Consider the following 111,137-nt stretch of genomic DNA (forward strand, 5'->3'; position numbering starts at 1 on the left):
TCTGTGATGACCAAGAGAGCGAAGCAAAGGGACGCCAGCGGCGGTGCCGCCCTCGTTGGTGAGCGGTATATAGTCGTGGGGGCCGCGACCTGTCAATCATCAAACGAGCGATTTTTTACATTTTTTTGACAGCGCCTCGACGGCCCCTCCGATGGCCCGCCAAACCCGGGAGCTCCGACCGGCAGGGCCATTTGATTGACACATTTGACCCCACAAGGCATTGACCTCAAGGGGATCGACAAAAAGCCATGCGCCCATGACGGCAAAGCCGCACAGACAAAGAGATCTGGTGGGAGACGAGCCTGCCATTGCCGGCACCGCCCGGCGCGCGCCGGACCGGCGCGAGATTTCGCTGCGCTGGCTGACCGGAACCTTCCTGACCGGACTGACCTCCACCACGCTGATGGGAGCGGCCCTTTTCGCGGCCCTCGACGGCAAGCAGTTTCTGGCCACCCCGCCCGAGGTCGCCTCGCGCGCGAGCCATCCCCATGAAGACGCGCAGCCCGGCGTGAAGACGGCGCGGCTGGTCGGCATGAGCATCCTCGCTTCCGAGCCGCCCAGCGACCGGCGCCGCATGAGCGTGTCGACGGTCACCCGCACAAGCGATGCCGACGTCGTGCGCACCCGGCCTTTCGAGCACCTGTCGATCACGCTCGCGGCGGCGCGTTCGGTCGAGACCGAGTACCCGCCGTTCAATCCCCTGACCATCTTCTCGGAATCCGGCGAGACCGAACCCGAACCCGCCGAGGACCTGTCGACCCGCAGCCTCATCTATGGCGCGAGCATCGAGACCGGCGCGTCGATCCGGGTGACCGACTTCGTCTTCAACGACGAGGAGACCTATGACACCGCGTTCGAGATCAGCCTGGCCGAAGCGGAAGAGGCCGTCCGCGAACGCGCCGACGTGCTGATCGAGGGCGCCATCGAGGTCGCCTCTCTGCATTATGTCGACCCGCGCCGTTTCGGCGTGGACGACCCGCTTCTCGCCGGCATCGCAAGCACCGGCGCGCAGGCCCGGATCGTGCCGCAGAACGTATCGATCGCCGAACCGGCCGAAGACGGCACGGAAATCAAGTATGCCGAGGACCTGATCGAGGTCCACGAGACGACCGAACTTGAAGCGCTGATGAAATCGGCCGGCCATCCTGGCGGCGGCGAGATGGCCCAGGCTCTCGCAACCCTGCTGAACGCCACTTCGCTGCGCGGCGGCCACACCATCCGGCTCGGCCTGCTCGACGAAGGACAGGCCGAGGCAGGACGCGTCATCCGCGCGACGGTCTATGCCGGCCGCGATCATGTGCTGACCATCGCGCTCAACGACCAGGAACAGTTCGTGCCGGCGCCCGAGCCCGTCGACAGCGGCATCATGCGCCATGCCCGCCAGCAGGCGACCGAGCCGGCACCGCCGCCGCGCGACATGCCGTCCATCTATGATGCGATCTATCGCGGCGTGCTGGCCTACGAGCTGCCGCAGTCGCTGGCCGCGCAGATCGTGCGCATGGTTGCCGCCGATGTCGATTTCCGGTCGCCGGTCACGCCCGGCGATTCGCTCGAACTCTTCTATTCGGTGCCCGAGGAAGGCGTCAGCGACGCCGCGCGCGAGGTCCTGTTCGTGCGCGCCACCTTCGGCGGCCAGTCGCGCAAGTTCTACAAGTTCCGCAGCGCCGACGGCACCACCGACTATTATGACGAGGAAGGCCGCAGCGCCCGGCAGTTCCTGCTGCGCAATCCCGTGCCGACCGGCAAGTTCCGGTCCGGCTTCGGCATGCGCCGTCACCCGATCCTTGGCTATTCGCGCATGCACTGGGGTGCCGACTGGGCCGCCCCGCGCGGCACCCCGATCATCGCGCCGGGCCATGGCACCGTGGTCAAGGCCGGCTGGAACAGCGGCTACGGCAAGCAGACCGTGATCCGCCACGCCAATGGCTACGAGACCTCCTATTCGCACCAGACGCGCTTCGCCAAGGGCATCGCCGCCGGTGCCAAGGTCCGCCAGGGCCAGGTGATCGGCTATGTGGGCTCGACCGGCCTGTCGACCGGCCCCCACCTGCACTACGAGATGAGCGTCAACGGCAAGCGCGTCGACCCGATGCGCGTGCGCCTGCCCGACGGCAAGACACTGTCCGGCGCCGAACTGGTCGCCTTCAAGCGCGAACGCGACCGGATCAACACGCTTCTGGAAATCGACCTCGAAGAGACGACCGAAGTCGCCAGCGCCGACGGCTGAACGCCCGAACGGGCCTATGTCCGTTGCGGCTCGGCTTGGCCTGTGCGCGGCAACGTCGTCCAGGCGATCACCGCCGACAGCGCAGACAAGACCGCCGTGACGAGCGCGATCGTCGAGAAGACGTTCGTCGTCGCCGCAGCGTGATCGGCGGCGCGCGCCTGTGATGTCCCCTCGAGGATCTCGCCGAAGCTCGTTTCGGCGCCCGGCGGCATCAGCATCGGATAGAGCGCGGCCGCCAGAAGCCCCATGGCCGCCACCGCCACCAGTCCCGCGACGCGCGAAACGGCATTGTTGATGCCCGAGGCCGTGCCGGTCTGCTCGTCATCGACCGAGGTCATCACCGCCGTCGACAGCGGCGAGACGAGCAGCGACATGCCGAACGCCGACAGCACCATCAGCGGCAGCACGCCCAACCAGAAGTTCTGCCAGTGCACGGTGACGGCAAGGATCGCATAGGCGCTCGCCACGATCAGCGCCCCCGCGGTTACCGGCAGCGCCGCGCCGTGCTTTCCGGCATAATCGCCCGCCCTGCCGGACAGAAGGCCGACGAAGACCGTGATCGGCACGAACGTGATCGCCGCGGCCGCCTCTGTTACGCCCCAGCCGCCGATCACCGTCATCGGCAGATAGAACAGCATCGCCGACAGGCCGAAATAGAGCGAGAAGGTCAGAAGGTTCGCGCCCGAAAACGCGCGTATCCGGAACAGCGACAGCGGCACCATCGGCACCGCCGCGCGGCGCTCCCACCACACGAAAACGGCCACAAGCACGGCGCTTACCATGACGGCCGTCGCGACCGAGCCCGGGTCGGGCACGCTCCCCTCCCCGCCCGTGCCGGTCAGCCCGAACGCCAGAACAAGAAGCGCCAGCGTGATCAGCGCGCCGCCGACCACGTCGAGGCGGCGGCCTCCCTCCGCCTCGTCCGGCGGAACCAGGAACCACAACATGCCAAGCGCGACCGCGCCGAACGGCAGGTTGATGGCGAACAGAAGACGCCAGGCCTGCTCGCCGAAAAGGCTCAGCGCAGCACCGCCGAGGATTGGCCCGGCCGCCGTGGTCAGCGCCGAGGCGGCGGCCCAGATGCCGATCGCCTTGCCGCGCTCGTTGGCCGGATAGGCCTTGGCGATGATCGCCAGGCTGCCCGGCACCATGATCGCGGCGCCCAGGCCCTGCACGGCGCGCGCGACGATCAGGATTTCCGCATTCGGCGCGATCGTGCATGCGATCGAGGCGCCGGTGAAGATGGCGATGCCGATGATGAACATCCGCCGCAGCCCGTAGCGGTCGCCCGCCGCCCCGCCGATCAGGATGAGCGAGGACAGGAACAGCATGTAGGCGTTGTTGATCCACAGCGCCTCGGCAAGCGTCGCCGGCAGCGTGGCACGGATCGCCGGCGTCGCGATCGAGATCACCGAGCCGTCGATGAACCCCATGGAGGAGGCGAGGATAGCGGCGATCAGCACGAACCTGCGCCGCTGGCGCGGGCAGAAAGTCCGGCTGCCGCCCGCTGGATGGGTTGCCGCTTCTGCCATAACGCCCCCGGTTCGGCGCCACGCTATGCGAGCGGGCCGGACAAGGCAAAGAAAAAGGCCCCGTCCATTCGAACCAGCTGCCGTCGGTAACGGCAGGCGCGTTCGCCATCACCTCTCCGATTGTGAACGACGCCTCGCCAAGTTGACCGCCATGGGTCCGTCACCGATCCCGTGCGCCGGAACGACCGCGACGCAGCGGCATTGGGTGGCCGAAGGGATTCGAAAGGAGAAAACCAATGAAACGCACGATCCTGACCGCAACCGTCGCAGCCATCGCGGCACTGGCCGCCGTTCCGGCACACGCCGACACGACGGCGCAGGCAACGACCGATCTGAACATCCGCTCAGGCCCCGGCCCGCAGTACGAGCCCATCGGCGTGATCGCCGGCGGCGACAATGTCGTCGTTGACGGCTGCGTGGAAGCCAGTTCCTGGTGCCAGGTCAGCTATGAAGGGCAGACCGGCTGGTCCTATGGCGAGTACCTGCAGGCCAGCGTTCAGAACGAACAGGTGGTGGTCGTCGAACGCCGCGACCAGCTGCAGGTGCCGTTCGTTTCCTATGACGGTGGCAGCGAAGGCGCGGCCGTCGGTGCAGCCGGCGGTGCGATTACCGGCGCCCTGATCGGCGGACCGGTCGGCGCGGCGGTCGGCGGCGTCGCAGGCGCCGTTGGTGGCGCGGCGATCGACCCGCCGCAGCCGGTCGGCACCTATGTCGTCGAGAACCCGGCCGAACCGGTCTATCTGGAAGGCGAGGTGGTCGTCGGTGCGGGCGTGCCCGAGACCGTGCAGCTGACGCCGGTGCCCGACTATGACTACCAGTATGCCTACCTCAACGGTCAGCCGGTTCTGATCGACCCGCAGACGCGGCAGATCGTCCACGTCTATCGCTGAGCGCACAAGCCCGGACAAACAGGGCCGAATGAAAGAAGGGGCGCCCGCCGGGCGCCCCTTTTTCCATGCCGATAGCGCCCGGACTCACCGGGCGGCGCGGCGTCAAAGCGCCTTTTCGAGTTCCGGCAGAACGTCGAACAGATCGGCGACGAGGCCATAGTCGGCAACCTGGAAGATCGGCGCGTCCTCGTCCTTGTTGATGGCGACGATGACTTTTGAGTCCTTCATGCCGGCCAGATGCTGGATCGCCCCCGAGATGCCGCAGGCGATGTAGAGGTCGGGAGCCACCACCTTGCCGGTCTGTCCCACCTGCCAGTCATTGGGCGCATAGCCCGCATCGACCGCCGCGCGCGAGGCGCCGACCGCCGCGCCCAGCTTGTCGGCAACCGGCAGGATCACCTCCTCGAACTTGTCGGAAGAACCAAGCGCGCGACCGCCTGAGATGATGATCTTCGCCGAGGTCAATTCTGGCCGATCTCCGCCCGAAAGTTCCGTCGACACGTAGGACGAAAGGCCCGGATCGGCCGGCGCGTCGATCGTCTCGACGGTGGCGCTGCCGCCCTCGCCCACCGCGTTGAACGAGGCGGTGCGCACGGTGATCACCTTCTTGGCGTCCGAGGACTGGACGGTCTGGATCGCGTTGCCGGCATAGATCGGGCGCTTGAACGTGTCGGCCGACACGACCTCGGTGATGTCGGAAAGCTGCATCACGTCGAGCAGGGCTGCGACCCGCGGCATGATGTTCTTGCCGTTGGTCGTGGCGGCGGCGACGAACGCGTCATAGCCGTCGGCGAGACCGACGATCAGCGCCGCCATAGGTTCGGCGAGCTGGTGTTCGAGCGCGGCCTCCTCGGCGAGCAGCACCTTGGCGACGCCGTCGAGCTTGCCGGCCTGATCGGCCACCGCCTGCGCGCCCTTGCCGGCGACCAGCACATGGACGTCGCCGCCGATGTCCTTGGCGGCGCTCAGCGCCTTGGCCGTCTGATCCGACAGGGTTTGGTTGTCATGTTCGGCTACGAGCAAAATGGTCATGATCGTGATCCCTAAAGAACGCCGGCTTCGTTTTTGAGCTTGTCGACAAGCTCGTTCACGTCGGCCACCTTGATACCCGCCTTGCGGCCTTCGGGTTCCTCGGTCTTGAGCACCTGAAGACGCGGCGCCGGATCGACGCCGAAGTCGGCCGGAGCCTTCTCCTCGATCGGCTTCTTCTTGGCCTTCATGATGTTGGGAAGCGAAGCGTAGCGCGGCTCGTTAAGCCGCAGATCGGTGGTCACGATCGCCGGCATGGCGATCTCGATCGTCTGCAGGCCGCCGTCGATTTCCCGCGTGACCTTGGCCTTGTCGCCATCGATCTCGACCTTGGAGGCGAAGGTGCCCTGGCTCCAGCCCAGCAGCGCGGCCAGCATCTGGCCGGTCTGGTTGGCGTCGTCGTCGATCGCCTGCTTGCCGAGGATGACAAGACCGGGCTCCTCGGCCTCGACGACGCCCTTGAGCATCTTGGCCACCGCCAGCGGCTCCACGATATCGTCATGCTTGATCAGGATGCCCCGGTCGGCGCCCATGGCGAGCGCGGTGCGGATCGTCTCGGTCGCCTTGTCCGGGCCGATCGACACGATGACGATCTCGTCGGCCTGGCCGGCTTCCTTCATCCGGATGGCCTGCTCGACGGAAATCTCGTCGAAGGGGTTCATCGACATCTTCACGTTGGCGAGCTCGACGCCCGAGCCGTCCGGCTTGACCCGGATCTTCACGTTGTAGTCGACCACCCGCTTGACGGGCACCAATATCTTCATCGCACCAACTCCCTTCGTGCGCTGCCGGACCGGGGGTCCTGACCCGGTCAGCCCTTAGGCTCCGACCGGCGGTTCTGCTTGCGCAAGTCCGACACGCCGCGTCGGCGCGTGGATGCTTGTTTTTGCGCCGTCGCGCAAGCCCCGCCCGATCGTCGCGGGAGCCGACCTATGAAATTCTGACGTTTACGTCAACGTTATAGGCCGCGTCACCGCGACACGGCGATGGCCGGCGGGAGACATCGCGTGCTAGCCGCGTCCCCAGGGTCCGTGTGTCGGCGGCTTGTCGGCCTCGACCTCGACAGCCTTCGGCGCCTGCACTTCGCGGTCGAACAGCGGCACCCCGCGCCGGCGCAGCACCAGGACCAGCGCCATGCCGGCGATGATGCCGCCGACATGCGCCGCCCAGGAGACCTGATCGTCGCCGAGAAAGGCCAGCATCGCGAATTGGAAGCCGACCCAGAACAGCAGCGGGATCCAGGCGGGCAGCGGCAGCGGAACGCGGCCCAGAACCAGCACCCAGACGCGGACCTTCGGATGCAGCAGCAGATAGGCGCCGACGATGCCGGCGACCGCACCCGAGGCGCCGATCAGCGGCGCCGCCGAGGCCGGATCCATCAACCCGTGCGCCAGCGCACCGGCGATCGCGCACAGTATGTAGAAGACGAAGAACTTCACATGGCCCAACGCGTCCTCGACATTGTCGCCGAACACCCACAGGAACAGCATGTTGCCGCCAAGATGCCAGAAGTCGCCGTGCAGGAACGCGTAGCTGACCAGCGAAAGCTCCTCGGGGATCAGCACGAGTTCGGGCGGCAGTTCGGAGAAGTCGTTGACCACCGCGGGCGTGTAGCCGAGCGAGAAGACCGTGGCGTAGAGCCCTTCCTCGGTCGCCACCAGGTTGACGAACACGAAGACGAGCACGTTTGCGGCGATCAGCCCCAGCGTCACATATTGAAGGTCGATGTGCTTGAGCCGGTTGGCATCATGCAGCGGCACGAACATCCGCGTCGGGCTCCAGGGGCGTGTGGCGGCCATTAGAGCGGAGCGGGGCGGCGAATTCAACGGACAATTTCCCAATGCGCGGTCGGGTCGGGCATTGCCCGCGTCAATTTACCTGACTAAAGTCAGCTATCATGACGACCACAGCAATCCACCGATTCCGCCGTTTCAGTCGCGCCGTGACCCGAGAGGTGGGGGCGCTCGATGATTCGTTTCTCGGCCGTGGTCGGCCGCTCGGCGCGGCACGCGTTCTCAATGCGATCGGCCATGGCCGCGAGGACGTCGCCGACATCCGCGACTATCTGAACCTCGATTCTGGCCTGATGAGCCGCCTGCTGCGCAGCCTCGAGGAGGAAGGGCTGGTCGCCACGAAGCCCCATCCCCAGGACGGGCGACGGCGTGTGGCGCAGCTGACGGCGGCGGGCCGGCGCGAATTCGCCGCCTACGAAGACCTGTCGAATGCCCGCGCCGAGACCTTCCTGTCCGGCCAGCACGGCACCGAGGCGCTGCTCGCGGCCATGGACCTGATCGCCACGGTAATCGGCCGGCAGGACATCGCCATCGAAGCGGTGGACCCGGCCAGCGACGACGCCCGCTTCTGTCTTGAAGCCTACTATGCGGAACTCGCCGAGCGCTTCGAAGAGGGTTTCGAGGTCTCCCTGTCGCGCGATCCCGACGCCGCGGACATGCGCCGCCCGCACGGCACCTTTCTCGTCGCGTCCTCCGACGGCCTGCCGGTCGGTTGCGTCGGCCTGAAGGGCAATGGCTCACGGATGGGCGAGGTCAAGCGCCTGTGGGTTGCCCCGCACGCACGCGGGATCGGTCTCGGAAAACGCTTGATGCGAGCCGTCGAGGACGAGGCGCGGGCGTTGTCGATGCAAGTGCTGCGGCTCGACACGAACCGGGCCCTGCCCGAGGCCTATGCGCTCTACAAGCGCGACGGCTGGACCGAGATCGACCGCTTCAACGACGACCCCTATCCGGATCACTTCTTCGAAAAGCGTCTCGACGCCGAAGCGACGGCCTGACCCCGCACCGAAGCCCGCTCAGCGGTTCTTGCCGGGCACCCAGAGCACGTCGCGCGCGCCATTGTCGTTGACGACGCGCGCCGCCACGAACAGGAAATCGGAAACGCGGTTCATGTATTTGAGCGCGGCCGGATTGACGTGCTCGCCGGGCATTTCGGCCAGTTCCACCATCTCGCGCTCGGCCCGGCGCGCCACCGTCCGCGCCAGGTGAAGCGCGGCGGCGGCGGCAGAACCGCCCGGCAGCACGAACGAGCGCAGCGGCGCCAGTCCGGCATTGAGCGCGTCGATATCGGCCTCGATGCGCGACACCTGCGTATCGGTAACCCGCAGCGGTTCGTATTCGAGCTTCTCTTCGGTCTCGGGCGTCGCCAGATCGGCGCCAAGGTCGAACAGATCGTTCTGGATGCGCGAAAGCATCCGGTCGAGATCGGGATCGCCGCCGGTCTGCAGCCGCGCCATGCCGATGCAGGCATTGGTCTCGTCGACCGTGCCGTAAGCCGCCACGCGCGTGTCGTACTTCAGCCGGCGCTCGCCGGTTCCGAGCGCCGTGGTGCCGTCATCTCCGGTCTTGGTGTAGATCTTGTTCAGAACGACCATCGCCCGTGCCCCCTTCAGCCACTGCCCTGCCGGGCAAGATAGACGACCACCACGATCAGGACCACCGCGATGAACTGCAGGAACACACGCGCCTGCATCATCTTGTTGGACAGGTTCGCGTCGCCCTGTTTCATCATGTTGCGCAGGCCCGCCAGCAGCACCGCGAACACGGCGAGCATGACGAAGATGGTGATGTAGAACAATGGTCCGGACATGGGTTTCCTGTTTCGTTACGCTATCAGCTAGGTGCCACGCGCCAGGAGTCGATAGAAAAGGCCTGCCGGCAACAGCCGCCTGCCTGCGGCCGCTAGCCGCGTCTGGGGTGTAACGTGGTAATGCGCCTTCGGGTTCGCGTCCGTCAGTGCCGACCTCAGGGCCCGATAGCACCATGACAGCGCCCGGCCGCCATCGTCGGCCGTGCCGCCGGCGCGCAACTGCGCGATCCGGGCGCGATAACGCTCCGCATGCGCCGAACCCTCAACGTCGATGTATCGCTCGATCCAGGCAAGCGTGTTGACCGCAAGGCGCGAGGGCACCGGCCCCGGCTCGATCAGGCTGACATGGACGCCCGTACCGGCAAGCTCCTGGCGCATCGTCAGCGTCAGCCCTTCGAGCGCGTACTTGGAGGCGGTGTAGGCGCCCCTCAGCGGCACCGGCACGAAACCGAGCACCGAGGAATTGTTGACGATCCGTCCGGCGCCCTGCGCGCGCATGGCCGGCAGGATGCGCCGGGTGAGGTCATGCCAGCCGAAAAGGTTCGCCTCGAACTGGGCGCGCAGCGCCTCGACCGGGACATCCTCGACGGCCCCGGGCTGCGCATGGGCGCCATTGTTGAACAGCGCATCGATACGGCCACCGGTCAACTCCATGGCAAGCGCCGCGCAGGCCGCAATCGAACCGGGGTCGGCATAGTCGAGCCGGACCCCCTGGAGGCCCTTTTCTCGCAACCGGTCCAGATCGGCCGCCTTGCGCGCGGTGGCGATCACGTGCCAGCCATCGTCCTGCAGCCTTTCGACGCAATAGGCGCCGATCCCCGACGAGCAGCCGGTGACGATGATGGAGGGTTTGCGTGCCATGACGTCCGAGCGTAGATTTCCGGCGGGGCGCTTGCCACATTGGGCATGCGGGCGCAATTCAAACCGGCGACGCCATGCTGCGACAATTCCTGATCACCCGGCGCGTCCTGCGTGATGCGGTGGGCCACTTCAACGAGACCGACGGCTGGGCGCTCGCCAGCCACGTCGCCCTGTCGACACTTCTCGCCATCTTTCCGTTCCTGATCTTTGCGACCACTCTTGCCACCTTCCTTGGTGCGGACCGGTTCGCCGAGACCGCCGTGCATCTGGTCTTCGACACCTGGCCCGAGCGCATCGCCGCGCCGATCGCGCGCGAGGTCGAGAACGTGCTGACCGTGCCGCGCGGCGGCCTGCTGACCCTGTCGGTGATCATCGCGGCCGTGTTCGCATCCAACGGGATCGAGGCGCTGCGCGTCGCGCTGAACCGCGCCTACCGGGTTACCGAGACCCGCTCGTTCACCTTTCAGCGCCTGCAGAGCTTCTTCTTCGTGCTGATCGCGACGATCGGGTTCATGGCGATCAGCTTCCTTCTCGTTCTCGCGCCGCTCGCCTACCGGATCGCCGAACAATGGCTTCCCGGTATCGCGGCGGTCTCCTTCTCGATCGGCTTCTGGCGCTATGTCGTCGCTCTTGCGGTTCTGGTGACCGGCCTGTTCGTCGTGCACAAATGGCTGCCGGCCGGCCGCCGCAGCCTCGTATCGCTGGTGCCGGGCATCGCACTGACCATCTTCGCCTGGTTGCTCGGCGCGGGCATCTTCGCCGCCTATCTGGAGCGCTTCGCCACCTACGTGACCACCTATGCGGGACTGGCGTCGATCATGATCGCGCTGGTGTTCCTGTACATCATCTCGGCGATCTTCATCCTCGGCGCCGAGATCAACGCGGCGATCCTGCGCTATCGCGCAGCGCGCGCCTTCGTCCTGCCGGCCCGCGCGCCGACGGCGGGCCAGGCGGCCGAGTAAACGGTTAACGGTTGGTTGACGCGATCGCTCGGCTTGCCCCGGCGCCGTTTCCGATGCGCCAACGCCTTTCGATTAGGTTGGCAGGGCCAAGGAGTAGGAACCGGCCATGCTTGCCTATATGGACACGAACACGTTCCTGATGCTGTTGCTGATCGTCGGCGTTGCCGGGTTCTTCGGCGGCCTGGCGATGGACGGCGTGCTCGAAGAGGACGGCTTCGGCGTGATCGGCAACATGCTCATCCTGATCGCCGGCGCGGTCATCGGCATCCAGTTCGGCGGCGCCATCCGATTGCCGTTCGAATCGACGATCGCCGACGCGGTGCGCGCCATATCCGGCGCCTTCATCTGCCTGACGCTTCTGGCGCTCACAAAGAACGTGCTGCGCCGTTTCGGCCTATGAGCGAGGGGCGCCAAGTCCCACTATCCGCCTGATGTCGGCAGGGGTCGCGCCGGCCGCGCGCAACGCGGCGAGCGCGGTGTCGCCACGGCTCTTGGAGAGCTTGCGGCCGTCGGTTTCATCGACCACGAGGTCGTGGTGGTGATACTCCGGCTGCGGCAGGCCGAGCAGCGCCTGAAGCAGCACATGGGCGGCGGTGGCGTGAAACAGGTCACGCCCGCGCACCACATCGGTGATCCCCTGCAACGCATCGTCGACCACCACCGACAGGTGATAGCTGGTCGGCATGTCCCGCCGCGCCAGCACGAAGTCGCCCCAGGCGGTCGGATCGGCGGCAAGCCGGCCGGTTTCGCCCTCCGGCCCGGCGCCGTGCTCGGTCCAGCCGAGATCGCGCGCACCGCCCAGATGATCGATGGCGGCCGCAACGTCGAGACGCCAGATGTCGCCGCCTTCGCCCGGATCATGCGCGCGGCCCGGAAACAGCGGCGCCCCGTCCGGATCGCGCGGCCAGATCGCGCCCGTCTCCTCGTGGGCCGCGACGAAGCGGCGAATATCGCCCCGGCTCATCGATGACCGATAGGCAAGCCCTGCCTCCGCCAGCCGTTCGAGCGCCGTGGCATAGTCGCCGAAATGGTCCGACTGCCTTCGCACGGGTTCTTCCCATTCGAGCCCCAGCCAGCGCAGCTCCTCGAGCATCCGCGCTTCGAACTCGGGCGTGCAGCGCGCCTGGTCTATATCCTCGATGCGCAGCAGGAACCGGCCGCCTACTGCCCTTGCCATCTCGAAATTGACGAGTGCCGAATAGGCGTGGCCGAGATGCAGATACCCGTTCGGGCTCGGGGCGAAACGGAAGACCGGGACCAAGGGCGACCTGTCTGAAGCGTCGTTGGAAGGGCTGGCAATCGGCCCCATCTGTGGCACATCGACCCGACGAACGAAAGGAACGCCCGACCGTGCCCCCGCACCGGACCATCGAGACGCTGGACGACATCGCCGAAGGGCTCGCCCATCTGACGGACGCCGACGCAGGGCTGGCGAAACTCGTCGACGAGGTGGAGCATGTGCCGCTGCGGCGTTCGACGCCCGGCTTCGCCGGGCTTGCGTCGATCATTGTCGCACAGCAGGTCTCCAAGCAGAGCGCCGACGCGATTACCGGACGCCTGACCCGGCTGGTCGATCCTCTGACGCCCGAGAACTACGTGGCGGCCGGAGAAGCGGCCTGGCGCGAGGCGGGCCTGTCTCGGCCCAAGCAGCGGACGCTTCTTGCGGTCTGCGAGGCCATCGGGGCCGGCGCGCTCGACCTCGAGCATCTGTGCACGATCCCCGCCGAGGACGCGGTCGCCGCGATGACGGCGGTCAAGGGCATCGGCCCGTGGACGGCGGAGGTGTATCTGCTTTTCGCCGCCGGCCATCGCGACATCTTCCCCGCCGGCGACCTGGCGCTGCAGGCGGCCGCGGGCGATCTGTTCGCGCTGGACGCGCGTCCCGGCGACAAGGCGCTGCGCGCGATGGCCGAATCATGGGCGCCCTGGCGGGGCGTCGCCGCGCGTCTCTTGTGGGCCTGGTATGGCCAGCGCAGCGGCCGCGCCGTGCTGCCCTGACCGGCCGGCCGCGCCAAACTGTTGAATAGCGGCCATTTTCCTATACATAGAAGCGATCGCAGCTAGCTTCACAAGCCTGTCACAAGGCGCTTAGTATAAGGCGCGCGAGAGGCAGAACTGAAAGGGGCCGGTCTTGACAGTGGCCGTTTCACCGGAGGCGCTTCCCTCCCTGGTGCTGAATGCAGACTACCGTCCGCTGAGCTACTATCCGCTTTCAATCTGGTCGTGGCAGGACGCGATCAAGGCTGTCTTTCTGGACCGTGTGAACATCGTCGCAGAATATGAACACGAGGTCCGCTCGCCGTCGGCGGCGATGCGGCTGCCCTCGGTCGTTTCGCTGAAGCAGTACGTCAAGCCCGCGCTCTACCCCGCCTTCACCCGGTTCAACGTGTTCCTGCGCGACCGTTTCGAATGCCAGTATTGCGGCGCGGCCGACGATCTGACCTTCGACCATCTGGTCCCGCGCCGCTTCGGCGGCCAGACGACCTGGGAAAACATCGTCACTGCCTGCTCGTCCTGCAATCTGCGCAAGGGCGGCCGCATGCCCCAGAACACCGACATGCAACCCCAGCAGATGCCCTATCAGCCGACCGTGCACGATTTGCACCACAATGGCCGCAGCTTTCCGCCGAACTATCTGCACGAAAGCTGGATGGACTATCTGTACTGGGACGTCGAACTGGAGCCTTAGGCCGACCGCGACGGTTCAGCGCGCCGGACGCGTGGCCAGCAGGAAGGCCGCGATTGCGAGGCCGGCGCTGGCGATCACGTTCCATCCCGCAAAGGACAGGCCCAGAAACCGGCCCGCCGCCTCGTCGCAGGACGGCGGCGTGACCGCGTCCAGATCGGCCAGAAGGCTGCCGGCATCGGTGGCGATGCCGGAGGTGGCGGAGGTGGCGCAGTCGGCCGGCCCCTGCCACCACGCCCATTCGACGCCCGCGTGATAGACACCCAGATAGAGGCCGTAGACCATCAGCAGGCCGCCGGCGACAAGTGCGCCGCGCACGACCAGTAACGGCCATCCGAGCCCGGCCGCCAGCGCGCCGACGAGCGTGACCGGGATAGCGGCATAGTAGGGCGTGCGCTGCTCAAGGCACAGCGCACACGGAATGAACCCGCCGACATGTTCGAAGGCCAGCGCCGTGCCGACGACAAGCGCCATGGCCGCAGCCAGGGCGAGCGCGCCGAACAGGTGCACATTGCGATTGCGGGTCACGTCCATGGGATGGTCTGTTCCGGCCGATTGTGGCGCGGGCGTGGTATCAGCCGGCCAGCAGGCCGACAAGATAGTAGATCAGCGCCGGTCCGCCGACGGCCAGAAGCAGCACCCAGGCAAGCCCGATCACCAGACCGCCGATCACGAACAGCCCGTCACGCTCGATCAGCCCGACCGCCACGAGCGAGACGCCGAAGCCAGGCACGGTGTTGGTCAGCGGCAGCGGCACCAGGATCGAAAGACACGGGACGACCATCAACGCGCCGATCACGCGCGTGCCGCGATCACCGGTCAGGCCGACCAGGCGCGGATGCGCGAGCTTTTCGACGAACCCGCCGCCATAGCGGCGCGTCCGGTCGACCACGTCGAGCAGGCCGGCGACCGGAAGCTTCCGGTTGCGCAGCGCATCGGGCAGCCACGGCGCGCGGCGGCCCATGGCCATCTGCCATGCGAGCACGACCATCGGCAGCGCGACCAGTTGCGGCAGCAGATAGACGAACGGCAGACAGCACGGCAGCGCCAGGATCAGGATCAGAAGACCGAACGCGCGCTCCTCCATCGCGTCGCTAAGTTCGCCCAGCGTCATCTCGGCGGCAAGATCGTCGCCGGACTGCGTCCTGAGGATGTGCTCGATCTTGGCCAGCGCGCCGCGCGGCGTTGTCTCGTCGGCGCTCATTGCATCGGTCATCGCCATGTCCGGCTCTGTGGTCTGCTGCGTGCTCATAACAGACCCCGCCTAGCGGCAAAGCCCAAAGATTGCCTAAACGAGGCCCCGTCGACCGCCTCGGCCGGCCTGCCTTGACGGATCGGTGGCGCGCTCCTACAGCTTTGCTCGGCCATGGCCAGCCCCTTTGGCGGAATTGGTAGACGCGCCGGACTCAAAATCCGGTTCCTTCGGGAGTTCCGGTTCGACCCCGGAAGGGGGCACCATGGGCCACGCCGTTCCCGACCGGCGTTCAAGGTTCGAAGGCGCGAAAGAACGCCGGCCATGCTGCCCACAGATCCCGACAGTTACGCAAGCCTGATGCGGACGTTCGAGTGGCGGCTGCCGGCCCGCTTCAACATCGGCACCGCCTGCGCCGACGAACCGGCCCGCACGGCGCCCGACCGGCGGGCGATCATCGACGTCGAGGGCGACGAACGGCGCGTGCTGAGCTTCGCCGACCTCGCCCGGAAATCGCGCCGTCTGGCCGCCGCGCTTGCCGACGCAGGCATCGGCCGGGGCGACCGGGTCGCCATCATGGTTCCCCAGTCGATCGAGGCGGCAGTCACCCATCTTGCCGTTTATCGGCTCGGCGCGATCGCCGTGCCGATGGCGACGCAATTCGGGCCGGATGCGATCGCCTATCGGCTTGCAGCCTCCGGGGCCCGTGCCTTCGTCGCCTTCGCCAAGGGGATCGAACGCGCCAGGACCCTCCCCCGCGGGCTGGGCGATGTCGACCTCGTCGTCGCGTCCAACCGCGCGCCCGCCGGCGCGGTTCTGCTCGACGAGTTGATCGCGGCGGCCGGCGACACGGTCCTTGAGGCCGACACGACGCCGGACGATCCGGCCATGATGCTGTTCACCTCGGGCACGACCGGGCAGCCCAAGGGCACGCTGCACGGCCACCGGGTGCTGCTCGGCCACCTGCCGGGCATCGAGATTGCCCAGCATTTCATGCCGCAGCCGGGCGACGTGTTCTGGACACCGTCCGACTGGGCCTGGGCGGGCGGTCTGCTCAACGCGCTGTTGCCGGCGCTTTGCCACGGCCTTCCCGTGGTCGCAGCGCGTGCGCCCCGGTTCGAACCCGGCTGGGCGCTCGAAGTGATGCGGACCGCGCGGGTCACCAACGTCTTCCTGCCGCCCACCGCCTTGCGCATGCTGCTGGCGGCCGAGGGCCTGTCGTTCGATGGCCTCTCGCTCAGGGTGATCGGCACGGCCGGCGAGGCGCTCGGCCATCGGACCCACGCACGCGCAACCGAGCGGTTCGGCGTGCCGGTCAACGAGTTCTACGGCCAGACCGAATGCAACGCCATGCTCGCCAATTGCGCCGCGCTCGGCGTCGACCGGCCCGGCTCGATGGGCAGGCCGGTGCCCGGCCACGAGGTCGCGATCCTGCGCGCCGACGGTTCCCGCGCCGATGTCGGCGAGGCCGGCGAGGTCGCCGTGCGCGCGCCCGATCCCGTCATGTTCCTGGGCTACTGGCGCGACGCGGAAGCGACCCGGGCCAAGTTCCGCAGGGGCTGGCTGATGACCGGCGACTCAGGGCGCATGGACGCCGAAGGCTACTTCCATTTCGTCTCGCGCATGGACGATGTGATCACTTCGTCCGGCTACCGGATCGGACCGTCCGAGGTCGAGGATTGCCTTGCCGCCCATCCCGATATCGAGATGGCGGCCGTCGTGGGCAGGCCCGATCCGGTCCGCACCGAGATCGTGGCCGCCTTCGTCAAGCTCCGCGACGGCGTCGCCGGGAACGAAGCGCTGAAGCGCGAAATCGCCGGGTTCGTCAGGGCACGCCTGTCCGCGCATCAGTATCCGCGCGAGATCCACTTCGTGGACGCGATCCCGCTGACCGAGTCGGGCAAGGTGATCCGCCGTCATTTCCGCGACGGGTGACGCCGTCAGCGGCGTGCCAGGAGGCTGTTGAGCCGCCGCCGCATGTGCCGCGCCGTGGTCCGCGTCGACTTGTACAGTTCGATCTGCGTGGCCGCCTGGCGGACTTCGCGGTCGCGTCCCTGCTCGAGCCCGATCACAAGCGTGAACAGATCGCGCCGCTCCTGCCAGAGCCGGCTCATCACCGGATGGTCCTCGGGCGCGCAACTGTCCGCGCTGGTGATGTTGGGATCGTCGATCAGCGCTTCGGTCGCGCGCTGCATGAGCAGCGTACCCGGCGAGAAGCGGGCGAGCGTCTCGTCGAAAGTGGTCTTCCAGGTCCAGGCCCGGCCCGCATCGACGAACACGATCAGCGAGGCGATGACGCGCTCGCCGAGCTTGAGTTGATGGATGCGGCAGCGGTCGCGGTCGGCAAGCCCGTTCACCGCCTCGCGGGCGAACGCCGCCCGGTAGCGGTCCGCGGCCAGCGAGGTGCGCTGGCGCCCTTTCCAGCCGGCGTTTTCAAGAAGCAGGAACTCCTCCATCGCGATCCGCACCGCCTCGCGGTTGCGGGCGATGTCAAAGGACAGTCCGCCCATCGCGTCGAGGTTGCGCCAGAGCCGGGCCATGTTGCGCCGGTGATGGCCGCTGACGGTCCGCTTGAGATAGTCGTCGGCATCGCCGGTCGCATCGAGCACCGGCCGGCGCACGGGCCGCGTCGACGCCATCGGAAGGCCGTTCGACAGCGCGACCGAGCGGAACAGCGAGACGACCGGGCTGTCGGCGAAGACGTCCGGCAGGGCGAGGATGTTGGGCAACGGAATGCCCGGCAGCGCCAGCGTCTGCATCAGATCGTCGATGATCTGCGCGCTTTCGCGCCGCTCGACGAGCGGCGCACCGTAGGGCCCGAACGGGCTGGACCATGCGCGGATCAGGTCCGGTCCGATCCGGAAACCGGGCTTCTCGATCGTGTAGGGCATCATGAAGCGCGTGTTCGCGTCGCGCTGATCGCGATCCTGCAGCACCATCAGGTAGACCTGCCGCTCGTCGAGGCGCGGCATCGCCGGCACGCAGAAGCGCGGTGCGAAGAAGATGTTCGGTTCGACCGTGAAATCGGTCACCGGGTCGAGATCGTCGAAGATGTCGAAGCCGGCGCTCGCCGGATAGACCGCGAACTTGCGGTTGCCCTTGGTCAGCCGGCTCTGCGGCACGGCGGGGGAGGTCTCCGACGCCCCGCTGCTGCCCGGCATGATCAGGGCCGCGCCTTCGGCGACGTCTTCCTCGATCACCGGCAATGCGGACATGGCGTTTCAGGACCTCGATTTCGCAGGCTGCATGAAGACGAACATGCGCACCCCAATACGCCACCGAACCAGTTGATAAAGCGCAAACGTTTCGGCAATCGTCGCGATCGCCGTGGCGAGCGCCGCCCCGTAGAGCCCGTAGATCGGGATCAGCAGCGCGTTCAGCGCGACGTTTATGGCAAGCACCGCGCCGAACACGGCCGCGCACGCGTTCTGATTGCCCGACATCGTCAGAAGGCTCTCGGCCGGCCCGATCGCCGCGCGCAGCACGATGCCGGCCGACAGGATGAACATCAGCGGGTATCCCCGCGTGAAGTCGGCGCCGAAAAGGCCCAGCAGGAGCGGCCCGACGAGCAGCAGCGCGCCCGCCATCGCCAGCGACGGCCAGAAGGTCCAGGTCACCGAGCGGCGCGCCAGATCGTGCAGCGCCGACTTGTCGTCATCGTCGATCCGGGCGGCGAAACGGTGCGCCACCCCGGTCTTGACCGCAAAATAGACGAAGTGAACGAGCGCCAGCGTCTTCACGGTCGCGAAATAGACCGCCACATCGTCGGGCTTCATCAGCGCACCCACCATCAGCACGTCGGCATTGACCAGAAGGAAGAAGAAGCCCTCGACAAGGAAAATCGGCAGGGCGACGCCGATCCAGTAGGCGAGCCGCGTGCGTCTCGCGCCCGCCGGATAGCGCCGGTCCAGCGAGGCGGTGACCATGACGAGCTGACCGATCGTCGTCAGATAGGAGGCGATGACCGCGCATATGAGCGCGGTGACACCGTCGATCCTGAACCCGAGCGCCCACGCGCCGACCAGCAGCACCAGGATCAGCAGCGGCCGGACGATGTAGGTCGGCGTCAGCGCCCGGGCCGGCCATCCGTTGGCGCGCGCCGTCCCGTCGAGCGTGTCGCCAAGCGCGATCATCGGCAGCGCCAGCGCGCCGATCATGAACGGCACGACATAGTAGGACTGGAACCAGTCCGCGCCGAACCAGGCGAGCGCGATGGCTAGGCAGGCCATCGTCGTCGACGTCGCCAGCACGAACAGGCGACCCGAAAGCAGCAGACCGCGCAAGTGATCGAGATCGCCGCGCTCGCGGTATTGCGGTGCAAAGCGAATGATCGCTGTGTGGAAGCCGAAGCAGGACAGATTGCCGATGATCACCATCGACACCCAGACCAGCACGAACACGCCATATTCGAACACGCCCATCAGCCGCGCCAGGGCGACCTGCGAGCCGAACGCGATCGCCGCGCTCGCGACGCGGATGAAGAACGCGACCATGGTCGCGCGCTGCGCCTGGCTCGCCTCGTCCGCGCCGGTCAGGATTCCGTCGATGAAATCGGCAAGCGGCAACGCCCGGCGGCTCAGCGCCGAGGGGAGGACCTGCTCGACGGTATGGGCGGCGGAAAAACGCACTTTGATCGGCTCCGCACGAATGTGTGCGGGCAAGCTTTAGCCGCAGCCACTTAAGATTTGGTTGGTCAGGGGCGTTTGCGGCCATCGGACGGCTCTCGTCGCCCGCTCCAAAAGGACGATGGCGACGCGCGGCGCCAGCGCACCAACAACACGGAAACCTGCTGCGCAGACCGCGTCAGATCAGACGAACGCGCCGTGGCAATGCTTGAACTTCTTGCCCGAACCGCACGGGCACGCTTCGTTGCGCCCCACCTTGCCCCAAGTGTTGGGATCGTCGGGATTGCGCTGCTCGGGCGCCACTTGGCCTGTCGCCGCCGCGATGATCCCTGCGGCGGTGCGCGGCGGCCCGTCGCCCATCTCGTTCTCGCCGGTCGCCGGGTCGGCATGCTGCGCCTGCATTTCGGGCACCTCCGGGTCGGGTGCCTGCGCCGCTTCCTGGACGATCTCGACCCGCATGAGCTGCGCGGTGACCACCTTGCGCAGATTGGCGAGCATCGACTGGAACAGCTCGAACGCCTCGGACTTGTACTCCTGCAGCGGATCGCGCTGGCCGTATCCGCGGAACCCGATCACCGAGCGCAGATGGTCCAGATTGACCAGATGCTCGCGCCACAGATGGTCGAGCGTCTGCAGGATGATCGATTTTTCGACATAGGCCATGATGTCCGGGCCGAACCGTTCGGCGCGTTCGGCCGCCGCCTTGTCGGCCGCTTCGCGCAGCCTTTCAAGAATATCGTCCTCGGCAATGCCCTCCTCGGCGGCCCATTCGTCGACCGGCAGCTCAAGGTTGAGCGTCTTGGCGACCTCTTCCTTCAGGCCGGCCACATCCCACTGCTCCGCATAGGCCTTCTCGGGGATGTGATCGGTGACCATGGTCTCGATCACCTCGTGGCGCATCTCGACGACGGTTTCGGCGACGTTCTCGCCGTCCATCAGTTCGAGGCGCTGATCGAACACCACCGAACGCTGGTCGTTCATGACGTCGTCGAACTTCAGAAGGTTCTTCCGGATGTCGAAGTTGCGCGCCTCGACCTTCCGCTGCGCCTTCTCCAGCGCCTTGTTGATCCAGGGATGGACGATCGCCTCGCCTTCCTTCAGGCCGAGCTTCTGCAGCATCCCGTCCATCCGGTCCGAGCCGAAGATACGCATCAGATCGTCGGCCAGCGACAGGTAGAACTTCGACTTGCCCGGGTCGCCCTGGCGACCGGACCGGCCGCGCAGCTGGTTGTCGATGCGTCGACTCTCGTGCCGCTCGGTGGCCAGAACGTAGAGCCCGCCGGCATCGAGCGCTTCCTGCTTGAGTTTCTCGACCTCGGCCTCGATGGCCTTTTCCTTCTCGGTGCGCTCCGGACCCTCCGGCATCTCGCCCAGTTCCTGGAAGATGCGCATCTCGGCATTGCCGCCCAGCTTGATGTCGGTGCCGCGTCCGGCCATGTTCGTGGCGATCGTCACCGCGCCGGGGACGCCGGCCTGGGCGACGATGAACGCCTCGCGCTCGTGCTGGCGCGCGTTCAGAACCTCGTGGCTGACGCCGCCCGCCTTGATCGCACTTTCGACATGGGCGATCGCCTCTTCGAGCCAGGCGCGCAGTTCGGGTTCCTTGCCTGCCTTGATCGCTTCGAGCCGGCCGCCCAGCCTTTCGCGAAGCCCCTTGAGATACTTCTTGTCGGTGAGCATGCGCGAGAGCATCTCCGACTTCTCGATCGATGTCGTGCCGACCAGAACGGGCTGCTTGCGCTGCTGGCTGTCGATGATGTCGATGATGACGGCGTCGTACTTCTCCTCGACCGTCCGGTAGACCTCGTCATCCTCGTCGGCGCGCTTGACCGGCAGGTTGGTGGGGATCTCGACGACGCCCAGGCCGTAGATGTTGCCGAATTCCTCCGCCTCGGTCGACGCCGTCCCGGTCATGCCGGCCAGCTTGCCATACATGCGGAAATAGTTCTGGAAGGTGATCGAGGCGAGCGTCTGGTTCTCGGGCTGGATCGTCACCTTTTCCTTGGCCTCGAGCGCCTGGTGCAGGCCTTCGGAGAAGCGCCGGCCCGGCATCTGCCGGCCCGTGAACTCGTCGATGATGATCAGATCATCGCCCTTGACGATGTAGTCCTTGTCGCGCTGGAACAGCTTGTGCGCCTTGAGCGCGTTGTTCATGTGGTGAACGATCGCCACGTTCTCAACATCGTAGAGGTTGTCGCCCTTCAGAAGGCCTGCTTCTTCAAGAAGCCGCTCGACCTTCTCGGTGCCCTCTTCGGTGAACGTCGCCGAGCGCTGCTTCTCGTCGATGGTGAAGTCCTCGTCGGACAGTTCCGGAATGAACGTGTCGATCTGAACGTAGAGTTCCGAGCGGTCCTCGAGCGGGCCGGAGATGATCAGCGGCGTGCGCGCCTCGTCGATCAGGATCGAATCCACCTCGTCGACGATCGCGAAATTGTGGCCGCGCTGGACCATCTGGCCGCGCTCGTACTTCATGTTGTCGCGCAGATAGTCGAAACCGAGTTCGTTATTGGTTCCGTAGGTGACGTCGCACGCATAGGCGTTCTTGCGCTCGGTATCGTCCATGCCGTGCACGATCACGCCGGTGGTCAGGCCGAGGAACGAGTAGAGCCGTCCCATCCATTCGGCGTCGCGGCGGGCCAGATAGTCGTTGACCGTCACCACATGCACGCCCTTGCCCGAAAGCGCGTTCAGATAGACCGGAAGCGTCGCCACCAGGGTCTTGCCCTCGCCGGTGCGCATTTCGGCGATCGAGCCCTCGTGCAGCACCATGCCGCCGATCAGCTGCACGTCGAAGGGTCGCATGCCGAGGGCGCGCTTGGAGGCCTCGCGCACCACCGCGAAGGCTTCCGTCAGAAGATCGTCGAGGCTTTCGCCGTCGGCGTGGCGCTGCTTGAAGGCGTCGGTCTTGGCGCGCAGGGCCTCGTCGCTGAGCGCTTCCATTTCCGGCTCGAGCGCGTTGATGGCGGTAACACGCGGCCGTTCGGACTTGATCCGGCGATCGTTGGCGGAGCCGAAGAGTTTGCGGGTGATGCCCCCGAGGGTGACCATGAATACAGGCCCTTTCGTCAAATGCGGTTCAGCGGCCTTGAGATGCGTGCCGCGCCATGGGCGGGCATCACAGCGCCACCCCGAGAATACCCCGCGAAAACACGCCGATTGTGTGGTGGACGCCAGTTCGATGGACAGATAAGAGGGGCGCAAATGCTTGTCAACGCCGCCGCCGGCCGCCGCAATGGTGCGCTGCGCGGCGTCCACACGCCCCATAGACGAACGCCGCAAGCCGGCAGCAAAGGTGCCTACGACATGTTCAAAAGCCGTCCTGGTCGCACATCGCTGTGCGCCGCCGCCCTCGCCGCCATGTTCGCCCTGCCCCTTTCCGCACCCGCGCTGGCACAGGACGAGGCGGCAACCCCCGATCCGGATGCGGTCGTCGGCACGATCAACGGCGAGCCGATCACCAACCGCGACATCACCTTCGCGATCGGCGATCTGGAAGACCAGCTCGCCCAGGTGCCGCCCCAGCAGCAGCGCTTCGCCGCGATGATGGCGCTCATCGACATCGAGCTTCTCGCCGACAAGGCCGAGAGCGAGGGCATCGCCGAGACCGAGGCGTTCCGCCAACGGCTCGATTTCCTTCGCAGCCGCGCGCTGCACAACAGCTATTTCCGCTCCGCCGTCGCCGACACGATCTCCGACGAGGACGTGCGCGCCCGCTATGACGAGGAGATCGCCGCGACCCCGCCGGAAAACGAGATCCGCGCCCGCCACATCCTGCTCGAGACCGAGGAGGACGCGCGCGCGGTGATCGAGGAGCTCGAAGCGGGCGCCGACTTCGCCGAACTGGCGGCCGAACGCTCGACCGGGCCGACCGGACCGCGCGGCGGCGACCTTGGCTACTTCACCCGCGGCCGCATGGTCCCCGCTTTCGACGAGGCCGCCTTCTCGCTGGAGCCCGGCGGCTACACGACCGAACCGGTGCAGACCGAGTTCGGCTGGCACGTCATCAAGCTCGAGGATCGCCGGCCGGTTCAGCCGCCCCCCTTCGAGCAGGTCGAGGCGCAGGTCCGCTCCGTGCTGCTGCGCGAGCGCTACTTCGAACTGCTCGAGAGCCTGCGCGAGGAAGCGTCGGTGGAAATCACCGATCCAGAACTGCAGGGCGCCTATGATGCGGCGGTCGGCGCCGGCGTCACCGCGCCGGCAGACGCGTCCGAGTAGGCGCATCGACCCGTGATGACGCCGAAAGTGTCGCCGCTGGCGCCGTCGGAGTATGCCACGTTGCCACAGGTCGGCGGCGTGCGGCTCGCCGCCGCCTCGGCGGGGCTCAAATATCGCGACCGGGACGACGTCATGGTGATGGTCTTCGACCGCCCCGCGGCCATTGCCGGCGTCCTCACCCGCTCCCGCTGTCCCTCCGCGCCCGTCGACTGGTGCCGCGCCAACCTGCCCGGCGGCGCGGCCCGCGTGCTCGTGGTCAATTCCGGCAACGCGAACGCCTTTACCGGCAAGCGCGGCGCGGCCGCCACCGCCTTGACCGCGCAGATGGCCGCCGATGCGGCCGGCTGCGAACGCGGCGAGGTGTTCCTTTCGTCCACGGGCGTGATCGGAGAGCCGCTCGAGGCGGCCCGGTTCGACGGCATCCTGCAGCAGGCGATCGGCCGGGCCCAACCCGAGGGCTGGGACGCGGCCGCGCGAGCCATCATGACGACCGACACGTTCCCCAAGCTCGCAACGCGCACCGCCGCGGTCGACGGCATGGCCGTCACGCTCAACGGCATCGCCAAGGGTTCGGGCATGATCGCGCCGGACATGGCGACGATGCTCGCCTACATCGTCACCGATGCGCCGGTCGCGGCGCCCCTCCTGCAAGCCCTGCTGAACCGCCATGTGAACGCGACCTTCAACGCCATCACCGTGGACGGCGACACGTCGACCTCGGACACCGTCCTTGCATTTGCGACCGGCGTGGCGGAAATTCCCGCCCTGACGGACCTCGACGATCCGCGCCTTGCGCCGTTCGAGGCCGCGCTCGCCGACCTGATGGGCGATCTGGCGCTGCAGATCGTCCGCGACGGCGAAGGTGTCAGCAAGCTGATGCGCGTCGACATCTCCGGCGCGATATCCGATGAATCCGCGCGCATCATCGCGCTTTCGATCGCCAACTCACCGCTCGTCAAGACCGCGCTGGCCGGCGGCGACGCCAACTGGGGCCGGGTCGTCATGGCCGTCGGCAAGGCCGGCGAGCCGGCCGACCGCGATCGGCTCGACATCCGGTTCGGCGACCTCGTCGCGGCGACGGACGGCGAGCGCGCGCCCGACTATGACGAGGCCGCGATGACTGACTACATGCGCGGCGACGAGATCCGCATCGCCGTCGATCTGAACCTCGGTGAAGGCGCGTTCACCGCCTGGGGCTGTGATCTGACGGCCGATTACGTGGCGATCAATGCCGACTACCGAAGCTGACGGGAGGCGCGCGATGCCCAAGCTTGCCATGGTGCGCCGGCTCGAAGCGGTCGGCTTTCGCGCCTGGCCGGCAGCGTCGGTGCATTATGACGGCAGCTGGGCCGTGCGGCTGACCGCCAGCCACCCTTCGCGCAGGCTCAACTCGGTCAATCCGCTCGATCCGGCCGACAACCGCGACATCGAGAGCCGGATCGGCCGCATCGAGCAGCGCTTCAGGTCCTATGAACGGCCGATCGTCTTCCGGATGACGCCGCTCGCCCCGGCCGAACTGGAGGCGCAGCTCAACGCGCACGGCTGGCTGCGCGTCGACGAAACCCGGGTGCTGATGGCCGGGCTCGACCAGATCGACCTTGACGGCGGCTATGACCTTCTGCCGGTACGCGACATCGGCCGGTTCGCCGACGCGGCGCTCGCCCTGTCGACGGACGAGCGCGTCAACAAGCCGGGCCTGACCGAACTGCTCGAGAGTATCCGGCCGCCGCACGCCATGTTCGTGATCGAGGACGACGCAGGCCCGGCGGCAACCGCGCTGTGCGTGCACGACAACGAAATGGCCGGCCTGTTCGAGATCAGCGTGCGCGCCGGGCTGCGGAATCGCGGCTATGGCCGCTCGATCGCGCGCGCGGCGCTGCGCTGGGCCGCAAACCAGGGCGCAACGCTCGGCTGGCTGCAGGTCGAGGCGTCCAATCAGGCGGGCAACGGTCTGTACGAGCGGCTCGGCTTCGAAGAAGTCTATCGCTACGTCTATCGCACGCGCGGAGACTGATCGTGACCGGAAGTTCAAAGCCGCTGATGCTCGTGGCCGCCTGCGCGCTCGTTGATCGCGACAACCGCATCCTGCTGTCGCGCCGCCCGCCGGGCAAGGCGATGGCCGGCCTGTGGGAGTTCCCGGGCGGCAAGATCGAGGCCGGCGAAACGCCCGAGGCCGCGCTGTTGCGGGAGTTGGAGGAGGAACTGGCCGTGCGCACCGAAGCGTCCTGCCTGGCGCCGCTCAGCTTTGCCAGCCACGCCTATGACGACTTCCACCTGCTGATGCCGCTCTACATCTGCCGCAAATATCAGGGCATACCCGTTTCGCGCGAAGGCCAGACGCTCAAATGGGTGCGCGCCGCCGCGCTTCGCGACTACCCGATGCCCGCCGCCGACGAGCCGCTGATCCCGGTCCTTCAGGACCTGCTCTGAAGATTGGGGCTGACCGCCGAACCGGTTGACCCGTGCACGCAAAGATGGTGTGACCCCGCGTAGAACGAGCGTTAATCAATCATTTATGAGCTTGTGACAATTTGAGCCTGCCGCCGACCGGAAGGTCGGCACAGGCCAGCGGGGTCAGGGATGAACGACGACACGAACTGGTTCGAACCATTGGAACCGCGGCAATCGACCCTGTTCGACTGGGGCAACAACATGCTCCGCGCGACGATGCTGTTTGGCGTGCTGGCCGTGGCGCTGGCGCTTTTCGCCGCGCCCTATCTGGACCGGTCGAGCCAGCGTCTGGCGGCCGATCGCGGAAACCCCGGCATCGACTATCTGACGACCGCATCGACGCCCCAGCAACGCTCGACCTACACCATGCGGCGCAGCGTGCTTCAGACCTCGCCGAGCGCGGTGTGCATCATTCACGCCAACGGCGCGCGGACCGGCGATTGCGCCGACTGACGCCTTCCGGTTCCATCGAAAGCATTCGTTAACCGGTTCTCGAAACATCTTCGCGATCGGCCTTTCCAAAACACGGCGTTAACCAGCGCGCGCTAGCGTGCCGCCAGGAAAGGAAGAGTCATGATCCGCACCTTCTTGAAAGACGAAAGTGGAGCGACGGCAATCGAGTACGGGCTGATCGCCACGATGATCGCGGTTGCGGCGCTCGTCGGCATGCAGATGACCGGCACGAGCGTCAACGGGCTCTACGATTCCAACGAGCAGCAGATTTCCGAGGCCATCAACGGCTGACGGTCAGCCGTCGCCGCGCCTGCCGCCGCCAAGCGCCTCGGCGAGCGAATGGGTCGCGCTGCCCGGCTTGAGCGGCTTGGGCTGGCTCGCATCGGGCGCCCAGCCGGACATCCACACGAACGAGAACGTCGCACGCACCCGGCCGTCGGCGTCGGCATGATGTGTGGCGTAATGGCCGGCCGCCGCCATGAACAGCGACCGTGGCGCCGTGCCGCGTGACCGCGCCAGCAGCGTGTTGGTGGCCCCCATCGCACGAAGGTCGCGCATCAGATCGAAAGCCGTGTCGTAGCGCACCGTGACCGTGTCGTGATCGGTCACCGGCAGCGCGAACCCGGCCCTTTGCAGCAGGCTCCCCGCCTCCCGCACGTCGAGAAACGGCAGAACCCGGGGCGAAACGCCACCGCTCACCGCCATTTCCGCTTCGGTCAGGCATGCGCGCAACTCGGCGAGCGTGCCGCTCGAGGGAACGCAGGCCAGAAACAGCCCGTCGGGCCGGAGAGCGCGGCGCAGCTGGATGAGCGCCCCCGGCACATCGTCGAACTGGTGAAGCTCGAGCAGGCTGACGATCAGATCGGCACTCTCGGGCTCCAGATCGAGCCGTTCTTCCTCGTCGAAAGCAGCGACCGAACAAGTGCCTGTCTTTCCCGTTGCCGCGAGGCGCTCTGCGACCATTGCGCCGTGCGCACCGACCGCGACGGCATGGTCGAAACGGCGCGCGGTGACCGCCATCCGGTCGCCCAACTCGTCGAGCGCGCGCTCGAGCAGGAAGTCGGCCCCGGGCACCGCCAGCCGCTCCGCCCGCGCCCGGTTTGCCGCGACCTGCTTTTTGTCGATAATGGGTTGCATGGAACACTCCCGGCCACCGGCGACAAGTCCCTCATGGGCACGACCGCGTCAATGGGCGCGGGCAGCCGGCAGGCTGGCCGGCTCGGTGCTGTTTCCCGATTCGTGCCTTTCCTGCGGCCGCCACGTCGACCGGCACGGCGCTCTGTGCGCCGCGTGCTGGCCGGACATCGCCTTCATCGAGCAGCCGCTGTGCGCCATCAGCGGACTGCCATTCGCCCACGAATTCGGCGGTCATATGGTGAGCGCCGAGGCGCTGGCCAACCCGCCGGCCTACGACCGCGCCCGGTCGGCCTGCGTGCACACCGGCGTCGCCCGACAGCTCGTCACGCGCCTCAAATACAATGACCGGACCGATCTGGGGCCATGGATGGCGCGCTTCATGGCGCGCGCGGGCCGCGAACTTCTGGCCGAAACCGACATCGTCGTGCCGGTGCCCCTGCACTGGGTCCGGCTCTGGACCCGGCGTTTCAACCAGTCCGCCGAACTGGCGCGCGCACTCTCCGCGCAGACCGGATTAACGATGGACGCCGGCGCGCTCGTCCGAAGGCGCCGCACGCGCCGCCAGGTCGGGCTGACGGCCAAGCAGCGCCAGACCAACGTTCGCGGCGTCTTTCTGGTGCCCGACGAAAAGCGGATCGCGATCGAGGGCCGCAACGTTCTTCTGGTCGACGATGTGCTGACGACCGGCGCGACGGTCGAGGCCGCCGCGCGCACGCTGCGCAGGGCCGGGGCCGCGCGCATCGAGGTGCTGACCTTTTCGCGCGTCGTGCCCGGGCGCGATGACGAAGGTCGGCGCGGCCGCTGACCGGGCCTTTTCGCACGGCGCGGCCGCCACTATATCGGGACCCATCGCGAAACGCGCCGAAGGCACGAAAATGGCAAAGGTCGAAATCTATACAAGGCAACTGTGCGGCTTCTGCACCGCCGCCAAGCGTCTGCTCGACAACAAGGGCGTCGCCTATGTGGAGCATGACGCAAGCTTCGATCCAGGGCTCAGGCGCGAAATGATCCAGAAGGCGAACGGCCGCTCCACCTTCCCGCAGATCTTTGTCGGCGAAACCCATGTCGGCGGCTGCGACGACCTGATGGCGATGGAGCGCGCCGGCAAGCTCGACGCGCTGCTGGCGGCATGACGATGCGCGTCGCCGCCGTCCAGATGCGTTCGGGAACCGACCCGACCGCCAATGTCGTCTCGTTCACCGAACTGGTCACCGAGGCGGCCGATGCGGGCGCCCGCTACGTTCAGACACCGGAAATGACGGGCCTGGTCCAGAAAGACCGCAAGGCGCTGACCGGGACGGTCGGCGCGCAGGAGGACGACCCGCTGCTGTCGGCGGCTGGCGATCTCGCCCGTACCCATGGTATCTGGCTGCATGTCGGCTCGACGCCGATCCTGCGGGGCGACGGCAAGGTCGCCAACCGGGCAGTCCTTTTCGCGCCCGACGGCACGCTGGCTGCGACCTATGACAAGATCCACATGTTCGACGTGGACCTGCCGAACGGCGAAAGCTGGCGCGAATCAGCCATCTACGCGCCGGGCGACCGGTTCGTCGTCGCCGACGTCGAAGGCGTCGGGCTCGGCCTCGCGATCTGCTACGATTTGCGGTTTCCGGCCCTGTTCGCCGATCTGGCCCGCGCCGGCGCTTCCGTTTTGACCGTGCCGGCCGCGTTCACGCGCCAGACCGGCGAGGCGCACTGGCATGTTCTGCTGCGGGCTCGCGCCATCGAGAACGGCGCCTTCGTCATCGCCGCCGCGCAGGGCGGCACTCACGAGGACGGACGCGAGACCTATGGCCATTCACTGATCGTTGACCCCTGGGGCGCAATCATCGCCGAGAAGGCCGACGACACGCCCGGCGTGATCGTCGCCGACATCGATCCGTCCGCGTCGGCCGCCGCGCGTGGCCGCATTCCCAACCTGGCCAACGTGCGGCCCTATGCGCAGGACAGGCGACAGCAGGACGCGGCACAATGAAATTCTCCCTGCATTGCGACAATGACCACCGGTTCGAGGCGTGGTTCCGCTCGAACGAGGACTACGAAACGCAGGCCAAACGCGGCTTCGTCGAATGCCCCGAATGCGGCTCGATCCGCGTCGCCAAGGCGCTGATGGCCCCTTCGGTCGCCACCGGCGCGGCCAAGGACGCGCGCAAGGAAGCCGTGATGGTCGCGGCCGGACAGGCCATGCGCAAGGAGATGCTCGACAAGATGCGCGAGATCGCGCGCCAGGTGAAGGCGCAGGCCGACGATGTCGGTGAGCGGTTCCCCGAGGAAGCGCGCAAGATGCATTACGGCGAGGCCGATCCGAGGCCGATCTACGGCAAGGCGTCCACGCGCGATGTCGAGAACCTCCTCGACGAGGGCGTCGAGATCATGCCGCTGCCGGATCTGCCCGAGGAACTGAACTGAGGCCGTGGCGCCTCAGCCGCCCACCTCGTGCCGTGCCACCACCATGTAGTTGACGTCCATGTCCTTCGACAGGCGCCATTCGTCGGCGAGCACATTGTAGAAGACGCCCGAGCGGGCGAACACCGAAAGGCCGGTGTCCGCGAGCGCTGCGTCGATTTCCGACGGCTTGACCAGCTTGTCGTACTGGTGCGTCCCCTTGGGAAGCCAGCCCAGCACATATTCGGCGCCGATGATGGCAAGGCCCCAGGCCTTGGCCGTGCGGTTGATCGTGGCGACGAACATCAGCCCGTTCGGTCGGACCATCGCGGCGCAGCTCTTCAGGAAGAGATCGACGTCCGAGACGTGCTCGACCACTTCCATGTTCAGCACGATATCGAAGGTTTCGCCAGCCTCCTGCAGCGCCTCGGACGTCGTCGCGCGATAGGCGACCGCAACGCCCGACTGGGCGGCATGGATCTTCGCCACCTCGATGTTGGTTTCCGAAGCGTCGGCGCCGACCACCTCCGCACCGAGCCGCGCCATCGGCTCGCTCAGAAGCCCGCCGCCGCAGCCGATATCCAGCAGCCGCAGGCCCTCGAACGGCCGGGCCGCCTTCGGATCGCGCCCGTAATGCGCGCAGACCGTGTCACGGATGTATGTCAGCCGGACCGGGTTGAACTTGTGCAGCGGCTTGAACTTGCCCTTGGGGTTCCACCATTCGGCGGCCAGTTTGGAGAACCGGTCAACCTCGGCCTGATCGATGGTGGTCGCGCTGTCGCTCATCGCTCGCTCCGCCTTCCTGTCCGGTGACAGCAAGTCGGGCGGAACGCCGGCCAAGTCAACCCATGGGCTTGCTTGCGGGGTGCGGCATGTTCGGCTATGGACCGCGCGTTCCTCGACCAGCACCCGCCGGACCTTCACCCCATGGCCCGCATCGTGATGAAATTTGGCGGCACTTCCGTCGCCGATCTGGACCGCATCTGCAATGTGGCGCGACACGTCAAGCGTGAGGTCGAAGCCGGCCATCAGGTCGCCGTCGTCGTCTCCGCGATGGCCGGCAAGACCAACGAACTGGTCGACTGGGTGCGCAAGATGCCGCTGGTCGCCGGCGCCAGCGCCTCCTTCTACGACGCGCGCGAGTATGATGCGATCGTCGCATCGGGCGAACAGGTCACCAGCGGCCTTCTCGCCGTTGCGCTGCAGTCGATGGGCGTCGACGCGCGCTCCTGGCAGGGCTGGCAGATCCCGGTCAGGACCGACAACGCCCATGGCGCGGCGCGCATCGAGACCATCGAGAGCGCCACCCTGCTCGAACGCCTCGCCATGAACCAGGTGGCCGTCGTAGCCGGTTTCCAGGGCATCGGCCCCGACAACCGCATCGCCACGCTCGGCCGCGGCGGCTCGGATACGTCGGCCGTTGCGCTGGCCGCCGCGATCGGCGCCGACCGCTGCGACATCTACACCGATGTCGATGGCGTCTACACGACCGACCCCCGCATCGAGCCGGCGGCCCGCCGTCTTGCCAGGGTCTCCTTCGAGGAGATGCTGGAAATGGCTTCGCTCGGCGCCAAGGTGCTGCAGGTCCGCTCGGTCGAGATGGCCATGGTGCACAATGTGCGCACCTTCGTGCGCTCCAGCTTCGACGCGCCGGACGCGCCCGGCATGGACGACTTCGACAACCCGCCCGGAACGCTGATTTGCAGTGAGGACGAGATCGTGGAACAGGAAACCGTCACCGGCATCGCCTATGCCAAGGATGAGGCGCAGATCTCGCTGCGCCGCCTGGCCGACCGCCCCGGCATCTCGGCGGCCATCTTCGGCCCGATGGCCGACACCGGCATCAATGTCGACATGATCGTCCAGAACATCTCGTCGGACGGCCAGTTCACCGACATGACCTTCACCGTGCCCACCGGCGACGTCGACAAGGCGCTCGCCGCGCTCGAGGCCAACAAGGACGCGATCGGCTACGACACGGTCCAGTCCGAGACCGGTCTGGTCAAGGTTTCGGTGATCGGCATCGGCATGCGCAGCCACGCCGGTGTCGCGGCCACGGCCTTCAAGGCTCTGGCCGACAAGTCGATCAACATCCGCGCCATCACCACCTCGGAGATCAAGATTTCGATCCTCATCGATGGCCCCTATGCCGAACTGGCGGTGCGCACGCTGCACGGCGTCTACGGTCTCGACAAGCGCTGACCCGCCGGTCCAGATTGGCGCCATGAGCGCCGGGCCGACACGATGTCATGACGGAGCATGAGATGACGCGCGACAAGGATGCAGGCTCGCGCGTGCTGCTCAAGCGCATTCGCGAGATCATGGCCGAACCGATGGCGCCGCAGGACCGGCTCGACCGGATCGTCGGCCAGATCGCCCGCTCGATGGTCGCCGAAGTCTGCTCGGTCTATGCGCTGCGCGCCGACGGCGTGCTCGAACTGTACGCCACGGTCGGCCTCAACCCGAAGGCCGTGCACCAGTCGCAGCTTCGGCTCGGGCAGGGCCTGGTCGGCACCATCGCCGCGGGCTCGCGGCCGCTGAACCTGTCCGAAGCCCAGAAGCACCCGGCGTTCGAATATCTGCCCGAGACCGGCGAGGAACTGTACAATTCGTTCCTCGGCGTGCCGATCCTGCGCGCCGGGCGAACGCTGGGCGTGCTCGTCGTCCAGAACGAGGCGCATCGGGTCTATGGCGAGGACGAGGCCGAGGCGCTCGAAACCGTCGCGATGGTGATCGGCGAGATGATCGCCACGGGCGACCTGACCGGCCTTTCTTCGACCGGCATCGAACTCGACCTCGCAAAGCCCGTCTCCCACCACGGCAAGCCGCTGTCGGACGGGATCGGTCTCGGCCATGTGGTGCTGCACGAGCCGCGCGTGGTCGTCACCGAACTGTTCAACGAGGACACCGACGCCGAACTGGCGCGGCTCGGCAAGGCGCTCTCCAGCCTGCGGCTGACCATCGACGACATGCTGGCGCGCGGCGACATGGCGCTCGAGGGCGAGCATCGCGACGTTCTGGAAACCTACCGCATGTTCGCCCACGACAAGGGCTGGGTCCAGCGCATGGAGGAGGCGATCCGCAACGGGCTGACCGCCGAAGCGGGCGTCGAAAAGGTCCAGAGCGACATGCGCGCCCGGCTCGCCTCGGTCACCGATCCCTATCTGCGCGAGCGTATGAACGATTTCGACGATCTCGCCAACCGCCTGATGCGTCAACTCGTCAGCGGCGACGCCGCCCAGCGCGGCAAGACCCTGCCCGACGACGCCATCATCGTCGCCCGCAACATGGGCGCCGCCGAACTGCTCGACTATCCGCGCGACCAGTTGCGCGGCATCGTGCTCGAGGAGGGCGCGCCGACCAGCCATGTCGTCATCGTCGCGCGCGCCATGGGCATTCCGGTCGCCGGCGGCGCCAAGGGCATGGTCGCCATGTCCGATTCGGGCGATGCGATCATCGTCGACGGGCTCGATGGACACGTTCATTTGCGCCCGCAGCCCGACGTCGAGGCGGCCTATGCCGAAAAGGTGCGCTTCCGCGCCCGCCGCCAGGCCGAGTACCGCGAACTGCGCGACCGCGTGGCGGTCAGCGCCGACGGCCAGCGCGTGACGCTCCTGATGAATGCCGGCCTGCTGGTCGACCTGCCCCAGCTCGATCAGTCCGGCGCCGAGGGCATAGGTCTGTTCCGCACCGAGCTGCAGTTCATGATTGCCGCCACCTTTCCACGCGCCGAGGCGCAGGAGCGGCTCTACCGATCGGTGCTCGAAGCCGCCGGCGACAGGCCGGTCACCTTCCGCACGCTCGACATCGGCGGCGACAAGGTGCTGCCCTATTTCCGCAACGCGCCCGACGAGGAGAACCCGGCTCTGGGCTGGCGCGCGGTCCGCCTCGCGCTCGACCGGCCCGGGCTTCTGCGTACCCAGGTGCGCGCGCTGCTCAAGGCGGCGTCGGGGCGCCAGCTGCGGCTGATGCTGCCGATGATCACCGAACTCGCCGAGATCGACCAGGCGCGCAGGATCATCATGCGCGAGGTCAAGCACCTGTCACGGTTCGGTCACGGCCTGCCGCTGGCGCTGCGGCTCGGCGCGATGCTAGAGGTGCCCTCTCTCCTGTTCGATCTGGACCGACTGATGGCGAGCGTCGATTTCGTCTCGATCGGCTCGAACGACCTGTTCCAGTTCATGCACGCCGCCGACCGGGGCAACGCGCTGATCGGCGGCCGCTTCGACACGCTGTCGCCGCCCTTCCTGCGCGCGCTGCGCGCCACCGCCCAGGCGGCCGAACGCCACGGCACGCCGCTGACGTTGTGCGGTGAGATGGCCGGTCGGCCGATCGAGGCGCTGGCCCTGGTCGCGCTCGGCATCACCAGCCTTTCGATGTCGCCGGCGGCGATCGGACCGGTCAAGGCCGCGATCCTGAAGGCCGACATCGGCGCTCTTCGTTCGCTGATCACCGCGCGCCTTGAAACCGGTGCCACCGACCACGATATCCATGCTGCGATCAGGGAATTCGTCGACACCAACGCCATTCCCGTTTGACAGCCGGCCAGCGGCCGCTATCAACCTCGACCATGCTCGATCTGCCAGCCGACAAGATGGACCAGATGGTCAAGCGCTTCGACATGCTCGAAGCACAGATGGCTGCCGGCCCCGACAGCGAGACCTATGTCCGGCTCGCCGCCGAATACTCCGAACTCGAGGAGATCACCGGCAAGATCCGGGCCTTTCGCGAGGCGAGCGCCGAGCGCGACGATCTTGAGGCGATGCTCGCCGACGACGCAACGGACGCCGAAATGCGCGCGCTGGCCGAGGAGGAAATGCAGGCGCTCGATGCGCGCATCGAACAACTCCGCGACGAGATCAGGCTCCTGCTGCTGCCGCGCGACGCCGCCGACGCCAAGAGCGCGATCCTCGAGATCCGCGCCGGAACCGGCGGGCTCGAAGCGGCATTGTTCGCCGGGGACCTGTTCCGCATGTATGAGCGGTATGCCGCCGTCCACGGCTGGAGCATCGAGATCATGTCGGCATCGGACGGCGATGCCGGCGGCTACAAGGAGATCATCGCAGAGGTGAAGGGCCGGGGCGTGTTCTCGAAACTGAAGTTCGAATCCGGCGTGCATCGGGTCCAGCGCGTACCCGAAACCGAGGCCGGCGGACGCATCCACACATCGGCGGCGACAGTTGCCGTGCTGCCCAAGGCCGAGGAGGTCGATATCGAGATCAGGAGCGAAGACGTCCGCGTCGACACGATGCGCGCCTCCGGCGCCGGCGGCCAGCACGTCAACACGACCGATTCGGCCGTGCGCGTGACCCACATTCCGACCGGGATCGTGGTCGTCCAGGCCGAGAAATCGCAGCATCAGAACCGCGCCCGCGCGATGGAAATCCTGCGCACGCGCCTGTTCGACGCCGAGCGGCAGAAAGCCGCCGAGGAACGTTCGGAAGCGCGGCGCCTGCAGGTCGGCTCGGGCGACCGCTCCGAACGCATCCGCACCTACAACTTCCCGCAGGGGCGGGTCACGGACCACAGGATCAACCTGACGCTTTACAAGCTCGACCGGGTGATGGAGGGCGAACTGGACGAGATCGTCGACGCGCTGATCGCCGACCACCAGGCGCGCCTTCTGACCGAAGAGGCGGCCCGGTGACATGACAGGCACGGCCACGCTGCAGGACGCCTATGACGACGCGGTCGCGCACCTGTCGCGCGCCGGCTCGCCGACGCCCGATCTCGATGCGACGCTTCTTGTCGAGCACACCACCGGCATGACCGCGCTCGACCGGCTGACAGGGCCGGAACGTGCGCTCAGCCCGCGCCAGCATCAGGCCCTGCGCACGGCCGTCGCCCGGCGCATGAACCACGAACCCGTGCACCGGATCATCGGCTGGCGCGAGTTCTACGGTCTGCCGCTGTCGCTGAACGGGCACACGCTGGTGCCCCGGCCGGACACCGAGGCGCTGGTCGACCTCGTCATTCCTTTCGTGCGCCGGCGCGTCGAAGCCAACGGGAAGTGCCGGGTGCTCGATCTTGGCACGGGAAGCGGAGCGATCGCGCTCGCCATCGTCAACCAGGTGCCCGGAGCGACCGCCATCGGCAGCGACATCTCGCTCGATGCGCTGGACATGGCCAGGCGCAACGCGCAGACGCTGGGGCTGTCGGATCGCTTCCAGCCACTGCACTCGAACTGGTTTTCGGACGTGCGCGGCCGGTTCGACCTGATCGTCTCCAATCCGCCCTACATTCCGACGGCGACGATCCCGACACTCGATCCGGACGTGCGCGACCACGACCCGCTCGCCGCGCTCGACGGCGGAACGGACGGGCTGAACGCCTACGGGACGATCGCCGCGCGTGCACTGCCGCATCTGGCCGAGGGCGGCCGGATCGCGGTCGAGATCGGCAAGGGCCAAAGGGCCGCCGTGGCAGGGCTTTTCGCTGCGGCCGGCCTCCAGGTCGATGCCAGCGCGCGTGACCTCGGCGGCGTGGAAAGGGCCGTTCTGTTCAGCGCCTGAGACGATTCTGACGCATATGCGAAAAAATACCTTGGCAATTTGTGCTTCGCTCGCTACCACTAGGCAAACGCGCCGACACCACAACTTGTCGGCAGTCAGGCAACCGACAGCGATAGAATTGATCCCGCAAGGCTCTTCGAGCCGGCGGCGCGCTGCACCGCCATCTTGTATCGCAGGGGCGATCTGAATCGATGAAGACCTGTCGCATGTGATGTGCTTGCCGCACCGCAGAGGCGATACGACCCGCGTCCACCCTTCCCGCTCGGCACGATGCCAACGACGAACGATACGCTGAAGAACCACAACAAGAGAGTTTGATGAGACCACAGCAACAAGGACGCCGCTCCCGCAATCGCGGAGGCGGTCGCCGCAACCAGAACCCGCTCCAGCGCAGCTACGAGAGCAACGGCCCGGACGTGAAGATCCGCGGAAACGCGCAGGTCATCGCCGACAAGTACGCCACGCTCGCACGCGATGCGCTTTCGTCGGGCGACAGCGTGATGGCGGAGAATTATCTCCAGCACGCCGAACACTATAACCGGATCATCCTCGCCGCCCAGCCCGCGCAGCAGCGCGATGACCGCGACGACCGTGATGATCGTGACGATGATGGCGACCAGAACGACGGCCAGCAGAGCGCCAACGGCGAGGATCGCCAGGCCCAGGGCTCGAAGGGCCAGGGCAGAAGGAACAAGGGCAAAAGGACCAGGGGTCCGACGACGGCCAGAACCAGGGCCGCCGCCAGCGCCGCCGCCGCGATCGCAACGACGAGGACGGCCAGCAGGACAGCGGCGAACGGGCCGCCCGGTCCGATTCCGGCGATGACGACGGCTCCGGCGGCGAATCGTCCGGCAGCGATGCCAGCGAGATGCCGCAGCCGGTGATCGAGGGCACGCCCGCCGAGGTGCGTCAGGAGCAGGCCGAACAGCAGGCCGCCGCCGACAAACCCAAGCGTGCGCGCCGGCCGCGCAAGAAGGCCGATGATGGGGAGACCGGCGGCCCGGACGAGGGGTCCGACCAGCAGGAGCGCCCGGTCGCGGCCGAATAGGCCGCCACGCCCGGTTCTTCAGCCAAGGCGGCCCCGGTGGCCGCCTTTTCTGTTTTTGTTCGTCCCGTCTTTGATTTGCCCATCGACCGTCCCCATATCGATTTCGAAAGGGTTCGCCGCCGTGCGGGGGCCCGTCATCGATTGGATTTCGTCATCGCTTTCGAGGGTGGCGAACAGATTGGAGACAGACGATGAATCTGGAGAACTATTCCGAACGGGTGCGTGGCTTCATCCAGTCGGCACAGACGCTTGCGCTGGGCTCGAGCCACCAGCAGTTCACGCCCGAGCATATCCTCGAGGTGCTGGTCGACGATCCCGAAGGCATGGCCGCCTCGCTGATCGAACGCGCCGGCGGCAACGCCAAGGACGTTCGTCTGGGCATAGAGAACGCGCTCAACGCGATGCCCAAGGTCGAAGGCGGCAACGGCCAGCTTTACCTCGCCCAGCCGCTCGCCAAGGTGTTCACCACCGCTGAGCAGATCGCCAAGAAGGCCGGCGACACCTACGTCACGGTCGAGCGCCTGCTGCTCGCGCTGGCGATGGAAAAATCGGCCAAGACGGCCGATATCCTGGCCAAGGCCGGCGTCACGCCGACCGCGCTTAATCAGGTCATCAACGACATCCGCAAGGGTCGCACCGCCGACACGGCGAGCGCCGAGAGCGGCTATGACGCGCTCAAGAAATATGCCCGCGACGTCACAGGCGACGCCCGCGAGGGCAAGCTCGACCCCGTGATCGGCCGCGACGACGAGATCCGCCGCACCATCCAGGTCCTGTCGCGCCGCACCAAGAACAATCCCGTGCTGATCGGCGAACCCGGGGTCGGCAAGACCGCCATCGCCGAGGGCCTTGCGCTGCGGATCGTCAATGGCGACGTTCCCGAAAGCCTGCGCGACAAGGAACTGATGGCGCTCGACATGGGCGCGTTGATCGCCGGCGCGAAATATCGCGGCGAGTTCGAGGAACGGCTGAAGGCCGTCCTGTCCGAGGTGCAGGCGGCCAACGGCAACATCATCCTGTTCATCGACGAGATGCACACGCTCGTCGGCGCCGGCAAGGCGGACGGCGCGATGGACGCCTCCAACCTGCTCAAGCCGGCGCTCGCCCGGGGTGAGTTGCACTGCGTCGGCGCGACCACGCTCGACGAGTACAGAAAGCACGTCGAAAAGGACGCCGCGCTCGCCCGCCGCTTCCAGCCGGTCTTCGTGGGCGAGCCGTCCGTCGAGGACACGGTCTCGATCCTGCGCGGCCTCAAGGAGAAGTACGAGCAGCACCACAAGGTGCGCGTGTCGGACTCCGCGCTGGTCGCGGCCGCGACCCTGTCGAACCGCTACATCACCGACCGCTTCCTGCCCGACAAGGCCATCGACCTCGTCGACGAGGCCGCGTCTCGCCTGCGCATGCAGGTCGATTCCAAGCCCGAGGCGCTCGACGAACTCGACCGCCGGATCATCCAGCTCAAGATCGAGCGCGAGGCGCTGAAGGTCGAAACCGACCAGGCATCGAAGGATCGGCTCGAGAACCTGGAGCGCGAGCTTGCCGGGCTCGAGGAGGAATCGGCACGTCTGACCGCCGCCTGGCAGGCCGAAAAGGAAAAGCTGGGCAACGCGGCCGAACTCAAGCGCGAGCTCGACGAGGCGCGCAACGAACTGGCCATCGCCCAGCGACAGGGCGAGTTCCAGCGCGCCGGCGAACTGGCCTATGGCCGCATTCCCGAGCTCGAAAAGAAGCTCGAACAGGCCGAGATGCGCGAGGAGACCGAGACGGCCTCGATGGTCGAGGAGACGGTGACGCCCGACCATGTCGCCCATATCGTCTCCCGCTGGACCGGCATTCCGGTCGACAAGATGCTCGAGGGCGAACGCGAGAAGCTGCTGCGCATGGAAGACGAGATCGCAACGCGCGTCGTTGGCCAGGGCGAGGCGGTGCAGGCCGTATCCAAGGCGGTGCGCCGCGCCCGCGCCGGGCTGCAGGACCCCAACCGGCCGATCGGCTCGTTCATCTTCCTGGGCCCGACCGGCGTCGGCAAGACCGAGCTGACCAAGGCGCTCGCCGACTTCCTGTTCGACGACGACCAGGCGATGGTCCGCATCGACATGAGCGAGTTCATGGAGAAGCACGCCGTCGCCCGGCTGATCGGCGCGCCGCCCGGATATGTCGGCTACGAGGAAGGCGGCGTGCTGACCGAGGCGGTCAGGCGCCGGCCCTACCAGGTGATCCTGTTCGACGAGATCGAAAAGGCCCATCCGGACGTGTTCAACGTGCTGCTGCAGGTGCTCGATGACGGACGCCTGACCGACGGCCAGGGCCACACGGTCGACTTCCGAAACACGGTCATCATCATGACCTCGAACCTGGGCGCCGAATATCTGGTCAATCTGGGCGAGGGGCAGCAGGTCGACACGGTGCGCGAGGACGTCATGAACGTGGTGCGCGCCTCGTTCCGGCCCGAGTTCCTGAACCGCGTCGACGAGATCATCCTGTTCCAGCGCCTGCAGAAGGCGGACATGGGCGCGATCGTCGACATCCAGCTCGAACGGCTCGAAAGGCTGCTCGCCGAGCGCAAGATCAGCCTTCGGCTCGACGAGGCCGCCCGCCAGTGGCTCGCCGACAAGGGCTACGACCCGGCCTATGGCGCAAGGCCGCTCAAGCGGGTCATCCAGAAGCAGGTGCAGGACCCGCTCGCCGAGAAGATCCTCGCCGGCGAGATCGCCGACGGCTCCGTCGTCAAGGTGCTCGAGGGCTCGGACCGGCTGAACTTCAAACCGGTCGCCGCGGCCAACGAGGACCGCGCCGAGGAAGAAGCGGCCTGATATCCTCATCGCCGATCCACCGATATGCGCGCGGGGACCCGGCTCCGCGCGCTTTTCGTTGAAACACGCACCGCCCGATGCGATAGACGGATCAGCGTTTCCGGGGACCCGTCTTGCTCGCGCCGATCTTCATCCGCCGATTTCCGGTCCGGCAGGCCCTTGTTGCCGCCTGCCTTTGCACCATGGTTCTTCCGGCAGCCGGCATGCCGCCGACGAGCGACGAGTTCGACCGGATCACGATCGGCGGAAGCCAGCTCTACCGTCCCGCGCCCGTCGCGCCCGTGCAGGCCGACCACCGCTCGATCGCCGCACTGCAGGTGCTGATGGACCGCATCGGAATTTCGCCCGGCGTCATCGACGGCCGCGACGCGGCCCGCCTGCATGGCGCATTCGCGCTGTTCGCCAAGACCGAAATCGGCGCGACCATCGCCGGCCCTGACGATGGCGCGGCCATCGAGGCGGCGCTCGCCGAAACGGGAGGGCCGGCCTTCGTCGACTACGCCATCACCGCCGCCGATGTCGCCGGCCCCTTCACGCCCGAAATTCCGACGCTCTACGTCCAGCAGGCCAGCCTGCGCGAAATCGGCTTTCGCGATCCGCGCGAGATGCTCGCCGAGCGGTTTCACATGGACGAGGCCTATCTGGCCGCGCTCAATCCGGACGCCGACTTCGGGCGCGCCGGAACGATCGTGCGCGTCGCCGCGCCCGGCCGCGATCTGCAGCGACGCGTCGCCCGCATCGAGGCCGACAAGGCGCGGCTTCAGGTGCGCGCCTATGATGGTCATGGCGAACTGGTCGCAGCCTACCCGGCATCGATCGGTTCGGCCGCGACGCCCTCGCCGACCGGCACCCACACCGTCCGCAACAAGGCGCAGAACCCCCGCTACACCTACGATCCGAGCGGCTCGGCGCAGCCCGGCCTTTCCGACGGGCTGGTCCTGCTGCCACCGGGACCGAACGGGCCCGTCGGCAATGCGTGGATCGGACTTTCCAAGCGCACCTACGGCATTCACGGCACCCCGGAACCGCGCGAGATCGGCGTCAGCGAGAGCGTCGGTTGCGTGCGGCTGACCAACTGGGATGCGCTCGAACTGGCGCGGCTCGTGCGCCGTGGCGTCCCGGTCACATTCATCGACTGAAACGTGCCGGCACGCTCGCATGCCGCGACGCGCCGGTGTACATTGCAGCGCACAATGGGCACATTGGCCCACCAGAACAAAGACGGGATGGCGGCATGATCGAGGAACTCGAAACGATCGGCGTGATCGGCGCCGGACAGATGGGCAGGGGAATCGCGCAGGTCTCGGCCGGGGCCGGCTGCAGGGTGATCCTGTCGGACGTGTCCGTCGAAGCCGCGCAGGCGGGCCTCGACAAGGTCGCTGACGGCACCGGCAAGCAGGTCGAGGCGGGACGCATGGAGGCGGCCGACCGCGACGCGCTGCTGGCCCGCATCTCCGTGGCGGCCGGCATGGAAGGCCTGTCCGATTGCGATCTGGTGATCGAGGCGGCGAGCGAGAACGAACAGGTCAAGCGCGCCATCTTCGCCGAGCTGTGCCCGGCGCTGAAGCCCGAGGCGATGATCGCGTCCAACACCTCGTCGATCTCGATCACACGACTTGCCGCCGCCACCGACCGGCCCGAGCGCTTCATGGGTATCCACTTCATGAACCCGGTGCCGCGCATGAAGCTGGTCGAACTTGTGCGCGGCATCGCCACCGCCGATGCGACCTTCGAACTGGCCCGGGCCTATGTCGACCGGCTCGGCAAGACCGCCACCGTGTCGGAGGACTTCCCGGCCTTCATCGTCAACCGCATCCTGCTGCCGATGATCAACGAGGCGATCTACACGCTCTATGAGGGCGTCGGCTCGGTGGAGGCGATCGATACGGCGATGAAGCTCGGCGCCAACCACCCGATGGGACCGCTGGAACTGGCCGACTTCATCGGGCTCGACACGTGCCTGTCGATCATGCAGGTGCTGCATGACGGACTGGCCGACTCCAAGTACCGGCCCTGCCCGCTGCTGGTCAAATATGTCGAGGCCGGCTGGCTCGGCCGCAAGACCGGACGCGGCTTCTACGACTATCGCGGCGAAACGCCGGTCCCGACGCGGTAAGTGGTCACTTACGAAAAGATCAGTAGAGCGGCGAGACGCTGCCGTCGGCCAGATCCGGCCGCTGCGGCACGCCGGCCGAGCCGAGCGTGCGCAGGCCGGCCAGTCCCCGCGTGACGGCGCCGCGCAGCGGACCCTGGCGCGAGGGCCGCGCGGCAGCCGGCGGCACATGCCGCTGACGGGTGGGCTGAGGAAAGGCGATGACGCTCGATGAGGCGGACGGCACGGTCATGTCTGGCTCCGGTTCGTTGTCCTCCCGAACGCCTGCCATCGTACGCGACATGAGGGCCGTTTCAAGGCGAATTTGTGCGCCGCACAAAATTTCGTCCGTGTGTCACGAAGAGGCCTGCGGCGGAAGCAGGGACACCGTTCCGCCGATGGGGCATTGACGGCGGAACGGCGTTCCCACACCGGGAAGACGGCCCGCCATGGTCCTAGCAGGCAACCGGCCGCGTCTTGGTGCCATGCGACGGCGCGCCGGTATGTGACGGGTCGCACAGCGCGCGCCGCAATTGACCGCCGGCGCACCCGGGTCTAAAAGGACGCTTCCGTGGTGATTTGGCCGGTCGGCTTGCAGCCACGTTAAACAACTCGCTAAAGGACCGCGACGATCAGGGACCGGCAGCGAGTTTTCGCCGCCGGTTTTTTGTTTCGAGAGTTCAGCCATGCCCATCAGGATCCCCGACGCCCTGCCCGCCCGCGACACGCTGCAGGCCGAGGGCGTGATGATCATGGACGAGAAGACCGCCACCAGGCAGGACATCAGGCCGCTGCAGATCGGCCTGCTCAACCTTATGCCCAACAAGATCAAGACCGAGACACAGATCGCCCGGCTTGTCGGCTCGACGCCATTGCAGGTCGAACTCACGCTCGTCCGGATCGGCAATCACCGGTCCAGGAACACCTCCGAGGATCATCTGATCTCGTTCTACAAGACGTGGGAGGAGGTGAAGGACCGCAAGTTCGACGGGTTCATCATCACCGGCGCGCCGATCGAGACGCTCCCGTTCGAGGACGTGACCTACTGGGACGAACTCGAGGCGATCCTCGACTGGACGACGACCAACGTCCACTCCTCGTTCTTCATCTGCTGGGGTGCGATGGCCGCCGCCTGGCACTTCCACCGCGTGCCCAAGCATACGCTGCCCAGAAAGGCGTTCGGCGTCTACCGGCACCGGAACCTCAATCCGGCCTCGCCCTATCTGGCCGGCTTTTCCGACGACTTCCAGATTTCCGTGTCGCGCTGGACCGAGGTCCGCCGGAACGAGCTGCCGGCCAACGGCGCGCTGGAGGTGCTCATGGAGTCCGACCAGACCGGCCTGTGCCTGCTGCATGAGGCGTTCGCCAACCGTCTCTACATCTTCAACCACATCGAGTACGACTCGACGACGCTCGCCGAGGAGTATTTCCGCGACGTCAAGTCGGGCGTGCCGATCGAAGTGCCCCACAACTATTTCCCCGACGACAATCCGGACAAGGCACCGCTGAACCGCTGGCGCAGCCACGCTTTCCTGCTGTTCGGCAACTGGATCAATCAGGTCTACCAGACCACCGCCTACGATCTCGAGCGGATCGGCGAGGACAGGGTGAAGGGCGATGACGCTCACCATTCGGCCGCTTGAAGCCGGCGATCACGAGGCCTGGCGCGTTCTTTGGACCGCCTATCTCGAATTCTACGGGACGACGGTTTCCGAGGATGTCTACGCGTCGACATGGACGCGGCTTCTGGGAAGCGAGCCGTACGATCCGAACGGGCTGCTCGCCCTTTCGGGCGCAACGCCCGTGGGGCTGGTGCACTATATCTATCACCGCCACTGCTGGAGAGTGGAGAACGTGTGCTACCTCCAGGACCTCTACGCCGACCCGTCGGTGCGCGGCACCGGCGTCGGCCGCGCGCTGATCGAGGCGGTTTATCAGGAGGCCGACGCGGCGGGCTGCCCGTCGGTCTACTGGATGACGCAGGACTTCAACGAGACCGCCCGCCGGCTCTATGACCGCGTGGCAACGCTCACGCCCTTCATCAAGTACCAGCGCTGAGCAGGCCGATCCGCACCGGGCGGCTTGGCATCGATAGCCACGGCGCCTATCTGCACGCTGAAAGCAAAGACCGGGGAGCGCCGACAATGTCCGCAGAGCCGAACAAGGCCGCCATCGAGGAAACGCTGCGCCGCATCGCGCTTCCGGACGGCCGCAACCTGGTCGAGGCGGGCATGATTTCGGACATCTTCATCGCCGACGGCAAGGTGTTCTTCTCGCTCAACTGCGATGCCGAGGAGGCGCAAAGGTTCGAGCCGGTGCGCCAGGCCGCGCAGCAGGCGGTCACCGCGATGGACGGCGTCAGAAGCGCCATGGTCGCGCTGACCGCCGAGAGGAAGGCCGGCGGCGCGGCTCCCCGGCCAAGGCCCGCGCCGTCGCCGCAACCGCAACCGGCTGCCGGCGGACGTCGCCCGGTCACCGATCGTCCCAAAGCCAATGTCGCAGGCGTCAAGCACATCATCGCCGTCGCCTCGGGCAAGGGCGGGGTCGGCAAGTCGACCACCGCGCTCAACCTGGCGCTCGGCCTTCAGGCGGCCGGCCTCAAGGCCGGCATCCTGGATGCAGACATCTACGGCCCCTCCCTGCCGCGCCTGACCGGCCTGCGCGATGCCAAGCCGCAGCAGCTCGAGGACCGCATCCTCAAGCCGCTCGAAAAGTTCGGCCTCCAGATCATGTCGATCGGCTTCCTGGTCGAGGAGGAAACGCCGATGATCTGGCGCGGCCCGATGGTCGTCTCGGCGATCACGCAATTGCTGCGCGAGGTGGCATGGACCGATCTCGACGTTCTCGTCGTCGACATGCCGCCGGGCACCGGCGACGCCCAGCTCACCATGGCCCAGAACGTGCCGCTGTCCGGCGCGGTGATCGTGTCGACGCCGCAGGACCTTGCGCTGATCGATGCGCGCAAGGGGCTGAAGATGTTCGAGAAGGTCAACGTGCCGGTGCTCGGCATCGTCGAGAACATGAGCTATTTCATCGCCCCGGACACGGGCCAGCGCTACGACATTTTTGGCCATGGCGGCGCCAGGGACGAGGCCGAGCGCCTGGGCGTGCCGTTTCTCGGCGAGGTGCCGCTGGTCATGGCGATCCGCGAGACTTCGGACGCCGGCACGCCGATCACGGTCTCCGAGCCGGACGGTCCGCACGCGGCGGTCTATCAGGCGATCGGCGCCCGGATCGCCGAAAGCCTTGCCGAAGGCACCGCGGCACGCCCGGCCCCCGCGATCGTCTTCGAATAGGCCACACATGGCGGACCGGCCGGTGCCGCATCGCGCCCGCATGGTCAGCCGCGCTGCATGACCTTGATCGAATTGCCGTCCGGATCGGTGAACTCAAGCGAGCGGCTGCCATCGTCATTGTCGTGGATCGCCGCATCGGGCGCCGCGCGGCGCACCGTCGAAAGAAGTTCGTCGAGACGGTCGTGCGACAGGTGGAAATCGACGCTGCCGCCCGGCGACCGGTCGCCGCCGCCCCGGCCGGGCACGTAGAGCGCGATCGCGACGCTGGCGCCGTCGAGCTGCGCCCAGCCATATTCGGCCGCGACGAACCGTGCGGCGAGGCCGAGCGCCTCCTCATAGAAGGCGACGGCGTGATCGATATCCGTGACGGGAACCTTGAGCAGAGCCACACCGAGCATCGGTCACGCGATCCTTTCAAAGAAGGTGATCAGGTTGCCGTCGAGATCGAGAATCGCGAACTCGCGCAAGCCATAGGGCTTGTCGATCAGTGCCCCGTTCGGGTGAAGAACGCCCGCTTCCCGATAGCGCGCGCATAGTGCATCGGTGTCGGTCACGTGGACGCGGCAACTCGCGGTTCCCGCGATGAACGTCTCAGCACCCGACACCACCGGCCTGTCCCCGTCGCGCCCGCGCCAGCTCTCGTCCGTGGCCGCCCACAGGTGGATGGCGACCCGGTCGCGCACGACGATCGCATAGCCTGGATCGACGTGATCGACGGCAAAGCCCAGGCGATCGCGATAGAAAAGGGCCGCCTTGTGCGTGTCGTGGACAGGCAGAACCGGCACCGCCGCAGTCAGGGCCGGGCTCATGACCGCGCCGCGCCTTTGCGCGCCAGCAGCACCGACGCATGGTCGCATGCGGGGTCTTCGGCGACGAAGCGGACGACCCGCATGCCCAGTTCGCCAAGTCGCCTTTCATAATCGGTCGGCGACAGGCTGGCATGATAGACCGGCTCGCCGGCGCCGCAGCCCGCATCGAGTACGGTCGGTCTGTCCGGCAGCAGGGCGAGGAACCGGTCGAGCCACGGGCGCTCGAACAGCGTTCGCGAGCGCTCCTCGTCATACCGAAGGCCGCTGCGCGCGTAGACGTCCCGGGTTCGCCGTGCCAGTGCCGCAAGATCGCTCATCGGCGTGCCAGCCGGTCGTGGTTCGCGCGCGTCATGACATAGCGCACGCCGCTCATGTCCCGATGGGCGAACGGTCCCGCGGTGGCTTCGCGGACGACACCGCCTTCCTTCTCAAATCCCAGCCGCTCGAACAGCGCCACCGAGGCGCCGTTCTCGCGCACGGTGTCGGCGTGCAGCACCTTCGCGCCGCAGCGCTCGAAAAGGTGCGCCATCAGCGCATCCATGGCCGCGCGCGCATGGCCGCGGCCGCGCGCCTCGGGCAGCAGCGTGACGAAGACCTCAACCGCGCCATTGCCCGTGTCGGCACCACCCGCCGCGCCTAGATATTCATCGGTCGCCCGATCGGCGATCGTCAGCGACAGGATCGGTACTTCGGTCTCGTAACTGGCGATCACCGCATCGATCATCGCCGCCGCGCCCTCGGGCGTCTTCTGTTCTTCCGTGAACGCCATGAAGCGGGTCGAGGCGGGGTCGGTGACGAAGCGCTGGAAGGCTGCAATGTCGGATCGCGTGTGCGGACGCAGCCGCACCGGGCCTGCCGCGATCTCGTCGGGCACGACCATCATGATCGCGTCCCAATCCGGCGATTCCGCACCGCGCCGGGTCGGCCGGAAAATGTCCTCGATCCGCGCCGAAAACACCCGGGCGATGTCGAAGGCGAGCCGCAGCCCGGGCTCGTAACGGCCGTTCTCGATGGCGTTGATGGTCTGCCGCGATACGCCAAGCAATTCCCCCAGATTGGCCTGCGTGAGACCGCGCGCCTTGCGCATCGACCGGACGCGGTTGTCGATCTTTTCGTCATCGCTCATGCGCGTGTTCCGGGAAGCAGCGCCACGCCGTCCATCCCGCCATGCCGGCCCGTCATAGCGCGGACTGCCGCAAAATGTAAAGCTTGCTTTCCATTTTCTTCCTGTGTTGGTTCGCGTGGTCAACAATCTGCATTGTCCGTCGCCACCCGACACCGCGGCCGGGGTGCCGCTCGGGCGCTTCATCGGGAAAGGGAGTCGTCAGCCTGACCCGACCATTGCAGTCGTGCCCCGCACGATCAGCTTGGTCGGAAGGATCTTCGTCGTGACGGGCGCATCGGGATCGTCCACCCTGCGCAGCAGAAGCTGCGCCGCCTCCGCGCCGATCGCGCGCTTTTCGAGCCGGATCGTGGTCAGGTCGATGGCGCGAATGCCTGCAAGTTCGATATCGTCGAGGCCCACCACCGATATGTCCCGCGGAACGTTCAGGCCGCGTTCGGTGAGCCGCTGGATCAGGCCGATCGCGCTCATGTCGTTGCTTGCGAAAATGCAGGTCGGCTTCTCGGGAAGCCCCGCATAGAAGCCGGCCGCCTCCAGCCCCGCCTCGAACGTGTATCGGCCCTCGTAGACAAGACTGTCCACTTCGAGCAGCCCGAGTTCGGCGGCGGCCTGCCGCGTCCAGTCGCTCGCGCGCCGAACTCGAGCCGAGCGGCCCGGTGATATAGCCCACGCGCTTGTGGCCAAGCTTGGCGACGTAGTTGAGCGCCTCGCGAATGCCGCCGCTGTTGTCCGAGCCGACATAGTCGAGATCGAGCCCCGGCGTCCGCCGCTGAATGAGCACCGCAGGCACCTCGCCCTTCAGCATCTCGGCCACCCGTTCATCGTCCAGATGCTGCGAGATCAGCACGAGACCGTCCACCGCCCGGTCGATAAGGGCGTGCATGGCGGCGACCTGTCGTTCGAGATCGCCGTCGGTGTTCGCCAGCAGGATGGTGCAGCCCGCCCGGTTGACCACGTCCTCGACGCCGCGCACGAAGGCCGAAGCCGACGGGTTGGCCACGTCTTCGATCAGAACGCCGATCGCATAGCTGCGCTGCGAGCGCAGCGACCGTGCGACGACCGAGGCTCGGTAGCCGATCTTCTCGGCGGTCTCGACGACATAGTCCCGGGTCTCGGGCTTGACGAGGGACTTGCCGGCCAGCGCGTTGGAGACCGTCGACAGCGCAAGTCCGGTCTCTCGCGCCACATCTCTCAGTGTCACCCGTTTGCGAATCGGCACAAATCCCTTCCCAGCCGGCCCGTCGGCTCACCGGCGATCGCCGGTCCATGCAGACTAGAGCGTTCTGTCATCAGATTGAACCATTGTGCCGGACGAACGACCCCGATGAAGCCGACGCCGAACCGCTATCCATGCGACCGGGCGTCATATCGCCCCCTTCTGCCGCAGATCGGCGATGGTGCCGTCATCATAGTCCAGCCAGTCCGCCAGCACTTCGTCGGTGTGCTGGCCGACGACCGGCGGCGCATGACGCACCGTGCCCGGCGTCTCGGAAAGGCGAAGCGGGATGCCGGCCATGCTGAGCGTCCCGTAGGCCGGATTGGACACCTTCATGATCTGGTCGCGCGCGCGCAGCTGCTCGTTCGAGAAGATCTCGCCGATACTGTCGACCCGTGCGCAGGGAATACCCGCCGCGTCCATCGCTTCCAGAACCGCGTCCGCGCCACGCTCGGCTGTCCATGCCGAGACGATCGCCTCGACCTCCTCGATCCGTTCCATGCGTGCCGCGTTCGTCGCAAAGCGCTCGTCCTCGAGCAGATGCTCCTGGCCGACCGCCCGCGCGAAACGCGGAAACAGGCTGTCGCTGCCCGCATTGATGTGGACCCAGCGCCCGTCGCTGCACTGAAAGTTGGCCGCCGGCGTCGAATAGCGATCGCGGCTTCCCACCCGGCTGAGCTCCCGGCCCGTCAGGGCGAATTCGGGCAGCGCGGTCATCAGCAGCGAGATCGAGCAGTCGAGCATCGCCAGATCGACCAGTTGCCCCTTTCCTGTCTCGTGCCGCGCCTCGATCGCCGAGAGCGCGCCGATGCAGGCATAAAGCGAGGTGACATAGTCGACGATGAAGGTGCCGGCGGGCATCGGCGCGCCGCCTTCCTGACCGGTCAGTTCCATCAGGCCGCCGCCGGCCTGGGCAATCGCGTCGAAACAGGGCTTGTGGCTCCACGGCCCGGTCTGTCCGTAGCCGGAGATGCGGACCAGCACGAGCCGCTCGTTGATCGCGCGCAGGCTCTCCCAGTCGCAGTTCATCTTTTCGAGCGTGCCCGGCCGGAAGTTCTCGATGACGATGTCGGCCTCGGCCACAAGTTCGCGCAGAAGCTTCTGGCCTTCCTCGCTGCGGAAGTTGAGCGTCATCGCGCGCTTGTTGCGGTTGTAGACGAGCGTGTAGATGCCCTGATCGCCGATTTTTGGCGGCAGCAGCCGGGTCTCCTCGCCGCGGCCGGGGCTCTCCACCTTGACCACGTCGGCGCCCATGTCGCCCAGGATCATGCCGCAGTTCGGCCCCGCGATGTACCGCGACAGGTCAAGGACCTTCAGATTGCTCAGCGCTTGCATTTGTCACCTTGTCGGGATCGCCCGGTGCGCGACAACGTCGTCCGCACGGGTCTATCGGTTGAACACCAGGCTCGGCACCCAGGTGATCGCCTCGGGCACGAACATCAGGAAGATGCATACGAGCAGTTGGGCGCCCACGAACCAGCTGACCGTGCCGATCGCGCGCGACAGCGGGATCTGCGCGATGCTGCAGCCGATCAGCAGCAATGTGCCGACCGGCGGCGTGCAGGCGCCCAGCAGCGAGACCATCACGATGATCACGCCGTAGTGGATCGGGTCGAAGCCCAGCGTGACCCCGATCGCCGCCAGCGGCGCGGCAAACATGATCAGGATCGCGGTCACGTCGAGCACGAGGCCCAGGATGAAAAGCAGCAGCAGGATCAGCGTAAGCTGGATGTAGCGGTTCTCGCTGACGAGCTGGATGTTGCCCAGCAGCCAGTCCTGGAAGTCGTTCCGGGTCAGGATGTCCGAGAACAGGGTCGAGAACGCGATGATCGCCATGACGACCGCCGTCAGCAGCGCGCTGCGATAGGCGGCCTCGTAGATCTTCGACCAGTTCAGGGTCCGGTAGAAGAAGACGCCCGCGATCAACGCGCAGGCCACGGCCAGCACGCCCGCTTCGGTCGGGGTGGCAAACCCGCCGACGATGCCGCCGACGATGATCAGCGGAATGATCAGCGCGATCGACGCGCCGCGGAAGGCGACCAGCAGTTCCTTCCAGTAGGGATCGTCGCTGTGGCCGTCGATGTCGGAGACGCGGAAATCGTATCCCCGCGCCCGCCCAACCAGATAGGCGACGAGCATAAGCACGGCGGCGAAGATGAACCCCGGCACGATGCCGCCGAGGAAAAGCTGGCCGACCGACAGGTTCGTCAACGATCCGTAGATCACCATCAGGATGCTGGGCGGGATGAGCGCGCCGATCGTGCCGGACGTCGCGGTGATCGCGACTGCGTAGTCGGCGTCGTAGCCGGCCTTCTTCATCGACGGAATCAGAAGCGAGCCCATCGCCGCGCTGTCGGCGGTGATCGATCCGGAGACGCCGGCGAACAGCATGCTCGAAAGGATGTTCACATAGGCGAGCCCGACCCTGAAGAAGCGACCGACGAGGACGTCGGCGAACCGGATGATCCGCGCGGTCAGGCCGCTGGCCGTGGTGATCTCTCCGGCAAAGATGAAGAACGGGATCGCCAGCAGCGTGAACGAGTCGATGCCGGCAAAGAACTTGGAGGTGACAACATAGGGGATCATCGTCGGATCGACGAAGATGATGATCAGCGAGGACAGGCCGATCGCGAACGCGATCGGCATGCCGAGGGCCAGCAGTCCGAAGAACAGCACGAAGAGGGCGGTGATCATCATTGCGCTTCACCCTCTGCGTTCCTGCCCTGCCTGAAGACGCGCACCAGCGCGATCAGGCTGTGGACGAAGATCAGGGCGCCGCTGATCGGAATGCCGACATAGACATAGGACATCGGCACCTGCATCGCGGCCGAAAGCTGGCCGAAGTTCCACGTGATCATCTGGATCCCGTAATTGATCATGACACCGGCCAGCAGCATCATCCCGGCATAGGTCGCAACGGCGGCCGCGCGGCGCACCATCAGCGGGTAGGCATCGGAAATGATGGTCAGGCTGAAGTGCAGCCCCAGATGGAGCGCCGCTCCGATCCCGAGGCACGTCATCCAGAAATTGAGATAGCGGGTCGCCTCTCCGGCCCAGTACAGGCTGGGCAGGACCGGGAACATGCGGGCGAGCGTCGCCGCCAGCGTAATGACCGTCATCGCCAGGAAAAGCAGGACGATGATCGGCTTGAGGACCTTAACGACGTACGACAATGCTGCACCTTCCGGCTTATGTCGGCACCACGCCCCCACGGCGTATCCCGCCATGCCGGCGGGTTCGGACACGGCGGGCCGCCTTGGCGACCCGCCGCGCCGCATTCTGCTTACTGTGCGTCCAGAACCTCACGGATGCCGTTCAGCAGATCGACCGCATCGGCGCCGATGCTCTGGGCGAACTCCTCGGAGAACGGCTTGAGCGTCTCGCGGAACTTCTCCGCTTCGCCCGGCGCCAGTTCGACCACCGTCAGCCCCTGCTCCTTCATCGTGTTCATGACCTCTTCGTTGGAGGCGAGCACGTCCTCGAGCATGATGTCGGTGGAACGGCGACCGGCGCCACGCAGGACCTCCTGGTACTCCTCCGGCAGGCTCTCGAACAGGTCCAGATTGATGGCCAGATAGCACGGATTGACGATGTGCTCGGTCTGTACGTAGTACGGCGCCACCTCGAAGAACTTGTTGTTGTAGGTGGTGCTCGGCCCGGACTCCATGCCGTCGGCCACGCCCGTCTGAAGCGAGGTATAGGCCTCGGTGAAAGCGGTCGGCGTCGGCACCGCGCCCAGGGCACGCGCCATGCCCACATAGAGCGGCGCTTCGGGAATGCGCAGCTTGTAGTTCTGCAGCTCTTCCAGCGTGTTGAACGATTCGACCGAGTTGATGCTGCGTGGTCCCTCGTAGCCGAAGCCCAGGATCTCGTAGCCGCGATCGTTGGCGAGCGCGTTGATGTCGTCGACGAGCGCCCAGGTGACCGTGTTGATGTCGCGGGTTTCGGGGTAAAGGAACGGCAGCTCCAGCATGTACAGTTCCTGGATGAACCGTCCCAGGCCGCCGCCGCCGCTCATGACCATCTCGAGCGAGCCGCGCCGCACCGCTTCGGAGGCTTCCCGCTCGTTGCCGAGCTGGTTGTTGCAGAACACCTCGACCTGAACGTCGCCATCGGTTCCCTCTTCCACGAACTTGGCGAAGTTGTGCGTCTGCACGCACATCGGATGGTTCTCCGGATAGAGGTTGGAGAGCCGGAAATTGTAGCTCTGGGCAGACGCCGCCATCGACGAACCGGCGAGCACGACCGAGGCCAGCGCGGCCTTCATCATGGTCCTGAGATGTTTGTGTTTGCGATTTGGCATTTCGTTTCTCCTCTCTTGCTGAAGTCCTGGGACATCGTCCCGCACCCGTTGCGCCGGCCCCGCCGGCGGCGCCTCAGCGCTGGCCGGCTGCGCCATCGCGCAAGCTCATGATCTTGGTGAATTCCCGCCGGCCCTGGTCGCGGGTCCGGACGGCACCGTGCAGCTCGCCCAGCCGACCGCCGTCAGCTTGTCGTCGGAGCGGCGCCGGACCCAGACATCGAGTTCGACCTTGGTGCCTTCCGGTGAACGGGTGACGTCGGTGACCAGCGCCTGCACGCTGATCGGCTCGAAGACCTCGAGCGTGTTGATGAACTTGATCCGCATCCAGCCGCGGGTCAGCCAGTGCTGACCGAACGCCTGCGTCAGATATTCTCCGATCACCCCGACCTGCTGCTGGCCCTGCACGATCGGCATGCGCAGCGCGCCCTGACGCGCGACGGTGTAGTCGCTGTGAATGTTGCGGACGAACTCGCCGATCCGCGAGAAGACCGCGGCCTGCTCGGCGGTGATGACCTTGTCGAGCGGCGCCAGCACGTCACCGGTCCGGACGCCGGCTTCTATCCGGTCGACCTTTCTCGCATCGGCCGGCACTTCGCCCGTCACCTTGCGGTCGGGCGTGCCGCTGCCCCGCCCGGCGATCGCGCCCGGCACGGTCCGAAGGATCTCGACACCCCTGTGACGGATGATCGAGCGGCCATCCTCGCCGATCGCCTGGGCTTCCATGATGACGTAGCCCTGCCCCCGGCGCTCGTAGGCCTCCACATAGGACCCCGACAGCGTCACCTTCTCACCGAGGAAGACGGGGCTGTCGAACCACATCTGCTCCTCGGTGTGGAAGCCGACCGTTCGCGACCCGGCATAGACCAGCGTGAACAATTGCAGCAGATCGTTGCCGAGCAGGCAGGCATGGCCGATCCGGCGGCCATCGAACGGGCTCTCCTGCAGAGTCCACGGATTGTAGTCGTTCTGCGTGAACGCGAACCGCTTGATCTTGTGGTCGTCGACCGTGATCGTGACAGGACCGAATTGCTCGGGAATTGCGAGGTTTTCGAACACCGGTTCCTTGAGCCCGGCTTCCAGATCCTCGGTGTGCGCCGCCCTGCGCGGATCGGTCAGGTCGCGCCAGGGATCGGGCAGGTTGGCATCGGTCTGGTCCGGCGAGGCGCCGGGCTTCTTGTCACTGAGCATCGATCGTCTCCACATCGTCGAGCAGCAGCGCCGCTGCCAGCATCCCCGGATCGTCGGCATCCGTGCTGCGCTCGGGGAACATGCGCGCGCGGCCGATCCGGCAGGGCCTGCCGCGAAAGTCTTCGAGCGCCGCTCGTGCCGCCCTGGCCGCCGTCGCTTCGGTGGCGGGACCTGTCCTCAGGGCTTCGGCGACGGCCCGGAGACTGTCGAGAACGGTCTTGTCGCCGGCGCTGGCCTTCCCCCGCTCGGCGACCGCATCGGCCATCGCCGCAGTGACGTCGGCCATGTCATCGGCAGCAAGAGCGCCGCCTCTGGAACCCGCCTGTCTTGCAAGCGTCATCAGCGCGGTGGCGACGAGGGTTCCAAGGCTCGATCCGGTTTCTTTCATGGTCGCCTGGGCGAGCCGCCTGGCCGCGCCCGGCAGATCGTCCGACTGCCGCGCGTCGGCGGCGACCATCGCCGCGAGGATTCGCTTCAGCATGGAACCGGTATCGCCATCGCCAAGCCTGGCGTCGGCAGCGTTCAGCGCCTGCTCATGCCGCGCCGATGCGGTGTCCAGACGCTCGATGAAATCCGCCAGGTCGGCAGCTGAGATCGTCATGGCGACACCGTCCAGAACGGGCACGAGGCCGGCGCTGCCATCAGCGCTTCGAGTTCCTCGTCGAGCACCATCAGCGACAGCGACGCGCCGGCCATTTCCATCGACGTGACGTAGTTTCCGATCATCGGGGTGACGGGCGTGACCTCGGCCTGACCGAGCCGACGGGCGATCTGACGCCAGACGATCAGCAGTTCCTCGAGCGGGGTCGCGCCAAGCCCGTTGACGAGTGCTGCGACCCGGGCTCCTGGCCGGAGTGGAAGCTCGGCCGCAAGGCGCTCGTACATGATGTCGGCAACCGCGTCGGCGGTCGCAAGCGCCGCGCGCGAGATGCCCGGCTCGCCATGGATACCCATGCCCACCTCCATCTCGTCATCGCCGATCCGGAAATTCGGCTCTGACGCCGTCGGTACGCGGCAGGGCGAAAGCGCCACGCCGATCGAGCGGGTGTTTTCCGCCGCCCTGCGGACGACGCCGGCAACCTCGGAAAGGTCGCGGCCCGCCTCGGCCGCCGCGCCTGCGATCTTGTAGAGAAAGACGATCCCTGCGACGCCACGGCGCTTTTCCGCCTCGTCGGGCGCCGCGCTCGCCACATCGTCGGCGCCGAGCACCGTCGCGCATTCGATGCCGTCGGCGGATGCCATCTCGCCCGCCATGTCGAAGTTCATCCGGTCGCCACCATAGTTGCCGTAAAGGCAAAGCACGCCGGCACCCCGGTCGGCAGCCTTGATGGCGTCGATGCACGACTGCACGCTCGGCCCCTCGAACACGTTGCCGACCGCGCACGCATCAAGCAGCCCCTCGCCGACATAGCCGGTGAACAGCGGCAGATGGCCCGAACCGCCGCCCGTCGCGATGCCGACCTTGCCGTCGCGAGCGGGCTGCGCGCGTGCGACGCAGCGGCCGCTCTCGCCGCCCAGCGACAGGCCGGGAAAGGCCGCCACGAGCCCTTCCAGCATCTCGTCGACGTAGCGCGCCGGGTCGTTGATCAGCTTCTTCATCTTGCGTTCCGGGTCCCGCATTGATCAGTAGTTCAGCCGTTCGTTGCCTTCGAAGATCGTCACCGGCGGATAGGCGTGCTCGTCGGTCACGACATCGATGACGGTGGTGATCTCCGCGGAAAGGGCTGCCTCGAGTGCCGGAAGGAACGCCTCGGGCGTTTCGACGCGGACACCTTCAACACCGCAGGCTCTCGCGATAGAGGCGTGGTCGACGGGGGAAAAATCCACCACGTCGGAGTGATCGCCCCAGATCACCTTCTCGGCATGCTTCTGATAGCCGAGGATCTGGTTGTTCAGCACGATCAGCACGACCGGCAGGCCCATGCGCCGGGATGTCTCCAGCTCCGACCAGACATGGGCGAACCCGCCATCGCCGACCAGGCCGACGACGCGCGCGTCCGGGCGGGCGGCCTTGGCGCCCAGCGCATAGGGCAGACCCCAGCCAAGGCCGGCAAGACCGCGCGGCGTCAGGATGCGCTGACCCGGCCGCTGCACCTCGAGAAAGTTGGCGACCCAGATCGACGAATAGCTCGCATCGGCCACGACGATGTCGTTCGGCTCAAGGACCGCGCCGAGATCGCGCATCATCCTCTCCGGACGCACCGGCGACTGATCCATGTCGACCACCTGCGCCATTTCGTCGGCATGCGCGCGCAGACCATCGGCGATCTGCGCCTCCACCTGAGGCCGTGCCCCGTGACGAGCCGAGAGGTCGCGCGTTGCCAGTTCCGCCGTGAGCGCTTCGATGGCGAGCCTGGCGTCGGCGACGATCCGCACTTCGGCCTCGTAGTTCCGGCCGATCTCTTCGGGATCGATGTCGATATGGATGTAGCGCGCACCCGACGGGTAGAGCTTCCAGCTGTCGGTGCCGTTCTGGTTGGTCCGGTTGCCGATCAGCAGCACCACGTCGGCCTTTTCGACCATGGGGCGCAGGAACTTGCAGCGGCCGCGCGTGCCCATGTAGTAGCCGACCGGACCGAGCGTCAGCGGATGGCGTTCGGACACCGCGCCCTTGCCCATCGTCGTCGTGGCGACGGGCAGCGAAGCGGTCTCCTGCAGGGCGGCAAGCGCTTCGCAGGCGTCCGAAACGTGCACGCCGCCGCCGGCGATCACCAGCGGGTTGCGGGCGCCGACAAGAAGATCGGCCGCTTTGGCGATCGCGTCGGCATCGGGTCCGACACGGTCGAGGGGAAACCGGCCGAGGCTCGCCTGCCGCTGGGGTTCACTTCGGCCGACGGCCTCGTCGAACAGGTCGATCGGCACGATCAGGACGGCCGGGCCAGCCCGGCCCGACGCGGCGGCCGTGAACGCCATGTCGACATAGTCGTCGATCCGGTCGCCTTCCGAGATGCGCCTGATCCATTTCGCGCAACCCTTGAAGAGCTCCAGATGATCGAGTTCCTGAAATGCGTTGCGGTCGGTCATCTTGCGATCGACGTCCTGCACGATCGCCACGATCGGTATCGACGCCTTCAGCGCCTCCGCCAGACCGGCCACCAGCAGCGTCGCCGCCGGACCGTTCTGAGCGGTGACGACGGGCACCTTGTGGCTGATGCGCGCATAGGCATCGGCCATCGCGGCGCCGGCGTTCTCGGTGCGGTAGCCGATCTGACGCATGTCGAACTGCGGCGCGCACAGGAACAGCGCCGAGGGAATGGACTGGCCAAAGATGTCCCTGACACCGTGACGGCTCAGCGCCGCCGCGAAGATGTGGGCACCGCTTGTGTTGGCTTTGGCGTCGAGCCGAACGTCCATTCCTGTCTCACTCCGGTTGGCGGTTGGCGCCCTTTCCGGGCGGTCTGGATCGAACGAAAATTCGAAACGTTTCTATTTTGATATTGCGCGGCGCCGGCGGCGTCAAGCCCGATCGTCGGCCAGCCTGTGAAAAGCACCACCGGGCACGGCTCTGCGCTTCCGGAAACCCGGTCAGAATGGCATCGAGCGGTCATACGCTCGCAAACCGGCAATGGCGGTTGTCGGGCCGGCCGGGCTCGTCATTCATGACCGGATCGGCTTGAATGGTGACCGGTGTATAAGAAAGGGAAAGTCAGAGCGATGAGCCAAACGCATCGGGGATCATGCCTTTGCGGGCAGGTCCGGTTCGAGATCACCGGCGATTTCGAGCGCTTCTATCTGTGCCATTGCAGGCGCTGCCGGAAAGGCACCGGTTCGGCCCACGCGGCGAACCTGTTTGCGCCCGGCGCGACGCTCCGCTGGCTGTCCGGCGAGGGCCAGGTGAGGCAATACGCCGTGCCGGAGACACGGCACACCCGGTGTTTCTGCGAAACATGCGGCGCGCCGGTTCCCCGGGCGCCGAGGAGCGGCACCCTTGTCGTGGTGCCGGCGGGCAGCCTCGACAGCCCCGTGACGATCCGGCCCGATGCCCACATCTTCATGGCCGACCGCGCGGACTGGGACCACGCCCTCGAACAGGTGCCGCAGGTCGACACGGTCCCGAAGCCGTAGCCGCACGCAGGCGCACATGCGGGCCGACATGAAAAGGCCTGCCGCCCGGTCGGGCGGCAGGCCATTGTCGAGCGAGACCGGTTCCTAGAAGAAGCCGAGCTTGTTGGGATTGTAGCTCATCAGGATGTTCTTGGTCTGCTGATAGTGGTCCAGCATCATCTTGTGCGTCTCGCGCCCGATGCCGGACTGCTTGTACCCGCCGAAGGCCGCGTGCGCCGGGTAGGCGTGATAGTTGTTGACCCACACCCGGCCGGCCTCGATCGCGCGGCCGAAGCGATAGCAGCGGTTGGCATCGCGCGACCACACGCCGGCGCCAAGGCCGTACATGGTGTCATTGGCGATGGCGAGCGCCTCTTCCTCATCCTTGAAGGTCGTCACCGATACGACCGGGCCGAAGATCTCCTCCTGGAAGACCCGCATCTTGTTGTGACCCTTCAGGATGGTCGGCTGGATGTAGAAGCCGTTCGCGATCTCGCCGTCGAACCGCGCCTCGGCGCCGCCCGTCAGCACCTCGGCGCCTTCCTCGACACCGATCGTCAGGTAGGACTTGATCTTGTCCTGCTGCTCCCGCGAGGCCTGGGCGCCGACCATCGTGTTCATGTCGCGCGGATCGCCCTGCACGATGGCCTCCACCCGCGCGATGCAGCGCTCGATGAACGCCTCGTAGATATCCTCCTGAATCAGGGCGCGGGACGGACAGGTGCACACCTCGCCCTGGTTGAATGCGAACAGGACAAAGCCCTCGACCGCCTTGTCGAGAAACGCATCGTCCTCGGCCATCACGTCGGAAAAGAAGATGTTCGGGGATTTCCCGCCCAGTTCCAGGGTGACCGGGATCAGGTTCTTGGTCGCCGCCTTCATGATGATCCGGCCCGTCTCGGTGGACCCGGTGAAGGCGATCTTGGCGATGCGATCGGATTCGGCGAGCGGTCCGCCCACCTCCGGGCCGAAGCCGTTGACGATGTTCAGGACGCCATCGGGGAGCAGATCGGCGACCAGTTCCGCCAGCACCATGATCGCCGCGGGCGTCTGTTCGGCCGGCTTGAGCACGACGCAGTTGCCAGCCGCCAATGCGGGCGCCAGCTTCCATGCGGCCATCAGGATCGAGAAGTTCCACGGAATGATCTGCCCGACCACGCCGAGCGGCTCGTGGAAATGGTAGGCGACGGTGTCGGCGTCGATCTCCGACATGTTGCCTTCCTGCGCCCGCAGCACGCCGGCGAAGTAGCGGAAATGGTCGATCGCCAGAGGAATGTCGGCGGCGGTCGTCTCGCGGATCGGCTTGCCATTGTCCCAGGTCTCGGCCTGGGCCAGCGTGTCGAGGTTGTCCTCGAGACGATCGGCGATCTTCAGCAGGACGCTGGACCGTTCGGCGGCCGAGGTCCGGCCCCATGCGCCCTTGGCCGCGTGCGCGGCATCGAGCGCCATCTCCACGTCGGCAGCGCCGGAACGGGCCACTTCGCAGACCTTCTGGCCGGTGATCGGCGTGATGTTGTCGAAATACCTACCGTCCACGGGGGGCACGAACCGGCCGCCGATGAAATTGTCGTAGCGTTGCTTGAACGGCGAGGTGTACTCGGCCGCAATGTTCGTCATGACGTTCATGAGAGCTCTCCTCCAATGTCTCACGATGCGCCCGATGCGCATCCGGAGGAATCAATGAGCTTGTTGGTGCTGTGTGTCAGCGGGCCCGGGCCGGTCGGGACCGGCAAGCTGTCTCAGTCCTGAGACAGGTCCTGCGGCCTTTCGCTCACGCCAAGCCGTTTCATGCGCCGATAGAGCGTCGCGCGGCCGATCCCGAGTTCGCGCGCTGCCTCGGACATGTTGCCGCCTGCCCGCGTGATGGCGCGCAGGACGGCGCCGCGCTCCGCACCCTCGAGGCCTGCCGCGTCCTCGCCGGTCAGATCGCGCAGCGGCCTGCGCTCGATCCGCCCTTCGCGGGCCATGCCGAACGACTGGCGTGCGGCGCGTGTCGCGCCGACGACGATGTCGTCCCGATCGACCGCCAGAAGCTGTGCACCCGCGCTCTCCTCGCCCGCGATCAGGATACGCCGGCCGGAGAAATGGTCGCGGAACAGATCGGTCTCGATCTGCATGGACAGCCGGTTCACCATCGCCGCGATCAGCTGGTTCATGCTCTCGGTCTGGTCGGCGCGTGCCGACGACACGTCGAGCGCGGCGACCAGCGCCCCGTCGGGCCCGTAGACCGGCGCGTCGATGCAGCTCATGCCGATGTTCTGCGCCATGTAGTGTTCGTCGCGATGCACGATCAGGGCGCGGCGTTCGGCAATGCAGGTGCCGATGCCGTTGGTGCCTTGGCGCGCCTCGTTCCAGTCCGCGCCCGGCTCGAGACCCCACGACCGGAACGCTTCGGCGTCGCCCGCCGAGGTCCGCCCCGAAAGCACCAGCCCGTCCTGGTCGGTCAGGAACACCGCCGCCCCGCAATGGGCGATCATGTGGAACAGTTCGTCCAGCCTGGGTTCGGCCAGATGAAGAAGGCGCCCCGACGCCTCGCGTTGCTGGCCGAGGCGGTCGGGGTCGAGGTCGCGGTTGGCAGGCGGCGCGGCGGGGTCGAGCCCGTGCTTGGCAAAGCTGCGCCGCCACGATGCGGCCACCGCGCACCGTGCCGCCGCACGGGAACTGGACACGCTTTCCAGCACGCGGTCCACGTGGTGTCTGATCATGGCCTTCCTCCCGGGACGCCGCGATGGACCGGCGTCCTGCGCGCAGCATAGTCCGTTTCGGCGCATCCCGACATTGGGCGAACGACCAAGCACAAGCAGCGTTGTGCCGGGCCGATCAGCCTGGTGCGAACGCGGCGGCGCGCGGCTGCTACTCCTCGTTGCGGGGGATCAGATAACCGCGTTCCGGAAGCCACGGGTTGAGCGCGACCGCCTCGCGCAGCACCGCCTGCCCTGCCAACGTCCGGCCGAGACTGAGAAGCGCAAGTGCCTGCCCCGACATCGCGCCGGTATGGTCGGGGTCGAGCGACAGCGCCTTCTCGAGATCGGCCAGGGCCAGTGCGTGATCGGAACGCAGGAAGTGAACAAAGGCGCGCTGGTTCCAGCCCTCGGCATAGTCCGGGCAGTAGGCGATCAGGGCATCGAACTGGGCGATCGCGCCTTCGAAATCGTAGGATTCGCGCCGCGCCATGCCTTCGTCGAGCAGGGACTGCGCGAACGCATCGGGCGCCTCGGTCCAGATCGCCCACAGCTCGTTGTTGATGCGTCGGCCCTCGCTCTCGCTTGGCGCCGCCTGCAGCCGCTCATAGATCGCCGCGATCCGGTCGGACCGGTCGGGAACCTGCGGACAGGCGGCATGCGCCGTCGCCACGAATACCGTCTGGATCATTGCGATCGCCAGAGCCCGTCCAATCATGGCCACCCTCCCTGTGTCCTCATCCGGCGCGTCGCGGATTGAGACGCGCCCCGCCGGTGGTGTGCTGTGAGTTCACGATGGTCGTCGCGCTCGTCGATAGCGCCACTAACTTGAACCATTGAGTAAAGTTTCCAGAAAAACGATCAATTCTTCGCATCATTCCAGTTTCGAGCCGTATTCGACTTCCAGATTGACATGGATCAAAGACCCGGTTCTGCCGCAAACCAACACTGCGAGAAGGCAATGTCGAGAGGAGAATCCGATGGCTGACGAAGTGTTGGATAAATTCACCGATCAGGCAATCCGCTTGTTCGAAGAAGATCCGGATGCATCTCCCGAGCAGGCGAAGGCGGCGCGCATAGCAGCCGAGAAGGCGGCGGAGGCCGTCAGGGTCGACCAGCGCTCGCGGGACGAAGAACTGCTGGAAATGCTCCGCACGCGAATTGCCGAAGAGGGCATGGAACCGCGCGCGCTGATCCGCGAAGTGTCCTTGCGCGCCAGTTCGGGCTGCGACGGCCCCACCTGTGGCGTGGGTTGCGGGATCGGATGCGCCGGCGGCTGCCTGATCGGCGGGGCCACCCTGGTCGGCTTTGGCGCAGCCGGAGGCACGACGGGCGGTTCAGGTACCTCGATCGCCTTGAGCTAGGCGCCTGCTGCTTCGCGCGGCAAGGCGTCGCCCGGCCCGATCCCGGATGAGCGAGTGAGGGCCGGCAGGCTCACGCAGTTGCTGCCATGGACGGATGCAAGCGGCTGGCACGCTGACCCGGCCCCGCGCCCAGGGAGGATCGCGTCATGGACGGAACGTCACAAAGCCGGGTAACGCTGACCTTCGAGAGTGATTCCGGTCGCTCCTACCTTTACGATGACGTCACCGGAAACATCTTTCCGTGGAACCCGCTCCGGGAAGCTGTCCTGAAAGCTGATCTTGACGGGGAACCGGAAGAAGGGCGTCAGGAGCTCCGACGGCGATTTTCCGAGCGTGACGTGACCGCAGCGGAAGAGTTCGTCCGGCGGTGGCGAAGCCTGTACGGGGCCTTCGTCCGCACGACGGGGCCCGGCCCCGCGTTTCGGGTTCCATCGGCGCGGGAACTGGAAAGCCATATTCGCGGCGGTTCGTTTGCACTGATCCTGATCCTGACGGAAAACTGCAACCTGCGCTGCGGCTACTGCTCGCTCAGCGAGGTCTATCCCCTCAACCGCGTACGCACGGCCCGGCGCATGACGATGGAGACCGCGCGGCGGGCGGTCGACTGGTACGCCGATCTGGTCGCCCCGCAACGCGCAAGAAACCCGCGCAAACGCTTTGGTCTGAGCCTCTATGGCGGCGAGCCGATGCTCAACATGCCAGTCCTGCGCGGCATCCTGGAGTATTGCTCCCAGACATATCCCGGCCTGTTTCTGCCGGTGATGACGACCAACGGCACCGCGTTGACGCCACGGAACGTGGAAACGCTGGTCAAGCACGATGTCCTCGTCGGCATCAGCATCGACGGGCCCGCCGAGGAGCATGACCGGCTGAGGATCGACTCGCGGGGCCGCGGAACGTTCGACGCAATCGCGAAGAACCTGCGTCACATCAAGGACAACCATCCCGAATACTGGAAGAACAAGCTGACGTCGGTCTCCGTTTACGACTGGGGAACCGACCTTGAGGCCGTCGATACGTTCTTTCGGGAGAACGAGGACATCATTCCCCGTTCGGTCTTCGTCAACCAGGTCGGTTCGCGCAACACCGATTGGTACGAGCAATATGGTCCCGACGACGCCGGCATTATGGTCGAGCGGCTCGAGCGACTGCGCCAGAGCTACAAGAAGGCCAAGATCGGGAACCAACGGACGAGCCACTATTCGAACTGCCTGATCGGCATGGGCATTTCGATGGTCATGCTTCGACAGCGGGCGCTCGACCAGCGCGCCGGTTTCCTGCCCTTCACAGGCACCTGCGTGCCGGGTGACAAGCTGGCCGTGCATGTCGACGGCAAGATCGACATGTGCGAGCGCGTCAGCGGAGACTATCCGCTGGGCCATCTCGACCAGGGCGGCATCGACTATGACCGCGTCAGCGAAATCATCCGGGAGTATCAGGACCGGGTGATGGGCTACTGTCACCAGTGCGCCAACACCAAGCATTGCGGCATGTGTTTCTCGCTGGCCGAAACGGCCGACGGCTTCGCCAAGGAGGCCGGGCGATGTGCCGCCATCGCCGATAACGCCAGACAGCGGATGGCCGACTTCATGAGCATCATGGAAGGCAATCCGGAAGCCGATCTGCAGTTCGAATCCGATACTTCGATGCTCGAGCAACGGATGCTGTTCCAATACTGAGGAGGGTCCGATGCGCTATTTCGAGCTGGCGACCGATTGTTTTCTGGTCGAGGGGCAGAACGAGGCTGCCCTATACGACGTCCATGGTGGCCGTCTGTTCCTTCTGGACCGGTCCGCGCATGAACTCCTGCGAAGCTGCGCGGACGGCGCGCCGGTACCCGATAATTCGAGCGAGGACGCAGTAGCGTTCCTGGACGCGTTGCAGGCCGCCGGCCTCGGCTTTTTCGACGACGCGGCCGCCGGCAGTGACAAGTTGCTGTTGCACCAGCCGATCGAATGGAAGGGCATGTGCATGACGCCGCCCGACTTCAAATCCGTCGACTGGCAGATCACCAACGCGTGCGACCTCGATTGCCGCTTGTGCGGTGATGACGACAAGACCCTGTCCTGGCAGAGCTGCCAGACATGCCTTCGGCGCGATGCCGGCGGCGCTGAAGCATGGATGCCCGAGGACCTTGAGGCCTTCATTGCCGATATCGCCAATCTGGGCGTCGGCACGCTGCATATTCGCGGCGGAGAGCCGCTTCTCGCCTGGCAAAGGCTGGAGCGCATTGCACAGGCAGCAGCGGAGACGCCGCTTACACTGGTCGTCACCACGACCGGTATGGGCCGCCCGGCGAACGATCTGATCGCTCTGGGAAAGGGCCGCCGGTTCGGCCTCAACATCGTGATGTTCGGACATGATGACGAGACTTCCGAGACGGCGTGTGGCCGGTCCGGCGTGCTCGCGGCGCAGGTCGCCCTGATCGATGCACTGGTCGAGGCACAGATTGCCTTTTCCATCACCTTCCTTCTGACACCGCTCACGCAGGGGCGCCGCAACGCGATGCAGGAATTCGCGCAGCGGCGCTGGCGGACGAGGCCGGCCTTCTCCGAGGTATGCACACGTGAGGATGTGAAGAACGGGTTCCGGCTCTCCCATCTTGACGAGCGCGAACGAAAGCCACTGGCGCCGTGGGAGTCGCCCGAGATGTTCTTCTTTCGGGTCAGGAACAATACGTGCACCTCCGGCTTGCTCGAGATCGGCGCCGATGGCTTGCTGCGGACCTGTTCAGGGCTGCCGAAGGTCCACGGCGATGTCGGCCGGCAGGGCCTTGTGGCGGCCCTGTCCGGGACCGGTCTCTACGAAAGCTGGAAACGCGGCAAGAGCGACGTCGAACCGTGCCGGCGTTGCGCCCTGCGTTATGCGTGCAGCGATTGCTCCTCATTCGAGTTCGCTGATCAGCCCGATGCCAATGCCAAGTCCGCCTACTGCGGATATGACCCCTGCGATGATACCGAAAGCGCAATTGAACGCGAGTGGACACCAACCTCGTTCGTGCGTCCCCTGCGACTGCGGGAGCGAGCGTAACGGCCCGTGAACGAGCCACCGGCCGGTCGTCTGCCCGTCCGGCAGTCCCAGCTTCGCCGGGGCGCCGCCGCAGGGGCGTCGCCGCAGGGGCGTCGCCTGTCGGGCCGTGCGGCGCAGCACGCCCCCATTCGCCCCGAGACCCGGGAAACCGGCACTGTCAGGCTGCCTGTTCCGTCGTGATTCCGGAAATCGCCTGGATCAGATTGTCCTCGGTCACCTCGTCGGAGGAGAAGGTACGGATGATGCGGCCGCTGAACATGGCGACGATCCGGTCGCTGACATGCAGCACCTCGGGCATCTCGGAACTGATGACGATCACGGCATAGCCCTGCGCGGCCAGGTCGCGGATCAGATTGTGGATCTCCGATTTCGAGCCGACATCGATGCCGCGCGTCGGCTCGTCGACGATCAGCACCCTTGGGTGCATCGAAAGCCACTTGCCGATGACGATCTTCTGCTGGTTGCCGCCCGACAGATTGCCCGCGATCTGCTTCCAGCCCGGGGTGCGAATATCGAGCTTGTCGCGATAGAGATCGAAGATGGCGATCTCCGCGCCGTCCGAGACGAACGGACCGGCCGTCAAATCCTCGACCTGCGGCAGGGTCATGTTGTCCCGGCAGTTCATGCCGAGAACCAGCCCCTGTCCCTTCCGGTCCTCCGGCACCAGCGAAATGCCCTTGCTGATCGCGTCGGCGGGCGAATGGATCCGCGTCGGCTCGCCGTCGAGAAGGATGGTGCCCGCGCTCGGCGTGCGAAGGCCGAACAGCGTTTCGGCGATCTCGGTGCGCCCGGCGCCGACCAGCCCGTAGAACCCGACCACCTCGCCGGCGTGCACGGTGAAGCTGATATCCTCGAACAGGTGGCCGCAGGAAAGCCCCCGCACCTCGAGCGCCACCTCGCCCAACTCGTGATGGCTGACATTGCGCGACAGGTCGAGCTTGCGCCCGATCATGAGCTGGGTCACCTCGTCCTCGGTGGTATCGGCCGTATCGAGTGTCCCGCGGTAAAGACCGTCGCGCAGCACGCTGATCCGGTCGGTGATCCGGAAGATCTCTTCCATGCGGTGCGAGATGTAGATGATGCCGACGCCCTGGTCCTTGAGATCGGCGATGACGTCGAACAGCACCGATTTCTCCGCATCGGTCAGCGATGCGGTCGGCTCGTCGAAGATCACCGCCTTGGCGTCGACCGTCAGCGCGCGGGCGATCTCCACCATCTGCTGGTTGGCGATGGACAGGGTGCCGACGATGGTGCGCGCGTTGAACCCGACATTGAGCCGCGACAGGATGGCGTCGGTCCTGTCGTAGAGCTTGGCCCAGTCGACGCGACCGAATCTCCTGCGCGGCAATTCGCCCAGATAGATGTTCTCGGCGACCGACAGTTCCTCGGCCAGGCTCAGTTCCTGGTGGATGAAGACGATGCCCTTGGCCTTGGCTTCGAGCGGGCTGCGCATCTGCACAGGTTCGTCGCCGACGATGATCTGGCCGGAATCGGGCTGGTGGATGCCGCCCAGCACCTTCATCAGGGTCGACTTGCCCGCCCCGTTCTCGCCCATCAGCGCGTGCACCTCGCCGGGCATGACGGCAAAGGAGACATCGTCGAGCGCGCGCACGCCTGGAAAGGTCTTGACGATCTGCTCGAGGCGCAGAGCCGGTTTCGGTTCGCTCATGTCTTCAGCGCCTCCTTGCCCTTCACGTTCAGTTGCCGGTCGAGAATGAGCACCGCGATCAGGATCAGGCCGATCACCAGATTGACGGTTTCGGTGTTGGCGCCGATATGGGCCAGCCCCTTGCGCAGAAGCTGGATGGCGATCACGCCGCCGAAGGTCGAGATGATCGATCCCGATCCGCCGGTCAGCTTGGTGCCGCCGAGAACGACGGCGGTGATCACCCACAATTCATAGAGCTGGCCGTCGTTGGGATTGACCGAACCGGATTCCGAATAGAACACGACCGCCGACAGCGCTGCGAGAAAGCCGATCAGCATGAAGTTGATCATCATGTGCGGGCCCACCCGAATGCCCGCATTGACGGCCGCTTCGCGGTTGTTGCCGATCGCATAGGCGTTGCGGCCGTGGACCGTGTAGTTCATGACGAACCACAGGATCACCGTGACCGCCAGCAGGAACCAGGTCGCCGTGTGCAGGCCCAGAAACTGGGCCTCGGCGAAATCGACCAGCGTCCAGTTCAGATGCGAGGTGGGCTGTTCGCCATTGTACATGAAGACGAGGCCGCGATAGCCGAGCATCGAACCGAGCGTGACGATGAACGCGTCGACCCCCGTCTTCCAGACGATCAGCCCGTTGATCGCGCCCAGCACGATGCCCGTCATCAGCGCCAGCGCCCACGAGACCGGGATCACCCAGTCGCCCATGCCGCCGAAGATCGGCCATGTCATCGAATCCAGCAGCACGATGGCGGCGAGCGCGAAGGTCGCTCCGACCGAAAGATCGATGTTGCCGTTGATCATGATGATCGTCATGCCCACCGCGATTATGCCGATCGGCGCGGACTGCTTGAGCAAAAGCAGCATGTTGTCGGCGTCCATGAACGCCTTCTCCGACAGCGACAGGAACTCGCCGGCGATCGAAAAGAAGATCAGCTCGAGGACGATGAAGCCCCAGATCGCGCCGCTTTTGAGAAACCGGCTCAGTGTTCCCGCTTCCATGATCCTGCCCGCCCTACGCGATCGGTGACCAGAGCTTGCCGCGCTTGGCCGCGATATCGAGCCAGACGGCAAGGATGATGATGACCCAGGTGACGACATACTGAGCGTAGAACTGCAGCCCCACGAGCAGCAGCCCGTTCTGGATGAAGCCCAGGATCAGAACGCCGATCACCGTCTTGAAGATCGTGCCGGACCCGCCGAGCAGCGAGGCGCCGCCAAGGATCACCGCGGCGAGCACTTCGAGTTCCATGCCCTGGCCGACCGTGTTCTGGCTGCCGAGCGAGCGGCTGGCCTGGATCAGTCCGGCGGTCGCCACGCAGAACGCCGACACCAGGTAGCACATGAAGACCGTGCGGGCCCGGCGAACGCCCGAGAAGGTGGCCGCCACGCCGTTGCCGCCGACCGCATAGACCTTGCGGCCGAACGGCGTCCTGGCGAGCACCATGCCGAGCGCCGCCGCCATCAGCGCGAAGATGAGGATCGGCACCGGGATGCCGGCAATGGAGCCCTGTCCGAAGACGGAGAACCAGGTACCCTCCTTGTCGGCGATGTCCATGTTCTTGCCGCCCGAATAGGTCAGCGTCAGCCCGTGGATCGCCGACAGCATGCCGAGCGTGACGATCAGCGAATTGAGCTTCAGGTAGCCGACCAGAAAGCCGATGAATGCGCCCAGACACAGGGTCATGGCGAACATGGCCGGGATCGCCATGGCCGGGCCGATCTTGTCGTGCAGGTCGAGCACGACGATCGTCGAGAACGACATCATCGAGCCGACGGAAAGGTCCAGATTGCCGCTGATGACCACGAAGGTCACGCCGAGCGCCATGACGCCCAGGATCGCCGAGGAGCGGACCACGCCGAGAATGTTGTCGGGGTCGAGGAAACGATCATTGGCGATCGTGAAGCCGATCATGAACAGGATAAACGCGATCAGAATGCCCTGACGGGCGAGGAACGCGCCGATTTCGGCTCTGGAGAACCGTCCGGCGGGCGCGGGACTTGTCCCGCGTGCGCCCGGTTCCTTGATGAAGTCGGCCATTGTGCTTCCTCCCGAAGCGTGTGCTCACACGAGCGTCATGCCGCCGTCGATCATCACGATCTGCCCCGTCATGTAGTCGCTGTCGCGCGAGGCAAGATATGTCGTCGTGCCGGTGATGTCGGCCGGCTGCGCCACCCTGCCCTTCAAAATGTCGGCCGAGAACTCCGCCATCGCCTGACCGGGGCGCTCGGAGGCGCCGATGTCCATGAGGTCGCGGTCGACCTCCTCCCACATCTCGGTGGCGACCACGCCGGGCGCGAAACCGGTCACCGTGATATCGTGCCGGGCCAGGTCGCGCGCGCCCGACTGGGTCAGCGAAACCACCGCCCACTTGCTGGCGCAGTAGGGCGCGACATTGTCGAAGCCCTGCCGGCTGGCGATCGAGGCGGTGTTGACGATCTTGCCGCCCGACCCCTGCGCGATCATCTGACGCGCCGCTTCCTGCATGCCGATCAGGCAACCGAGCGCATTGACGTTCATGATGAAGTGCCAGTTCTCATCGGTAACGTCGAGAAAGTTCATCGGCTTGTTGACGCCGGCATTGTTGAACTTGACGTCCAGCTTGCCGAAGCTTTCCACCGTGTGGCCGATCATGTCGCGCACCTGCCCGCGATCGGTGACGTCGACGGCGCAGTGGGTGACCCGTGCGCGATTCCGGTCGGCACGCTCGCCATTGGCCTCGGCGGTAGCTCTGGCGCCGTCCTCGTCGATGTCGGCGAAACATACGTCGGCGCCCTCTTCGACGAGTGCCTCGCCGATCGCCCGGCCTATGCCGCGCGCGGCGCCGGTCACAATGCAGGAACGACCGGAAACACGGCCCATCGCAGCCTCCCAACCGCAAGCGGGATTGTGGGTGCAGGTCGGGGCGCGGAGCGTTGCGCCCCGCGCCCGAACCCGGACGACAGAGCGGGCCTAGAAGACCGGCTTGTCGAACTCACCCATATTGTCCTGCGTGATCTTGGGCGTGTCGAAGTAGTTCAGGAACGGAACGTCCTTGCCTTCGAGCACGTCGATCGCGGTCTGCAGGGCGGCTTCGGCGTCATCGACCGGTGACTGGTAGATCGAGCCCCAGTACTCGCCGGCCTCCATCGCTTCATAGCCGACGGCGAAGTTGGTGGCGCCGACAAAGATGATGTCCTCGGCCCGGCCGGCGGCCTTGGCCGCGTTCAGCGCGCCCACGCCCATATTGTCGTCGCCCGAGTAGACGCCGTCGATGTCGTCATACTTGACCAGGAACGCTTCCATCACCTGCTGGCTCTTTTCGCGGTTCCAGTCGCCCGGCTGGGTCTCCATCAATTCGACGTTCGGGCACACTTCGGGCAACCGGTCCTCGAAGCCCTTGGCCCGCTCGATGGCGGTCGTGTAGCCCGGCTGGCCGGAGATCTGGACGATCTTGGCCTCGTCCTCGATGCCCATGTCCTTGAACTTGTCGCACATGATCTCGGCCGAGCGCGAGCCCTGCGTGATGTTGTCGGGACCCGAGAAGGACGCCACGAAGTCGAAGCCTTCCTCGGCGATGTTGGAGTTGGTGACAATCACCGGGATGTCGGCGTTGTGCGCCTTGCGCACGGCGGGAATGACCGCCTCGCCGTTGGTCGGCCAGACGATGATCGCGTCGACCTCCTGCTGGATGAGATCCTCGAGCTGGGCGATCTGCCGGGCGACGTCGCCACCGGCGTCCAGAACGACCGTCTCGACCTGGTCGTTGGCTTCAGCGGCGGCGATGAATGCCTTCTCGTAGGTCGTCTGGTAGCTGTCGACGCCCACATTGTTCTGCGTGATGCCGATCCGGTAGTCGGCGGCGGCGGCGCTGCCGGCAAACGCCAGTGCAGCGATCGCCGTGGTGGCGGCAAGCGACGTGCTTACTCTCATCTGAATTCCTCCCACATGGGTTTTGAGTTGAGGGCCGGCGCGGCGTGACGCGCGGCTCCCGATCGACCGCCCCATCCTCCAGAGACGATCTGCCATAGCGTGCCGCGAGACGCATGGCGAAGAAGTTCCGATTATATCCAGAACGGATGCCTTGATATCCATATTGGACATTTTGGCCGTTTGGCCGGACATTCAATTTGAACATTCTGAGGAGGCTGCCATGGACGAAGAAAGCAAAGCCGATGGTCGCCGGCCATCATCCAGGCGACGCGCAGGGGTGGAGCGATCAGGAAGCTACAAGGTGTCGGGAGGAGGAGAGAGCGCGGACCAGCAGCCCGTTTCGCAGAACGATCCGTTCGAGATGCTCAATGTCATCTCGTTCATGGAGGCGTTCGGCGAGGAGCTTGAAGACGCTCTGGGGTTCGTCGCGCCCAATCCGCAATTGCGCATGTCGTTGCATCTGATCAGAAGCCATCTGGAGGCCAAGGCGGTCACGCCGACATCGCTCATCGGCGCGTCGGGCGTGCCCTATGCGACCGCCTCGCGCCGCATGAAGCAGATGATCGACGACGGGCTGATCGATCAGCGGCCGCGCACCCGCACCGGCAAGACATTCACCCTGCACCCGAGCGAGAAGCTGCTGGAGAGCTGGGTTCAGATGACCGGCCGGCTCAAGCGCCTTGCCTCGTCGAGCTTCGGCACCGTCGACACCCCGGAGACGGTCGACGACTATTATTACGGCGGCTCGTACATGGCGGCCCGCCCGATCCCCCCGCTGCGGGTCCTGCCCGAGCCGTTGCGCGTCCCGGGCGGTCTGCGCGTGCTGGTGCATGGCGATCCGACCTTCATGGTGATGAACCATCTCAAGCGCCAGTTCGAGCAGGTGGTCGGCACCGACATTCACCAGCGCGCCTTCTCGATCGACCGGCTGCACGAGGAGATCCTGAAGAACGCCGAGCGCCGGGTCAGCCGCTACGACATCATCGCCTTCGATCTGCCGTGGCTGGGTGAACTGGCCGCGCGCGACATGCTGATGCCGCTCGACCGGGTCGTCGACATCTCAAGGCTCGACACCGCCGACTTCCACACGGCCGGCTGGAAAGCGGCGCACTGGGCGGGCAAGCCCTACGGCGTGCCGGCCCAGACGACACCGGAACTGTTCTTCTACCGCAAGGACCTGTTCGAGAAGGCGGGTCTGCGCCCTCCGGCGTCGACCGGAGAGGTCATCGCCGCCGCGCGCACCCTGCACAATCCGGCTCAGGGGCGCTACGGGATCGCCTGGAACGCCGCGCGCGGCACCGCGCTCGGCCACACCTTCCTGATGACGATGGCCGATTTCGGCCAGCCGGTGGTCGACCTTCCGCCGGCGGCCGGCGGGTTCGACACCGAACGCCTGCACCGTGGCGGGCTGCGGCCGATGATCGACACCGCGGCGGGCCGCGCGGCCGCCGAGTACCTTCTGGAACTGCTCGACTATTCGCCACCCTACATCCTGTCGATGTCCTGGTACGAGCGCATCCGGCCGTATGCGGCCGGCGAGGTCGCCATGGCATACGGTTACACGCTGCTGGCGCCCTACTTCGAACTCGACACGGCCTCGCCGGCGCATGGCCAGACCGGCTATCTTCCGCATCCGGTCGGACCGGGCGCGGCGCCGATCGCGCCGGTGGGCGGCTATGCGCTGGGCATCCCCCGCAACATTCCGGCCGAAAGGCAACACGCGGCCGCCGAGGCGCTTCTGGTCTTTACCTCGCCCGAGGCGCACAAGCTCTACATCCAGAACGGCAGCCGCACCAATCCGCGCTACTCGGTCAGCGCCGATCCGGACGTTCGCCGCACCTCAGACATCTTCGACGCGGTCGACGCCATGTCCTGGCGCGACGAACTGCAGTTCTGGCCGCGTCCGCCGATCCCGCAGATCACCGAAATCATTCGCATCTGCGGCGAGGAATTCCACGACATGCTGCGTGGGGTGGTCCCGCTCAAGACCGCCCTGCGCCAGGCGCAGGACAGGGCCGAGCGCGCCCTGCGCGCACCGATTTGACCAATGGGAGGGAAACCATGGATCCGAACCGCCTGAAGGGGAAGAACATCCTGATCACCGGCGCCGCGCGGGGGATGGGCGCCGCCAACGCCGAGGCGTTCGCGAGCCAGGGGGGCAATGTCTGCATCGGCGATCTCGATCTGGATGCCGCCCAGGAGGTCGCCGACCGCATCAACGAGGCCGGCAACGGAAAGGCCATCGCGGTGAAGATGGACGTCACCGAGCGGACGGACAATGCCGCAGCCGTCGCCGCCACGGTCGACGCGTTCGGCTCCATCAATGTCGGCCTGTTCAATGCGGGCCTGAACAAGCCCCGGTTCTTCATGGACATCGATGAGGACAACTGGGACATGATCATGAACGTCAACACCAAGGCGATGTGGCTGGGCATGCAGGAAGCCGCCCGGCAGATGATCGACCAGGGCCCAATGGAGGGCCATCCCTACAAGCTGATCAATGTCGGCTCGATCGCCTCGCGCAAGCCGCTGGTCGACGTCACCGTCTACTGCACCTCCAAATATGGCTGCCTGGCGCTGACCCATTGCGGCGCGATCGCGCTCGCCGAACACAACATCACGGTCAACGGCTATGCCCCCGGCGTCGTCGTCACCCCGCTTTGGGAACAGCTCGACAAGGACCTCGTCGACATCGGCTTCAAGAAGCGCGAGGGCCAGGCCTACGAGGACATCGTCCGCGACGCGCTGCAGATCAAGCGCGTCTCCTATCCCGACGACATCACCGGCACCGCCTCGTTCCTGGCCAGCAACGACAGCGACTACATGACCGGCCAGATGATCCACATCGATGGCGGCTGGTGCATCCAGTAGCCGCCGACCGGCAAACACAGGTGGGCGCAACGGCGCGCACCCGGAGGAGAACCCCATGAATCTCGCATTGACGCCCAACGTCCTGACCCCGGCCGATCTCGAACCGCACTGGCGGTGGGAAGGCCGGATCCCCGCCTGGGGGCATACCTCGGTCGACTTCGAGCGGCGCATCGACCACGACCGGCTGCGCCGCTACCGCCTTGCGCGCACGCGGCAGGCGCTGAAGGCGTCAAAGGCCGGCACCCTGCTGCTGTTCGACGTCAACAACATCCGCTACGTCTCGGCCACCAAGATCGGCGAGTGGGAGCGCGACAAGATGTGCCGCTTCTGCCTGCTGACAGGCGACGATTCCCCCTATGTGTGGGATTTCGGTTCGGCCGCCATGCATCACAAGAAGTTCTCCGACTGGCTCGAGCCCGACCATTGCCGCGCCGGCGTCGTCGGCATGCGCGGCACGATCCCGCCCGAATTCGGCCTGATGCGCAAATACGCAAAGGAGATCGCCGGCCTGATCCGCGATGCCGGCATGGCCGACATGCCGGTCGGCGTCGACTATGCCGAGACGGCGATGTTCCACGCGCTTCAGGAAGAGGGGCTGAAGGTCGTCGACGGCCAGCAGATCATGTTGGCCGCGCGCGAGATCAAGAACTGGGACGAGATCCAGCTTCTCACCCAGGCCGCCTCGATGGTCGATGGCGTCTACCACATGATCTATGAGGAGCTGAAACCCGGTGTGCGCGAGAACGACATCGTCGCGCTGTCCAACAAGATGCTCTACGAGATGGGTTCCGATGACGTCGAGGCGATCAACGCCATTTCCGGCGAGCGCTGCAATCCTCATCCGCACAATTTCACCGATCGCTATTTCCGGCCGGGCGACCAGGCGTTCTTCGATATCCTGCAGTCTTACCAGGGCTACCGGACCTGCTACTACCGCACCTTCAACATCGGTCGCGCCACGCCGGCACAGCACGACGCCTATGTGAAGGCGCGCGAATGGATCGACGCTTCGATCGCCATGATCAAGCCCGGCGTGACAACCGACAAGGTGGCCGCCGTCTGGCCGAAAGCCGAAGAGTTCGGTTTTCCCAACGAGGACGCGGCGTTCGGGCTGCAGTTCGGCCACGGGCTTGGTCTGGCGCTGCACGAACGTCCGATCATCTCGCGCGCGGTCTCGCTCGACCATCCCATGGAGATCGAGACCGGCATGGTGTTCGCGCTGGAGACCTATTGCCCGGCCGCCGACGGCTATTCGGCCGCGCGGATCGAGGAGGAGGTCGTCGTCACCGAGACCGGCGTTGAGGTGATCTCGCTGTTCCCGGCCGAGGAACTGCCGATCGCGAACCGGTACTGACCGATGAAAGACCTGTTCGACCTGACGGGCCGCAAGGCGCTTGTCACCGGCGGTGCGACCGGCATCGGCGAAGGCATCGCGCTTGGCCTCGCCGCCGCCGGGGCCGATGTCGCGGTGACCTATCGCAGTCACGCTCCGGCCGGCGCTACCGCGAAGATCGAGGCATACGGCCGCAAGGCCGCGGCGGTCCAGGCGGACTTCGCCGCAATGGACGAAGCGGCTGCCGAGGACATCATCGGCTTTGCGACCGAGGCTCTCGGCGGACTTGATATCCTCGTCAACAATGCCGGCACCATTCATCGCCAAGAGGCGGTGGCCATGCCGCTCGAGGACTGGCGCCGGGTTCTTTCGGTGAACCTCGATTCGGTCTGGCTGCTGTCGCAGGCGGCGGGCAGGCAGATGGTCGCCCAGGGCTCGGGCAAGATCATCATCGTCGCCTCGGTGCTCGGATCGCAGGGCGGCCTGCGCGTGCCCGCCTATGCCTGCAGCAAACACGCCGCCATCGGCCTCACCCGCGCGCTCTGCAACGAATGGGCCGGACACGGCGTCAATGTGAACGCGATAGCCCCGGGCTATACGGCGACCGACAACACGCAGGCCCTGCGCGATGACCCGGAACGCTCGCGGGCCCTTCTGGACCGCATTCCCGCCGGGCGTTTCGCCGAGGCATCGGAGATGGCGGGGGCCGCCGTGTTTCTGGCGTCGGACGCCGCGAGCTACTGCCATGGCAGCGTTCTGACCGTGGATGGCGGCTGGCTGGCGCGCTGAGAGGGGCACGATGACCCAGACACTCGGAGGAAAGACCGCTCTGGTGACCGCGGCAGGAGCGGGCATCGGACGCGCGTCGGCGATGGCGCTTGCGGCGCGCGGCGCCAACGTGATCGCCACCGATATCGACGGCGCGGCGGTCGCCGAATACGCCGATGCTTCGACGGGTATCACCGCCCGACAGCTCGACGTGCTCGACGCGGCTGCGGTCGACGCCCTGATCGGCGCGCATCCATCCATAGACATTCTGGTCAACTGCGCGGGCTGGGTGCACGACGGCACCATTCTCGATTGCGGCGAGGACGATTGGGACAGGTCCTTCGGTCTGAACGCCAGGGCCACGTTTTCGATCACCAAGGCGGTGTTGCCGATGATGGTCGAACGCGGCCAGGGGTCGATCATCAACATCGCCTCGATCGTCTCCAGCGAGAAAGGCGCCCCGCGACGCTTCGCCTACGGAGCATCGAAGGCCGCGATAATCGGCATGACCAAGTCGATCGCTGCCGATTTCGTCAGGGACGGCATCCGCTGCAACGCGATCTGTCCGGGGACGGTGCAAAGCCCGTCGCTGGAGCAACGGCTGGCGGCGACCGGCGATTTCGAGCAGGCGCTTGCAGCGTTCAAGGCGCGTCAGCCGATGGGGCGCCTCGGTCAGCCCGAGGAGATCGCCGAAATGGTGTGCCATCTCGCCTCGGACCTGTCCGCCTTCACCACCGGCCAGGCATTTGCCGTCGATGGCGGATGGTCCATCTGATGAGGCTGGCCCGCGCCGCCTCGATTGCCGATCTTCGCGAGCTTGCCAGGAGGCGTATTCCGCGTTTCGCCTTCGATCTGGTCGACGGAGGGGCGGAGGACGAACGCAATCTGCGCCGCAACGTCGAGGCGTTTGGCGAGGTCGAACTGACACCGCGCTACATGATCGATGTCGGCGCGGTCGAAACCGGCGTCACGGTGTTCGGACGAGACTACGCCCTGCCGCTGGGCATGGCCCCGATCGGCATGCTGAACGCGTTCTGGCCGGATGCCGACGTGATCCTTGCCAGACTGTGCAAGCGCGAGAACATCCCCTACGTCGCAAGTTCGGCGGCATCGACCACCCTTGAGAAACTGGCCGAGGCGGCCGACGGGAACGGCTGGTTCCAGCTTTACGTGTCGGGCGATGCGAACGTGACCGAAAGCCTGGTCGCCCGCGCCGAGGCTGCCGGTTACGATGTCCTGATGGTGACCGCCGATGTCCCGGCGGCGGGCAAGCGCGACCGCGATATCCGCAACCAGTTGAGCGTTCCCTTCAGGTTCACGCCAGGCGTACTTGCGCAACTCGCGGGAAGACCCGTCTGGTCGTTGGCCAGCTTGCGGAACGGCACACCCAACGTTGCCAACTACGCCGATCTGTTGAGCAGCGCGACGTCCTATGCGGACGTACAGAAGACCCTGATCACGCCGCGCTTCACATGGGCGGACCTCGAGCGGTTGCGCGAACGCTGGAAGGGGCGGCTGCTCGTCAAGGGGATCCTTCATCCGGACGACGCCGACAGATGCGCGCGGATCGGGTGCGACGGGATTGTGGTCTCCAACCATGGAGGACGCCAGGTCGCTTTCGGACCGGCGTCGGTCGAAGCATTGCCGGCAATCGCGGAAGCCGTAAAGGGCCGTCTCACCGTTCTTCTCGACAGCGGCATCCGTCGCGGTTCCGACGTGATCCGTGCCAAGGCACTTGGCGCGGATTTGGTCCTGGCCGGCCGCGCGCTTGCATTCGGCGTCGGAGCTGGCGGCGCGGCGGGTGCCCAGAGGGGCATCGACATCCTCAAGCTGGAGCTCGTTCGTGCGCTGGGCCAACTCGGCACACCCTGCTACGCGACGATCGACGCCTCGGTTCTGTCACACCGCTGACTTGCCGGCGCAGGATCAATCAGATCCCCTCCGCCAGGCAAGCGGTACGCCCACCGCCGGCGCGGCAATGGCTGAAGGCATCGCTGTCATGCCGCTGGCCGGAGCAGAACGGGGTCAGCTTTTTCCGGGCAGCGGATGATCCGTGACCAGCCGCATGCCCAGATGCGGAGGCGGGGCGCCGACCGCGCAGCCGCCGCGCGCCGGATCGCGCACGAGGAACGGGATCACAGCCTCGTGCTCACCACCGACGATATAGGCCGGGCATTGCGGCATCTGCTTGGTGCCCGACCCGTCAATGTAGCAGTCCTGCGTCCACTCCCAGACACTGCCGTTCAGGTCCGCGATTCCCTCTTTCGTCATCGACCATGACCCGGACGGACGTAGGCGGCGCTCGGTTCTGTCTTCGAGCAGATAATCCGATGCCCATGAAAGGGACGGATCGGTGAAGATCGGATCGGGCGTTTCCGGCAGGACGGGTTCGGCCATCGCATGCCATTCCCGCGCGGTCGGCAGCCGGAAGGGGTGCCGGGAGACGCGGTTGATCCAGACCAGATATTCGTTGACGTCGAGCCAGTTCAGACCGGTCGCCGGCCATTCATCGGGATTGCCGCCAGGCGGCGGCCTGAGCGCATGCGTGCACGCGCCGTCGTCATGGCATCGGTTCCATTCGGCGATCGTGACTTCACGGGCTTGCACGAAGAGCGGCCCGCCGCCCTCGGCGACGGCGGGCTTTGCCGCCATGAGCGGGATGTAGTCCATGTCAGGACCGCGCGGGACCGCAAAGGCTGCGATGACGGCGACGCACAGACCCGTCACGACCAGAGCCAGCGCTCTGCATCGCATCGATCCCGCTATCGCCGTCATCGCCGATGTCTCCGCCGTCAGCCCTGGAAGGATCGCGGCGCCACGACCTGCTCCATCAGATCGTTGTTCCATGGGCCCTCGACCACGAAGTGGGCCGTCGCACCCTTGAGGGCGGCGATGATCAGGTTGTGGTTGACGTAGGCGTAGACGCCCGGCTGCTCGAACGTGTACATCGCCGCCGCCGCGCAACCGCCGCGGACGAACCATGTTTCGACGCCCGTCAACGGCGGATCGGTGAACGATGTCTCCCAGACATAGTTGCCGTGCCCGCCGATCAGGTGCGGCCGGCTGTCCACGTTGCACGAATTGTGCACCATCAGCACGGTCTCGCCGACCCGGGCCTTGAGGGCGTTGGCGCCGGTGAGTGCGCCCACCGCGCCGTTGAAGACCTGATGCGTGGGCACGAGCGTCGCCATCGCCTCGAGGCTGTCGGCATAGTCGTCGCCGGCCGTGTCGTAGAACCTGAAGTCGCCGTTCCCGTCGCGCGGCAGGTAGTAGTCCTGCTCGCCCAGATAGGCGATCGAGTCATAGCGCAGCGGATTGCCTTCGGCGTCCTTCAGCCCGTCGCGCGGCAGAACCATGATGGCGCCGTTCATGCCGTGGCAGACATGGTAGGGGATCATCGCGCCGCCCGGCGCGCAGTGATAGGTGAAGCAGCCCGCCTTGGTGGCCTTCCAGCGCAGAACCGTTTCCTCGCCCGGATAGATGTGGGTGAGCGCACCGCCACCGAGCGCGCCCGTGGAGGCGTGGAAGTCGATATTGTGCTCCATGGCGCTTTCGACAGGATTGCGCAGCGTCAGTTCCACGTAATCATCCTGATGAACGATGATAAGCGGACCGGGAACCGAACCGTTGTAGGTCAGCGCCCAGATGCTCGCGCCGGTATCCTCGTCGACCGTCATCAGCCGCTCATGGGTGACCATTTCGATCTCGACGATCTTTGGCGGACCGCTGGCGACCTGCTCATGCTCGGGGGCGAAAGGCGGATCGACGAGTTCCTGGCGGACCCGCTCGAGACCGGACAGATCCGCAGGCGCGGCGTCGGCCATCGCGTCCGGTCCCGCCTCGACCTTGATGATCGGCGGGCGCCGCGTCCCGGCAGACACCGCCGGCGCATGACGTGGCAGAAGCGACGCCTGGGCCACGCCCCCGGTCAGCGCCGCGGCGCCCGCCAGGGCTGTGCCGCGCAGGACGTTGCGACGACTTGTCAGAACCTGTTCTGCGTTGATGGATTTTCTCATGGCAGCCTCCTTGGCTTGTGCAGGCGGGCGCACCGCATGCGCGCGGTCTGCCCGCCGGTGTTGATCACAGGTTGGACAGTTGGGCTTCGAAGCGCTTGCGCGCGCGTGGCGGAATGCGGCCTTCGAGATAGTTCTGCGGCGCCTCGCTCACCTCGCCGACGGCCACCGTCATGACCATGCCCATGGCGTAGTGCGGCAGGCACTTGATGCCGTACAGGCCTTCGGCGTCGAAGGTGATCTCGATCTCCTCGTTGATCTTGCCCTTGAAAGCCTCGGCATTCTCCGGGATCATCTCGAGGATCGACTCGGCATTATGGCCCGGGTCCGCGGCGATGAACTTCACGGTGTCGCCCGGTTCGACGCGCAGGAAACCCGGCTCGAAGACCATTGGCCCGGCCTCACCCCTGTTGAGCATCTGCACCTCGTGCATCTCGGCGAGAGCCGGCCCCGCAAGGGCCATTCCGAGGGTCAGTGTGGCTGCAAGTACGCGTAGCATCTGGTTCTCCTTTGCCCGCCCTGTGTTTGTCCGGGCCGAAGATGCCGCTGATCCGGAGGTTCTTCGTTGCGCTGCCACAAACAACGACGCAGCATTTGCGCCGCGTCCGCAGGACCGTTACGGATCGTGACCGCGTGCAAGACCGGGAGGGGTGACGCAGGTGCAGACCCGAGGGACGCCCACACGCCCGCCAAGGCTTGACGAAAGCCTTCTGGGCGGCCTCGCGCCGTTTGCGCGCCTGACCCTTTCTGAACGCCGACAGATCCTGGACAGGGCGACATCGTGCCGTTTCGAACGATCAAGAGCGATCTTCGAGGAGGGCGCGGCAGCGGATCGGTTCTTTCTGCTGCTCGACGGCTATGTCCGCGTCGTGCGCCAGAATGAGGACGGCAACCAGGTGATCATGCTGCATGTCCCCAGCGGACAGTTGATCGGGATCGCCCAGGCCTTTGACCGCGACACCTATCCGGCCACCGCCGTCGCCGCCAGCGAATGCGTGGCGCTCGCCTGGCCGGCGTCTTTCTGGAACGTCCTTGTCGAAGACTATCCAGGCTTTGCGGGCGCGGCGATGAAGACCATCGGCCTGCGGGTGAAGGAATTCAACGAGCGGATCGTGGAGATGGCGACTCTGCAGGTCGAACAGCGCATCGCGCACATGGTCCTGCGCCTGGTCAATCAGGCCGGCCGCAAGTCAGCCGACGGCATCGAGATCGCCATGCCCGTGACCAGACAGGACCTTTCCGAAATGACCGGGTCGACCCTGCATACGGTCAGCCGCCTGCTGAGCGCATGGGAAAAGAAGGGTTGGGTCAAGAGCGGCCGCCGCCGCATCATCGTCAGGGAGCCGCATCAGCTGGTTCTGTTGAGCGAAGGCCGAAGCTGAGCCTCGATGGCCCGGTGCAGGTCGGCGCGAAGCGTTTCCTCGTCGACCCCGTGCTCCCGACACGCATCGACCACCGTATGGAACGGTGCGATCAGGCATCCGATGCAGAGCAGCCGGTGGTCGATGAAGACCCCGATCGTCTCCGGCCAACGCGCCATCAACTCGTCGAGCGGCAGGTCGGGATTGTCGATCGGATGTGACATCGCCATTGCCCTGATCTGAAAACGCCAAGGATAGCGGCCGATGCGGAGACGAGTTTGCGCGATCGCAAACTCAATTCACGCGAGCGTCTTCGGGCGCGGACAAGGATGGCCTCGCCTCCTGTCGTCGCCCAATGCCGCCACGAACCCGGTCCAGCCCATGGCTCACCGACACGGTCGCGGCGCGATCAGGAGCGGGCCGTACAGAAGGGCAAAGCCGGCAAATGCCGCGATCCACGCCAAGCCCGAGGCCAGATGAAACGCCGAGGCCAGATCGGGCAATGCCCCCGCCATCAGGCGTGCCAGTGTGGCTGCAATGACCAGGAGGTAGATCGCGGTCGTGCCAAAGCCGGCCGACAGCGTCCGGCCGGTGTGGCCGAGCGTGGCGCGCGTCATCACTGCAAGGGTCATCAGTCCGATGCCGCCGGCCATCCAGATGTGCTGCGCGGCCGCCGCGCCCGCACGATCGGCAGACAGGTTCGACAGACCCAGAACGATGGCGCCCAAGGGCACGAAGGCGTAGCCGGCATGCAGCACCCACACGAGCGGCTCGGCGCCCGTGCGCATGCCCGCCCAGCGAAGTAGGCGCGCCGCGTGCGCCGCACCGGCCAGCACCAGCGCGAGGCCGGCGGCCGATGAACCCGGCCATGCCACCCATGTGGAAAGCGCGGCGACAAGCGTCAGCAGCGCGACCTTGTCGAACCGCGCCATTGGCGGCGTCGGCAGACGCCCTGCGCCACGCTTGACCAGCCAGTTTCGTGTGAAGGAGGGAACGATGCGACCGCCGATCAATGCGATCAGCATGATGGCCGTGGCAAGGCCGATGCGCAGGCCGTAGCCTTGCGCCGCATAGTCGCCGCGCGCCGCCTCCCAATGGAAGACGCCGTTGCCGGCGACAAGGGCAGAGAACAGCGCGAGCACGATCAGGTTGCGCCAGTTTTTGCCCGCGACGATCTCGCGGGCGACGATCAGCGCGAACAGGACCGGAAACGCCAGATCGACCGCCGCCACCACGGGCGCCGGCCACAGCGCGGACGTTGCGATTGCCGCACGACCCAAGAGCCACAACAGGAAAAGCCCGCCGAGCGCCCAGCCGGCGATCGGCAGCCGGCCGGTCCAGTTTGGCACGGCGGTCAGAAGGAAGCCGGCGATTATCGCGCCGAGATAGCCATAGAGGAACTCATGCGCGTGCCATGACACCGGGTCCAGTCGCGTCGGCAGGCTGAAAGCGCCCGCCAGCATCGCCAGCCACAGGGTCATCGCCAGCGCCGCCCAGATGGCCCCGCCCAGAAAGAACGGCCTGAACCCGTGGCTCAGCAGGGCCGGCCCCTGCCAGGCGCGCATCCGATCCATCGTCCCGATGGCGTTCATGGCAGTACCCTTGTCCGGCCGACGAGGACCGTGCGGCTGCGCTGAAGGACATGGCCGTCCTCATCGCAGATGAGCTGGAGACGGCGCTCGCCATGGCGGAACGTCAGCCGAAAGCGGCCCTCGTCTTCCCCGGCGCCTTCCTCGACGCGACCGGTGATCGCGCCCGCGCGCATGAGCGGCTGAACCTCTTCCGGCTCGATGCCGAACGGGCCGGCCAGCATGTCGGCCGAAACGGTCACGGCGCCGTTTTCGATCTCCACGGTCATCGGTTGGCCCCCGGACCCGGCGAACCCGGCTGCGCGGCTGCCGGCAGCGCGCAGTCGGCGAGGGTGTGCGTGTTCAGATCGTCGAGGAAACGCGCCCGCGCCGCTGCCAGCATGCCCTTGAGACGACAGGTCGGCGTGATCACGCAGGCCCCGCCGTCGCGCTGGAAGCACTCGACCAGCGCCGACCTTTCCTCGAGCACCGCGACGATCTCGCCGACGCGCAAAAGGTCCGGGCTCTTTGCCAGGACCGCGCCGCCGCCTGCGCCCCTACGGGTCTCGACGATGCCTGCGGCGGCCAGCGCCTGGATCGCCTTGGTCAGATGGTTGCGCGATATGCCGAACTCGGCCGCGATCTCGGCGGTCGAATGCGCGCGGTCAGGTTCGCCGGCCATGCGCATGAGCGCGCGCAGACCGAAATCGGTGAAGCTGGTCAGTCGCATCCGGCAGAACTCCTGCATGCTCGAGGGCGGATGCGGTGTCGTAGCAAAATTAATTGGTATTTGAAATACCAATACTGTCGGAACGTGCGTTGCACACGGCGCTCCGCACGCGCCGCCTTGCCAGTGCTGGAAATCGTCAACGCTGCCGGCGATACCGCAACGGTGTTCGGTTTGAACCAGACGCGCGCGGCTCGCGAGAAGATGGCGCAAGTCTGCCAGAACTAACACCCGTGACTTGCAGGGCGAAGGAGCGTCAAGGGCGGATCAAGGATCGCCCGTCGACCGGTGGACCTGTCGCTGGATTGGGCCACCCCTTCGGCCACGCAACTGTCGCAGGACGTAGCAGACAGTGCATCGTTCTGTACGCGCTCGGCACTCAGTCACTGGCGAAGCGAATTCCAGACCCGCACCTTAAGGATCAGTCCACATCCAGCGGTTCTGCTCCCAGATCTTCTCGCCGATAAGGCAGTCGGATTCGCCGCCGGGCAGGTCGAGAATGCTGCCGCTCGTGGGCATGATGTGCGCCGGCGGTGAGGGGCGCCCTGCCAGTTCGAGGACGATCTTGCGTCGCACGGCTTCGGGGAATTCCTCCCATGACAGAACCGGAATCAGGAACGCGCCGGGGCCGCCGATGACGCAGTCCCGGTAGTAGAGGTCCAGCCGCTCGATATCGAACTGGCTGTAGATGCCGTCGCGCGTCATCAGTGGCAGGCCGTTGATGATGATGCCCGATGCAAGCGCTTCATCGCGGGCCAGGGCGACATATGGCCCCTGATTGTTCGGCCCGTCGCCGGAAATGTCGATGATGCGCCGGTTGCCGGAATAGGCGTTGGTGTCGATTGCGTTGACCGCAAAGTTGATCCCGCCGGAAATGGACGTGCGGCTCATCGAAGGAGAGCGGTGGGCAAGCAGTTGCCGGGCAAATGCCTGTGCGTCCGCGCGATCCTCGATCAGCGTCCAGTCGACGACGATCCTCTGATTGTACTGGCCTGCCCACTCGACATACTGGATCGCCACGCGGCCAAGCAGGCCGTCGCCCATTGCATCGATCACCTCGTCGCTGACGAGGGCTTCCGCATATCCCCGGCGCTGGATGTCGAGTTCTTCCGGAGACATGGACCGCGAAACATCGACGGCGAGCACGAGTTCGACATCGACCTCGATCGTCTGTGCGCTCAATGCAGCAGCCGGCAGCAGCGACATGAATAGGATCACGATCAGGCTTTGGAGGCGAAAGCGCATATGTCAGTGCACCGCGTTTGCCGAGCACCGTCAATTCACGTTCTGCCGGCCGCATGAGCTTGTGAGGATTTCTCGAGGGTAGAGAGAGGGAAGGCGATTGTGGCGAACGCCGCCCGCCTGCAGGCATCGCCGAAAACGCCGGACGGCATTCCGCCCGGAGCAGACGTGCGGGCATCTGCTTCTGCGCCGTCACGGAAGAGTGAGCGGAAAGATGAAACTTTCGACAAATTTCTCACGTCGGACAGGTTACCCGCATCTGCTCAACGGAGTTGACATGTCTTTTCCTCTCAGTCGCCGAACCGTCCTGTCCGTTGGCCTTGGCACACTTGCCACCGCCGCCATGCCCCTTGCAGCGCGTGCCAGTACGATCTCCTTCAACAGTGGCTGGGAGCACCTGAAGTTCCGCAGCCTTGAGCCCAACACGTTCAACACCGCCGGCAACGCCCTGACCGTTGTTGCCGAAGGCACCTCCTCGATCTTGTACCGGATCTTGCCTTCTGACCTGTTTGACAGCCGCCGCGCCGAATGGACATGGCGCGTCGACAGTTCCGTCCCACCGTCGGACCTGAACGATACCGACAATGATGACCGCAATCTGGGTGTGTTTTTTGTCAATGCTTCCGATGACGTCGCCGCACGGATTCGTCCGGGCACGGGCATCTCCAGCCTAATGCGCAATCGTAACGTGCAGGTGCTGATGTATACATGGGGCGGCAACAATCCGCAGGGCACCGTCATTCCCAGCCCGCAAGCACCGGGCCGCTTGCGCAATGTCGTGCAGCGACGTCCCGCAACCGGCCAGTTCCGGGAAAGTGTTGATTTGGCTCGAGATTTCCAGCGAGTGTTCGGTGTAGAGCTGCGCAATCTGGTGGCGCTGGCTGTTTCGTCCAACAGCGAGAACTCGGGTAGCCGTGTTCAGGCGCAGGTGAGCGAATGGGTGTTGGGATAGCCGCTTGCTGTTGAGCTGCTCCAGTGCTTGCTGGCGCAAGTGCGCTGCCGGTGCATTTTCGGATGGAAAGGGCCGGCTGCCATAGGGCAGACCTCCAGGCCTTCGAATTGGGTGGGCGCCATCGTCGGCACATTCAGCTTGGCGCGCGGATAGTCCGGACGGGTCTTGATGCCGCCATTGGCGACGACCAGCGTTCGGCCATCCGGCATCAGGGCCATGTCGTGCGGGCCGGTTTCGAGCGTGTCGAACTCGCCCATGCGGGCAGAGCCGCCGGTCGCGTCAGCGGACGTTGGTACAAGTCATCCAAACCGGTGTGACGGGAGCCCCTTCACGCCGAGGTCGACAGCGAAGAGCGCGCCTTCCTGTGGATTTGCGGCCAGATGGTCGGCATCCATCGTGAATCGCGCCGAGGTGACATAGAGCGTCGAAAGGTCCGCGCCGCCGAACGCGCAACTCGTCGGCCACGAGCACGGCAGGTCGACGACGCGGTCGACGCGGCCGTCCGGCGCCATCCGGATCAGGCACGCGCCGCCAACGACACGGCAGTTCCAGATGAAGCCGTCGGCGTCGATGCACGAACCGTCGGGCAGGCCGCGCTCGAAACCGGCGAGGACGGTGCGCCGGTCCCGCAGCGACCCGCCCGGCCCGATGGCGTAGGAATAGAGCGCGTTCTCCATCGTGTCGGCGGTGATCAGCCGGCCATCGTCCGTCCAGACCATCGTGTTGGTGATGCCGAACCTGTCATCGGAAAGCGGTGTGACCGCACCGTCCGGCGTGACGCGATAGAGCCGCCCGGTGCTCGCGGTGACGTCTTCGGGTGAGCCGTCGGGCGCGATGTTGTTCTGCATCGTGCCGACCCAGAAGCTGCCATCGGGCGCAACGACACCCTCGTTCAACCGGTTGCCGGGCAGGTCGGGTTCGACTTCGGCGAACGGCGTGATCGTTCCGGCGAAATCGAACCGGGCCACGGTCTTGGCCATGCCGATCACGGCCCCGCCGTCGGCCGCAAGGCCGATGGACGTCACGATTTCCGGCGTGTCCCAACACTGCAGATCGCCGGACGGCAGTACCAGCCGGTGGATGCGCCGGCCGACGATGTCCACCCAGCACAACGCGGCATTGCGTTCGTCATGGACGATGCTTTCGCCCACCACGTTGCGCGCATCGAGAACCATGTCGACCATACCTGCCTCCGGATTTGCACGTTTTTGCTCACAGGATAGTTGCACAGGCGTATCAGATATGTCTATCCTGTCATACAGGTTTGGACGAACTGGACGGAATCCGGCGACATGAACGAGATTGAAGCGGGTGGCATGCAGACGGGCGCAACCCGTGTCCACGACACGATCGGCGCGATCACGCGGCACATCCGGACGAACGCGCTCGCGCCGGGCGATCGGCTGCCGAGCGAGGCGTTCTTCTCGGACAATCTGAAGGTGTCGCGGACCGTGGTGCGCGAGGCGTTCCGCTCGCTGGCGGCCCTGCGCCTGATCGATCTGAGCGCCGGTCGGCGCGCGACGGTGGCCCGCGTCGATCACGGCGCGATGTCGGCGATCATCGAGCATGGCGTGCATACCGACCAGATCTCGGTGCATCAGATCTATGATGTCCGGCGGACGATCGAGACGCGCACCGCAGCTCTCGCCGCCCTGCATCGCACCGATGCGCAGGCCGAGCGCATCGTCGGCCTCGCGCAGGCCATGGCCCGCGACATCGACACGCCGCCGGCGGTCATGGAGCACGACCTTGCCATGCACATCGCTATCGCCGAGGCGGCGCGCAATCCGGTCTTCGCGATGATCGTCGGCGCTTTCGAGGGGGTCACCCGCGAAACATGGCCGATCGGCTGGCGCTCGCGCACCTCGCGCAAGGAGCAACTGGTGATGATCGACCTGCACATCGCGCTGGCAGAGGCGATCGCGACGGGCGATCCGGCACGCGCGGCCGAACTGATGGCCGAGCATTTCGACGTCAGCGTGCGCGCCCTGATCGCCGCCGGCATCGCCTGAGCCTGGCCATGAAGATCACCGCCATCGAAACGATCCGGATCGCCGAACGCCCGAACATCCTGTGGGTGCACGTCCACACCGACGAAGGTCTGACCGGTCTGGGCGAGACCTTCTTCATCGCAGGCACCGTCGAGACCTATGTCCACGAATATCTGGCGCCTCGCGTCATCGGCCGCAATCCGCTCGAGATCGACCGGCTGAGCGGAGAACTCGTCGGCTATCTCGGCTTCCGCTCGGCCGGCGCGGAGACCCGTGGCAACTCGGCTTTCGACATCGCCCTTTGGGACCTGTTCGGCAAGGCGACCGGACAGCCGGTGGCCCAGCTTCTGGGCGGCTTCAGCCGGCCGTCGATCCGCACCTACAACACCTGCGCCGGCACCGACTACATCAAGCAGGCGACCGGCCAGCAGTCGGACAATTTCGGGCTGGGCGCCGATGCGCGCTATGACGATCTGAACGGCTTCCTGAACAATGCCGACGAATTGGCCCATTCGCTGCTCGAAGAGGGCATCACGGCCATGAAGATATGGCCGTTCGACCTGGCCGCCGAGAAGACCGGCGGGCATTACATCTCCGGCGAGGACCTGCGCGCCGCACTCGTGCCGTTCGAGAAGATCCGGAAGGCAGTCGGCGACACGATGGATGTCATGGTGGAGTTCCACTCCATGTGGCAATTGCTGCCAGCCCTCCAGATCGCCCGGGCGCTCGAGCCGTTCGGCACGTTCTGGCACGAAGACCCGATCCGTATGGACAGCCTGTCCAGCCTCAAGCGCTACGCCGAGGTGAGCCGCGCGCCGATCTGCGCCTCCGAGACGCTCGCCAGCCGTTGGGCCTTTCGCGACCTGCTGGAGACCGGTGTCGCCGGCGTGGTGATGCTCGACATCTCCTGGTGCGGCGGCCTGTCGGAGGCCCGCAAGATCGGCGCCATGGCCGAGGCCTGGCATCTGCCCGTCGCGCCGCACGACTGCACCGGGCCGGTCGTGCTCGGCGCCTCGACCCACCTGTCGCTGAACCTGCCCAATGCGCTGGTGCAGGAAAGCGTGCGGGCGTTCTACCGCACTTGGTACCGCGACCTCGTGACCGCCCTGCCCGAGGTGAAGGACGGCATGATCACGGTCCCGCCCGGACCGGGCCTGGGCATGGAGCTATCCCCTGAACTCGACCGCCAGTTTTCCGCAACGCGTCGGGTCACACAACAAGCGGATCTGTGACACGTCAATCAAGGAGGAGACCATGAAACGACTAGCAGCAATCGCGGCGCTCGGCGCCGCCCTGACGGCCACCACGGCCATGGCGCAGGATGAGCCCATGGACATCGTGTTCACCCACCATTCGAGCGCCTCCAACCCGTTCTGGCAGGCGGTCAAGAAGGGCTTCGACGATGCCTGCGAGAAGATCGGGGCGGACTGCCAGATGATCTTCACCCAGACCGAGGGCGCCATCGACCAGCAGGCCGCCAACATGATCACCGCCCTCGCCGCCGGCCCGGACGCGCTGATCACCTCGATCGTCGACAACACGGCCTTCGATCAGGTGATCGAGCAGGCCGTCGATCAGGGGGTGGTCGTCATCGCCGCCAATGTCGACGATACCGAGGGGGCCCAGGGCAATGCCCGTGCCGCTTTCGTCGGCCAGGGGTTCGTTCCCGCGGGCTACGCGCTCGCCCGGAAGATGTCCGAGTTCTTCCCCGAGGAAGGGCCGATCAACGCCGTCGTCGGCATCTCGGCTCCGGGTCAGAACTGGTCCGAGCAGCGCGGTCAGGGCGTGGTGAATTTCCTTGAGGAGTACAAGGAGCAGAACCCCGACCGTGAGGTCGAGATCACGCGCCTGGACACCGGCACCGACGGCGCCGTGGTGGCCGAACGCGTCGGTTCCTACCTGAACGCCAACCCCGACACGACCGCCTATTTCGATACCGGGCTGTGGCACGCCTATGTGGCCCAGGTCCTCGCCGATCGCGGCGTCGAGCCGGGCGAGGTGCTGATGGGCGGCTTCGATATCGTTTCGGAAGTGCTCAACCAGATGGAGGCCGGCTACATCCAGGTGCAGGTCGACCAGCAGCCTTACATGCAGGGGTTCATCCCCGTCATGCAGGCCTACCTGGCCCACAATTTCGACCTGGCGCCAGCCGATGTCGACACCGGTCAGGGCCTTGTCCTGCAGGAAGACGTGCCGGCCCTCAAGGAACTGGCCGCCGAGGGCCTTCGCTAGGGGTCCGCAACCGGAACGCGGCCGGCGCAACACGTCGGCCGCCAATTCTTCCGCATGCCGAGGACTGCGCCACCGTGCGACGATTCATCAAGATATACATGGAGCGGCCCGAACTGGCCGGCATCGCCTTTCTCATCTTGCTGGCGCTCGTGTTTCAGGTCCGGTCCGACGGCGTCTTCCTGGGCGCCCAGAACCTGCAGGGCATATTGGGGCTGCTGCCGGAAATGGCGCTTGTCGCCATCGGCGTGACCCTTCTGATGATCTGCGGCGAGTTCGATCTTTCGGTCGGCTCGGTCTTCGCGCTGGCGCCGATGGTCATGGGCGTGCTGTTGGCCGACGGCGTCCCCTTCATCCTCGCCTTTCCGGCCGGACTTCTGACGGCCCTCGCCGTGGGGCTCGTCAACGGCGTCATCACGGTGCGCTTTGCCATCCCGAGCTTCATCACCACGCTCGGCATGCTCTTTGTCGCCCGATCGCTGACCGTCGTGATCTCGGGCGGATTTCCGCCCGTCATTCCGCCCGATGCGATGCCGCGCCAACTCTTCATCGCCTTCGTCGGTCCCGGCGACATGTTCCGCATGTCGTTTCTGTGGTTTCTGGCGATCGCCGTTCTGGTCGCGCTTGCCCTGTCGCGCACCAATTTCGGCAACTGGGTGCGCGCGACAGGCGGCTTCCTGCCGGCCGCACAGGCGATGGGCATTCCCACCGCGCGGGTGAAGATCGTCTGCTTCATGATCTGCTCGCTGCTCGCGGGCTTTGCCGGCACGATCCAGGTCATGCGCCTTGGCGCCCCGCTCCCCTCCATCGGCGAGGGGCTAGAACTGCAGGCCGTGGCGGCCGCGGTGATCGGCGGAACCGCGCTGACCGGCGGCATCGGCACGATCCTGGGCGGCATCATCGGCGCGGTTCTGATCCGCGTCATCGACAATGGCCTCGTGCTCAGCCGGGTCGATGCGAACTGGTTCAAACTGGCGCTCGGCTCGCTGACGATCCTCGCCGTTATCGTCAACGCCTGGCTGCGCAAGAAGGCGCGCGCCATGAAGGTGGAGACCGATTGATGGAACCGGTCATCGAAATCCGCGACCTGCACAAATGGTATTCGGGCGTGCACGCGCTCAAGGGCGTCTCGCTCGACGTGCGGCCGAACGAGGCGCTTGGCCTGGTCGGCGACAATGGTGCGGGCAAGTCGACGCTGATCAACATCCTGTCGGGCATGCAGACCGCCGACAGCGGCAGCATTCGGTTCGAAGGCCGGCCGGTGCATTTCGAGAACCCGCGCGATGCGATGGATGCGGGCATCGAGACCATCTACCAGTACAATTCCATGGTTCCGACCATGTCGATCGCGCGCAACATGTTCATCGGCCGCGAACCGCTCAGCGCCTCCCTGTTCGGGATCGGCGTGATGGACCATCGCCGCATGGCCGAAGAGAGCATGCAGGCCCTGCGCGACGTCGACCTGCATCTGCGTTCGCCGGAGGCGCTGGTGGGCGAATTGTCGGGCGGCCAGCGGCAGGGCGTCGCCATCGCCCGCGCCATGCATTTCCGCTCCAAGGTTATGATACTCGACGAGCCGACGAACCATCTGGCGGTCAAGGAGACCCAGAAGGTGATCGGCTTTGTCCAGTCGCTCAAGGACAACGACGTCACCACCATCTTCATCAGCCACAACATCCATCACGTGTTCGAATGCTGCGACCGCATCGTCGCCATGGCGCGCGGCGAGATCGTTCTGGACCGGCGCGCCGACGAGGTGTCGATGGACGACGTGCTCGACGTTCTGTGACCGATACCGACAGGAGGAAGCCATGACCACATTGCAAGGCAGGACGGTTCTGCTGACCGGCGGGCTTGGATCGCTCGGCCGGGCGCAGGCGAAGCGGTTGTCGGAAGCCGGCGCCGCAGTGACGATCCTCGAGCGGCCGGACCTTGACGGCGCGCAGGCGCGGGCGCGCGAACTCGGCGCGCGCTTGCTGCCATGCGATCTGAACGATCTCGCCGCCGCGCGGACGACGGTCGCCGAGACGATCGACGCCGACGGCGGCTTCGACGTTCTCGTCAACAACGCCGCCCTCATCATCAATCGGCCCTATGACCAATTCACCCTCGACGAATACGAGGACCAGATCCGCGTCAATTCCTCGGCGGCCTACGCGCTGACGAGCGTGTGCGCCGAGGCGATGAAGCAGAAGGGCTGGGGCCGGGTGATCAACTTCACGTCGGTGACGCTGAAGGGCATCATCGACGGTTACGTGCCCTACATCACCTCGAAGGGCGCCATGCTCGGCCTGACCATCTCCCTGGCCCGCGAACTGGGACCGCACGGGATCACGGTCAACGCGGTTGCGCCCGGCGCCATCGTTTCCGAGGCCGAGGCGCGCGTGTTCGGCGACAAGGCGCAGGACTATTCGGACTGGGTGCTCGAACAGCAGGCGCTCAAGTCACGCATCCAGCCCGAACATGTCGCCGATCTGGTCCACTTCCTCGTCTCGCCGGCGGCCGACATGATCACCGCCCAGAACATCGGTGTCGACGGCGGCTGGCTCGGCGGCAAGGCCCCCGGCACGCAGTAGGGCTCGCCTCGGGTCTTGTCAGATCTACCCGCATTGCTCGGGTCGGGCGGTTTCGTAGCGTTGGGGCATGAGCAAAGCCAAACGCACCGAAACCGCCCTCGCCCAATCAACGCGGTTTTGCTCTGACAAGACCACAAGTGACAACGCCTGTTGCCAACATCACCTTTGCTGGTTCGACCAGTTTGGGTGTATCCACGGTTCGCTGTTGTCAGCGGCCAGCGGCATTCGCTCCAGAATGTGGTCTGCTGCCTTCTCGCCGGTCATGATCGACGGCGCGTTGAGATTGCCATTGGTAATGCGCGGGAAGACGGAGCTGTCGGCGAGACGCAGCCCATCGACACCGATGACCCGGCATTGCGGATCGACCACGGCCATCGGATCATCGCGCCGGCCCATCTTCGCGGTGCCGCAGGGGTGGTAGGCGCTTTCTACATTGTCGCGGATGAAATCGTCGAGCGCGTCGTCGCTCGTTACATTCTCGCCAGGCTGGATTTCGCGCTTGTAGAAGGGCGCGAACGCATCCTGTGAGAAAATCTCCCGCGTCAGGCGGATGCAGCGACGGAAATCGATCCAATCCTGCTCGTGCGCCATGTAATTGAAGCATATGCGTGGCGGCGCGTTCGGGTCGGCCGAACGCAGCGTGACCTCACCACGCGATGGGCTGCGCATCGGCCCGACATGCGCTTGAAAGCCATGCCCCTCGGCCGCTGCCTGGCCGTCATAGCGCACCGCAATGGGCAGAAAATGGTACTGGATATCGGGATATTGCACTCCCGCGCGCGAGCGGATGAAGGCGGCGCTTTCGAACTGGTTCGAGGCGCCGGGCCCGGTGCGGCTGAGAAGCCAGCGCGCCCCGACATAGGCCTTGCCGACCAGGTTCCAGTACCTGAACAGGCTCACCGGCTGCGAAGCGGCCGCCTGAATGTAGAGTTCGAGATGATCCTGCAAATTCCTGCCGACCCCGGCACGATCGGTGATCGGAGCGATGCCGTGTTCGGCCAGATGTTCCGCCGGGCCGACACCCGAAAGCATGAGCAGCTTGGGCGAATTGATCGATGATGCCGCAAGGATGACCTCCGCCTCGGCACCGATGACTTCGATTGCGCCGCCGCGTTCCACTTCGACACCGGTCGCGCGTCCTTGCTCGATGACCACACGCCGCGCGAATGCGCGAACCAGATCGCAGCTGTCGCGCTTAAGGGCCGGCTTGAGATAGGCGTTGGCCGCCGACCAGCGCCGGCCCCGCCAAACCGTCATATCGAAGGGGCCAAATCCTTCCTGCTGGTGGCCGTTATAGTCATCGGTCACCTCGTAGCCGGCCTGCCGCCCCGCCTCGACGAAAGCCCGGGTCAACGGGTTGTCGCGTTTGCCGCGCGTTATGTGCAGCGGCCCGTCGGTGCCGCGCCAGGCCGGATCGCCGCCATGGCCGCCATGGTGCCAGTTTTCGAGACGCTTGAAATAGGGCAGCACGTCGGCATAGCCCCAGCCGTCTGCGCCCGTATCGCGCCAGTGGTCATAGTCCAGCGCATGGCCGCGCACGTAGATCATGCCGTTGATCGAGGATGATCCACCGATCACTTTGCCGCGGGGCGTCGCCAGACGGCGTCCGCCCAGATGCGGTTCGGGCTCGGTCTGAAACCCCCAGTCGTAGCGCTTCATGCCCATCGGATAGGACAGGGCGCCGGGCATCTGGATCAAGGGGCCGGCGTCGGTGCCGCCATGCTCGATGACAAGCACGGATTTTCCCGCCTCGGCCAGTCGATAGGCCATGGCGCAGCCGGCACTTCCCGCGCCGACAATCACGTACTCGGCCTTCATCAGTACGGCGCCTCGACATCGCCCATGCGCACGTAGACCGACTTGATCTGGCTGTAGTGCTCCAGCGCGGCGTGGGCGTTCTCGCGGCCAACGCCGGACGCCTTCATGCCGCCGAACGGCACTTCGACGGGGGCGTCGTTGTAGGAGTTGATGAAGCAAGTTCCCGCCTCGAGCCGCGCGATCACGCGATGGGCGCGGCCTATGTCCCGGGTGAAGACGCCCGCCGACAGGCCGAAGGGCGTATCGTTGGCGCGGGCGACGACCTCTTCTTCATCCTCGAAATCGAGCACCGCCATCACGGGGCCGAAAATCTCGTCGCGGGCGATCGTCATCTTGTCGGTCACATCGGCGAACACCGTCGGCGCGACGAAGAAGCCGGGGCGGTCGAGGCGTGCGCCGCCCGTCACCAACCGCGCGCCTTCGGCCTTGCCTTTGTCGATATAGCCCAGCACGATATCCATCTGGCTTTCGCTGACCATCGGGCCGAAGGACGTGGCCGCATCGCGCGGATCGCCGATGACAGCGTCTCCAAGTCTCTCGGTCAGTCGAACGAGGAACCTGTCCTTGATCGACCGATGGACGAAGACGCGCGTGCCGTTCGAACAGACCTGGCCGGACGAATAGAAGTTGCCGAGGATCGCCCCGCCGACGGCGTTCTCCATGTCGGAATCGTCGAAGACGATAAGCGGCGACTTGCCGCCAAGCTCCATCGTGACGTGCTTGAGATCATGGGCGGCGGCGGCATAGACCTTGCGTCCGGTCGGCACCGAGCCTGTCAGCGAAACCTTGGCGACGCGCCCGTCACCGATCAGCGCCTTGCCGGTCTCGCCCATGCCCTGAACGACGTTGAAGACGCCATCGGGCAGCCCGGCTTCCGTGAGGATCTCGGCGACCTTCAGCGCGCAGAGCGGCGTGTTCTCGGACGGCTTGAAAACCATCGTGTTGCCGCAGGCGAGCGCTGGCGCAGCTTTCCAGCAGGCAATCTGGGTCGGGTAATTCCAGGCGCCGATGCCGACGCAGACGCCGAGCGGCTCGCGGCGCGTGTAGACCCAGTCTTCGCCCAGTTGCATCGTCTCGCCGGTCAGCCCGCCAGCCAGCCCGCCGAAGAACTCCAGCGCATCGGCGCCGCTCGTTGCGTCGGCGACAAGCGTTTCCTGCAAGGGTTTGCCCGTGTCCATCGTCTCGAGCAGCGACAGATCGGCGTTGCGCTGGCGCATGATCTGTGCGGCGCGGGTCAGGATGCGGCCACGCTCGCGCGGCGCCATGGCGGCCCAGGCCGGCTGTGCCGCTTTCGCTGCCGCGAGCGCCTGATCGACGATGGCCGCCGTTCCCGCGTGAACGGTGGCGATCGTCTCGCCGGTATAGGGAAAGATCACATCGATGGCCGCGCCCGCAGGGTCTTCGACGTACCGTCCATTAATGAAATGGCTGGCTTGAGGTTGCGTGTCGTATGGCATGGTCAGTGCTCGTAGTTTTGCGATGGACTGACGATCAGTGCCGGCCGATGGCGCGATCGAGATGGTCGGTGATCATGGCGACGGCGGCGGCACCATCGGGCGCACCTTCGCGCAGGGCCTGGCGGATGTAGAGGCCGTCAATCAGTGCGGCGAGCGAATGCGCGATCGCCTCGGCATCGCCATCGCACAGCTTTCGCAGATCGAAGGCCAGATTGCTGTGCAGCCGCCGGTGATAGACACGCAAGAGCCGCTGCGCTTCGGCCGATCTCTGCGCCTTGACGTAGAAGCTGAGCCACGCGCTGACGATCTCCGGCTTGAAATTCTGCGCCGAAAACGACGCGTGAATTATGGCCATGAGCCGGTCGCGCGGCGTTTTCGCCGCAGCCATACCCTGACGCGCTTCCTGACCGAAAATGTCGAGGATGTGGCGCATCGTGGCGATGAAGATCTGATCCTTCGAGCCGAAATAATGGTGCGCGAGAGCGCTGGAAACGCCGGCTTTGCGCGCGATCTGACTGACCGTGACGTCGAGCGAGCCCGTGCGGCCGATTTCTGCAATGGTCGCTTCGACCAGCGCGCTCTGGCGCAGCGGTTTCATACCGAGTTTGGGCAAGTTTCCTCCCCCGAGTGGTTGTCATGCGAAGAAAAGTAATTTTAACTGGTCAGTCAATCAACCATGATTGTCAGGGAGAAACGATACCATGCACAAGAGCCTTATCGCTGGCGCGGCCGCGCTGCTGATGACAACCGCCACCGCGGCGGCGCAATGTGAGACCGTAACCTTTTCCGATGTAGGCTGGACCGACATCACCGCGACCACGGCGACGGCGACTGTAATTCTCGACGCCCTCGGCTATGAGACCGACGTGAAGGTGCTTTCGGTCCCCGTTACCTATGCTTCAATGAAGTCCGGCGACATTGATGTGTTCCTCGGCAACTGGATGCCAACTATGGAAGCCGACATTGCGCCTTATCGCGACGACGGTTCGGTCGACACGGTGCGCGCCAATCTGGAAGGCGCCAAGTACACCTTGGCGACCAATGCGGCGGGCGCCGCGCTTGGCATCGACAGCTTTGATGCGATCGCCGCCAACGCCGAAGCGCTCGACAACGAGATTTACGGTATCGAGCCGGGTAATGACGGCAACCGCCTCATCCAGACGATGATCGATGAGGACGCGTTCGGCCTGTCATCGTTCGAAGTTGTCGAGAGCTCTGAACAGGGCATGCTGGCGCAGGTTGAACGGGCGAGCGATCGGGACGAACCGATCGTCTTTCTCGGCTGGGAGCCGCACCCGATGAATGCAAACTTCGAGCTGACCTATCTGGAAGGGGGCGATGATTTCTTCGGACCGAATCTGGGCGGCGCCACGGTCTACACCAATACCCGCGCCGGCTATGTCGAGGAATGCGAAAATGTCGGGCAGTTCTTGAACAACTTGGAATTTTCGCTGGCCATGGAAAACGAGATCATGGGCGCAATTCTCAATGATGGAGAGAACCCCGAGGACGCCGCGCGCGCATGGTTGACGGCCAACCCCGGGGTGCTTGATGGCTGGCTCGACGGCGTGACAACGCTCGATGGCGGCGACGCCATGGAAGCTGTCACTTCCGCACTCGGCCTTTAGGGCAGCGGGGGCAAGGGGCGTCTCTACTCCTGGCGGCGGGGCTGGCGATGATGGATTGGGGGTAACACGATGGAGTGGCTGTCGGAGAACAAGATTCCGGTCGGCCAGGCCGCGAGCGATCTGTTCGAGTGGCTTCAGGACAATGGCCAGTGGTTCTTCGACGGGCTGGACGTTGCGCTCGACCGGTTGATCGAATCGATCCTTTGGCTCATGCAGTCGCCCCACCCGCTGATCACCATCGCGATCTTTGTCGCCATCACATGGTTGCTGCAAAAGAGTTGGCAGACCTGCCTGTTCGTCTTTGCCGGTTTTCTGTTCATCCTCAATCAGGGATACTGGGAAGAGACGACCGAAAGCCTGACGCTGGTGCTCTCCGCCTGTGTCGTGTGCATGGCGATCGGTGTGCCGATCGGCATCGCCGCCGCGCATCGGCCAAGGCTTTATGCCGCGATGCGCCCGGTGCTCGATCTGATGCAGACGCTGCCAACCTTCGTCTATCTGATACCGGCGATCGTCTTTTTCGGTATCGGCATGGTACCGGGGCTGATCGCGACGGTCATCTTCGTTGTGCCCGCGCCGATCCGGCTGACCCATCTGGGCATCAGTTCGACGCCCAGGCCATTGCTCGAAGCGGCCCAGGCGTTCGGCGCCACGCCGCGCCAGACATTGTGGAAGGTCGAACTGCCCTACGCCATGCCGCAGATCATGACCGGGCTGAACCAGACGATCATGTTGTCGCTTTCCATGGTCGTCATCGCCGCGCTGGTCGGCGCGGACGGGCTCGGAGTGCCGGTCGTACGCGCCCTCAACCAGGTCAACACGGCGCTCGGCTTTGAAAGCGGCATCATAATCGTGGTCGTCGCCATCATGCTCGATCGGGTTCTGCGGGTGCGGCGCACGTGAGCAACGCGGTTGAATTCAACAATGTCTCGATCGTCTTCGGCGACAAGCCGGCACAAGCCTTGCCGCTCATGGATGAAGGACGCTCGCGCGGCGAAATCCAGGCCGAGACAGACCAGATCCTCGGCGTCCATGATTGTTCAATCGCCGTCCCCGAAGGCGAGATCCTCGTCCTAATGGGCCTGTCGGGCTCGGGCAAGTCGACGCTTCTGCGTGCCGTCAACGGGCTCAATCCGGTCATCCGCGGATCGGTCTCGGTGCGCGAGAACGGCACCATGGTCGATGTGACCAATGCCAATTCCAGGACGCTGCGCCGGATTCGCATGAACACCGTGTCGATGGTCTTTCAGCAGTTCGGCCTTCTGCCATGGCGGACAGTGCGCGAAAATGCCGGCCTCGGGCTCGAGCTTGGCGGGATGCCCGCCAGGAAGGCACGCGAGCGGGTCGATCACCAGTTGGCCCTGGTCGGCCTATCAGACTGGGCCGACCGCAAGGTGGGCGAATTGTCGGGCGGCATGCAGCAGCGGGTCGGTCTGGCGCGCGCCTTTGCCACCGATGCGCCGATCCTTCTGATGGACGAGCCGTTCTCGGCGCTCGATCCGCTGATACGCACCCGGCTTCAGGACGAATTGCTCGAGCTGCAGGCCGAACTCAAGCGCACCATCGTCTTTGTCAGTCACGATCTCGATGAGGCGTTCAAACTGGGCAACCAGATCGCGATCCTCGAAGGCGGCCGGATCGTCCAGGCCGGAACGCCGCAGCACATCTTCCAGAACCCGCAAAACCAATATGTCGCCGATTTCGTGCAGAACATGAACCCGTTGGGTGTTCTGCGCACCCGCGATCTGATGCGTCCCCCCGATGGCGCACCGTCGCACACTTTGCCGGCCGATATGCTGATCAAGAACTGCATGGACCACCTGATCGGTATGGAAGGTCCGGTCGGTGTTGAAGAAAACGGCCAGATCGTCGGCCAATTATCCAAGGACGATCTGCTGAAGGCGCTTGCTGGCGCTCCGAGTTCGGGCGAGGTAGCAACATCAGGGCGATGACGGTCGCATTCCGGATGCCGTCGGCACCAAGGGGTGTTGTCAGAGGAAACAAATCCGACCGCCTTTCCCCGTCCACCTCGATGGTCGATAGTCGCAAACGTCTGTTTCGTATGGAGAAACCTCCATCAGAGCACCGCTGACTTCCACAACCGACCCGTCGAGATGCTATCAGCGTGGCTTCCTCTGACAAGTCCTCTCGCTGGCACGATGATTTGGCAGTTCGGCGACAGTTGTTTCCTGAACAGAAATAGGCGTCGTATGACGGATGGCGGATCAGTCATTATCAGCGAGTTGGTGTTCGACCGATGATCTCGGCCCATTATCATCATCTGGCCAAGCGTCTTGACTTGCCACAGCCCAACTCGGTGCTCTCAAAGCGGTTGGAAGCCCGAGGTTGAATCTACATTCAACGCATCCAGAGCATGGCGGCTACGATCTGCAGGAAGCCGAGGAAGTGGGTGGCGCGGGGTCAAGGCGCATGGCGATGCGGCGGAAGTGCTTGATCTTGTTGAAGCATCGCTCGACCGTGTTTCTCATCTTGTAGGCTTCGGCTTCGTAGACGATGCGCCGCCTTCTGGTCGGATTGCAGGGGATCACCGACTCGGCGCCGAGGTCTGCGACCAGCGCCCTGATGGCGTTGGAGTCGTAGGCCTTGTCGGCCAGCACGCGGCGCGGCGACAGGCCGTTGAGGAGCGCCGGGGCGAGCGGCGCGTCGCCGGGCTGCCAAGACGTCAGGACCAGCTCGAGCGGCCGGCTCAGAGCGTCGACCGTCATGTGGATCTTGGTGGTCAGTCCTCCTCGGGAACGCCCCGTAGCCGTGCTGGCCCACAGGAACATGCTCCATGTTACACGCATTCGCGCTCTTCGATTGCCCAAGATTACCCGTGGCGTCGAAGATCGGGGGTTATGGTGGTCCGATCGGGTCTTTAGGGACGGTCGAGGGAGCAACATCCCCGCGACTTTGATGGTCCGCGAACCGACTGGGAGGAAACCATGATCGAATTCAACTACCGGCTAGCGAAGCGCCTTGCCAATGCCGCACTGACGGCGCTTACCGCATCTGCCCTTACCGCGGCCGTCCCGACAGGGGAAGAGGCGCATGCTCAGGAACATACGCTGCGGGTTGCCTCCGTGGCTTCCGAGGGCAACATCGACTACGAGTATCTGGAGGAACTGGCCCGTAGGGTGACTGAACGCACCGATGGCCGAATAGAGTTCAATCTCTTTCATGGCAGCCAACTCGGCTCGATCAAGGAGCAGATCTCGAGCGTCAGCAGTGGTGCGATCGACATGACGCTGCACGATTTCGCGGCGCTTGCTTCCTATGTCGAGGACATCGCGCTGTTCAATGCGCCCTACATATATCGGGACGGCGCCCATGCGCTGACCGCGACCGATCCGCAGGATTCGGAGGTCATGGCCGACTTCAATGAGCAGGTCATCGAGGCAGGCGATATTCGTATCCTCGGCGGCCTCTATCGGGGCGCTCGGCAGTTGACGGCGAGTTTCGCAGTGTATGGACCCGACGACCTGAAAGGCGAGAAGATCCGCGGCGTGCCGCTGCCGATCTGGACCACCATGCTTGAAGGCATGGGCGCGATTCCGACGCCTGTCGAATGGGCCGAGGTTCCGTCGGCACTGGCCACCGGACTGGTCGTCGGCCAGGAAAACCCCTTGGCGGGGATCTACCAGACCAAGATCTACGAGGTTCAGCCCTACGTGATGATCACGGGTCACATGCAGTCCGTGCTCGGCCTGTTCATCAACGAGGACAGTTGGCAGTCGCTCTCGGAGCAGGACCGGGAGGTCTTCCGCGATGTTGTCGACGAGATGGAGCAGTGGTCCCTCGATCGCGTTGCCAGCGAGGAAGAGGCGATCAAGGAACAGCTTCGCGACGAGGGCGTGACCGTGATCGAGCCGGAGGATGGACTGCGCAATGAAGAGTTCCGTCAGGCCGTGCTCGAAAAGGTCGCCGAAGACTTCCCGCAGTGGACAGATGACATCGAACGCATTCGCGCGATCGACTGATCATTGACGATCTCCGGCGCCCGGCGAGGTCTCGGGCGCCGTTCCCCGCAAGCCGTTGAAAAGGTGCGCCATGCGCCTCATCCATGCAATGCGCAAGGGTTACCTGGCGATCAGCGTCGCCTTGCTGGCGCTCGTGACGGCACTGCCGATCATCCAGGTGGTCATGCGAAACCTGTTTGATACGCCACTCATGCGCTCGGAAGAGTTCACAAAGTATTTTCTGATCTGCCTGGCGTTCATGGCGGCCCCCGTTGCCGTGTCCGGTGCCGGCATGATCGCCATGGACGAATTGCGTCGCGCTTTACCCGGTCTTGCGCGACGGACCTTGTCGGTCTTGATCCTTGCGGGCTCGGCCTTGATCTTCGCCGTCGCGACCTTCTCTGCGGTGCTGACGTCGGTGAAAAACGCGCATGTCTCGACAACACTTGGCGTGCCTTTCTGGGTTTTCATTCTCCCCGGCACGATCGGCTTCCTTCTGGTCACCTTCGAGTATCTCGTGCGGCTCGTCGAATATTGGCGCGACGGTGAGAGTAGCTACACGGCGGACGAAATCGCCGATGAAATTGATGTCGATCCGACTTCGTCCGCTCCTCCGAGTGCGCTCTAGCCGAGGACCTTACTATGACAATCGGATTGGCTTTCCTCGTCCTGTTCTCCGTCGGCTTCCCCGTTGTGGTCGCGATGATGCTGCCGTCGATCTACTACATCCTGGCGAACGGTTTCCCCCTCGACTCCGCCGCTCAGAGACTGATCTTCTCCGTCGACTCCTTCACGCTGGTGGCTATCCCGGTCTTCATTCTGGCCGGCAACCTGATGAACACCGCCGGCATCACGTCGCGCATCTTCAATTTCGCCAACATCGTGGTCGGACGCGTGCCCGGTGGCCTGGCTCAGGTCAACATCTTTGCCAGCCTGATCTTCGCAGGCATGTCGGGCGCCGCTCTCGCTGACGTCGGCGGTCTGGGCCGTGTCGAGATAAAGGCGCTGCGCGAAAGAGGGTTCAGCGCCGGATTTGCGGCCGCCGTGACCGCGGCGTCTGCGACCGTGGGGCCGATCTTCCCACCCAGCATCATCCTCATCATCTATGGTGCGGTCACTAACACCTCGATCGTGAGCCTGCTGCTGGCCGGCGTGCTGCCCGCGATCCTGTGCGTGATCATGCTGATGCTGACGACCGCCATCCTTGCGCGTCTGCGCCGCTTCCCGCGCGAACCACGTTGGCCCACGCCAAGCGAAGTAACACGCGGCGGAGCGGCGGCACTGCCGGCTCTGCTCGCGCCTGTGTTCCTCGTCGGCGGCATGCTCACGGGCTGGTTCACGCCGACCGAGGCTGCTGCCGTCGTCGTCCTCTACATCCTTCTGGTGAGCGCGCTCGTCTACCGCGATCTCAGCCCCAGCCATTTGCTGACCTCGGCGGTCGACACAGTCAAGGCCACGGGCGCGATCCTGGTGATCGTCGCAGGGGCGCAGCTGCTGGGTTGGGTCTTTGCACTCGAGCAGGTGCCGCAACAATTTGCGTCCGCCGTGCTGCCTGACACCGACAACACTATCGTGCTTCTGCTCGTCCTGAACCTGATCCTGCTGGTTGCCGGCATGTTCCTGGACGCCGGCGTCGTCGTGCTGCTGATCATGCCGATCGTGGCGCCGCCCCTGATCGCAGCCGGCGTCGATCCCGTGCACTTGGGCATCGTGTCGGTCTTCAACGTGGTGCTCGGGTTGGTGACGCCGCCGATGGGCCTGTCCTTGTTCCTGATCAGTGACATCGCGCGCGTACCGATGAGCCGGCTCGTGCGGGAACTCCTGCCCTTCTACGTGCCGCTGTTCCTCACGCTCATGCTGATCACCTTCATACCGGCCATTTCGCTGTGGCTGCCAAACCTCAACTGACCGGAAGGACGTTTCCGCATCATGCGACCCCTGAAGATGCTACAGATCGGAGTAGGTGGATATGGCGCAGCTTGGCTTCGCGACTTCGTCCCGCCAGTGAAAGCCAGGGGACTGGTCGAGACGGTGGCGGTCTGCGACATCGACGGACAGGCGCTGGGCGAGGCGCGCGACTTTCTGGGGCTGCCAGAGACCCAGTGCTTCACCGATGCAGCCCAAGCGTGTCGTCAGGCCGACGCCGATTTCGCTCTGATTTCGACTCCACCGTGGGACCACGCCGATCACGTCGCGATGGCCGCCAATGCCGGCATGGATGTGCTGTGCGAAAAACCGATTGCCGCTTCGATTGAGGACACAGCGCGCATCGTCAGAACAGCCCGCGAGACGGGCCGCCGGATCGCGTTCACGATGACCCACCGGTTCGATCAGGCCCATTCCACCCTGCGACGCGAGGTCCACAGCGGCCAATATGGCGCGCTCGATTACATTGCCTTCCGCCTCACCGGTGAACTGCGGCGGTTCGCGAGTTGGGGCCGGTTCCGCCACGAGATGGACGATGTCATGTTGGTCGAGGCAGCCATTCATCACTTCGACATCCTGCGCGATCTGGCCGGCGCCGCGCCAGCCTCCATCTTCGCGACGTCCTGGAACCCTCCCTGGGGGGAGTTTGCCGGCGATTCCCAGGTTCTGGCGATCATGCGCTTCGGCAACGACGTCCGGGCCAGCTACGAAAGCACCGCCTGCAATGCGGTCTCCATCAACGAGTACTTCAAGGGCACGATCCGCGCCGAGTTCGACAAGGCCACGCTGATCCTCGACGGCGGACGGCTGGAACGCATGTACTACGATCCCACCGGCCAAGAGCCCGTACGCCGCCCCGGAAGCGGGGAGACGGTTGAGCCAGTCGTGCAGGACAGTTTCGGAAACGTCTGGATCATCGAGCGCTTTGTGCAGTGGTTGCGCGGCGGCGAACCAATGCCGACGCGGCTGGAAGAAACGCTCCAGTCGCAGGCCATGGTTTTCGCCGCGCTCGAATCGGCGCGCACGGGCAAGCAGGTCGACGTGCGCGCAATTGCCGACTGGTTCGGCCATTTGGCCCGGCCATAGAGCCGCGCCAACCAATCATACACCTGAAAGGAGAACCGTGAATGAAGCTCGAAAACAAGATCGCCGTCGTCACCGGTGGAGGCGGAGGCATCGGCCGTCAGACATGCCGCCTGCTGGCTGGCGAGGGGGCGAAGATCGTGGTTGCCGACCGGGTCCTGGAGGATGCCGAGCGCACGGCAGCGGAATTGAGCGACGCCGGTGCGACAGCGGTCCCGATGCACGTCGAAATGGCCGACGACGACTCCATCCGCAAGTTGGCCGAGCAGTCGGTGGAGCGGTTCGGGCACATCGACATCCTCGTCAACAATGCCGGCGCGCGCGTGTTCGGACCGGTGACGGACGCCACCCTCGAAGACTGGGCGTTCATTCTGGACGTCAACCTGCGAGGCCCCGGGTTGAGCTGCAAGTACCTGATCCCGCACATGCGCCAGGGCGGCAGCATCATCAACATCTCGTCCGCCAACGGTGTGGTCGGCCGTCCGGGAATGGCGCTTTACGATGCGTCCAAGGCGGGACTGCTGGCGTTGACCCGGTCAATGGCCTGCGATCATGCCGATCAGGGTATCCGCATCAATGCGGTTCTGCCCGGACCGACGCTGACCGACTTTCACATCAAGCGGGCAGCCGCCGAAGGCCGCGAACTCGATGCCGGGCTGACACGGCCGCACGATGATGGTCCCGGCATATTGCGCCGCCAGGGTCTGCCGGAGGAGATCGCCGCGGCGGTCGTGTTCCTGGCGACAGACGATGCTTCCTTCGTCACCGGTGCATGCTTCAACATCGACGGCGGACTGAGCGCCATCGCACAGAGGAACTAGGCCGAAACGATGATGCCGCGTGTCGACGTCCTAGAGCGTTGCCGGAAGATCCGCGCCGACGAGAACGGCATTCTCGTTGGCGCGGCCATCGGCGCGGGTCTGATGGCCGAGGCGGCCACTCGCGGCGGCGTCGATCTGCTGATCGCGATCACCGCCGGCCGTTTCCGTATGATGGGAGGCGCCTCGCTCACCTGCATGATGCCGATCGCGGACAGCAATGCGCTTACGGCACGTTTCGCCCGGTCCGAGATCCTCAACAACAGCACGGTGCCGGTGTTCTTCGGCGCCAACTGCATGGATCCGCGCCTTGATCTCGATGCCTTCCTCGATCGGGTGCGCGACTGGGGATTCTCCGGCGTCACCAATTTTCCAAGCGCGCTCTTTGTCACGGGCGGGTTGCGTGATCGGATGGAGGCGGCAGGGATCGGCTTTGGCCGCGAAGTGGAACTGGTCAAGCGCGCGAAGGAGCACGGATTGGCGACCATCGCCTATGTCCAGACACCGCAGGAAGCGCGGGTGATGGCCCAAGCGCCCGCCGACATCGTCAATGTCAATCTTGGCTGGAACCAGGGCGGGACGCGCGGCGTCGAAAGCAGGCTTTCGGTGAGCGACGCCGGCAGTTGGGTGCGTCACATGGTCGAAACGATAGGACGCGCCAATCCCGATGTCCTGCCCGTCATCGAAGGCGGGCCGATAACGACCGCCGAGGAACTTGTTGCCGTTTGCCGCGAGTCCCGTGCGCTGGGCTACATCGGCGGGTCAACGATCGACCGTATGCCGCTGGAAGACTCCGTGTCGGACAAGACGTCTTCCTTCAAGACGATGCACGTGTTGCGGTCGAGGCTCGATCGGCTCGAGCAGAGGCTGGAGCGCAGCCCGATCGAAAAGATCCTGCCGGGTACCTCCGATGCCGTTCGCATGGCGGTGGCCCGGACACACGAGGCGGCCGGCTCCGAACTGCCCGTGCTCATCATCGGTGAGCCCGGCACCGGGCGGCGCCAGATCGCACGTGCAATCCACCGTCACGGGCGCCGCCGAAACGATCCGTTTCGCATAGTCGGGTGCGCAGGCAAGACCGAGGAGGAATTAGCCGCCGAACTGTTCGGACATCGCGGGCCGGAAGACGAGCGTCGCCGGCTGGGTCTGCTCGAAGTGCTTCAGGGCGGCACCCTGGCGATAGCCGATGTCTGTCAGGCCCCGGCAGGTCTCCAAACGCAGTTTCTGGATATGGTCTCAAGTGGTCGGATGCCACGCTCGACGGGCGGTGAGGGACCCGGTCCCGACATCCGTCTGCTGTTCACGGCGCGACCGGCAGGTATGGAAGACGGCATTGATCCGGCCCTGCATGCGCGGATCGGCGCGCTTGAAGTGTTGCTTCCGCCGCTCAGGGAGCGGCCCGAAGACATTCCGCTCCTAGCCCGTCAGATCCTTGACCGCATAGGCGATCGAAGCGGCCGTGCCGCGCGCGGCCTGGATCCGGCGGCTCATCGTGCGCTGATATCACATGGATGGCCGGGCAATCTTGACGAACTCCACCATGTGCTCACGCGGGCTTCAATGACGACCGGCGACGGCCCGATCGCTGCCGCGGCCATCAAGCACGCGCTGGGAACGTCCCATTCAATGACACCTCGCCCCGATGTCGTCGACGAGAAAAGCTGGCTTCTGGATGGGTTGCGTCGCAACCGCTTCCGAAGAAACCAGACTGCGGCGTTTCTCGGGATCTCGCGAAAGACCCTTTACAACAAGATGAAGCGCCATGGTCTTCTGTCGACCTGATCGAAATCTAACAAAGAGTTCCGTCGGCAATACGCATCGCATCGCCATGCCACTTCCGGCCGTGCAGTACGATGGGCCTGCCGCTGATCTGTTGCGCCTCGGTGACCAGGTCGGCGTCCTTCAACGATCCTTGTGCCGCAAAAGCGTGCAACACGATCGACTCGGGTTCGATGGCGGCCGCATGCACCACCTGATCGAGCGAACTGGCCATGGCGACGACCCCGAGACCGTCGCTCTTCAATCGATCAAGCCGAGCGATCTCGGCTGCATAGCCGGTTCCCATCGCATCGAGGCCCTCGGCGAGCGGCCCGGAATGGGCACCCATCGTCGGATAGTTGACGACACGTCCAATGCCCTTGTCGCGCAGTGTCGCGCACAGATCGTCCCAGATAGCGAAGGGGTCCGCTGCAAGGATCGCGCCGACCGTGCTCGACGAAAAGCCGTCGGTTCGCTCGAGCGCCTCGAGGAGCGCCCCGTTGACGCTGACATTCGGCATCAGCACACCCAGTTCGATCGTCGTTTCGTCGCCTCGAAACCGCCAGCGGGCGGGTGCGAGAACACCCGGCTCATCGGTTCCGGCAGGCGCCTGTTCGGTCAGGAATCGAAAGTGAACTCTGGCGTGGGCGTGGGACATGAGCGTCGAACTAGACGCCGGCCGGCCCTTCGCGCAAGCGGTCGCGCTCAAATCGCATCAGCACGACCAAGCTTCACGGTGCGAACGGGGATGCCATGAGACGTGCCTACGTCATAGGAACCTGTGACACGAAGGGCGTGGAACTGGCCTTCGTGCGCGATTGCCTTGAAAGGGCAGGTACGAGAACGCGGCTCGTCGATGTCGGGACGAGACAGTCCCCCGGCATGGCCGATGTCGCCCCGGACGAGGTCGCCATGGCGCACCCCGATGGCGCCGCTGCCGTCTTCGTTGATGACCGCGGCAAGGCGGTCGCTGCGATGGCCGATGCGCTCCGCCGCTGGTTGCCCGACAGGGATGATCTCGCCGGTGTTGTCGGATTGGGCGGATCAGGCGGCACGGCCTTGATTTGCCCGGCGCTTCGGGCGCTTGACGTCGGTGTCCCCAAACTCATTGTTTCGACAGTCGCATCCGGCCAGGTGGGCCAATATGTCGGCGGTTCGGATATCACGATGATGTATTCGGTCACCGATGTGGCCGGCATGAACCGGGTCTCGCGCAAGGTTCTGGCCAACGCCGCCGCCGCCATGGCCGGGATGGTCAAATTCACCTCCGAGGAACAGGGCGACGACCGGCCGGCACTCGGGCTCACCATGTTCGGGGTGACGACCGCGTGCGTCGATGCCGTGCGGTCGAAAATGGAAGACCGTTACGATTGTCTTGTCTTCCATGCCACCGGCACCGGCGGCGCAGCGATGGAGAAGCTTGCCGATTCCGGCCTCGTCGACGGCTTGATTGACCTGACGACGACCGAAATCGCCGATCTGCTGGTCGGGGGGATTTTCCCGGCTTCCGATGACCGCCTCGGCGCGCCGGCCCGCGGGCCGCTTCCCTATGTCGGCTCGTGCGGCGCCCTCGACATGGTCAATTTCGGGCCCGTGTCAGAGGTGCCGGAACCTTATCGGAAGCGCCTTCTTTACGCGCACAATCCGCAAGTGACGCTCATGCGCACCACGCCCGAAGAGAACGTCAGGATTGGCACCTTCATCGGCGAGCGGCTGAATCGCATGTCCGGTCCGGTCTGCTTTCTGCTGCCCGAGGGTGGCATCTCGGCTCTCGACGCGCCGGGCCAGCCATTCTGGGATCCCGAGGCGGACCAAGCCCTGTTCGAGGCCATCGAGCGGACGGTTCGCCCCGGGGCGCACCACAGCGTCCTGCGCCTGCCTCATCACATCAATGACGAACAGTTTGCCCAAGCGGTCGTGGCCGCGTTCGAGGAGATCCAGCGATGAACTATCACGCCAATGGTGCCGCCGATCCGGCTTTTCGACGGACCGACCTGTTGCGGAACTTCCGGGACATGGCAGAAAAAAGGATACCGATCATCGGGGGAGGCGCGGGCACGGGCCTTTCCGCCAAATGCGAAGAGGCGGGCGGCATCGACCTGATCGTCATCTACAATTCGGGCCGCTATCGAATGGCCGGCCGTGGCTCGCTTGCCGGTGTCCTGTCCTATGGCAACGCGAACGAGATCGTGCTCGACATGGCGCGCGAGGTCCTGCCAGTGGTCAGACATACGCCCGTTCTGGCAGGCGTGAACGGCACCGATCCGTTCCTCCTCAAGGAGCCGTTCCTGCAGACGCTGAAGGCCTGCGGTTTTGCGGGGATCCAGAATTTTCCAACGGTGGGCCTGATCGACGGTACGTTCCGGGCCAATCTTGAAGAGACCGGGATGGGTTACGGCCTCGAAATCGACCTCATCCGCGCGGCGCGCGAACTCGACCTTCTGACGACGCCCTACGTGTTCAACGAGGAAGAAGCCGTCGCAATGGCCGAAGCCGGTGCCGACATCCTCGTCGTGCATTTGGGGCTGACCACCGGAGGATCGATCGGCGCGGAGACAGCACTGACACTCGAGGAATGTCCGGCACGGATTGATGCGTGCGCCAAGGCCGCCCTCGATCACCGACCCGACGTTTTGATCCTGTGCCATGGCGGGCCGGTCTCAAGCCCCCAAGACGCCCGCTACGTCCTGAACAACTGCGAACACTGCCATGGCTTCTATGGGGCCAGTTCCATGGAGCGACTTCCCATGGAGCGCGCAGTCACGGAGCAGACCGCCGCCTTCAAACAGATCCGCTTCTAACCGGAAAGAGTCCGATGCCTAGAGCTTACGCCAGTACCGTCATCGACGCCCCCGCAGACCTTGTCTGGGCACGAGTTCGAGATTTCAATGCTTTGCCGAAATGGCATCCCGACATCGCAACCTCGCAGATTGAGGAAGCCAAGGCGTCCGATCAGGTGGGATGCGTGCGCAACTTCCAGCTCAATTCCGGCGAGACGATACGTGAACGGCTTCTCGCCCTATCGGACCGCGAGCGGTTTTATGTCTACAATTTCGAAACCTCGCCGTTCGAGGTGGAAAACTATATCGCCACTTTGCGCGTGACACCTGTTACAATCACAAACAGGAGCTTCGTGGAGTGGTGGGCCGAATTTGACTGCGAACCAGCCAATTCCGCAGATTGGATCGATCGATTCGCGACTAACGTATTTGCAGCCGGTTTTGATAGCCTCGGCAAAATGTAGCCCCCCAATATTATCCGGATCACAGAGTTCCTCCACGGGGCGCCGGCCTCACCAACTCCGCGCGAAAACTCATTGCTGACCTGCTGCAATGGAAGCGGTGCTCTTTTCGTTGCGCCGTTTGACCGCAGCATGATCGCTGCCAATGAATTCAGGAGTTCGTTCTTCCGGGGCAGACAACGTTGGATCCCGTCCCTCCCTCTCCGCCACCGCACGCGACTGGGATCAAACTCTCTCTTTCGGGTCGGTCGCGGCCAAAATCGCGCAGCACCTACCGCCGAGCGGATTCAATCTACCTTTGACGCGCCGTCGATTACGAAGGCGAAGTGCTGGACGAGGTCGTAACGAAGTCGCGTGATCGCAGAGCGGCACTGAAATTGTTGCGAAAACGGCTGAAACGGCGTGGCAGGCCCGCGGCCATCGTCACCGACAAGCTGAAGTCCTATGGCGCGGCGCTGCGCGAACTGAGTATC

Annotated in this window: 113 protein-coding genes, 1 tRNA gene, 1 pseudogene and 1 riboswitch (1 of these 116 running past the window's edge); of the genes and pseudogenes, 62 read left to right on the forward strand and 53 right to left on the reverse strand. The window is 65.6% G+C overall.

All coding sequences use genetic code 11. From position 1 onward, the window contains the following. Positions 1-289 precede the first annotated feature (289 nt). Entirely contained in the window at positions 290-2,227 is a 1,938-nt protein-coding gene (locus E0E05_RS15535; protein ID WP_244597781.1) for a M23 family metallopeptidase, read from the forward strand. Positions 2,228-2,241: 14 nt separating this feature from the next. Here the strand turns inward: E0E05_RS15535 and E0E05_RS15540 are convergent, their stop codons facing one another. After that, the gene (locus E0E05_RS15540) at positions 2,242-3,690 is read right to left on the reverse strand and encodes an MFS transporter (protein ID WP_342212145.1); all 1,449 of its coding nucleotides are present in this window, start codon (positions 3,688-3,690) and stop codon (positions 2,242-2,244) included. A 305-nt stretch (positions 3,691-3,995) separates the two neighbouring features. On the opposite strand from E0E05_RS15540, the gene E0E05_RS15545 reads away from it, so the two are divergent. Then, positions 3,996-4,649 (forward strand): DUF1236 domain-containing protein, encoded by a 654-nt coding sequence (locus E0E05_RS15545; RefSeq protein WP_131617531.1) that lies wholly within the window; start codon positions 3,996-3,998, stop codon positions 4,647-4,649. 102 nt (positions 4,650-4,751) lie between these two features. Here the strand turns inward: E0E05_RS15545 and E0E05_RS15550 are convergent, their stop codons facing one another. The 3 genes from E0E05_RS15550 to E0E05_RS15560 form a co-directional block, all read right to left on the reverse strand. After that, complete coding sequence (locus E0E05_RS15550) at positions 4,752-5,681, reverse strand: electron transfer flavoprotein subunit alpha/FixB family protein (RefSeq protein ID WP_131617532.1); 930 nt, start codon at positions 5,679-5,681, stop codon at positions 4,752-4,754. A gap of 11 nt (positions 5,682-5,692) precedes the next feature. Continuing rightward, a complete protein-coding gene (locus E0E05_RS15555; RefSeq protein WP_131617533.1) occupies positions 5,693-6,442 on the reverse strand; it encodes an electron transfer flavoprotein subunit beta/FixA family protein in 750 nt (249 codons plus the stop codon). A gap of 246 nt (positions 6,443-6,688) precedes the next feature. Further along, complete coding sequence (locus tag E0E05_RS15560) at positions 6,689-7,444, reverse strand: rhomboid family intramembrane serine protease (protein ID WP_131617534.1); 756 nt, start codon at positions 7,442-7,444, stop codon at positions 6,689-6,691. A 131-nt stretch (positions 7,445-7,575) separates the two neighbouring features. Here E0E05_RS15560 and E0E05_RS15565 point away from each other — a divergent pair, with 131 nt between their 5' ends. Beyond that, on the forward strand, positions 7,576-8,469 hold the full coding sequence (locus E0E05_RS15565) for a bifunctional helix-turn-helix transcriptional regulator/GNAT family N-acetyltransferase (RefSeq protein ID WP_131617535.1): 894 nt from the start codon (positions 7,576-7,578) through the stop codon (positions 8,467-8,469). 18 nt (positions 8,470-8,487) lie between these two features. Here E0E05_RS15565 and E0E05_RS15570 read toward each other — a convergent pair whose 3' ends face one another. From E0E05_RS15570 to E0E05_RS15580, 3 genes are read right to left on the reverse strand one after another with little or no spacing between them, the layout of a single operon-like run. Continuing rightward, positions 8,488-9,066 (reverse strand): cob(I)yrinic acid a,c-diamide adenosyltransferase, encoded by a 579-nt coding sequence (locus E0E05_RS15570; RefSeq protein ID WP_131617536.1) that lies wholly within the window; start codon positions 9,064-9,066, stop codon positions 8,488-8,490. Positions 9,067-9,080: 14 nt separating this feature from the next. Continuing rightward, entirely contained in the window at positions 9,081-9,281 is a 201-nt protein-coding gene (locus E0E05_RS15575; protein WP_131617537.1) for a twin transmembrane helix small protein, read from the reverse strand. Positions 9,282-9,308: 27 nt separating this feature from the next. Beyond that, positions 9,309-10,142 (reverse strand): SDR family NAD(P)-dependent oxidoreductase, encoded by an 834-nt coding sequence (locus E0E05_RS15580; RefSeq protein WP_131617538.1) that lies wholly within the window; start codon positions 10,140-10,142, stop codon positions 9,309-9,311. A gap of 74 nt (positions 10,143-10,216) precedes the next feature. Between E0E05_RS15580 and E0E05_RS15585 the strand changes: the two genes are divergently transcribed. After that, positions 10,217-11,104, forward strand: a complete 888-nt coding sequence (locus tag E0E05_RS15585) for a YihY/virulence factor BrkB family protein (protein ID WP_131617539.1) — start codon at positions 10,217-10,219, stop codon at positions 11,102-11,104. A gap of 106 nt (positions 11,105-11,210) precedes the next feature. Continuing rightward, positions 11,211-11,504: a hypothetical protein gene (locus tag E0E05_RS15590; protein ID WP_131617540.1), complete on the forward strand. Its 294-nt coding sequence runs from the start codon at positions 11,211-11,213 to the stop codon at positions 11,502-11,504. On the opposite strand, the gene gluQRS is transcribed toward E0E05_RS15590, so the two are convergent. Continuing rightward, positions 11,499-12,413, reverse strand: coding sequence for a tRNA glutamyl-Q(34) synthetase GluQRS (gluQRS, locus tag E0E05_RS15595; protein ID WP_131617541.1), 915 nt, complete (start codon positions 12,411-12,413; stop codon positions 11,499-11,501). The two genes, E0E05_RS15590 and gluQRS, sit on opposite strands and share 6 nt — an antisense overlap. Before the next feature lie 41 nt (positions 12,414-12,454). Between gluQRS and E0E05_RS15600 the strand changes: the two genes are divergently transcribed. Both E0E05_RS15600 and E0E05_RS15605 read left to right on the forward strand, forming a co-directional pair. Further along, a complete protein-coding gene (locus tag E0E05_RS15600; protein ID WP_131617542.1) occupies positions 12,455-13,102 on the forward strand; it encodes a DNA-3-methyladenine glycosylase family protein in 648 nt (215 codons plus the stop codon). A gap of 133 nt (positions 13,103-13,235) precedes the next feature. Continuing rightward, entirely contained in the window at positions 13,236-13,793 is a 558-nt protein-coding gene (locus E0E05_RS15605) for an HNH endonuclease (protein ID WP_131617543.1), read from the forward strand. A 15-nt stretch (positions 13,794-13,808) separates the two neighbouring features. Here E0E05_RS15605 and E0E05_RS15610 read toward each other — a convergent pair whose 3' ends face one another. Both E0E05_RS15610 and E0E05_RS15615 read right to left on the reverse strand, forming a co-directional pair. Continuing rightward, positions 13,809-14,324 carry a disulfide bond formation protein B gene (locus tag E0E05_RS15610; protein WP_131617544.1) on the reverse strand — a complete coding sequence of 172 codons (516 nt, stop codon included), beginning with the start codon at positions 14,322-14,324 and terminating at the stop codon, positions 13,809-13,811. A 40-nt stretch (positions 14,325-14,364) separates the two neighbouring features. Beyond that, entirely contained in the window at positions 14,365-15,042 is a 678-nt protein-coding gene (locus tag E0E05_RS15615) for an exopolysaccharide biosynthesis protein (protein WP_244597783.1), read from the reverse strand. A gap of 121 nt (positions 15,043-15,163) precedes the next feature. On the opposite strand from E0E05_RS15615, the gene E0E05_RS15620 reads away from it, so the two are divergent. Both E0E05_RS15620 and E0E05_RS15625 read left to right on the forward strand, forming a co-directional pair. After that, a tRNA-Leu gene (locus E0E05_RS15620) sits at positions 15,164-15,248 on the forward strand. Positions 15,249-15,306: 58 nt separating this feature from the next. Then, positions 15,307-16,917, forward strand: coding sequence for an AMP-binding protein (locus E0E05_RS15625; RefSeq protein WP_131617545.1), 1,611 nt, complete (start codon positions 15,307-15,309; stop codon positions 16,915-16,917). A 5-nt stretch (positions 16,918-16,922) separates the two neighbouring features. On the opposite strand, the gene E0E05_RS15630 is transcribed toward E0E05_RS15625, so the two are convergent. The 3 genes from E0E05_RS15630 to secA all read right to left on the reverse strand — a co-directional run bounded on the left by E0E05_RS15630 (position 16,923) and on the right by secA (position 22,655). After that, the gene (locus tag E0E05_RS15630; RefSeq protein WP_131617546.1) at positions 16,923-18,197 is read right to left on the reverse strand and encodes a GNAT family N-acetyltransferase; all 1,275 of its coding nucleotides are present in this window, start codon (positions 18,195-18,197) and stop codon (positions 16,923-16,925) included. A gap of 6 nt (positions 18,198-18,203) precedes the next feature. Then, the gene (locus E0E05_RS15635) at positions 18,204-19,610 is read right to left on the reverse strand and encodes a lipopolysaccharide biosynthesis protein (protein ID WP_131617547.1); all 1,407 of its coding nucleotides are present in this window, start codon (positions 19,608-19,610) and stop codon (positions 18,204-18,206) included. Positions 19,611-19,790: 180 nt separating this feature from the next. After that, the gene (gene secA / locus E0E05_RS15640) at positions 19,791-22,655 is read right to left on the reverse strand and encodes a preprotein translocase subunit SecA (protein ID WP_131617548.1); all 2,865 of its coding nucleotides are present in this window, start codon (positions 22,653-22,655) and stop codon (positions 19,791-19,793) included. Positions 22,656-22,910: 255 nt separating this feature from the next. On the opposite strand from secA, the gene E0E05_RS15645 reads away from it, so the two are divergent. The 6 genes from E0E05_RS15645 (at position 22,911) to E0E05_RS15670 (ending at position 27,017) form a co-directional block, all read left to right on the forward strand. Then, positions 22,911-23,822 (forward strand): peptidylprolyl isomerase, encoded by a 912-nt coding sequence (locus E0E05_RS15645; RefSeq protein WP_244597785.1) that lies wholly within the window; start codon positions 22,911-22,913, stop codon positions 23,820-23,822. 15 nt (positions 23,823-23,837) lie between these two features. Then, positions 23,838-25,070 (forward strand): bifunctional glutamate N-acetyltransferase/amino-acid acetyltransferase ArgJ, encoded by a 1,233-nt coding sequence (argJ, locus tag E0E05_RS15650; protein ID WP_131618083.1) that lies wholly within the window; start codon positions 23,838-23,840, stop codon positions 25,068-25,070. A 13-nt stretch (positions 25,071-25,083) separates the two neighbouring features. After that, on the forward strand, positions 25,084-25,836 hold the full coding sequence (locus E0E05_RS15655) for a GNAT family N-acetyltransferase (RefSeq protein ID WP_131617549.1): 753 nt from the start codon (positions 25,084-25,086) through the stop codon (positions 25,834-25,836). A 26-nt stretch (positions 25,837-25,862) separates the two neighbouring features. Then, positions 25,863-26,252, forward strand: a complete 390-nt coding sequence (locus E0E05_RS15660) for a (deoxy)nucleoside triphosphate pyrophosphohydrolase (RefSeq protein ID WP_131618084.1) — start codon at positions 25,863-25,865, stop codon at positions 26,250-26,252. 150 nt (positions 26,253-26,402) lie between these two features. Continuing rightward, positions 26,403-26,726, forward strand: coding sequence for a hypothetical protein (locus tag E0E05_RS15665; RefSeq protein ID WP_131617550.1), 324 nt, complete (start codon positions 26,403-26,405; stop codon positions 26,724-26,726). A 120-nt stretch (positions 26,727-26,846) separates the two neighbouring features. Continuing rightward, the gene (locus tag E0E05_RS15670; RefSeq protein ID WP_072041263.1) at positions 26,847-27,017 is read left to right on the forward strand and encodes a Flp family type IVb pilin; all 171 of its coding nucleotides are present in this window, start codon (positions 26,847-26,849) and stop codon (positions 27,015-27,017) included. A gap of 3 nt (positions 27,018-27,020) precedes the next feature. Here E0E05_RS15670 and E0E05_RS15675 read toward each other — a convergent pair whose 3' ends face one another. Continuing rightward, a complete protein-coding gene (locus tag E0E05_RS15675) occupies positions 27,021-27,863 on the reverse strand; it encodes a class I SAM-dependent methyltransferase (RefSeq protein WP_131617551.1) in 843 nt (280 codons plus the stop codon). Here E0E05_RS15675 and E0E05_RS15680 point away from each other — a divergent pair. The 4 genes from E0E05_RS15680 to E0E05_RS15695 all read left to right on the forward strand — a co-directional run bounded on the left by E0E05_RS15680 (position 27,862) and on the right by E0E05_RS15695 (position 30,272). Further along, positions 27,862-28,668, forward strand: coding sequence for a ComF family protein (locus E0E05_RS15680; RefSeq protein WP_131617552.1), 807 nt, complete (start codon positions 27,862-27,864; stop codon positions 28,666-28,668). The two genes, E0E05_RS15675 and E0E05_RS15680, sit on opposite strands and share 2 nt — an antisense overlap. Positions 28,669-28,738: 70 nt before the next feature. After that, positions 28,739-28,996: a glutaredoxin 3 gene (gene grxC, locus E0E05_RS15685; protein ID WP_131617553.1), complete on the forward strand. Its 258-nt coding sequence runs from the start codon at positions 28,739-28,741 to the stop codon at positions 28,994-28,996. Further along, complete coding sequence (locus E0E05_RS15690; RefSeq protein ID WP_131617554.1) at positions 28,993-29,838, forward strand: carbon-nitrogen hydrolase family protein; 846 nt, start codon at positions 28,993-28,995, stop codon at positions 29,836-29,838. The genes grxC and E0E05_RS15690 overlap by 4 nt, the downstream gene beginning before the upstream one ends. Next, a complete protein-coding gene (locus E0E05_RS15695) occupies positions 29,835-30,272 on the forward strand; it encodes a DUF1178 family protein (RefSeq protein WP_131617555.1) in 438 nt (145 codons plus the stop codon). The genes E0E05_RS15690 and E0E05_RS15695 overlap by 4 nt, the downstream gene beginning before the upstream one ends. Before the next feature lie 12 nt (positions 30,273-30,284). On the opposite strand, the gene ubiG is transcribed toward E0E05_RS15695, so the two are convergent. Further along, positions 30,285-31,034 carry a bifunctional 2-polyprenyl-6-hydroxyphenol methylase/3-demethylubiquinol 3-O-methyltransferase UbiG gene (ubiG, locus tag E0E05_RS15700; RefSeq protein ID WP_131617556.1) on the reverse strand — a complete coding sequence of 250 codons (750 nt, stop codon included), beginning with the start codon at positions 31,032-31,034 and terminating at the stop codon, positions 30,285-30,287. 141 nt (positions 31,035-31,175) lie between these two features. On the opposite strand from ubiG, the gene E0E05_RS15705 reads away from it, so the two are divergent. The 9 genes from E0E05_RS15705 to E0E05_RS15745 all read left to right on the forward strand — a co-directional run bounded on the left by E0E05_RS15705 (position 31,176) and on the right by E0E05_RS15745 (position 42,737). Then, positions 31,176-32,450: an aspartate kinase gene (locus tag E0E05_RS15705; RefSeq protein ID WP_131618085.1), complete on the forward strand. Its 1,275-nt coding sequence runs from the start codon at positions 31,176-31,178 to the stop codon at positions 32,448-32,450. A gap of 62 nt (positions 32,451-32,512) precedes the next feature. Then, the gene (gene ptsP, locus E0E05_RS15710; RefSeq protein WP_244597786.1) at positions 32,513-34,786 is read left to right on the forward strand and encodes a phosphoenolpyruvate--protein phosphotransferase; all 2,274 of its coding nucleotides are present in this window, start codon (positions 32,513-32,515) and stop codon (positions 34,784-34,786) included. A 32-nt stretch (positions 34,787-34,818) separates the two neighbouring features. After that, positions 34,819-35,895, forward strand: coding sequence for a peptide chain release factor 1 (gene prfA, locus E0E05_RS15715; protein WP_131617557.1), 1,077 nt, complete (start codon positions 34,819-34,821; stop codon positions 35,893-35,895). A gap of 1 nt (position 35,896) precedes the next feature. After that, entirely contained in the window at positions 35,897-36,760 is an 864-nt protein-coding gene (gene prmC / locus E0E05_RS15720) for a peptide chain release factor N(5)-glutamine methyltransferase (RefSeq protein ID WP_131617558.1), read from the forward strand. A 317-nt stretch (positions 36,761-37,077) separates the two neighbouring features. Continuing rightward, positions 37,078-37,644 carry a DUF4167 domain-containing protein gene (locus tag E0E05_RS15725; RefSeq protein WP_131617559.1) on the forward strand — a complete coding sequence of 189 codons (567 nt, stop codon included), beginning with the start codon at positions 37,078-37,080 and terminating at the stop codon, positions 37,642-37,644. Further along, positions 37,629-37,808: a hypothetical protein gene (locus tag E0E05_RS15730; RefSeq protein WP_131617560.1), complete on the forward strand. Its 180-nt coding sequence runs from the start codon at positions 37,629-37,631 to the stop codon at positions 37,806-37,808. Before E0E05_RS15725 ends, E0E05_RS15730 begins: the two co-directional genes overlap by 16 nt. A 191-nt stretch (positions 37,809-37,999) precedes the next feature. Continuing rightward, positions 38,000-40,621, forward strand: a complete 2,622-nt coding sequence (gene clpB / locus E0E05_RS15735) for an ATP-dependent chaperone ClpB (RefSeq protein WP_131617561.1) — start codon at positions 38,000-38,002, stop codon at positions 40,619-40,621. Between the two features lie 203 nt (positions 40,622-40,824). After that, a complete protein-coding gene (locus E0E05_RS15740) occupies positions 40,825-41,760 on the forward strand; it encodes a L,D-transpeptidase (RefSeq protein ID WP_158629391.1) in 936 nt (311 codons plus the stop codon). Between the two features lie 95 nt (positions 41,761-41,855). Then, the gene (locus E0E05_RS15745) at positions 41,856-42,737 is read left to right on the forward strand and encodes a 3-hydroxybutyryl-CoA dehydrogenase (RefSeq protein WP_131617563.1); all 882 of its coding nucleotides are present in this window, start codon (positions 41,856-41,858) and stop codon (positions 42,735-42,737) included. 19 nt (positions 42,738-42,756) lie between these two features. Here E0E05_RS15745 and E0E05_RS15750 read toward each other — a convergent pair whose 3' ends face one another. Beyond that, complete coding sequence (locus tag E0E05_RS15750) at positions 42,757-42,966, reverse strand: hypothetical protein (protein WP_131617564.1); 210 nt, start codon at positions 42,964-42,966, stop codon at positions 42,757-42,759. A 308-nt stretch (positions 42,967-43,274) separates the two neighbouring features. Further along, positions 43,275-43,352: riboswitch (SAM riboswitch) on the forward strand. 47 nt (positions 43,353-43,399) lie between these two features. Here E0E05_RS15750 and metA point away from each other — a divergent pair. The 3 genes from metA to E0E05_RS15765 all read left to right on the forward strand — a co-directional run bounded on the left by metA (position 43,400) and on the right by E0E05_RS15765 (position 46,009). Continuing rightward, positions 43,400-44,356, forward strand: a complete 957-nt coding sequence (gene metA, locus E0E05_RS15755; RefSeq protein WP_131617565.1) for a homoserine O-acetyltransferase MetA — start codon at positions 43,400-43,402, stop codon at positions 44,354-44,356. Next, on the forward strand, positions 44,331-44,771 hold the full coding sequence (locus E0E05_RS15760) for a GNAT family N-acetyltransferase (RefSeq protein ID WP_131617566.1): 441 nt from the start codon (positions 44,331-44,333) through the stop codon (positions 44,769-44,771). Before metA ends, E0E05_RS15760 begins: the two co-directional genes overlap by 26 nt. Positions 44,772-44,857: 86 nt before the next feature. Beyond that, complete coding sequence (locus tag E0E05_RS15765) at positions 44,858-46,009, forward strand: Mrp/NBP35 family ATP-binding protein (RefSeq protein WP_131617567.1); 1,152 nt, start codon at positions 44,858-44,860, stop codon at positions 46,007-46,009. A 44-nt stretch (positions 46,010-46,053) separates the two neighbouring features. On the opposite strand, the gene E0E05_RS15770 is transcribed toward E0E05_RS15765, so the two are convergent. The 14 genes and pseudogenes from E0E05_RS15770 to E0E05_RS15830 form a co-directional block, all read right to left on the reverse strand. Then, positions 46,054-46,407 (reverse strand): VOC family protein, encoded by a 354-nt coding sequence (locus tag E0E05_RS15770; protein ID WP_131617568.1) that lies wholly within the window; start codon positions 46,405-46,407, stop codon positions 46,054-46,056. Between the two features lie 3 nt (positions 46,408-46,410). Next, entirely contained in the window at positions 46,411-46,818 is a 408-nt protein-coding gene (locus E0E05_RS15775; protein ID WP_244597789.1) for a bleomycin resistance protein, read from the reverse strand. After that, the gene (locus E0E05_RS15780; RefSeq protein WP_244597790.1) at positions 46,815-47,135 is read right to left on the reverse strand and encodes a hypothetical protein; all 321 of its coding nucleotides are present in this window, start codon (positions 47,133-47,135) and stop codon (positions 46,815-46,817) included. Before E0E05_RS15780 ends, E0E05_RS15775 begins: the two co-directional genes overlap by 4 nt. Beyond that, positions 47,132-47,944 (reverse strand): GNAT family N-acetyltransferase, encoded by an 813-nt coding sequence (locus E0E05_RS15785; RefSeq protein ID WP_131617569.1) that lies wholly within the window; start codon positions 47,942-47,944, stop codon positions 47,132-47,134. The genes E0E05_RS15780 and E0E05_RS15785 overlap by 4 nt, the downstream gene beginning before the upstream one ends. Positions 47,945-48,142: 198 nt before the next feature. Beyond that, entirely contained in the window at positions 48,143-48,523 is a 381-nt protein-coding gene (locus tag E0E05_RS17420) for a LacI family DNA-binding transcriptional regulator (protein ID WP_244597792.1), read from the reverse strand. A gap of 88 nt (positions 48,524-48,611) precedes the next feature. Beyond that, positions 48,612-49,160, reverse strand: a pseudogene (locus E0E05_RS17965) (LacI family DNA-binding transcriptional regulator); the annotation flags it as partial. Positions 49,161-49,304: 144 nt separating this feature from the next. Further along, complete coding sequence (locus E0E05_RS15795; RefSeq protein WP_131617571.1) at positions 49,305-50,492, reverse strand: CaiB/BaiF CoA transferase family protein; 1,188 nt, start codon at positions 50,490-50,492, stop codon at positions 49,305-49,307. 51 nt (positions 50,493-50,543) lie between these two features. Beyond that, on the reverse strand, positions 50,544-51,854 hold the full coding sequence (locus E0E05_RS15800; protein WP_082901747.1) for a TRAP transporter large permease: 1,311 nt from the start codon (positions 51,852-51,854) through the stop codon (positions 50,544-50,546). Beyond that, the gene (locus tag E0E05_RS15805; RefSeq protein WP_158629393.1) at positions 51,851-52,402 is read right to left on the reverse strand and encodes a TRAP transporter small permease; all 552 of its coding nucleotides are present in this window, start codon (positions 52,400-52,402) and stop codon (positions 51,851-51,853) included. The genes E0E05_RS15800 and E0E05_RS15805 overlap by 4 nt, the downstream gene beginning before the upstream one ends. Positions 52,403-52,440: 38 nt before the next feature. After that, on the reverse strand, positions 52,441-53,460 hold the full coding sequence (locus E0E05_RS15810; RefSeq protein WP_158629394.1) for a TRAP transporter substrate-binding protein: 1,020 nt from the start codon (positions 53,458-53,460) through the stop codon (positions 52,441-52,443). 105 nt (positions 53,461-53,565) lie between these two features. Continuing rightward, entirely contained in the window at positions 53,566-54,648 is a 1,083-nt protein-coding gene (locus tag E0E05_RS15815) for a hypothetical protein (protein ID WP_210215725.1), read from the reverse strand. Beyond that, positions 54,638-55,273 carry a DAK2 domain-containing protein gene (locus E0E05_RS15820; protein ID WP_131617574.1) on the reverse strand — a complete coding sequence of 212 codons (636 nt, stop codon included), beginning with the start codon at positions 55,271-55,273 and terminating at the stop codon, positions 54,638-54,640. The genes E0E05_RS15815 and E0E05_RS15820 overlap by 11 nt, the downstream gene beginning before the upstream one ends. Beyond that, on the reverse strand, positions 55,246-56,247 hold the full coding sequence (locus E0E05_RS15825) for a dihydroxyacetone kinase subunit DhaK (RefSeq protein ID WP_131617575.1): 1,002 nt from the start codon (positions 56,245-56,247) through the stop codon (positions 55,246-55,248). The genes E0E05_RS15820 and E0E05_RS15825 overlap by 28 nt, the downstream gene beginning before the upstream one ends. Positions 56,248-56,271: 24 nt before the next feature. Continuing rightward, positions 56,272-58,002 carry an acetolactate synthase catalytic subunit gene (locus E0E05_RS15830; RefSeq protein ID WP_131617576.1) on the reverse strand — a complete coding sequence of 577 codons (1,731 nt, stop codon included), beginning with the start codon at positions 58,000-58,002 and terminating at the stop codon, positions 56,272-56,274. A gap of 300 nt (positions 58,003-58,302) precedes the next feature. Between E0E05_RS15830 and E0E05_RS15835 the strand changes: the two genes are divergently transcribed. Further along, positions 58,303-58,713, forward strand: coding sequence for a GFA family protein (locus E0E05_RS15835; RefSeq protein WP_131617577.1), 411 nt, complete (start codon positions 58,303-58,305; stop codon positions 58,711-58,713). A gap of 84 nt (positions 58,714-58,797) precedes the next feature. Here the strand turns inward: E0E05_RS15835 and adh are convergent, their stop codons facing one another. The 3 genes from adh to E0E05_RS15850 form a co-directional block, all read right to left on the reverse strand. Further along, positions 58,798-60,309 (reverse strand): aldehyde dehydrogenase, encoded by a 1,512-nt coding sequence (gene adh / locus E0E05_RS15840; protein WP_280176658.1) that lies wholly within the window; start codon positions 60,307-60,309, stop codon positions 58,798-58,800. A gap of 122 nt (positions 60,310-60,431) precedes the next feature. After that, entirely contained in the window at positions 60,432-61,397 is a 966-nt protein-coding gene (locus tag E0E05_RS15845; protein WP_131617579.1) for a GAF domain-containing protein, read from the reverse strand. A gap of 148 nt (positions 61,398-61,545) precedes the next feature. Then, on the reverse strand, positions 61,546-62,091 hold the full coding sequence (locus E0E05_RS15850) for a tetratricopeptide repeat protein (protein WP_192900419.1): 546 nt from the start codon (positions 62,089-62,091) through the stop codon (positions 61,546-61,548). Between the two features lie 262 nt (positions 62,092-62,353). Between E0E05_RS15850 and E0E05_RS15855 the strand changes: the two genes are divergently transcribed. The 3 genes from E0E05_RS15855 to E0E05_RS15865 all read left to right on the forward strand — a co-directional run bounded on the left by E0E05_RS15855 (position 62,354) and on the right by E0E05_RS15865 (position 65,767). Beyond that, positions 62,354-62,737, forward strand: a complete 384-nt coding sequence (locus E0E05_RS15855) for a hypothetical protein (protein ID WP_039724462.1) — start codon at positions 62,354-62,356, stop codon at positions 62,735-62,737. Positions 62,738-62,883: 146 nt separating this feature from the next. After that, on the forward strand, positions 62,884-64,416 hold the full coding sequence (locus tag E0E05_RS15860; protein WP_131617580.1) for a radical SAM protein: 1,533 nt from the start codon (positions 62,884-62,886) through the stop codon (positions 64,414-64,416). Positions 64,417-64,426: 10 nt separating this feature from the next. Next, entirely contained in the window at positions 64,427-65,767 is a 1,341-nt protein-coding gene (locus tag E0E05_RS15865; protein WP_131617581.1) for a radical SAM protein, read from the forward strand. 157 nt (positions 65,768-65,924) lie between these two features. Here the strand turns inward: E0E05_RS15865 and E0E05_RS15870 are convergent, their stop codons facing one another. The 5 genes from E0E05_RS15870 to E0E05_RS15890 all read right to left on the reverse strand — a co-directional run bounded on the left by E0E05_RS15870 (position 65,925) and on the right by E0E05_RS15890 (position 71,345). Then, positions 65,925-67,436 carry a sugar ABC transporter ATP-binding protein gene (locus E0E05_RS15870; protein ID WP_131617582.1) on the reverse strand — a complete coding sequence of 504 codons (1,512 nt, stop codon included), beginning with the start codon at positions 67,434-67,436 and terminating at the stop codon, positions 65,925-65,927. Next, positions 67,433-68,434 (reverse strand): ABC transporter permease, encoded by a 1,002-nt coding sequence (locus E0E05_RS15875; RefSeq protein ID WP_131617583.1) that lies wholly within the window; start codon positions 68,432-68,434, stop codon positions 67,433-67,435. The genes E0E05_RS15870 and E0E05_RS15875 overlap by 4 nt, the downstream gene beginning before the upstream one ends. Positions 68,435-68,447: 13 nt before the next feature. Beyond that, a complete protein-coding gene (locus tag E0E05_RS15880) occupies positions 68,448-69,473 on the reverse strand; it encodes an ABC transporter permease (protein WP_131617584.1) in 1,026 nt (341 codons plus the stop codon). A 24-nt stretch (positions 69,474-69,497) separates the two neighbouring features. Continuing rightward, positions 69,498-70,295, reverse strand: coding sequence for an SDR family NAD(P)-dependent oxidoreductase (locus E0E05_RS15885; RefSeq protein ID WP_131617585.1), 798 nt, complete (start codon positions 70,293-70,295; stop codon positions 69,498-69,500). 90 nt (positions 70,296-70,385) lie between these two features. Continuing rightward, positions 70,386-71,345, reverse strand: coding sequence for a sugar ABC transporter substrate-binding protein (locus E0E05_RS15890; RefSeq protein WP_131617586.1), 960 nt, complete (start codon positions 71,343-71,345; stop codon positions 70,386-70,388). A 301-nt stretch (positions 71,346-71,646) separates the two neighbouring features. Between E0E05_RS15890 and E0E05_RS15895 the strand changes: the two genes are divergently transcribed. From E0E05_RS15895 to E0E05_RS15920, 6 genes are read left to right on the forward strand one after another with little or no spacing between them, the layout of a single operon-like run. Continuing rightward, positions 71,647-73,389 (forward strand): ABC transporter substrate-binding protein, encoded by a 1,743-nt coding sequence (locus E0E05_RS15895; RefSeq protein ID WP_244597794.1) that lies wholly within the window; start codon positions 71,647-71,649, stop codon positions 73,387-73,389. Between the two features lie 17 nt (positions 73,390-73,406). After that, positions 73,407-74,216, forward strand: a complete 810-nt coding sequence (locus E0E05_RS15900; RefSeq protein ID WP_131617588.1) for an SDR family NAD(P)-dependent oxidoreductase — start codon at positions 73,407-73,409, stop codon at positions 74,214-74,216. 55 nt (positions 74,217-74,271) lie between these two features. After that, a complete protein-coding gene (locus E0E05_RS15905; RefSeq protein ID WP_131617589.1) occupies positions 74,272-75,570 on the forward strand; it encodes a M24 family metallopeptidase in 1,299 nt (432 codons plus the stop codon). A 3-nt stretch (positions 75,571-75,573) separates the two neighbouring features. Then, on the forward strand, positions 75,574-76,338 hold the full coding sequence (locus E0E05_RS15910) for an SDR family oxidoreductase (RefSeq protein WP_131617590.1): 765 nt from the start codon (positions 75,574-75,576) through the stop codon (positions 76,336-76,338). A gap of 10 nt (positions 76,339-76,348) precedes the next feature. Further along, entirely contained in the window at positions 76,349-77,092 is a 744-nt protein-coding gene (locus E0E05_RS15915; protein ID WP_131617591.1) for an SDR family oxidoreductase, read from the forward strand. Next, positions 77,092-78,228, forward strand: a complete 1,137-nt coding sequence (locus E0E05_RS15920; RefSeq protein WP_210215726.1) for an alpha-hydroxy acid oxidase — start codon at positions 77,092-77,094, stop codon at positions 78,226-78,228. Before E0E05_RS15915 ends, E0E05_RS15920 begins: the two co-directional genes overlap by 1 nt. A 114-nt stretch (positions 78,229-78,342) precedes the next feature. Here the strand turns inward: E0E05_RS15920 and E0E05_RS15925 are convergent, their stop codons facing one another. The 3 genes from E0E05_RS15925 to E0E05_RS15935 all read right to left on the reverse strand — a co-directional run bounded on the left by E0E05_RS15925 (position 78,343) and on the right by E0E05_RS15935 (position 80,829). Further along, complete coding sequence (locus E0E05_RS15925) at positions 78,343-79,071, reverse strand: formylglycine-generating enzyme family protein (protein WP_210215727.1); 729 nt, start codon at positions 79,069-79,071, stop codon at positions 78,343-78,345. A 38-nt stretch (positions 79,072-79,109) separates the two neighbouring features. Next, the gene (gene nirK, locus E0E05_RS15930) at positions 79,110-80,333 is read right to left on the reverse strand and encodes a copper-containing nitrite reductase (RefSeq protein ID WP_131617593.1); all 1,224 of its coding nucleotides are present in this window, start codon (positions 80,331-80,333) and stop codon (positions 79,110-79,112) included. Positions 80,334-80,397: 64 nt separating this feature from the next. After that, complete coding sequence (locus E0E05_RS15935) at positions 80,398-80,829, reverse strand: pseudoazurin (RefSeq protein ID WP_192900420.1); 432 nt, start codon at positions 80,827-80,829, stop codon at positions 80,398-80,400. Positions 80,830-80,989: 160 nt separating this feature from the next. Between E0E05_RS15935 and E0E05_RS15940 the strand changes: the two genes are divergently transcribed. Beyond that, positions 80,990-81,712: a Crp/Fnr family transcriptional regulator gene (locus E0E05_RS15940; RefSeq protein ID WP_131617594.1), complete on the forward strand. Its 723-nt coding sequence runs from the start codon at positions 80,990-80,992 to the stop codon at positions 81,710-81,712. Here the strand turns inward: E0E05_RS15940 and E0E05_RS15945 are convergent. From E0E05_RS15945 to E0E05_RS15965, 5 genes are all read right to left on the reverse strand, one after another. After that, positions 81,679-81,915 (reverse strand): DUF1858 domain-containing protein, encoded by a 237-nt coding sequence (locus E0E05_RS15945; protein WP_131617595.1) that lies wholly within the window; start codon positions 81,913-81,915, stop codon positions 81,679-81,681. The two genes, E0E05_RS15940 and E0E05_RS15945, sit on opposite strands and share 34 nt — an antisense overlap. Before the next feature lie 162 nt (positions 81,916-82,077). Beyond that, positions 82,078-83,283, reverse strand: coding sequence for an NnrS family protein (locus E0E05_RS15950; RefSeq protein WP_244597796.1), 1,206 nt, complete (start codon positions 83,281-83,283; stop codon positions 82,078-82,080). Beyond that, a complete protein-coding gene (locus E0E05_RS15955; RefSeq protein WP_131617596.1) occupies positions 83,280-83,549 on the reverse strand; it encodes a DUF6522 family protein in 270 nt (89 codons plus the stop codon). Before E0E05_RS15955 ends, E0E05_RS15950 begins: the two co-directional genes overlap by 4 nt. Continuing rightward, positions 83,546-83,989, reverse strand: a complete 444-nt coding sequence (locus E0E05_RS15960; RefSeq protein WP_131617597.1) for an RrF2 family transcriptional regulator — start codon at positions 83,987-83,989, stop codon at positions 83,546-83,548. Before E0E05_RS15960 ends, E0E05_RS15955 begins: the two co-directional genes overlap by 4 nt. Before the next feature lie 411 nt (positions 83,990-84,400). Then, the gene (locus E0E05_RS15965) at positions 84,401-85,192 is read right to left on the reverse strand and encodes a DUF1194 domain-containing protein (protein ID WP_244597797.1); all 792 of its coding nucleotides are present in this window, start codon (positions 85,190-85,192) and stop codon (positions 84,401-84,403) included. A 250-nt stretch (positions 85,193-85,442) separates the two neighbouring features. Here E0E05_RS15965 and E0E05_RS15970 point away from each other — a divergent pair, with 250 nt between their 5' ends. Further along, the gene (locus E0E05_RS15970; protein ID WP_210215729.1) at positions 85,443-86,180 is read left to right on the forward strand and encodes a DUF3047 domain-containing protein; all 738 of its coding nucleotides are present in this window, start codon (positions 85,443-85,445) and stop codon (positions 86,178-86,180) included. On the opposite strand, the gene E0E05_RS17925 is transcribed toward E0E05_RS15970, so the two are convergent. After that, on the reverse strand, positions 86,147-86,437 hold the full coding sequence (locus E0E05_RS17925; RefSeq protein WP_039724306.1) for a DUF1513 domain-containing protein: 291 nt from the start codon (positions 86,435-86,437) through the stop codon (positions 86,147-86,149). The genes E0E05_RS15970 and E0E05_RS17925 overlap by 34 nt on opposite strands. A 42-nt stretch (positions 86,438-86,479) precedes the next feature. Further along, positions 86,480-87,364, reverse strand: coding sequence for an SMP-30/gluconolactonase/LRE family protein (locus E0E05_RS15980; protein ID WP_131617599.1), 885 nt, complete (start codon positions 87,362-87,364; stop codon positions 86,480-86,482). Positions 87,365-87,472: 108 nt separating this feature from the next. Here E0E05_RS15980 and E0E05_RS15985 point away from each other — a divergent pair, with 108 nt between their 5' ends. The 6 genes from E0E05_RS15985 to E0E05_RS16010 all read left to right on the forward strand — a co-directional run bounded on the left by E0E05_RS15985 (position 87,473) and on the right by E0E05_RS16010 (position 92,976). After that, on the forward strand, positions 87,473-88,192 hold the full coding sequence (locus E0E05_RS15985; protein WP_244597799.1) for a FadR/GntR family transcriptional regulator: 720 nt from the start codon (positions 87,473-87,475) through the stop codon (positions 88,190-88,192). A gap of 8 nt (positions 88,193-88,200) precedes the next feature. Next, positions 88,201-89,403, forward strand: a complete 1,203-nt coding sequence (locus E0E05_RS15990; RefSeq protein WP_131617600.1) for a mandelate racemase/muconate lactonizing enzyme family protein — start codon at positions 88,201-88,203, stop codon at positions 89,401-89,403. Between the two features lie 22 nt (positions 89,404-89,425). Beyond that, positions 89,426-90,403 (forward strand): sugar ABC transporter substrate-binding protein, encoded by a 978-nt coding sequence (locus E0E05_RS15995; protein WP_131617601.1) that lies wholly within the window; start codon positions 89,426-89,428, stop codon positions 90,401-90,403. A 74-nt stretch (positions 90,404-90,477) separates the two neighbouring features. Beyond that, positions 90,478-91,461, forward strand: a complete 984-nt coding sequence (locus E0E05_RS16000) for an ABC transporter permease (RefSeq protein ID WP_131617602.1) — start codon at positions 90,478-90,480, stop codon at positions 91,459-91,461. Next, on the forward strand, positions 91,458-92,189 hold the full coding sequence (locus tag E0E05_RS16005; RefSeq protein WP_131617603.1) for an ATP-binding cassette domain-containing protein: 732 nt from the start codon (positions 91,458-91,460) through the stop codon (positions 92,187-92,189). Before E0E05_RS16000 ends, E0E05_RS16005 begins: the two co-directional genes overlap by 4 nt. A 22-nt stretch (positions 92,190-92,211) precedes the next feature. Beyond that, a complete protein-coding gene (locus E0E05_RS16010) occupies positions 92,212-92,976 on the forward strand; it encodes an SDR family oxidoreductase (protein ID WP_131617604.1) in 765 nt (254 codons plus the stop codon). A 159-nt stretch (positions 92,977-93,135) separates the two neighbouring features. Here E0E05_RS16010 and betA read toward each other — a convergent pair whose 3' ends face one another. Genes betA through betI form a run of 3 tightly spaced genes read right to left on the reverse strand, consistent with a single transcriptional unit; the run spans position 93,136 to position 96,864 of the window. Next, positions 93,136-94,794: a choline dehydrogenase gene (gene betA, locus E0E05_RS16015; RefSeq protein WP_131618095.1), complete on the reverse strand. Its 1,659-nt coding sequence runs from the start codon at positions 94,792-94,794 to the stop codon at positions 93,136-93,138. Further along, positions 94,794-96,251: a betaine-aldehyde dehydrogenase gene (gene betB / locus E0E05_RS16020; protein WP_131617605.1), complete on the reverse strand. Its 1,458-nt coding sequence runs from the start codon at positions 96,249-96,251 to the stop codon at positions 94,794-94,796. The genes betA and betB overlap by 1 nt, the downstream gene beginning before the upstream one ends. A 34-nt stretch (positions 96,252-96,285) precedes the next feature. After that, a complete protein-coding gene (gene betI / locus E0E05_RS16025) occupies positions 96,286-96,864 on the reverse strand; it encodes a choline-binding transcriptional repressor BetI (protein ID WP_131617606.1) in 579 nt (192 codons plus the stop codon). 88 nt (positions 96,865-96,952) lie between these two features. On the opposite strand from betI, the gene E0E05_RS16030 reads away from it, so the two are divergent. The 3 genes from E0E05_RS16030 (at position 96,953) to choV (ending at position 99,831) form a co-directional block, all read left to right on the forward strand. Beyond that, positions 96,953-97,879, forward strand: coding sequence for a choline ABC transporter substrate-binding protein (locus E0E05_RS16030; RefSeq protein WP_131617607.1), 927 nt, complete (start codon positions 96,953-96,955; stop codon positions 97,877-97,879). 69 nt (positions 97,880-97,948) lie between these two features. Then, positions 97,949-98,782 carry a choline ABC transporter permease subunit gene (gene choW / locus E0E05_RS16035; RefSeq protein WP_131617608.1) on the forward strand — a complete coding sequence of 278 codons (834 nt, stop codon included), beginning with the start codon at positions 97,949-97,951 and terminating at the stop codon, positions 98,780-98,782. Beyond that, positions 98,779-99,831, forward strand: coding sequence for a choline ABC transporter ATP-binding protein (choV, locus tag E0E05_RS16040; protein WP_131617609.1), 1,053 nt, complete (start codon positions 98,779-98,781; stop codon positions 99,829-99,831). Before choW ends, choV begins: the two co-directional genes overlap by 4 nt. A 429-nt stretch (positions 99,832-100,260) precedes the next feature. On the opposite strand, the gene E0E05_RS16045 is transcribed toward choV, so the two are convergent. Further along, entirely contained in the window at positions 100,261-100,605 is a 345-nt protein-coding gene (locus tag E0E05_RS16045; RefSeq protein WP_244597803.1) for a transposase, read from the reverse strand. Positions 100,606-100,824: 219 nt separating this feature from the next. Between E0E05_RS16045 and E0E05_RS16050 the strand changes: the two genes are divergently transcribed. The 6 genes from E0E05_RS16050 to E0E05_RS16075 all read left to right on the forward strand — a co-directional run bounded on the left by E0E05_RS16050 (position 100,825) and on the right by E0E05_RS16075 (position 107,447). After that, positions 100,825-101,859: a TRAP transporter substrate-binding protein gene (locus E0E05_RS16050; protein ID WP_131617611.1), complete on the forward strand. Its 1,035-nt coding sequence runs from the start codon at positions 100,825-100,827 to the stop codon at positions 101,857-101,859. Between the two features lie 70 nt (positions 101,860-101,929). Further along, positions 101,930-102,466: a TRAP transporter small permease gene (locus E0E05_RS16055; RefSeq protein WP_131617612.1), complete on the forward strand. Its 537-nt coding sequence runs from the start codon at positions 101,930-101,932 to the stop codon at positions 102,464-102,466. A gap of 14 nt (positions 102,467-102,480) precedes the next feature. Further along, entirely contained in the window at positions 102,481-103,746 is a 1,266-nt protein-coding gene (locus tag E0E05_RS16060) for a TRAP transporter large permease (protein WP_039723644.1), read from the forward strand. Between the two features lie 21 nt (positions 103,747-103,767). Continuing rightward, positions 103,768-104,850 carry a Gfo/Idh/MocA family protein gene (locus E0E05_RS16065; protein ID WP_131617613.1) on the forward strand — a complete coding sequence of 361 codons (1,083 nt, stop codon included), beginning with the start codon at positions 103,768-103,770 and terminating at the stop codon, positions 104,848-104,850. A gap of 41 nt (positions 104,851-104,891) precedes the next feature. Beyond that, positions 104,892-105,668: an SDR family NAD(P)-dependent oxidoreductase gene (locus E0E05_RS16070; RefSeq protein ID WP_131617614.1), complete on the forward strand. Its 777-nt coding sequence runs from the start codon at positions 104,892-104,894 to the stop codon at positions 105,666-105,668. Between the two features lie 9 nt (positions 105,669-105,677). Beyond that, positions 105,678-107,447, forward strand: coding sequence for a phosphoenolpyruvate hydrolase family protein (locus E0E05_RS16075; RefSeq protein WP_131617615.1), 1,770 nt, complete (start codon positions 105,678-105,680; stop codon positions 107,445-107,447). 7 nt (positions 107,448-107,454) lie between these two features. On the opposite strand, the gene E0E05_RS16080 is transcribed toward E0E05_RS16075, so the two are convergent. Continuing rightward, positions 107,455-108,081, reverse strand: a complete 627-nt coding sequence (locus E0E05_RS16080) for a phosphoenolpyruvate hydrolase family protein (protein ID WP_131617616.1) — start codon at positions 108,079-108,081, stop codon at positions 107,455-107,457. Positions 108,082-108,176: 95 nt separating this feature from the next. On the opposite strand from E0E05_RS16080, the gene E0E05_RS16085 reads away from it, so the two are divergent. The 4 genes from E0E05_RS16085 to E0E05_RS16100 form a co-directional block, all read left to right on the forward strand. Next, positions 108,177-109,370 carry a Tm-1-like ATP-binding domain-containing protein gene (locus E0E05_RS16085; RefSeq protein ID WP_131617617.1) on the forward strand — a complete coding sequence of 398 codons (1,194 nt, stop codon included), beginning with the start codon at positions 108,177-108,179 and terminating at the stop codon, positions 109,368-109,370. A gap of 68 nt (positions 109,371-109,438) precedes the next feature. Next, on the forward strand, positions 109,439-110,224 hold the full coding sequence (locus tag E0E05_RS16090) for a phosphoenolpyruvate hydrolase family protein (RefSeq protein ID WP_244597805.1): 786 nt from the start codon (positions 109,439-109,441) through the stop codon (positions 110,222-110,224). A 14-nt stretch (positions 110,225-110,238) separates the two neighbouring features. After that, on the forward strand, positions 110,239-110,667 hold the full coding sequence (locus tag E0E05_RS16095; RefSeq protein ID WP_131617619.1) for an SRPBCC family protein: 429 nt from the start codon (positions 110,239-110,241) through the stop codon (positions 110,665-110,667). A gap of 323 nt (positions 110,668-110,990) precedes the next feature. Beyond that, positions 110,991-111,137, forward strand: partial view of a DDE-type integrase/transposase/recombinase gene (locus E0E05_RS16100; RefSeq protein ID WP_210215730.1) — the 5' end (the start) only. Its footprint extends 174 nt past the window's final position; 147 of the gene's 321 nt are visible here — the first part of the coding sequence; it begins with the start codon at positions 110,991-110,993; its stop codon lies off the right edge, out of view.

The sequence above is a fragment of the Roseitalea porphyridii genome, from assembly GCF_004331955.1.
Taxonomy (GTDB): Bacteria; Pseudomonadota; Alphaproteobacteria; order Rhizobiales; family Rhizobiaceae; genus Roseitalea; species Roseitalea porphyridii.

What these genes read in the sequence shown, in the direction of transcription:
- E0E05_RS16090 (WP_244597805.1), top strand. Translation starts at nt 109,439, where the DNA reads ATGGCAGAAAAAAGGATACCGATCATCGGGGGAGGCGCGGGCACGGGC.
- E0E05_RS15830 (WP_131617576.1), bottom strand. Translation starts at nt 58,002, where the DNA reads ATGGACGTTCGGCTCGACGCCAAAGCCAACACAAGCGGTGCCCACATC.
- E0E05_RS15960 (WP_131617597.1), bottom strand. Translation starts at nt 83,989, where the DNA reads ATGCGACTGACCAGCTTCACCGATTTCGGTCTGCGCGCGCTCATGCGC.
- E0E05_RS15770 (WP_131617568.1), bottom strand. Translation starts at nt 46,407, where the DNA reads ATGCTCGGTGTGGCTCTGCTCAAGGTTCCCGTCACGGATATCGATCAC.
- E0E05_RS15865 (WP_131617581.1), top strand. Translation starts at nt 64,427, where the DNA reads ATGCGCTATTTCGAGCTGGCGACCGATTGTTTTCTGGTCGAGGGGCAG.
- E0E05_RS15690 (WP_131617554.1), top strand. Translation starts at nt 28,993, where the DNA reads ATGACGATGCGCGTCGCCGCCGTCCAGATGCGTTCGGGAACCGACCCG.
- E0E05_RS16060 (WP_039723644.1), top strand. Translation starts at nt 102,481, where the DNA reads ATGACAATCGGATTGGCTTTCCTCGTCCTGTTCTCCGTCGGCTTCCCC.
- E0E05_RS15645 (WP_244597785.1), top strand. Translation starts at nt 22,911, where the DNA reads ATGTTCAAAAGCCGTCCTGGTCGCACATCGCTGTGCGCCGCCGCCCTC.
- E0E05_RS15995 (WP_131617601.1), top strand. Translation starts at nt 89,426, where the DNA reads ATGAAACGACTAGCAGCAATCGCGGCGCTCGGCGCCGCCCTGACGGCC.
- E0E05_RS15575 (WP_131617537.1), bottom strand. Translation starts at nt 9,281, where the DNA reads ATGTCCGGACCATTGTTCTACATCACCATCTTCGTCATGCTCGCCGTG.
- E0E05_RS15740 (WP_158629391.1), top strand. Translation starts at nt 40,825, where the DNA reads ATGCCGCCGACGAGCGACGAGTTCGACCGGATCACGATCGGCGGAAGC.
- E0E05_RS15950 (WP_244597796.1), bottom strand. Translation starts at nt 83,283, where the DNA reads ATGAACGCCATCGGGACGATGGATCGGATGCGCGCCTGGCAGGGGCCG.
- E0E05_RS15855 (WP_039724462.1), top strand. Translation starts at nt 62,354, where the DNA reads ATGGCTGACGAAGTGTTGGATAAATTCACCGATCAGGCAATCCGCTTG.
- adh (WP_280176658.1), bottom strand. Translation starts at nt 60,309, where the DNA reads ATGACGAACATTGCGGCCGAGTACACCTCGCCGTTCAAGCAACGCTAC.
- E0E05_RS15745 (WP_131617563.1), top strand. Translation starts at nt 41,856, where the DNA reads ATGATCGAGGAACTCGAAACGATCGGCGTGATCGGCGCCGGACAGATG.
- E0E05_RS15545 (WP_131617531.1), top strand. Translation starts at nt 3,996, where the DNA reads ATGAAACGCACGATCCTGACCGCAACCGTCGCAGCCATCGCGGCACTG.
- E0E05_RS16050 (WP_131617611.1), top strand. Translation starts at nt 100,825, where the DNA reads ATGATCGAATTCAACTACCGGCTAGCGAAGCGCCTTGCCAATGCCGCA.
- E0E05_RS15665 (WP_131617550.1), top strand. Translation starts at nt 26,403, where the DNA reads ATGAACGACGACACGAACTGGTTCGAACCATTGGAACCGCGGCAATCG.
- E0E05_RS15985 (WP_244597799.1), top strand. Translation starts at nt 87,473, where the DNA reads ATGAACGAGATTGAAGCGGGTGGCATGCAGACGGGCGCAACCCGTGTC.
- E0E05_RS15590 (WP_131617540.1), top strand. Translation starts at nt 11,211, where the DNA reads ATGCTTGCCTATATGGACACGAACACGTTCCTGATGCTGTTGCTGATC.
- E0E05_RS15955 (WP_131617596.1), bottom strand. Translation starts at nt 83,549, where the DNA reads ATGACCGTGGAGATCGAAAACGGCGCCGTGACCGTTTCGGCCGACATG.
- E0E05_RS15780 (WP_244597790.1), bottom strand. Translation starts at nt 47,135, where the DNA reads ATGAGCGATCTTGCGGCACTGGCACGGCGAACCCGGGACGTCTACGCG.
- E0E05_RS15675 (WP_131617551.1), bottom strand. Translation starts at nt 27,863, where the DNA reads ATGCAACCCATTATCGACAAAAAGCAGGTCGCGGCAAACCGGGCGCGG.
- E0E05_RS15625 (WP_131617545.1), top strand. Translation starts at nt 15,307, where the DNA reads ATGCTGCCCACAGATCCCGACAGTTACGCAAGCCTGATGCGGACGTTC.
- E0E05_RS15585 (WP_131617539.1), top strand. Translation starts at nt 10,217, where the DNA reads ATGCTGCGACAATTCCTGATCACCCGGCGCGTCCTGCGTGATGCGGTG.
- E0E05_RS16080 (WP_131617616.1), bottom strand. Translation starts at nt 108,081, where the DNA reads ATGTCCCACGCCCACGCCAGAGTTCACTTTCGATTCCTGACCGAACAG.
- E0E05_RS15730 (WP_131617560.1), top strand. Translation starts at nt 37,629, where the DNA reads ATGCCGCAGCCGGTGATCGAGGGCACGCCCGCCGAGGTGCGTCAGGAG.
- E0E05_RS17925 (WP_039724306.1), bottom strand. Translation starts at nt 86,437, where the DNA reads ATGGGCGAGTTCGACACGCTCGAAACCGGCCCGCACGACATGGCCCTG.
- nirK (WP_131617593.1), bottom strand. Translation starts at nt 80,333, where the DNA reads ATGAGAAAATCCATCAACGCAGAACAGGTTCTGACAAGTCGTCGCAAC.
- E0E05_RS15610 (WP_131617544.1), bottom strand. Translation starts at nt 14,324, where the DNA reads ATGGACGTGACCCGCAATCGCAATGTGCACCTGTTCGGCGCGCTCGCC.
- gluQRS (WP_131617541.1), bottom strand. Translation starts at nt 12,413, where the DNA reads ATGGGGCCGATTGCCAGCCCTTCCAACGACGCTTCAGACAGGTCGCCC.
- E0E05_RS15990 (WP_131617600.1), top strand. Translation starts at nt 88,201, where the DNA reads ATGAAGATCACCGCCATCGAAACGATCCGGATCGCCGAACGCCCGAAC.
- E0E05_RS15935 (WP_192900420.1), bottom strand. Translation starts at nt 80,829, where the DNA reads ATGCTACGCGTACTTGCAGCCACACTGACCCTCGGAATGGCCCTTGCG.
- E0E05_RS15550 (WP_131617532.1), bottom strand. Translation starts at nt 5,681, where the DNA reads ATGACCATTTTGCTCGTAGCCGAACATGACAACCAAACCCTGTCGGAT.
- E0E05_RS15660 (WP_131618084.1), top strand. Translation starts at nt 25,863, where the DNA reads ATGCTCGTGGCCGCCTGCGCGCTCGTTGATCGCGACAACCGCATCCTG.
- metA (WP_131617565.1), top strand. Translation starts at nt 43,400, where the DNA reads ATGCCCATCAGGATCCCCGACGCCCTGCCCGCCCGCGACACGCTGCAG.
- E0E05_RS16055 (WP_131617612.1), top strand. Translation starts at nt 101,930, where the DNA reads ATGCGCCTCATCCATGCAATGCGCAAGGGTTACCTGGCGATCAGCGTC.
- E0E05_RS15655 (WP_131617549.1), top strand. Translation starts at nt 25,084, where the DNA reads ATGCCCAAGCTTGCCATGGTGCGCCGGCTCGAAGCGGTCGGCTTTCGC.
- E0E05_RS15835 (WP_131617577.1), top strand. Translation starts at nt 58,303, where the DNA reads ATGAGCCAAACGCATCGGGGATCATGCCTTTGCGGGCAGGTCCGGTTC.
- E0E05_RS15910 (WP_131617590.1), top strand. Translation starts at nt 75,574, where the DNA reads ATGAAAGACCTGTTCGACCTGACGGGCCGCAAGGCGCTTGTCACCGGC.
- clpB (WP_131617561.1), top strand. Translation starts at nt 38,000, where the DNA reads ATGAATCTGGAGAACTATTCCGAACGGGTGCGTGGCTTCATCCAGTCG.
- prmC (WP_131617558.1), top strand. Translation starts at nt 35,897, where the DNA reads ATGACAGGCACGGCCACGCTGCAGGACGCCTATGACGACGCGGTCGCG.
- E0E05_RS15570 (WP_131617536.1), bottom strand. Translation starts at nt 9,066, where the DNA reads ATGGTCGTTCTGAACAAGATCTACACCAAGACCGGAGATGACGGCACC.
- E0E05_RS15760 (WP_131617566.1), top strand. Translation starts at nt 44,331, where the DNA reads ATGACGCTCACCATTCGGCCGCTTGAAGCCGGCGATCACGAGGCCTGG.
- betA (WP_131618095.1), bottom strand. Translation starts at nt 94,794, where the DNA reads ATGAAGGCCGAGTACGTGATTGTCGGCGCGGGAAGTGCCGGCTGCGCC.
- E0E05_RS15965 (WP_244597797.1), bottom strand. Translation starts at nt 85,192, where the DNA reads ATGTCGCTGCTGCCGGCTGCTGCATTGAGCGCACAGACGATCGAGGTC.
- E0E05_RS15800 (WP_082901747.1), bottom strand. Translation starts at nt 51,854, where the DNA reads ATGATGATCACCGCCCTCTTCGTGCTGTTCTTCGGACTGCTGGCCCTC.
- E0E05_RS15765 (WP_131617567.1), top strand. Translation starts at nt 44,858, where the DNA reads ATGTCCGCAGAGCCGAACAAGGCCGCCATCGAGGAAACGCTGCGCCGC.
- E0E05_RS15885 (WP_131617585.1), bottom strand. Translation starts at nt 70,295, where the DNA reads ATGGGCCGTGTTTCCGGTCGTTCCTGCATTGTGACCGGCGCCGCGCGC.
- E0E05_RS16045 (WP_244597803.1), bottom strand. Translation starts at nt 100,605, where the DNA reads ATGACGGTCGACGCTCTGAGCCGGCCGCTCGAGCTGGTCCTGACGTCT.
- E0E05_RS15750 (WP_131617564.1), bottom strand. Translation starts at nt 42,966, where the DNA reads ATGACCGTGCCGTCCGCCTCATCGAGCGTCATCGCCTTTCCTCAGCCC.
- E0E05_RS15705 (WP_131618085.1), top strand. Translation starts at nt 31,176, where the DNA reads ATGGCCCGCATCGTGATGAAATTTGGCGGCACTTCCGTCGCCGATCTG.
- E0E05_RS15810 (WP_158629394.1), bottom strand. Translation starts at nt 53,460, where the DNA reads ATGCCAAATCGCAAACACAAACATCTCAGGACCATGATGAAGGCCGCG.
- E0E05_RS15845 (WP_131617579.1), bottom strand. Translation starts at nt 61,397, where the DNA reads ATGATCAGACACCACGTGGACCGCGTGCTGGAAAGCGTGTCCAGTTCC.
- E0E05_RS16095 (WP_131617619.1), top strand. Translation starts at nt 110,239, where the DNA reads ATGCCTAGAGCTTACGCCAGTACCGTCATCGACGCCCCCGCAGACCTT.
- E0E05_RS15670 (WP_072041263.1), top strand. Translation starts at nt 26,847, where the DNA reads ATGATCCGCACCTTCTTGAAAGACGAAAGTGGAGCGACGGCAATCGAG.
- E0E05_RS16085 (WP_131617617.1), top strand. Translation starts at nt 108,177, where the DNA reads ATGAGACGTGCCTACGTCATAGGAACCTGTGACACGAAGGGCGTGGAA.
- E0E05_RS15565 (WP_131617535.1), top strand. Translation starts at nt 7,576, where the DNA reads ATGACGACCACAGCAATCCACCGATTCCGCCGTTTCAGTCGCGCCGTG.
- E0E05_RS15555 (WP_131617533.1), bottom strand. Translation starts at nt 6,442, where the DNA reads ATGAAGATATTGGTGCCCGTCAAGCGGGTGGTCGACTACAACGTGAAG.
- E0E05_RS15615 (WP_244597783.1), bottom strand. Translation starts at nt 15,042, where the DNA reads ATGAGCACGCAGCAGACCACAGAGCCGGACATGGCGATGACCGATGCA.
- secA (WP_131617548.1), bottom strand. Translation starts at nt 22,655, where the DNA reads ATGGTCACCCTCGGGGGCATCACCCGCAAACTCTTCGGCTCCGCCAAC.
- E0E05_RS15850 (WP_192900419.1), bottom strand. Translation starts at nt 62,091, where the DNA reads ATGATTGGACGGGCTCTGGCGATCGCAATGATCCAGACGGTATTCGTG.
- E0E05_RS15560 (WP_131617534.1), bottom strand. Translation starts at nt 7,444, where the DNA reads ATGTTCGTGCCGCTGCATGATGCCAACCGGCTCAAGCACATCGACCTT.
- betB (WP_131617605.1), bottom strand. Translation starts at nt 96,251, where the DNA reads ATGCCATACGACACGCAACCTCAAGCCAGCCATTTCATTAATGGACGG.
- E0E05_RS15900 (WP_131617588.1), top strand. Translation starts at nt 73,407, where the DNA reads ATGGATCCGAACCGCCTGAAGGGGAAGAACATCCTGATCACCGGCGCC.
- E0E05_RS15695 (WP_131617555.1), top strand. Translation starts at nt 29,835, where the DNA reads ATGAAATTCTCCCTGCATTGCGACAATGACCACCGGTTCGAGGCGTGG.
- E0E05_RS15925 (WP_210215727.1), bottom strand. Translation starts at nt 79,071, where the DNA reads ATGCGATGCAGAGCGCTGGCTCTGGTCGTGACGGGTCTGTGCGTCGCC.
- E0E05_RS16065 (WP_131617613.1), top strand. Translation starts at nt 103,768, where the DNA reads ATGCGACCCCTGAAGATGCTACAGATCGGAGTAGGTGGATATGGCGCA.
- E0E05_RS15905 (WP_131617589.1), top strand. Translation starts at nt 74,272, where the DNA reads ATGAATCTCGCATTGACGCCCAACGTCCTGACCCCGGCCGATCTCGAA.
- E0E05_RS16075 (WP_131617615.1), top strand. Translation starts at nt 105,678, where the DNA reads ATGATGCCGCGTGTCGACGTCCTAGAGCGTTGCCGGAAGATCCGCGCC.
- E0E05_RS15825 (WP_131617575.1), bottom strand. Translation starts at nt 56,247, where the DNA reads ATGAAGAAGCTGATCAACGACCCGGCGCGCTACGTCGACGAGATGCTG.
- E0E05_RS15795 (WP_131617571.1), bottom strand. Translation starts at nt 50,492, where the DNA reads ATGCAAGCGCTGAGCAATCTGAAGGTCCTTGACCTGTCGCGGTACATC.
- choW (WP_131617608.1), top strand. Translation starts at nt 97,949, where the DNA reads ATGGAGTGGCTGTCGGAGAACAAGATTCCGGTCGGCCAGGCCGCGAGC.
- grxC (WP_131617553.1), top strand. Translation starts at nt 28,739, where the DNA reads ATGGCAAAGGTCGAAATCTATACAAGGCAACTGTGCGGCTTCTGCACC.
- E0E05_RS15970 (WP_210215729.1), top strand. Translation starts at nt 85,443, where the DNA reads ATGAAACTTTCGACAAATTTCTCACGTCGGACAGGTTACCCGCATCTG.
- E0E05_RS15875 (WP_131617583.1), bottom strand. Translation starts at nt 68,434, where the DNA reads ATGGAAGCGGGAACACTGAGCCGGTTTCTCAAAAGCGGCGCGATCTGG.
- E0E05_RS15680 (WP_131617552.1), top strand. Translation starts at nt 27,862, where the DNA reads ATGGAACACTCCCGGCCACCGGCGACAAGTCCCTCATGGGCACGACCG.
- E0E05_RS16070 (WP_131617614.1), top strand. Translation starts at nt 104,892, where the DNA reads ATGAAGCTCGAAAACAAGATCGCCGTCGTCACCGGTGGAGGCGGAGGC.
- E0E05_RS15880 (WP_131617584.1), bottom strand. Translation starts at nt 69,473, where the DNA reads ATGGCCGACTTCATCAAGGAACCGGGCGCACGCGGGACAAGTCCCGCG.
- E0E05_RS15775 (WP_244597789.1), bottom strand. Translation starts at nt 46,818, where the DNA reads ATGAGCCCGGCCCTGACTGCGGCGGTGCCGGTTCTGCCTGTCCACGAC.
- E0E05_RS15945 (WP_131617595.1), bottom strand. Translation starts at nt 81,915, where the DNA reads ATGTCACATCCGATCGACAATCCCGACCTGCCGCTCGACGAGTTGATG.
- E0E05_RS15870 (WP_131617582.1), bottom strand. Translation starts at nt 67,436, where the DNA reads ATGAGCGAACCGAAACCGGCTCTGCGCCTCGAGCAGATCGTCAAGACC.
- prfA (WP_131617557.1), top strand. Translation starts at nt 34,819, where the DNA reads ATGCTCGATCTGCCAGCCGACAAGATGGACCAGATGGTCAAGCGCTTC.
- E0E05_RS15890 (WP_131617586.1), bottom strand. Translation starts at nt 71,345, where the DNA reads ATGAGAGTAAGCACGTCGCTTGCCGCCACCACGGCGATCGCTGCACTG.
- E0E05_RS15725 (WP_131617559.1), top strand. Translation starts at nt 37,078, where the DNA reads ATGAGACCACAGCAACAAGGACGCCGCTCCCGCAATCGCGGAGGCGGT.
- E0E05_RS15580 (WP_131617538.1), bottom strand. Translation starts at nt 10,142, where the DNA reads ATGGCACGCAAACCCTCCATCATCGTCACCGGCTGCTCGTCGGGGATC.
- E0E05_RS15915 (WP_131617591.1), top strand. Translation starts at nt 76,349, where the DNA reads ATGACCCAGACACTCGGAGGAAAGACCGCTCTGGTGACCGCGGCAGGA.
- E0E05_RS15785 (WP_131617569.1), bottom strand. Translation starts at nt 47,944, where the DNA reads ATGAGCGATGACGAAAAGATCGACAACCGCGTCCGGTCGATGCGCAAG.
- ptsP (WP_244597786.1), top strand. Translation starts at nt 32,513, where the DNA reads ATGACGCGCGACAAGGATGCAGGCTCGCGCGTGCTGCTCAAGCGCATT.
- E0E05_RS16010 (WP_131617604.1), top strand. Translation starts at nt 92,212, where the DNA reads ATGACCACATTGCAAGGCAGGACGGTTCTGCTGACCGGCGGGCTTGGA.
- E0E05_RS15630 (WP_131617546.1), bottom strand. Translation starts at nt 18,197, where the DNA reads ATGTCCGCATTGCCGGTGATCGAGGAAGACGTCGCCGAAGGCGCGGCC.
- E0E05_RS15860 (WP_131617580.1), top strand. Translation starts at nt 62,884, where the DNA reads ATGGACGGAACGTCACAAAGCCGGGTAACGCTGACCTTCGAGAGTGAT.
- ubiG (WP_131617556.1), bottom strand. Translation starts at nt 31,034, where the DNA reads ATGAGCGACAGCGCGACCACCATCGATCAGGCCGAGGTTGACCGGTTC.
- E0E05_RS15920 (WP_210215726.1), top strand. Translation starts at nt 77,092, where the DNA reads ATGAGGCTGGCCCGCGCCGCCTCGATTGCCGATCTTCGCGAGCTTGCC.
- E0E05_RS15815 (WP_210215725.1), bottom strand. Translation starts at nt 54,648, where the DNA reads ATGCTCAGTGACAAGAAGCCCGGCGCCTCGCCGGACCAGACCGATGCC.
- argJ (WP_131618083.1), top strand. Translation starts at nt 23,838, where the DNA reads ATGACGCCGAAAGTGTCGCCGCTGGCGCCGTCGGAGTATGCCACGTTG.
- E0E05_RS15980 (WP_131617599.1), bottom strand. Translation starts at nt 87,364, where the DNA reads ATGGTCGACATGGTTCTCGATGCGCGCAACGTGGTGGGCGAAAGCATC.
- E0E05_RS16030 (WP_131617607.1), top strand. Translation starts at nt 96,953, where the DNA reads ATGCACAAGAGCCTTATCGCTGGCGCGGCCGCGCTGCTGATGACAACC.